This is a genomic window from Thermobaculum sp. T2p, assembly GCF_059335935.1.
On the sequence record NZ_JANZYQ010000019.1, the window covers coordinates 1 to 115,343 of the forward strand.

A 115,343-nucleotide genomic window follows, 5' to 3' on the forward strand; every position below is an offset into this window, starting at 1 on the left:
CCATCGCCTCGGATAGGTGCCTGTTGCCCTCCACAGGCATGATCTCCAAACAACCCCTCCCATGGAAACCTCCAGCCTCAAGTATGCTCTTGATCTCCTCCAGCGGCATGGCAGCTAACGGCGCCACAGGCCCCCCCTTGATGTGCAGTTGCGCTGTGTAGGGAGCGCATATTTTGGCCTGTTCCTTTGGGTTCTCGCCCACGTATAGGCAGTTGCCCATGTCAAAGTAGATGCCAACCGCTGGATGATTGAGTCCCCTCACTAGCTCAGCTAGAGCCCATGGCTTGTACCAGTTGACATGCTCTAGGGCCAAGGTTATTCCCAGATCTAAAGCCTTGTCCGCCAGCGGTAAAATATGCTGCCTGTAGATACTTAGGTACTCGCTCACTTTCAGGCTCTCTTCCTGCGTGGCCAGCAGTATAGCATCGGCACCTATGTCATGAGTGAAGGTGATAAGCTTGTCCACGTGCGATATTATCTCTGTCCTCTCCTCATCGTTGAGGGATGCGAAATGCCCAAAATGTCCCATGCTGGTGGAGAGTATAGGTAAGCCAGTACTCTCCACGACGTTCTTGTAGTAGTCGGCGGAATGAGCATCCAGCCCTGCTATCTCCGAACGAGTGAGCGCCAGCTCAACGAAGTCGTATCCCAGGGCCTTTAGTATCTTCATGCGATCTTCCAGAGTATCACCTAGTACGCAATCCTGACGAGCTCCTATAAGCACCTTCTTTCTCCTCTCGAAGATTTTACCAGGCAGCCTGCGGGGCCTCCGTCCGCAACAAGTCGTTGACATCTACAGGCATACCAGATCTTGCAGACCTATCATTGGCTATGGTTACAGCCAGTGTGCGCACCGCGCTGAGGTAATCAGACCTGAGGATCTCTGGATTAGAGGTCCTCACCGCCTCTATAAAGGCTTTATCCTCCTCCAGCATCGGGTCATGTTCCAGACCGAACTCCTCGACATCATCTCCTCGCCGGACCTTGAGTGAGATATCCATCGAAAGTATGTAGTCCTTGCAGAAGATGTGAACACCCCTTAGATCTGGTAATCCAGAAGGGCCGGTGAGGAAGTTGATAGCGAAGCTGCATACGGCTCCGTTGTCGAACGTGAAGGTCGAAGAGTTAACATCAAATATATCGTACTCCGGATTGTCCAAGTTGTTTATCCGTGTGGCAGCGGCTGCATAGACCTTACGTATCTCCCCCACCAGGAACCTGAGAAGATCCACCTGATGAGTAGCCATCTCTATCATCATGCCACCGGATCTATCCTGTCGGTGATACCAGCTGGTGCCAGGAGTCCTGGTAAAACGTAGGACTATAGCCTGCCCAATAACCGTATGCTTCAAGAGCTCAATGGCTTTATCTATAAAGCCCATATACCTCAATTGATAGCCCGCGGTAGCTATAACTCCCTGCTCGTTTACCCTGCGCAATATGTCATTGGCCACTCGCAGATCCAGTGCTACAGGCTTCTCTACGAGCATGTGCAGGTTCGCATCCAACGCAGCATGTTCTGGATCGCCATGTGCAAACGGAGGCAGGCAGATATAGACCGCGTCTAGCCGCTCATTTCTCATCATTTGTCTGTAGTCAGTGTACGTAGCGGCTTCGATCAGCCTGGGCTCCACGCCCTCGGCTTCCGATCTGGTCAGGATGTTCTTGTTTACGTATTCCCTGGCCTCTTCCACCCTGTTGGGAGCTATATCACATAGAGCGACAACTTCCGCCTCATGTATAGAGGCTAGGTTAAGCAGGTGACTTGTAGCTATCCCTCCCGTTCCTATGAAACCGATGCGCACAGCCATATCTTCAAAATCCTTTCAAGGTTATTCAGCAGGCGATCCCGCCCCTCACATTCTGCCACAGATTCCGGACTATTTATAACGGTTTAGTCCTCGTAACTTAGAGATATCTCTAGACCATCGTAACCAGCGATAGTGCTGGGAAACACCTTGCGAGCGTTCTCTATATACTTGGACGGATCGGCCATCATAGGACTGTAATGGGTTAACCACAGCAGCTTTGCACCGGAAGCTGAGGCCACTTTTGCAGCCTCGGTAAAGGTCATGTGGGGCACATCCCAGTCCTTGGGACGCATACTCTCATCTCCATACATGCCCTCAGATATGAGCAAGTCAGGAGGTTGGATCTTAGAAGCAAAGGACACAAGATCCTCGGTGAACCTGGTATCAGTTATAAACACTAGCTTCAGGCCTTTTCTTGGCGGGCCTAGGACGTCTTGAGGTTTGATCGCTCTTTCGCCTACCACGACGCTCTCACCCCGCTGGAGACGTCCCCACAGATCTCGGGGAACCCCCAGGGAATTAGCTTTTTCTACATCGAATTTGGGGCTTCTGGGCGCGTACAGAGAATAGGAAAGACAAGGTACATCGTGCTCCGTAGGACCAGCAAACAGCTTCAGGTTATCCATTACATCCACCTCATCCCCGACATCAAGGGGAACAAAATAGACGGGATAGGGCAACCTTGGAGCAAAGACCCTGATGGACTCCAGCACAGGTAACACCGATGGCGGGCCAAAGATGCGGAGAGGTTCCTCAGCTCCCCTCTGACTGAAAGCCAGAGTCAGTAGCAAGCCTGGCAAGCCCAGCACGTGGTCGGCATGCGAGTGTGTGAGCAGGATAGAGTCTATTCTCCTGATGCCCCAACCCTTAGCTCTAAGAGCTACCTGAGTGCCCTCCCCGCAGTCTATAAGAAAGAGTTTGCCGCCGATCCTTATCAAGGCTGATGAAAGATACCTGCCCGGCAGTGGTAATGTTCCACTTGTCCCTAAGAGAGTAACATCAAGCATAAGATCAGCTGAAATCCTCAAATGCTCATTATTGGCAATTCAATCACACACTATACCCTATAGTCTGCAACCTTGGCACGCACAATGCTCACGCTCACATCGAGAAGAATATCTCTACAGGAGGTAAGAAGATGTCGATACAGAGATGGGACCCATTCAGGGAGATGATGAGCCTTAGGGACGCGGTCAACCGTTTGTTGGAGGAAAGCTTCGTGAGTCCCTCAATGCTACTGGGCACAAGGGAATCTTCCTTCCCGGTGGATATCGAAGAAACAGATGACAACTTTGTGCTGAGGGCATCACTGCCAGGATACAAACCCGAGGAGATTAATGTATCCATAACTGGTGATACGCTCACGATCAGTGCCGAGCACAGGGAGGAGGGCGAGAAGAGGGAAGGTAGTTACCTGGTGAGAGAGCGCAGGCTTGGAAAGGTGATGCGTACGTTCACCCTACCGACCAGGATAAGTGGCGACCAGGCCAGCGCCAAATACGAGAACGGAGAACTGGTGCTCACCCTGCCGAAGGCGGAAGAGTCTAAGCCAAGGAGAATACAGATCACGACAGGGGCACAGGCTTCTCAGCCATCCATAGAACCTCAGTCCACTACCCAATAAATTTAGTCCTGAGGCTGTGCTGCTGGCACGGCCTCAGGTTCCCCTGGTTTTGTATAAGCAAAACTAATACACTTTATTACGTACAAAATCATAATATCTCGGGAGATGTCAGTGACGGCTAGAGTTGAAGCTAGTATAAGGGAACCTGAGGACTTCCCTAGAGAAGCTATAAAGTACCTGAAGCCATTGGTAAACTATGCTCGCAGGCGCATCAGATATTACGAATCGACAGGCGAGCTAGCCCCAGGGTTTGTGCATCCAATAGAGGTTGTAGACCAGGCCCTTGTGGATGCACTGCGCAGGTACCGAGAGTTACCTCCAGACAGTCCACTGTACCCATGGCTTAGAAGGTTTGTAAGAAGAGTACTGAACAATCTGGTAAGGGAGGCTCGGCAGAAGCGCAGGGAGATTTCTCTCGAACAACCGATAGGAGGCAACTACGACTCCGACTACCTAATGGAACGACCTATAAGGCTGATGGACGTACTCCCTGACCCAACAGCTCCGATTCCTGACGAGATAATAGAGAGGCGGGAGTTCCAGTCAGCACTGGCCGGCATGCTCGGACACTTGCCTGAATCCTGGAGGGAGCCATTCCTGATGCACATTGTGGATGGTATGAACATAGAGGAGATAGCCCGCATCGAGGGGCAGAGGCCAGAGGACATACGCTACAGGATAGAGCTGGCCAGGAATTACCTCAAAGAGATGCTAACCGAAGAGTATGAGGAGCTGGAAGGGTCTGCACCATCTGAGGATATATTCTCCAAGGTGGAGAGCATGCATCTGGAAGATGAGCAGAGCAGGAAGATCCAACAGAAGCTAGAATCTGCTACAAAGGATATATCTAACGCCTGAAGTCCGGATAGTGGAGAGAGGAAACCCTATGCGCTACAGATACCTGCGCTATCAATACACAATCAGTGCTCCTTTTGATGATCTGAACGTCATGAGCGGGTTGCTGGGCATCCGGCAGCCCATGTTCCGACTGGGCTCCACAGTATGGAGGCCTATGACGGATATATGCGAGACACCAAGGCATATAAGCATCATCGTCGAGCTTGCAGGTATGAAGGCCGAGGACATAGACGTCACTTTGTACGAGAATGCGCTGGTTATAGAGGGTGAGAGGAGCATAAACATCTGCGGAGAGGACGGAGTGTACAGACATGCTGAGATCCGACACGGCCCGTTCCGACTAGAGATAGCGATAGCCACGAATATAGATCCTGAAGGTGTTGAGGCAAACTACGATAACGGTATACTTCGCATCACGCTGCCCAAAATAGTCGAAAACAGCAGAAGCTAACTACCATGGAGGCCAATATGAACAACCAGGAGCAGCTGGAGGCCAACATACCCACACTGTTGCCTGTGCTGCCTCTAAGGGATTCAGTGATATACCCCTTTGCGGTGCTGCCGATAGTTGTAGGGCAAGAAAGGTCCATACGGCTAGTGGACGACTCCATGAGGAGCCGAAGGCTGATCGTGCTAGTGGCCCAGCGAAGCAGGAACATCGAGCAGGCAGGACCGGATGATATCTACAGAATCGGCACAGTAGCGACCATACATCACCTAGTTAGGGCGCCCGACGGCACGCTGAGAATCGTAGTGCAGGGTGTGCAGAGGGTGAGGATTCTCGATTTTATATCCACCCAGCCCTACCTGGTAGCCAGAATAGAGCCTGCTCCAGATCAGACCGAGAACAACGTGGAGGAAGAAGCCCTCCGGCGGGTGGCTGTCGACTTGTTCCGCAGGATAGTGGAGATCTCACCTGACCTGCCAAATGAGATGCTACCTACTCTTGACAGTATCCGGGATCCGGTCCAAACCTTCTATTTCATCGCGGGAGCTATCCAGCTTGACGTCGGTACGAGGCAGGAACTGCTTGAGCTGGAGCCTCTAGAAGTCAAGTTAAGAAGGCTGGTCGAGATCCTCCAGAAGGAGCTGTCGATAAGGGAGATAAGCCAACGCATCCAGAGTGAGACGCAGGAGAGGCTTACTCAGGCCCAGAGGGAAGCTTACCTGAGAGAACAGTTACGTACTATCCAGTCCCAGCTGGGGGAAGGACCTGAACAGTCCGAGGTCAACGAGCTCAGACGCAGGATCGAAGAGGCAGGACTACCTGAGGAAGCTAGGAAAGAAGCCGAACGGGAGCTGAACAGGCTGTCGACCATCCCCATGGCTTCACCAGAGTACGCCATTATCCGGACATATCTGGAATGGTTGGCGGACCTGCCATGGAATAATCTCTCCGGTGGAACGATAGACACACAGAGAGCCAGGGAGATCCTGGATGAGGACCATTATGACCTGGAAAAGGTAAAGGACAGGATAATAGAGCACCTAGCCGTCCGCAAGCTTAGAGAGCAGAGGATAGGCACTCCCCCCGGTCAAGAAGATACAGGCGAGCAGAACATAACACTTTCAGGATCTGGTGACACGCTGAGAGAACCAATCCTGTGCTTTGTTGGACCTCCAGGTGTCGGTAAGACCAGTCTGGGGCAGAGCATAGCCAGGGCGCTGGGGAGAAAGTTCATCCGCATGAGCCTGGGAGGTATAAGAGACGAAGCCGAGATCAGGGGGCACCGCAGGACCTATATAGGAGCCATGCCGGGCAGGATCATCCAGGGCATGAGGAGAGTGGGCACCAAAGACCCAGTATTTATGCTGGACGAGATAGACAAGATAACGGTGGGTTTTCAGGGAGATCCTGCAGCCGCACTATTGGAGGTCCTCGACCCTGCACAGAACCACAGCTTTGTTGATAACTACCTGGGAGTTCCATTTGATCTCTCGCAGGTGCTGTTCATAGCTACGGCAAACACTCTAGATACCATCCCTGCTCCCCTGCTGGACCGAATGGAAGTCATACAGATATCAGGTTACACCGAGCAGGAGAAACTTTTCATTGCACAGAGGTATCTCATACCTAAGCAGATGCGAGCTCATGGCATCCAGGACAGCGAGCTAAGGTTCACCGAGGAATCCATCAGAAAGATCATCAGAGAATATACACAGGAGGCAGGAGTCAGAAACCTCGACAGGCAGATAGCGACGATCTGCCGCAAGGTGGCCAGGGCAATAGCAGACGGTGTAGCCCAATCCATCGAGATGACCCCAGACAATCTGCAGGAATATCTGGGGCATCCTAGACACTTCCACAGCACTGCCGAGAGGATAACGCGACCTGGCGTAGCCACCGGACTGGCGTGGACACCTACAGGTGGGGAGATTCTGTTCATCGAAGCCACTATGATGCCAGATCCCCACCCACGAGTGATACTCACAGGTATGCTAGGGGAGGTAATGAGGGAATCGGCACAGATAGCTCTATCCTACGTCCGGTCAGAGGCTGACCCTTTGGGAGTGAACCCAGACGCCTTCACAGGCAAGACTGTACACATACATGTTCCAGCTGGGGCTATACCCAAGGACGGTCCATCTGCAGGGCTGGCTATAGTGGCTGCTCTGGCCTCCCTGGGCTCAAGCAGGCTGGTACGCAGCGACGTTGCCATGACTGGCGAGATCACGCTGAGAGGCAAGGTTCTTCCCGTGGGTGGCATAAAAGAGAAAGTGCTTGCTGCCCACCGAGCAGGCATCAAGACGGTGATCCTACCCAAAGAAAACGAACAGGATCTGGAGGATATACCCCAAGAGCTGAGGGATCAGATGCGATTCGTGCTAGTAGATAACATCGAGGACGCTATGCAGGTCGCATTAACCGAGCTGCCGGTGCTCGAGGAAACCTGATACATGATAGGGTACAGGTATGCCTAAGCAGGCAACCTGTACCCGAAGGGCCAATGTTATGAAGATACTGCCAAAAAATCCAGCTCCAGGCGGACCTCATCCGACACATTGGCCACAAACGGCACCTGAGGAATACTTATCCCCCAGTCGGCATACTTGATAGTGGCAGCTGCATTACCCGTTATCCTGTTCTGGCTCTCAGGCTTGACGGTAACATCGAAAGTCACTTCCCTAGATACGTCTTTGATCTTCAGATCTCCAGTGATCTTGAGGTTGTAGGTACTACCGATGGCAGGATCGCTTGGTAGGCCGGTGATTTCTTTGGGAGTAAAAGTTATAAACTCGTAGCTGTCGGTCTCTAGGATTCTGTTCTGGATAGCTCGATCTCTCTGGGAGCTATCAGTCCGGAAAGTACGAGCATTTATCCGTATGGTACCCACACGAGTGGATGATACGTCGTTCGGATCTACGGAGATCTGCCCTGCTACTTGATTAGTGGTCCCAATCACCGTTTTGGGAGAACCGTTCAAAACCTCATCGATGATGAACTTGGCCTGAGAGCCTTCCTGACTGATGGTGAAGATACGGGCATTGGTATCCCCGGAAGGGGTAGACACAGGATCCGCAGTCAGAGGACCGCTCGGTGCCGCTGTAGGCTTAAGGTAACTGTAAGCTACGACTGCTATTATTAGCAGTACGACAACTGACAACAAGGCAGCTAGCTTCTTCATCCATACCCCCTGCAAATCATTTTTGCCTATATGTAAAAAGGGTGGTGGTGCTGAAACCACCACCCCCACTGATAGCTCAGGATTACTAGCCTGACAAGCTGGATGGTCGCTCAGTGAGCGTTACCTCTTTGGTAATCGTCTGGCCATCCCTCCTGATGGTGAGCGTTATCTTATCTCCAGGTTTGTGCTCTCTCAAGAGTTCCACAAACATGCTCTCGTTGGTGATCCTCTGGCCATCTATGGCAATTATTATATCTCCTCTGCGCAGACCAGCCTTCTCGGCTGGGGTACCAGGCTCGACGCTCGCGACGTATTGACCGAGAACATGGGGCAGGTTCTCTATAACGGAAACCTCAGGATATAGGAACTGCGTTCTTATGCCTATGTAAGGGTAGACAACCTTACCATTGCGTATGATCTCATCGGCCACCCTCTTAGCGGTGTTTATGGGGATGGCGAAGTTAATACCCTCAACAGTTACTCCTGATTCGGTGCTGCGCTGTCCAAGGGTGTTTATACCCACTACCTCGCCCTGCATGTTGAGCAGAGGGCCACCGCTGTTGCCAGGGTTCACAGCCGCATCGGTCTGTATGAGCCCGAACAGACTGTTGCCCGTCTGGGTGATCCCTGGATAGTAGCCTGGCTGCTCGGATATAGGCTCCTCCTCCGACCTATTGAGAGCCGAAACCACACCAGTAGTGACTGTGGGGCCTCCAGGCAGCCCCAAAGCGTTACCTATAGCTACTACAGGCTCACCCACTTGCAGCTTGGAGGAATCTCCCAGCCGCAGAGGCTTGAGATTGGAAGCCTCAACTTTCAGCACTGCTAGGTCTGTGGTGGGGTCAGCCCCTACCAGCTTGGCTGAGAGTATCCTGTTGTCCGGCAGTACGACGGTTATCTTGTCAGCGCCATCCACAACGTGGTTGTTAGTTAGTATGTGTCCTTGGGTATCTATAATGAAACCAGATCCGGTCGCATATCCTTGAGAGATGCCTCTTATATAATTGCCGTCGGATGTCTGCTGGGCGATGATCTCAACGACACCGTCCTTCACTTCCTGCACCAGTTGAGGCACATTGAGTGTAGCGCTGGTCAGGCTATAGAGTTGACTACCGGTATTGCTGTTGCTTGAACTGGTTGTATTGGTTGAGGCCACGGACGTCGCCGTAGGTGTAACGGTGGTACTACCAGTAGTTGCAGGTGCGAATTGGCACGCTGCCAGTAAGGGCACCATAATTAGCGCCAAAAGCAATCCCCTGATGCCGCCTTTCATAATTCTAGCCTCCACTATGTGTTCCTGATTGTCTAGTTCAAATGTATCCAAAGCAAATCAGACGACCCTAATAGATGGATAAGAAAAACGTAAGAAATAGCGCCTAGTAAGAAGGAAAACTTCAGGATCTTGGCCTGCTAATTGCTAGAAAAATTTCTTGTCATCCTCTTACTTTATTCATATTTGTGCTTTAGGTTGTGTGCGGACAATGGGGAGTAGATAAGGTTTCAGGAAGGTATTACAGAAAGGAGTCAATATGCAGAAGAGAATCGTAATGTACTCTAATCGTAACGAGATGGACAGAGGGATAAACAGGTTGACCATCGAAGGCTGGATGGTACAGTCCATAACTGCTCTCGAGTCCAGGAGCTACAGAGTGGAGTTTGTGCGCTCCTCTTACGAGGAGGAAAACTTGCAGGTCAATGCCCAGGCTCTAGCTCCGAACGAGCCTCTATCCAGCTTCTCCTAGGCTTTGGTGGGGGCGATAGGCCCCCACCCCTTCCATACCCGCGCACTAACTGACTCGGATATTCCCCATCATGGCCATATCCTCGTGCTCAAGGTTGTGGCAGTGGAAGACGTACTTACCCTTGTAACCATCGAAACTCGCAAGGATCTCAACAGTATCTCCCTGCCCCATGTCTACTGTGTCCTTCCAGCCTGCATCGTAAGGGCTGGGCGGACCACCGTTGCGACTTAGCACCTGAAAGTGAGCCAGATGCAGATGCACTGGGTGGTGGACATTAGAGGTGATGCGCCATACCTCTATGGCACCAAGCTCTACATCTGCATCTATCCTCGTGGGATTAAATGGCTGTCCATTAATGGTCCACATAGCCATAGGGGCATGACTGCTGTTGCGGGCCACACCACGTGCAAAGACGAATCTCCCTCTGACCAGGGCATCTGAAGCCGTCAGCCTTTCGACCTTAGAGAGTTGCGATGGGATTTGACTGTATTCATCCGCGTTTCCCGAAACTCTAAATTGCATTACCAAAGCGGTCTTGCCATTGCCCAGCTCATTTCTCAGGGTTATCACGTCTCCTGCTTTGTATCCCGAGAAGTCGACTATCAGATCGTACCTCTCAGCCGGCGCTATCTCCAACTTGGGTAATCTTACAGGCGACTCCAGGAGCCCCACATCACTACCTATCTGGGTGAAAGAATAACCTTCGGCAGGTAATGGATCGAGCACAAGCCTGTATCTTCGGGCATTAGAGGCGTTCAGTATGCGGAACCGATAGCGCACGCGAGATACATTCATATAAGGCCAAGGGACTCCGTTTACCAGGATAACATCTCCCAGCACGCCATCCATGTATTCGTTGACGACTCCAGGCTGCCCCATCAGGGATGGGTCAAGGGATGGGTACATAAGAGACCCATCTTCGTCAAAAGACCCATCACAGATCATAAGCGGAATATCCCTGTCCTCAGATGGCAAAGGCAGCGATCTCTCCTGGTCATCAGCAATCAGGTAGAAGCCCGCCAGTCCCCTGTAAACCTGGGGGCCGGTGAAATCCATTCGGTGATCGTGATACCAGAGGGTGGCAGCCGGCTGCCGATTGGGATACTCGTAAGAGTATTCGCCGTGCCCTATGACCCTGAGGCTATGTCCCTCAAGCTCATGCGTGTGTGATTGGCCTGAGGGGAGAACTAAGTCCGTCGGATAGCCGTCATGCTCTGGTGGCGTCTTCCCTCCATGAAGGTGCACCACAGTGGGTACGGGCAGAAGATTTTGATGCGTAACTACTACTCTTCTGCCACTAGTAGCCTTGATGGTCGGGCCCGGAAACATACCGTTGTATCCCCATATCTCCGTCCGCAAGCCAGGCAATATCTCTACCCTAGCGGGCATCTGGACTATTCGGTAGTAATCTGTGCCTGAATCTCGCCTAACTGGCTTCAGGACAGGAGGTACCGGCAGAGGATTTTCAAACTCCCTGGGAAGAGGGATGCGGCTCTGTAAGCGGGTGCCTGTCAGGCCGACATCGAAGAATCTGTCAGCAAGCCTGCCTACACCACAACAGGTTCCACAACAGGCCAGAAGCAGCCCCCCAGCCCCGATGGCCCCCATCTTCATGAACCGCCTGCGTGAGAGCTTCGCGCCGCTCATCGAGCCCTCCCAAGGATTTCGCGCCAAGAAGAGTAGGTAGTCAATGCAGTTATCAGGAAAATCAGTAAGGCGTTTACAGGATGTAGTGCTGAGATGAGAGGTAGGGCATTCATATTGGCAGTTATATACTGTCCTATCAGCAATAAGAGCAGGCCTATAGAGGACACTCTTGCCCACATCGGCATGCGACCAATAATGGAAATAATGAGCATCAATAATGGCACCCACTCAAACACATGTACCAGAGTAGCGTGCCAGGTCCAATATACAGGGTTATAAAAGACTGAAAGTCCTGCAATGAATACTTGTAATAGGACAAACAAAGCAAACAGTGAAGTCAATAAACTATATAGCACCATACTTACACGTGACATATTCGCAGCTTGCCTCCCATTTACTACGAGATTAGTTCGAGGAAAGCAGACCTAACGAACCAGGCAGCTTCCGTTGACATGCTAGCGAATGAACCAGTTGGCAAATAATCCACCAAAGGATAGATTTCAGTGGTTTAGAGGAGTTGAATTCCGGATTGATGGAGATTCATCTGATGAGTCCGAGCTCTCGAGCCCGGGAGAGAGCTTCTACCCTATTCTTAGCACGCAGCTTTCTGTAGATGTTATTTACATGGCTTTTGACAGTACCAACTGCAACGTACAGTTCCCTCGCTATCTCGCTGTTGGTATGCCCAGAGGCCATAAGGGAAAGGATCTCAAGCTCGCGTTCGCTGAGTGGTTCCAGCAGATCCTGACCTTGAGCCTGGCCTGCGGTAGTTGGGATCTCTGTCTGATACTGGGGTTTGAAGGTATCATCCAGCACCTCAGTAGCTGGATAATAAGCCTTCAGGTAGAGGTCAGAGTCGGTTTCAGAACGAGCAAGCAATCCCTCCCTCACCATGGACTCCAGCACGGAGCGGGAATCTTCAAGCGACATACCAGTAGGTGAGGCAAGCTGAGCGGGAGTAATAGTGCTACTCCTATGAAGAACCCTGACTATCCTGGACACGGTAACAGAGTCTTTGCCTGTTGATCTCCCTCTGACACCCCATAAAATTGCTAGCAGCAGCGCCGTGGCACATATGGGGAAGATCCACCAGAAGCTGGAAAGGGGTGCTAGAGTGACGGAGACTAGCCCTGTAAGGATGATATAAGTTATAAGCAGAGCCAGATCTAAAGTACCTATGCCGTTTGAAGTCATAACACTCCTTATAAAGAGTAAATTTATGAGACCGGAAAAGTTATCCTTATTATAAAGGCAGTTGACATTTATGCCGAACACGTTGTTGAAAAAGCTGGGCTATAGAACTTTACCATTAGCCATAATCCTGGGGGTATCGATCCTACCTCTTTACTGGTTCAGCAAGTACATGATAATTCGGCCAGATAGTGCATGGTATCTGCTGCAGGGGTTCAACCTATTATCAGGTAGAGGATACACCGTCTTCGATCAACTGCCAATGCCACTGCGCGGTCCCGTGCTGCCGCTGGTGGTGGGCACGCTGAGCATGATCCTGGGCAACGATCCTGTGTCGATAGCTTGGAGCATGAAGGTGCTCTCGCTAGCTAACCCACTGCTCATCTTCCTGATCACCAGGCGACTGAGCGACTACTGGGCAGGGTGTGTTGCGGCCCTCCTGTGGAGCTTTTTCAGTATTGAGGGGCATCTGGAGCATGTATTCACGGTGGACAGCCTGCTGCTGACATTCGTTCTGCTGCAGCTGGCCATAATCTTGTCTGATGTGGATTCACCTAGGGCTTGGAAACCGGTAGTCTCGGGAATACTACTTGCGCTGGCCGTACTGACAAAGGAGACAGCAATGGTGCTCCTGCCTATGGGCATTATCTACTGCCTGTTGATGTGCAGAGGTTTCAGGTGGCTTGCGCTGCACTACACGGCCGCAGCGATCGCCTGTGCCCCATGGTGGATATGGGTATGGCTGAAGACGAGGGAGATATACCTGTTCTCCAGCACGCAGGAGACGATCTTACGATTTCGCTTGCAGGAGTGGATAGTATACATATCACCTCTGCTGGTGGCAGGTATCTTGGCAGCGAGTGTGTTGGGCCGGCACGGATCACGCCTGAAGGCTATTTGGTACTACCTATTAGGTTACCGGCAGGGCGCAGCAGTAGCCATCAATGGGGTCTGGGTACTAGCAGTCAGCTGGATGCTGCTCAGGGGTGCTAGAGGGGAAGTGTATGGCACCAGCACCTGGGACTATCTATGGAATGTGCTACGTCCAGAGTTCCATTTATGGATGCTGGTACCTGTGGCCTATGTGTTCGCTCTCAGACAGTCATTCGCTAAGAAACCGTCCTGGGTGGTCTACACCCACTACGTGTTCCTATGGACACCGCTGGCACTGTTATTGATGGTGATCAGACTTGCGCCTCGTCAGTGGTTGGTCTATCAGGCTCTGGCCTACATAGCGATCGCAGCAATGATATTCACGTTGGCAAGAAGATCGATCATCCTCCTGCGGGACAGCACCCAATTCACAGCCAAGATAGCTGGGGTCCTAAGCCTGACATTGCTCGTGGTACTGCTAACCTCAACTGTCACATCGCAAGTCAAGGCTCTTACATCCCCTCCGGAAGGCTATAACATATGGGAGACGAACTTACAGGCAGAAATGGCCCTCTATCGATGGCTATCTAATAACGTGCCTAAGGGTGAGTCGCTGATCATCGCCACACACGACCGTAAGGCCTCGCACCAGCTCAACTTGACCGCCTTCCTGACGGCCAAAGACTACAGGTGGATGCCACTGCAAATAGGACGCGTGAAGATCGGTAAGCTGCTAAACCGCAGCTATAGTAGGCTCACCACGCCGGCGTGGTTAGACAGCCAATACTACTGCTCTTTCCGGTACATCTCGGTCATGACGGTGCTACGCCAGATGTCAGCTACGGATGCGAAGTACATAGTCGTCCCGCTGAGGGCCGACTCCTACCCTGGGAACAACGCGCTGGTAAGATCTATGCTGCGGACAGGACTCTTTGACCTATCTTACTACCGTGCCGTCACATTGTATAGCCCAGAGGAGCACAGGAATATCCAGCTCACACATGTGGTCCTCAAGCGCAATGGGCTCAAGCTAGGCAAAGCGACAGAGGTACCGACTATCCTTGATAACTCCACGCTAGGACGCCTGAGAGAATGCGCAGCCAAATCGGTCGGTGACAACGCCGAGCTGGCGATAGCGCTCGCACTACCTAACGGCATGACACTTCAGAAATTCACCCCGGAAGGCAAAGCCGAGTACCAAGACATATGGAGATGGGCTTATAGTTCAACCAATCTCCAGCCCAGCAGGTGAGTTCGACAATCCCGCTTCTATCAGCTATAACCCCCTGTACATCAAAGCTCATCCTGGTGTCTGGCAGCCAATTCCTGCGCATGGTGAGCACGACCTGTTGCTCTCAGGCGCTCGATATAAGCAGGTAGCTCTCCTCGGGTGTAGTAGGGACCACCCTCCCGCAGCACCGTCATCATCGGGTCGACATCATGCAGGCTGGTGGCGGCCATCTCGCTGTACCACTGCTCCAACATCCCCATTGCGTGGTCGACCAGCTGAGGCATCTCATTCGACAGATTCTGTTCCTCGTGAGGGTCTTGGGATAGGTCGAACAACATTAGAGGCTGTAGCTGCTTGTACCCATCATGATAGGTGCGCAGGCAGATATAGTTATCAAACCGGACCGATCTCTGGCAGGACCACGTGTTCTGGCTTATCACAAGATATGGACGGCCAGCTTCCGCGCCAGACTTGAAGGCATAAGCGAAAGACTTGCCATCCCAGTTATCCGGTACCTGCCCTCCCAACAACTCCACAAGCGTGGCTGCCCAATCGTACTGATAATGCAGTGCTCTATCCACGCGCATAGAGTCAGTAATCCCCGGCCAACGAACTATCAACGGCACCCTACAGGTGAACTGATCGGCCGTTTGATGATCGCCCCAGACATTTAACTCTCCCAGGTTCTCGCCATGGTCAGCACCTATGATGATGACCGTTTCATCTAGAACTCTGAGTTCATCCAACACGCTCAGCAACCTGCCCACATGCTCGTCTGCGTACCTGACACCTACGTCGTAACCGTCTATCCACATCCTGACAGCTTCCATGGAGTCGATCTGGGCGGGAACTCTTGGGTACTTGAGATGAAAATCCTCTTGCCCCCAGCCCGAGGGCTCCTGCGCGCTATGTGGGCCATAGCCCTCCCAGCACTTCTGGCGAACCTCCTCCGTCAACCAGTAGGGCAGAGGCTCACCCTCGAAGGGATTCCCGAACTCGATCGGTGTACGGTAGGGAGTGTGAGGATCCCAGTAGTTGACGTGCAGGAACCAGTTATCGGTTTGGGCATGGCGCCGGAGCCAGTCGATAGCAATGGGTGTAACGTCATCTGCTACATCCATCCCCCTCCTACCGGGGTTGTAGATCTCGTTAAAGCCGGCGTACCAGTGCCATGCGGAGTGTCGCTCACCGAAAGAGCTAACAGTGACTGTGCGCATGCCAAGGCTGCGCAGCAGAGCCATCCAGCCCGTCCTGTCGAACAGGTCTCGGTGCCCACGATTTGGGCCCTCACGAAATGGTTCGGAAGCAACTCCACCGTGATTGACTACGCTGGTATGAAAACCAGAGCGGCCGCTCCATAGAGCAGTGCGCGAAGGCAAGCAGGGAGCATCGGAGATGTAGCAGTTTTCGAAGACCACTGCCTTGTGGGCTATTGAGTCGATGTTTGGGCTGGTATTACGGTGGTAGCCATAGCAGCCAAGATGGTCAGGACGCAGGCTATCTATATCCACATAGAGCAAACGCATAAGCACCCCCTTCAAGTGGTTCCACAGATCGACGTGCCTACATCCTAACATAATGGCCAATGTACGCCCCAAAGATAAGACTAGTTATCCCACCTAGACATGTAGCTATAAGGGATACAACAACCAACATTCACAGAGGCCAGAGGAATTTACTACCCTGTATTGGGACCTTGGGGATTGCCCGCACGCGGATGAAGGCTACCAGATTAAGCCCCTGTACGGTTCACCCCCACGCGTGTGGGGACGATTCATTATTTGTCATCAATATTTTTCCTTGACATCGGTTCACCCCCACGCGTGTGGGGACGATGGTATATGCGGTTGACATCGATCATGGCCTCTCGGTTCACCCCCACGCGTGTGGGGACGATGCTGTATCTTCTCTTCCCGAAGGGCAGCAAGGTCGGTTCACCCCCACGCGTGTGGGGACGATACTTGCTAACTCCGCATTCTACCTAGGGTTTGATTTTAGATACCCCGTTTGGTATCAGGTAGCCTTCCCCAAAGGCACAACCAAACCTCCGACCTAGCCAACGGAGCCAGCACCATTGGCCCGAGGTCAGCGCTCAGAGCCCAAGCTACTATTCCCGCCTTGCGGAAGGCACCTCTGGGCCACGAGCAGCACCTTCCACAGGCAGCAAGGCAGGATTGGGCTTTACCCTTGCAACCTGTATCACACCCAGGAGTGGGGGCGTACACCCCGGGCGTGACCATAGTCTAGCATATGTTCTAAATTTTTGCCAAGGACAAATTCCCGAAATATCCGGTCTTCTCATGTACAAATCCCTGTAGCCCTTAGTAGACCCACCCCAAGTTGCCTGCTACGTGCTGGCAGATGGGTCACCCCGGAAGGGGCAAGGCCTTGCTAAGGCCATGAGTAATAGCCAGCTCGATATGCTCGCGCAACCCCTGAACGTGCATGCAGCGTTTACAGCGCTCAAACCCTGAATGGTCGTTCAGGGTTTGAATACACACAAACCCTGACAGAAGGACAGGGTAAAGCCTCCTCAAACCCTGACAACACTGACAGGGTTTGCAACTCCCAAACCCTGACAATACTGACACTCAAACCCTGACAATACTGACACTCAAACCCTGACAGCTGTGTCAGGGAAACCGTCAAATATTAACCGTCAAAATAACCGTCAAGATATTAACCCCCCTTACCCCCCACAGCAAGCTGTGAGGGCTACCACCTCCTCCCAAGCCAGACTGCCCAACCCGTTGCTTGCCTCCTCCCGAGACGGAGCTCGCGCACAGCGATGGCAAGCAGCCCCTGCCACAAGTGATCGCGCTGTGCCTCTTCGAGCAATTACCCCTCACCCCCACCCCAAACTCCGCGGCACCCCTCCCCCTCTCCCTGGAATGCATAAGTTCGCTTATTGCATTTGCTTAAAGCTTTTGGTACACTTGATCCAAAAGTGCACATTGACAGCTTGATATGCAGCAGGTAGTACGTGAGGGGCGGATGTGCTGCTTGCTCCCTGCCGGCAGGTGGGGTTATCTGTGCTGAGGGCAAAGTTGCGGTGCGGCTCCGGGCATGCCTCGAGCGCGCAGAGGTGCCTGGGACGGATCGCTTCAAGATCGGGCGCAAAGGACAACGGCAGGGACAGTCCAGGGAGCATAGGCTCGTGGGCCAGGAGCCTTACTGGTGCTGGGGACGCAAGAGGTGCGGGATAAGATTTGGGGCGTCGTTCACGCACCCTGCGGCGCCATCTTCGGTGATCCAGGTAGGCGACCCTGCGGATGCCCCAAGTACACAAGACTTGAAGCTTGCAGTGCCTGCCAGTAGACGCTGCTATTTTCCCTGAGCAAGCTTTCGAGGCGAGTAAGGAGACGTACACCTGGAGTAGAGAATCACCAATCGAGCATGCTGACACGTTCGGGCCGCGGGTCATATGGGCTTTGTTGCTGCGAGCACGTACAGAGCGTTGGATGAGAGCTATCGTAGCTGGAATACGTAGTGGTCAGCTTGATATCCCGGAGGAGTGCCCAGCACATATCATCGCCTGGCACAGGGATCTGGATGTAAGGCTGTGACTGGGATCAGGACGGCCTCAAGTGCCGGACCTTACCACACAGATTCTCTCAACACCCAAGACAGGGCAATAGATCCACCGAGGCTTGCAGGGATTAAAAATAAAGGCCCAGAGCTTATTTCCCCGGAGCCTCTGACATTGCCAAGCTAGGAATTTGCACTCTTCGGCGCGCCAGGAGGGACTCGAACCCCCGACCCGCTGCTTAGAAGGCAGCTGCTCTGTCCAACTGAGCTACTGGCGCTCGACGATTCAATTATAGCATAGGGCATCCACCCCTTATCAAATCCCCAGTTGCAATCAGTAGCAGGGATAGCCAGCTAGTGGTTCTGGTACTCTTCGTACCTTCCGAGCACCCATACCACGTCGGACAGCCTGTTGAGGTAGCGCAGCACCTGCTGGTTGCTTATCTCCTCTGAGTGGAAAAGTCTCGCGATGATTCTCTCTGCTCGCCTTATGACGGTCCTAGCCACATCCAGGGCCGCACCCGCCATAGTATCTCCAGGAGTTATGAAGGCATTGGGGAGCTCTACCTGTGATTTTAGTTCCTCCAGGAGCTTGTCCAGCTTCTCGACATGCTCAGTAGTTATCTTGTACTTGCTCTTCTCGTAGTCCTCCTCCGGAGTAGCCAGCTCGGCCATCATTACGTACAGATCCTGTTGGATCTCATATATAGCTGTCTTCACCCTCTGATGATTGCTCATGGCACGGGCGAGCCCAAGAAAAGAATTAGCCTCATCCAGCGTACCGTAGGACTCGGGCCTGTCATGATACTTGGGCACTCTCTGGCTGCCCCAAAGGTTTGTGAAGCCATCATCACCTCTGCGTGTACTAACTACTGGCACTTCTTCCTCCTTTACAAGAACGTTCTCACTGATTGTAATCTCTAAGTTATCTTCTTGGAACTAAAATTGCGACAAACAAATCCGCAATCTTCATGTTCAGACGGTATAGAAAGAAAGGTGGCACTGAGATGGACGGGCACCACAACAAAGAGCAGGAACAACACAAGCTTTCTAGGCGCAAGGTACTCCAGTTGGGCAGTAAGCTCGCAGTCCTAACGATCGGAGGACCAATTCTAGCTTCCTGCGGAGGGGGCGGAGGTGGTAGCACCCCAACTGCCGGCATGGTATCCCCCTCACCCTCACCTGCTTCTCCCTCGCCTGCAGCACCGGGGATAACTCCGGGGACCACCCCTGCAGCTTCCATGGCCCCATCGGCAAGTCCTACGGCAGCCTCAACCGCCTCCACTGGCGCTACCGGCTGGCAGGTGAGGTTCAAGGAGCAGGCCACCATAACCGCCTGGGGCTTCAACACCGACAACACGACCGCCAGGGTAAGAGTGAACCTGTTCAAGCAAACCTACCCCAATATCCAGCTAAGGCTGGTGCCAGAGATCACGGATCAGAAGATACTGACAGCCGTCGCGAGCGGGCAGGTCCCAGACCTCTTCTGGATAGGGCGTAACAGCGTCATCAGCTGGGCAGCAAGAGGGGCACTCGAGCCCCTAAACGACCTCATCGAGAAAGACGACAGGTTCAACATGGATAACTTCTACGAGTCGGCAGTGAAAGAGGTCACCTGGGACGATCAGATATGGGCCATTCCCCAGTTCATGGATGTGAGAGCTCTCTGGATCAACCATAAGCCTCTACAAGAGTCGGGGATAAAGCCGGATGACATTGACCCCAAGAACTGGAACCAGCTGCAACAATATGGCGTGAAGCTCACAAAGAAGCAGGGGAACAGGCTCATCAGATGGGGCTTCGACCACAAGGTGCAGGATGGCTACATGTGGATGTGGTCCTGGGCGAACAACAGCAACCTGCTAAGCGAGGACGGCAGGACCGCCACGTTCGCCACACCGGAAAATATCGAGGCGCTGCGATACGCCGCCGAAACCATACAGAAACAGGGAGGCTGGAAGGCATTCGATGCTTTCAGGCAGACATGGCAATGGGATGCTCAGCACCCGGTTATCCAGAATCAGGTGGCCCTGACACTCTACGAAAGCTGGCTGCTGGGAATGATCGCCGAATTTGCCCCTGATCACCCCTTCAACGTCGTTCCCTTCACCGACAAGAACGGCAAGATAGTGACGGCTGTAGGCGGACTAGCCTGGGCTATTCCCAAGGGAGCAAAGAATAAGGAGGCCGCGTGGGAGTTCATCTCGTTTATGTCCGATGCCCAGGTGTGGCTACGAGGGGCAAAGGCTCAGGCTAACGAGGAGAAAGGCAAGTACGTACCATCCCTGACGGCCAACAAAGAGGCAGACAAGCTGCTGCGCGAGCAGGTTTACTCCCCAATCAATGACGCTATAGATTCGGCAGTGGCGTTGTTCCCAAGGCTATTGAACAACAGCCAGGCGGCACCACCTTCGCCGGTCAACGCTGAGATAAACGACGTACTGAACAACGATGCTGTACTCCCGGCCCTCAGAGGGGAGAAATCGCCTGAGGATGCCCTGAAAGCAGCGCAGGAGAAGGCACAGGCGGCCATAGACAAGTTCTTCAAATAGCTTGCCCGTAGCCTTCTTACCATAAGCGGGAGCAATAGCCATGAGAAGCGTACAGGCTCAGAGAAGATACAAGAAAGAGGAGGCCATCACGGCCCTCCTCTTCATATCGCCATGGATCATTGGGTTCCTGGTTTTCACCGCAGGTCCCATGCTGGCATCGATCTACTTCAGCCTCACAGAATATAACGTGCTTCAGCCGCCGGAGTGGGTGGGCCTTGCAAACTACAAGGAGATATTCACCAACGACCCACTGTTTTGGAAGTCCCTCTACAACACCATATACTACACAGCCCTATACGTTCCACTCCACCTAGCGGTAGCACTGGGACTGGCCTTGCTGCTGAACCTTAATGTCCGTGGCGTACCGTTTTGGCGAACGTTCTTCTACTTACCCTCTATCACCCCGGTGGTAGCTGTGGCCATCCTGTGGCGGTGGATCCTCAACCCTAACAGCGGCATACTCAATCGCTTTCTGGCCTCTGTAGGGCTGCCAACCCCCGGATGGACTACTGACCCTAACTGGATGAAGCCTGCGCTCGTACTCATGAGCCTCTGGGGAGCCGGAGGTGCTATGCTGATATATCTAGCGGGACTAAAGAACATCCCAAGAGAGCTGTACGAGGCCGCCCAGATCGATGGAGCCGGAAGATGGGCCAGGTTCATACACATAACCCTGCCTATGATCTCCGGAGTTATGTTCTTCAACCTGGTCATAAGCATCATCGCGTCCCTACAGACGTTTGCACAGCCTGTACTGCTGTTCAATACCTCGGAGGGCGGGGGAAGCACCACGAATGACGCCGTGTTGCTATACATTGTCTATCTCTTCCGCCAGGCGTTTAGATACTTCCATATGGGATATGCTTCTGCCCTGGCGTGGATAATCTTCGTGATAATCGTCATATTCACGATCATACAGTTCAGGCTGTCCCAACGCTGGGTCTACTATGAAGGGGGTGAGCAAAAATGACCACGAAACCCCAGGCAGCTAGAGTCAGGGTAGCGGCCAGTCCAAGAAAGCTCTCATTGCCGCACATCGCGGAGAGGTTTCTCATATACCTGCTCTTATCCATCCTGTCCTTCATATTCCTTGTGCCTTTCTTCTGGCTGGTATCTACCTCGCTCAAACCCCGAGCCCAGATCTTCGCCCCAAACTGGATCCCTGACCCCATAGCTTGGGGCAACTACTCGGAAGTGCTTAGGAACACAGATTTCGCTCTATGGACCCGTAACAGCCTCATAGTGACCTTCCTAGCGGTAGTAAGTGTGGCGTTTTCAAGCGCGCTGGTCGCTTACCCCTTTGCCAAGATGAACTTCCCCCTCAAAGGCCCCCTGTTTGCGCTCATACTGGCGACGATGATGCTGCCGAGCGCAGTGACGATGGTACCTACCTTCCTCATATGGAAGAAGCTGAACGCCGTGAACACCTTCTATCCCCTGTGGGCCGGCAATCTGTTTGGATCCGCCTTCTACATCTTCATGTTGAGACAATTCTTCCTGACCATACCTAACGACCTGAAGGAAGCAGCTATCGTTGATGGCGCATCTCATCTCAGGATATTCTGGAGCGTGATGCTGCCCCTAGTGAAGCCGGCTATGCTAGCAGTGATACTGTTCGAGTTCGTGGCCAAGTGGAACGACTATATGACCCCACTTATCTACCTGAACGACCCCAGAAAGTATACGCTACCCCTAGGGGTAGCTACCTTCATGAACAGCGCGGGGTTCGAGACAAGATGGGATCTCTGGATGACTAGCTCCGTGCTCATGACCATCCCGATAATAATACTCTTCTTCCTGGGGCAGAGGTTCTTTATAGAGGGTATCGCTACCACGGGACTCAAAGGCTAGAGGCTCTGGGTCCAAAGCCTACAGAGTGACTGTGGACCTGAGCGTATCCTGACCTCTGACCCATACCAAGGTAACTTGGGAGCCCTTTCTTAGATTCTCTATGGCCTTCTCCAGGTCCTCGGCATTTCTTATGGGCCTGGCGTTGACCTCGGTAATAATATCTCCAGGCCTAAGTCCTGCACGCTCGGCAGCGGACCCTGCGGCGACCCTACCCACATAGGCCCCAAATATGGGCACCACACCATGCTCGAGGGCTATACGACTGGAATCTGCAACGCTGACGCCAAGGCTTGCCTTGCCCTCAGCGGCGCTTTGAAGCACTCTGTCTAGTCTCTTGCGGTCGAAACCTATGATGATCTCGTTGCCTACTCTGATGACTGGAACGCCCTGCTGACCACTTATCCTGATCATCTCGTAGGCCGCATTCCTGTCCACGCTCACATCCTTCTCTATGAAGGGTATGTTCTTCTGTCTGAGGTAATCCTTAGCCTGCCTACAGAAACCGCAGGTAGGAGTCGTATATATGACCACTTCGGGTAAAGCCACGGTTACACCTCCCTCTTAGCCAACAAAGAGGCAAATTCTACCAACGATGAGACTCTTTCGCCGGTCCAACCCTGGTGTTCGCCCTTACGATCAAGCAATACAGCTCGTATGCCACAATCCAGAGCCCCGGCAACGTTCTCAGGAGTATCATCTATAAAGCATGCCTGACTGGGCTTATACCCCAGCTTGGCCAGCGGCACGTTGTAGGCCCTCGGATCCGGCTTTTGGTAACCAACAGACCAGCTGGCGAACACCTCTTGAAAATATCTACCTAGACCAGCGTAGTTGATAGCTTCACACATCGATGGTCCACCATTAGTAACAACCGCGAGCAAGTAATCTCTTCCCAAAGCCTCCAAAGTTGGGATCACATCTGGGTAAACGCTTACCCAGCGCGCCCAGTTGCCTCTCTCAGCCACTTCATCGACCAGCGAACCATCATGATCGATTCCCAGATCCTCCAGAAACATTGCTGCGTACTTCTGACGATCCGCCTTCTCTTCTTGGAAAGTACTTCCGGGCACCCTGGTGGGACTCATCCACCACTGGTGTGCGCGCCGTATAGCAGATCTAATCTGCTCTCTGGTAAGGTCGTAGCCCATATCGGCCATCACACGCTGGAATACATCTACAGGAGACGTTATCTCTATTAGAGTGCCAAGTGCATCGAAAAGAACAACCCTTAGATCTTCGGCATGACTCATGGCACAACACCCACATGAACGGTAACTGTGCCCAGGGCCAAGGGGTAGTATCTTACTTTCACCAGTCCGGCCTCACGCATCATGCGCGCTACCTCCTCCGGCGATGGGAAGACTGACAAGGACTCAGGAAGATATCCGTAAGCACTTCGCGACCTGGCCAGGGCACCCCCTACTATCGGCACCAGGTGATAGAAATAGATCCTGTAGATATCCCGGAATATGGGCAGAGTGGGCCTGGAGAGCTCCAAATGTACCACTCTGCCCCCTGGTCGCACCACTCTGCGCATCTCAGAGAACATGCCCTTCAGGTCGGTAACGTTCCTGCCCGCAAACCCCACGGTAGCGGCATCGAACTCCCCATCCGCAAATGGTAAGTTCAGTGCATCAGCCCACTCGAACTGGATGATTCCATCCAACCCCAGTCTTTTGACCTTTTCATGCGCCAGGCGGAGCATGCCCTCGCTGAAGTCTATACCCACCACCCGTCCATTTGGCCCCACAGCTTTGGCCAAAGTTATGGCAAAATCCCCCGTGCCCGTGGCCACATCAAGAGCGGAATCCCCCGGTTTGAGCCCCGAGAGGCGGACGGCGGTACGCCTCCATAGTCTATGTAGCCCCAAGCTTATGATGCTGTTTAGCCTATCGTAGACGGGTGCTATGGAGGTGAACATCTCGCGCACGTACTGGGCTTTTTGCTCCGGTGGAGGCAGGTATCTGGTCTTCATTTTACCGTCACACTCTTAGCAAGGTTTCTAGGCTTATCAGGATCTGTGCCCCTCTTTATAGACAGGCAATAGGCCAGAAGTTGGGCAGGTACTGCGTTAACTATAGGTGACGCATCCCCCGAGTCCGCCACTGGTATCCAGTAATCAAAGACCTCGGAGCAGACTGGGGAGATACCTATAATGTATCCCCCTCTGGCCTTCAGTTCCTGTGCTCCTGAAAGTATAGCAGCTTGGGTCTCGTCTGAGGGAGCAAACACTATGCAGGGCGTACCCTGCTCAATCAGTGCGATAACTCCGTGTTTGAGCTCCCCACCAGCGAATCCCTCAGCATGTATGTAAGTCACTTCCTTGATCTTGAGCGCGGCCTCCAGCGCAGAGGAGTAGCTGAGCCCCCTGCCTATCAGGAAGATATGCTCTCTATTATATATGCGCTCTGCCAGCTCCTCTATCTTGCTCTTGATACCATCTCTAAGCAGCTCCTCGACACCTTCGGCCGCACGCAACACCAGCTCCTTGCCCTCGTCAAGACGCCCATCCAGAGCATAAGCCGTCATCAGGAGCACCGCAAGTTTGGCTGTGTAGCTCTTGGTGGCAAGCACGCACTTTTCTGGCCCAGCCCCAAGCAACACCGAGAAATCCGCCATGCGATAGAGCGTTGACCCCAGCACATTCACCAGTGCCGCAACCCGCACGCCCTTTTCCCTCTTAGCCTTGATCAACGGCTCAATGACATCTATAGTCTCACCGCTTTGGGATAGAGCTATCACCAGGCTCTGAGGAGTCAGGAAATGCTCCAGGTATCCGAACTCGCTGCCCACAGCGAAGTTTACATGGAACCTTGCAATGCGCGAGAAGAGGTACTGACCCGTGAGTGCAGCATTGGCAGCAGTGCCACACCCTATAAAGAACGTACCATAGGAAGCCCTCATCATATCTGCAAGAGCACTCGCGTTCTCGCCCTGAGTCATAGCTATCGACCTGAGGATAGAAGGCTGCTCATAGATCTCCTTTATCAAATAGTGGGGATAGTCGCCTAGCTCTGCCTGCTCCAAGCTCCATTCCAGCTGAGATACTTCAAGTGATACCGGATCCCCAGTCTGTATATCTCTGGCACTTACCTCTTCTCGAGTTATCAGGAGCATCTGACCATCGGATATGAAGGCCACTCGCCGGGTATGAGGCAGCAGAGCTGAAGCATCGGAAGATATGTAATACCCATCCTCACCATAACCCAGCACCAATGGAGAGCCGTTCTTTGCGGCTACTATCGCGCCAGAAGAGCTATCTAAGGCCATAACGGCGTTCATTCCCTCAAGCCGCATGAACACCCTACGAAGGGCTTCTGCGAATCCAGCAGGGTCAGTATCAGCACCGTTTATCTCCTCTTCCAGCAGATGTGCCACCACTTCCGTATCGGTCTCTGACCTAAGTTTGTGTCCACGGCTCAGTAGCTCATTACGGAGCTCAGAGAAATTCTCTATTATGCCGTTATGGATAACAGCTACATGACCAGAACAATCTAGGTGAGGATGAGCATTGTAGTCAGTTACGCCACCATGAGTGGCCCAGCGGGTGTGGCCGAAACCCAGAAAGCTGTTGGGCATATCCACCTGCGCATTGCCTATCTTTCCAACCTGCTTGGTCAGGTTTATGCCCTCCTCTGTCACTACGGCCACTCCCCACGAGTCGTAGCCCCTATACTCCAGACGTTTGAGCCCGTCTAGTACCAGACCAGCAACATCCCTGTCCTGACCAACATAACCAAATATACCGCACACAAAGGACCTCCTTACAAAACACAAAGATGTACTATCACCCAGCAGGGTGTAAGCTAAAAATGTATTAGTTGGTCCTCGTGAGCGAACGGAGCAGCGCGGTCGGGGATTTGTCCAAGCGGTCACCCGCAAGATTTGTCCCCTTCCTGACGACCACTGCGGGCCGGAAGGCCACCCGCCGAAGATTTCGATAAGCCTTCCCCTCGTCACCTCTTAGCAAGAGGTCTGGCGCTTCCTCGATAAGATCCTTCGCTCTCGAGTCCGGTACAATTCTAGGGTTACAGCACAAACAAAGCAAATAAAGCGTAAACAAAATTATCTCGACCTGTCTCCGACTATCACCTCATATATGGACTGTAGCTCCTCTTCAGAGTAGAAATGTATCACTAGCTTGCCGCCCTTGCGCGAACGGGAAAGGGACACCTTCGTTCCCAGAGCCTGCCTGAAACGTTCCTCCAGATAGGTCACCTCTGGATCTATAGTCTGGGAGGACCTCTGACCAGAGTTCTCCCGGAGGCGCTTGACTAGCTGCTCGGTCTGCCTAACGCTCAGACCGCGCTCGACCACCAGCTTGGCAGTATTTATCTGGCTCTGGGGATCCCGAAGCCCCAACAGGGCTCGGGCGTGACCCTCGGAGATCTGCCCCTGGATCAACATCTCCTTGACCTCGGGGACAAGCTCCAACAGCCTGAGGGCGTTGGCTACTGCAGGCCTACTCTTGCCTACTCGCTCCGCAATCTCATCTGTAGAGAAGCCAAACTTCCTCTGCAGCTCTCTATATGCCTTGGCCTCATCGATAGGGTTGAGATCTTCTCGCTGAAGATTCTCGATGAGAGCTAGCAGCAGCATGTTATCGCTCGCCCTAGCCTCCCGTATCACCACGGGCACCTGCTGGACACCTGCCATTTTGGCGGCATGAAGGCGCCTATGACCGGCAATCAACTGATAAGCGTCCCCGCTCTTTTGTACCAGCAGAGGTTGCAGTATACCGTTCTGCTTTATGGACTCCACCAGAGACTGCAGCCTCTCTTCATCCATGGATCCCCTGGGTTGATAGGGATTAGCTATGATCTGATCTACAGGGACTAAATTGTCGAAAGTATTGCTGGTTTGCGGGATGAGAGCATCAAGCCCTCTTCCCAATCCACCCTTAGGCCTGGACATTTTGCCCCCTAACGCAACCTGTAATTAGGAGCTTCCCGGGTGATAACCACATCGTGGGGATGGCTCTCTCGGAGGCCAGCATTGGTAATACGCATGAACTTAGTGTTCTCTTTCATCTCGCGGATGTTCCTCGCACCACAGTAGCCCATAGCCGAGCGCAGACCACCCACCAGCTGATAGACCAGATTAGAGAGGGGTCCCTTATAGGGAACTCTAGCTTCTATCCCCTCAGGCACCAGCTTGGATACGTTGCCTATGTCGGCCTGTCCATAGCGGTCCCTGCTATATCCTCTCTGCTTCATGGCAGCAATGGATCCCATACCACGGTACTCTTTATACCTTTCGCCCTGGTATATCAGGACCTCTCCTGGGCTTTCGTCAACACCAGCCAGGAGGCTACCGAGCATGACTGTGTCCGCCCCGGCAGCTATAGCTTTGGCGATATCGCCCGAATACTGTATACCCCCGTCAGCTATGATAGTTGCACCATACGGAGCCACTGCGCGGGCACAGTTATAGATGGCCGTCAGCTGAGGCACACCAGCACCCGCAACTATCCTGGTGGTACAGATCGCACCAGGCCCTATGCCAACTTTGACGCCGTCAGCCCCGGCCCTCACGAGATCTTCGGCTCCCTCTGGAGTGCCCACGTTACCAGCTATAACATCCACATCCCAACGAGCCTTTATCTCCCTGACTATGTCTATCACCGCCTTGGTATGACCGTGAGCAGTATCCACAACTATGACATCAACCCCGGCAGCTATGAGCGCCTCCGCCCTTTCCAGTCCTGCAGAACCCACACCCACTGCAGCCCCTACTCTCAGCCTGCCCTTCTCATCCTTAGTAGCCATAGGGAATTGAATCTTCTTTTGGATATCCTTGACAGTTATAAGACCTTTCAACCGGCCTTCATCGTCCACCACCGGCAGCTTCTCTATCTTGTAGCGGTGCAGTATCTCCCTGGCTTCCTCTAGTGTGGTGCCTACTGGGGCCGTTATAAGGTTCTCGGAGGTCATAGCGGAACTTATGGGCTTAGTCAAGTCGGTCTCGAATCTGATGTCCCTGTTAGTAAGTATCCCGACAAGCTTGCCCTCTTCATCTACTACTGGCACGCCACTGATGTGATACTTCTCCATAATAGCCACCGCATCGGATAGCTGAGCATACGGCGGCAAGGTAACGGGCTCGACGATCATTCCAGCTTCCGACCTCTTTACCTTGTCAACCTCAGCCACCTGCTCCTCTATGGACAGGTTCCTGTGGATTATCCCTATCCCACCCTCACGTGCCAGAGCTATGGCCATCCTAGCCTCTGTAACAGTGTCCATAGCGGCAGAGACTATGGGAATGTTGAGACTTATACGAGGAGTTAAACAAGTCGAGGTAGAAACCTCAGATGGCAATACCTCGCTATAAGCAGGAACCAGCAGAACATCATCAAAAGTATAGCCCTCAAGAGCAAACTTGTCGTCCAGCACCGTCTCACCTCCAGGATATTATGTAATTGTAAGCTTGCGTAGAGCCCAATGTAAAGCCAGAGAGATCAATGGAGCGTGAAATTTTTAGACGGTCATTATTCTCTGTAAGTGCTTTCTATAGCAATTCTTTTATATAGAATTGGGGGTATTGCTACTTAAAGGCTATGCTTAATAAAAAGCTATCTGGAGGGTAGGTTGTCCTTCAAGAAGTCAGCTCTGCTGCTTTGGCCCGTGTCCGCCCTGGCCTGGGCAAGTATCGCCTACTATATCTTTAGTATCAACATAGGCGCTGAGAGCGATGTCTTCGCCGTTACAAGGCTGCTCTACTATGGATTGTTGATGATAGCCCCTGTTACGGCCGCCATACCTATATGCCGACTTACTGATAGCCGCGTGTTCTGGATCGAGAGCCTGATATATTGGGCAGGGCTACTCTATATGTTCACCTTTGTTCCACCTGATAGATATGGCCTGCCTGGTTATCTCCTCTTCATGGTAATGTTCTTCGGTGCATGCTATACGATCTTCATGCCTATAGGCTATGCGATCGGCTTCCGCTTATTCACACTACGAGCTCACAAGAGAGACGTGAATCGAGCACGCAGAGAGGCCTACCTGCTGGCACTGTTTATAGCTCTGAGCGCAGCAATGAACGTGGCAGGATTATTCAACCTTATAAACGCAGTCCTGCTTTTGCTTATACTTATACTGACAGAACTATTCGCATTAGCCCACAAATCGGGCTCCGAAGCATAACAACAGGCAAGGATTTATGTCACGTATAGCAATAGTAGGATTAGATCTAGTAGGCACATCCCTGGGTCTGGCGCTAAAAGACTGGCTAGCCAAGCAGAAAGCAGATAGCAACACCATTCCCCTACAGATTGCCGGCTTCGACTACGATCCAGACAGGCAGAAGAGAGCCGAAAAGCTTGGTGCCATAGACAAAAGCTTCTGGGGACTTCCCAGCGCCATAGAGGACGCAGCAGTCATAATAGTCACCGGCCCTCTGGAGGAAGCCTCAAGAACCATCACGGAGCTCATACCGCTCATCAGTTGGAACACGGTGATCACCACCACCAATCCTCGCATAGCAGATACACTCCAGATCTTCAACACCTACGTCCACAAAGAAGAGCAGATAAGCTTTGTCGCGGGCCATCCGATGATATCCCTGGCGAGAGAGAGTTCTCCAAGCAAAGAGCTGTTTAGGGGAATGATGTATGGTGTGTTCCCCCACCCCAGGGCCAAGGCACAGGATATAGATCTCATAGTAGGTATTGTGCATGCTGTAGGCGCTAAGGCTTATTTTGCAGATCCAACAGAGTACGACTCACAGTTTGCTGCCACCAGTCTTTTGCCCGCCATGTTAGTGGCTATACTAGCAAGGACCGTCAGGAACGACTCAGGATGGCAGGACATCAGCCGATTCTCGCAAACTGATCTAGAGCAAATAGCGAAATTCCTCGGACCGTTCCCCGAAGAGCTAGCCGCAGATGCCCAGAATCATGCCAAGGACCTCAAGAGATGGCTGGAACGCTATCACGAGCAGCTAGGTGCCCTGATAGACTCTTTGGACAGGGATAACCAGGACACACAGACAGAAATAAGACAGCTGCTGGAGCAAGCCAACCAGGTACAGCAGGAATGGGGGGAGAAACCGAGCAGAGAAGCCCATGAGACTGCCGGCCTGCAAGATTTTATAAAGAGGATGTTTGTGGGCAGACGCAACAGGTAACCTAAGGCACCAGCTGCCAGTCGGGAGGCAGTTCGTAACGGAACAACATCCTAGTAGGTTTGCCGTTGCGACGCACTCGTCCCCTATCTTTCCTCTCTATGTCTGCATACGAGTTCTGCACCTGGATTATCCTCTTGGCTATCAGGTTGAATATAACCAACCCGGCCTTTACGGGCATCAGGCTAACTTCGCGCGTGATATTGTCTATAATCCTGAACGGGGGAGTGCCCTCAGGAGCCGTGTTGGAGAGCACACTCCTGATAGCCTCTGGATTCTCCTTGGTGTTGTGCTCATCAAACACCGCCAGCCCATGCAGAACATACCGCTTCAGGTCCGGATCGTAGGACTCAGAATAATCCAGCAATTCCTGCAGGTTACGAGGGTTCTGCGAGCATGCAGCCGTGAAAACCTTCATGGCATGACAAGGAGCCACGAAGCTTACAGTACCAACAGGGTCTATGATGTTAAATCTCATGACATTCATACTCCCAACATAGCACACGCCACATCCAGTTAGCAAAGAGTGGGATCTCCAGTAAACAGGGGTTTATACCAGCGTCTCTAACAACAAAGAAGTTTCAATAGGGTTGTAGACAGAGAATATCAACTTCCTGTATCATCTTCGCAGTTTCACGCTCACCTCTGGTCATGCCCAAAATACAAAAACTTGAAGAGGAGGATGCATGAATAGCAAGCCCTGTCTGTTTTTGCGTCTTTGTCTAATCCTGGTTTTGTTGGTATCAGTAACAATCTGTATGCAAAGCTCTCCTGTCAAGGCGGAGCAGCCCGAAGTCCGATTGATAATAAATGAGGTGATGAGCAAGCCCACAACCGACTGGAATCATGATGGCATCGTCAACAGAGGAGACCAATGGGTGGAACTCTATAGAGATGGAGGCACTTACGTAGATCTTGACGGCTGGATCCTCGATGATGGCCCCGGCGGATCATTACCCTACCGCTTCGATTCCTTCAGTACAGAGTGGAGGTACATAGTCGTATTCTCGAGTCAGACTCTTATAGATTTCGGTCAAGCTGGGGATGTTGTCCGGATCTATAAGCCCGACGGCTCACTATCCGATGAATTAGAAGTACCCGAAACGCAAGACGATAGATCGGCATCCAGATATCCTGATGGCTCAGATAGCATAAGAGTGGATCTTGTCCCTACGCCCCTCTATCCTAACGGCAGCAGAGGCGTAATAACTCCTCCTACTCCTACCCCTGATCCCACCCCGGTACCCGAGTCGATGACCATAGATAGCGCCAGAAGGGCCCCCACAGGCAAGTTAGTACAGATCAGGGGCACGGTAACAGCGCCACCTAACTCTGTTGGCAATAAGAGGATGTATGTCCAGGATTATACAGGTGGAATCCTGGTGCTTATAGCCTCGAGCATCACAGGCATAGCGGCAGGGCAGGAGGTCATAGTTACAGGAACTATCGGTACTTACTACGGTGAAATAGCCCTGAGGCCTATAGATGGTGGCATAACGCTTACTGGCCAGAGCTACGAGGTATCGCCCTTGGATATAAAAGTCAAGGACATAGGAGCTGGATTCGAGGGCAGGCTAGTAAGACTCTCTGGTGAGGTCTCGGGCTCCAGCAAACCAGACATAATGCTAGTCGACGGCAGTACATCCATAGCTGCCAGAGTGCACATATCAAACACAGACACAGTGTCCTGGCTATCACCTCAAAAAGGCGATCAACTACAGGTCACAGGTATATTGTCCTCCATAAATGGGCGCTACAGATTGGTCCCAAGGTTCAACTCCGACATCTCGATCACCAGGAAGGCGGATCCGCCAGACAGCAAGCCCATCAACTACCTGCAAACCAACATCGCGTTCGCCAGGACGTTGTCCACAGATATTCCAGTAGAGGTAACTGGTACTGTCACAGCACCCCCTAACCTGCTTGGCAAAGGCACCATGTACGTGCAAGACACCAGCGCGGGAATTCTGGTCACTGGCAAGTTACCTAAAGTGCGAACTGGCCAACAAATAACTATTAGAGGAAGAGTATCCACCTATTACTCACAGCATCGGATCGAGGCAGACAGGATAGAAACGTCTGAAACTTATATGCAAGTCACGCCCAGAGATATATCCCCAATCGATGTAGGACCATCTACCGAAGGACTCCTAGTTAGGCTGTCAGGCACGATATCAGGATCTAGCTGGCCATCAATCTACCTGAATGGTGGAGCTACCAGGATATATTTCGCAGACGGTACCAGGATCAAAAATCCCAAGATGGAGGCGGGCGACTACCTGACAGTCGTAGGTATAGTGAGCCGATGGAACGATAACTACAGAGTAATGCCTAGATTTATATCCGACATCGCACTCAGCAAAACCAGCCAGAACATTCAGTGGCTGGACACCACACTGGACGCTCTGCGCTCCTTGCCAATAGGCACAAGAGTGAGGTTTACTGCCCAGGTCACAGCGCCTCCAGGATCGCTTGGAGAAGAGAGAATGTACGTTGGATCCAGGGGACTCGGTATAGCTCTACACCTTACCAACGGCAAGTATCTGACACTTATCGAAGGCGATCTCGTGCAAGTCCAGGGCGCACTGGACACCTACCACAACGAGAGAATAGTCAGGCTCGAGAGGAGCAGTGACGTAGCTCGCTTATCTGCAGGGGCTCCCGTACAGCCCGTCAGGGTCTCAACCAGCAAGATAGGGCGTGATCTCGAGGGAGCATTGGTCACGATCGCTGCCCCCATCACCGCACGCTCATGGCCTAGCCTCTATATGAACGACGGCTCTGGAGAGGCAGTGGTCAAAATAGACGAAGGAACCAGCATATCCAGATTCGAAGGGGGCAAACATGACTTCGCACAAGTCACTGGGATAGTGTCCCGATGGAATGATACCTGGAGATTGCTGCCCAGGAAACCCGGCGACATACAGATCGTCACGATCCCCCAGGGAATGCCAGCCACAGGGCAGGGTGGGCAGTTGTAGCTAACCTAAACGCACAGGCAGGTGGATAGATAGATCTCCACCTGCCTGTGATCAGCCAGGTTTCACCTGGTTCTTGCGTTCACGTTGAAGTAATCGGCAAGCACGTTCTTTACTACTGGTGCAGCAATCACGGATCCCTCGCCCGCGTTCTCGGCAAGAGCTACAACCGTGATCGAGGGCTTATCAGCAGGAGCATAGGCCGCAAACCAGGCAAACGGCAGCTTCTCGTCCTGCTGCCCGGTACCAGTCTTGCCAGCCACAGGTATCGGAAAGTCTTTGAACACATAGTAAGCCGTACCAACTTGCGAGGAGGTCACGTCCTTCAGGGCTCTATGGATTACATCCATCGTTTCCTGGCTGACCGGGGCATGCCCGAGAACGGTAGGCTTGTACCGCTTGATTATTTTGCCACTGCCGTCACCAGCAACTATCCTGTCTATGAGGAGCGGTTTATAGATAGTTCCACCATTAGCGATGGTGGAATAGACCATCGCCACCTGTAAAGGCGACACGTTGAGTGCACCCTGACCAATAGCCAGGTTGACGTTATCGCCAGGCCCCCAACCAGGGTAGGGCACACCTGGCCCTGGTACCTGTCCAGAAGCGTTCACCACACCATCAACATCTGGTGATCTACCTAACCACCACTTCTTGGCAAACTCAGAAAGGTAATCAAACCTCTTCTTGTATAGCGCCAAGCCAACCTCGTAAAAGACTATATCACAGCTCTGCACAAGACCACTTTCCAGGCTTATCCAGCCGTGTCCTCCTGGCTTCCAGTCCCTCCTGGGTGGATTCTCCCCTAACTTGTTCCAGTAGCCAGGATCATAGAACATACTTGTGGGCTTGTATATACCGGCCTCAAGTGCTGCTGCCAGAGATATCGGCTTGAAAGTTGAAGCCATAGGATAAGAGGACCCTGTAGCTCTGTTGATCAGTGGGTAGCCTGAGCTCTTACGATTGAGAGCCTCCCATTCTTTCTGGGATATACCTACTACGAAATCGTTGGGATCATATGAGGGCTCACTTACTAGTGCAAGAATATCGCCATTGTTGGGGTTCATAGCCACTATAGCACCGCGGTAACCGCCTTTGGAAAGCTCCTGCTCTGCCTGTATCTGTAGGTCTAAGTCGATATTCAGGTAGATGTCATCTCCAGGGACTGCCCTGACCTCCTTTATTACCTTCACTATCTCGCCATCAGGAGTGACGACTGCTAGCTTGCCTCCAGGTTTGCCACGCAGGTAAGGCTCGCCCCAAGCCTCCAACCCGGCTCGACCCACCACATCAGTAGGAGAGTAATCTTTGTATTCAGGCTTCTTAAGATCCTCTGCGGTAATAGCTCCAACATAACCTATGACCTGAGCCAATATAGGACCTTGTGGATACTCCCTACCTACTCTTTCTTGGAAGGCAACGCCAGGAATATCACCAACCTGCTTTTGCAGCTGGGCCGCCTGTTGCTTGGTTAGGTCTCTGATTGGCATGAACCAGTCAGGTTGTCCACCCTGATACCGCGACTTTATGTAGTCCTGAGACACACCAAGCGCCTGGCTGAGCCTTTGAAGGAGCACCTTCTCATTCTTTATCTGACCCGGCACCACCCCTATCTGGGCTATAGTACCCTCTATTGCTAACGGCCTCCCCTTGCGATCGTAGATGCTCCCTCTAGGCGCTGAATAGGGGAACATCCTTATAAGGTTGTCGCCGCTGAGATCCTTGAATATCATGTTGGGTCCCCATTGGACCTTCCAAACGCCATCCTCCTTGACCAAGGTCAGCAGGTTCTGCTCCTTGATATCTCCCACAAGACGGGTATGAATAGTCACGTTAAATGGAAACCTGATTATGTTGCCGTTACCAGCATTTATAGCGTCTGATGTGTTTAGAGACGCATCCACGGATTGGATGGTAGCCATCGCAGCTATCTGCTGATAGCGAGTCACGAAGTATTGGCGATCGTACTGCTTCTGAGATTCATCCGACAGAAGCTTGTACATGTCGCTATAGCTACCTGCCTCCCAGTTAGCGATATATGCCTTGGCGGTCTCTACCGGGGACTTGGAAGGAGTAGATGTAGCAGTAGGCTTCGGCTGAGAGGTAGGTGTGGCCTCAGGAGTCACCACTGCAGTAGGTGGCACGTTGTTACTAGGAGAGGGACTTGTACCTGTTGGTTGTGTCGGCTGTGAAGTAGGCTGAGCAGCGATATTAGAAGTAGGCGTGGTCTGGGGAGAGGCGCCTCTTAATCCTATATTAGATAGAAGATTACTGCCTGCTCTGGTCGTATAGAGCACTGAGCCAACGAGTATGATTACCACCAGAACTACAGCCAGTATCCGTAGCCTCCTGGCCCTTCTCCTGCGCCTGTACCCAGAATATCTCCCGTAACGGTACATTAGACCTCCTCTCCAATTATGTTCTGTTCCCTAAATGATAACAGACCAAGCACAACACTTCAGCTAGACAGTTCGTAATCACCGAAGTATCATTATCCTACGATATGCCTTGCCTGTTATTATTCAGTAAGGAGTTTTTATGTCAGCAAGAGAGCTTGCAGAGATCATAAAACAGAATGTTCGAAGAGTCCTTGTAGGCGCCGACAATCCCACCGAGATGTTGCTAGTGGCGCTCATCGCGCAGGGACATGTCCTGATAGAAGACGTACCGGGGGTAGGCAAGACCACCCTGGCCAGGGCCCTCGCTAAGTCCATCAACACCTCCTTCAGTCGCATACAGTTTACTCCAGACTTGCTCCCTTCAGACATAACCGGTGCCTACTATTACAATCAGAGGGAATCTCAGTGGTTACTGCGAGAAGGTCCGATATTCGCAGGAATAGTCCTGGCGGACGAGATCAACCGAGCAGCACCCAGAACTCAGTCAGCGCTCCTAGAGGCCATGCAGGAGGGTCAGGTCACCATAGAAGGGGAAACCAGAGATTTGCCCTCTCCCTTTTTGGTAATAGCTACACAGAACCCCATAGAGCTGGAGGGCACATTTCCTCTTCCGGAAGCTCAACTTGACCGCTTCCTTCTTAGGATATCCATGGGTTATCCATCCAAAGAGGACGAGAAAAGGATCTTGCTGACCCATTCCCCACAAAGCATCCGGCACATCGAGCCAGTCACTTCCACCCAGCAGATACTAGAAGCTGTAGATGAGGCCAATACAGTTGAGGTAGAAGAGTCGGTGGCAGAGTACATCGTCGAGCTTATAAGAGCTACCAGGGAACATCCAGCAGTGCAACTGGGAGGAAGTCCGAGAGCCGGTACAGCACTCCTGCGGGCATCACGAGCCCTAGCTGCGCTCAGAGGCAGAGATTACGTCCTCCCAGACGACGTAAAGGAGCTAGCAGTGCCGGTGCTGGCACATAGATTAGTTCTCACACAGGAGTCAATGCTTCGCGGACGAAGCACAGAGGAAATACTGCAGGAGATAATCGAGCAAATACAGGTGCCCGTAGAGGCGGAAGCATAGGTCGTTATGCAGGAAAGGCACCATGTCTATTGGCTAATATGTGGTCTGATCTTGCTCCTTGGAGGAGCCATAGGCCGCAACATAGTGATCACCACACTAGGATTGGTGCTGGTCGGCACCATAGGCGTCTCTTGGCTATGGTCTCGGTACGCACTCCGCGGGATAAGATTCCACAGGAAGATCCTACATCCTAAAATCTTCCCCGGGGAAAGCACCGAGATAGAGATGGAGGTCACCAACCTCAAACCGCTCCCCATACCCGAGCTACGTGTTAGGGAATACCTTGACAGATCACTGATTCCCTCGGGTACCACGAGCAGGGGACCCTACGGCTCGAACGTACATATATGGCACCACGTATCGATAGGTCCTCTGGAAAAAGTCAGGTGGCGTTACAAAGTAACATGCACTCGCAGAGGATATTACAGAGTGGGTCCCATACTGATGAAAACTAGTGACCCCCTTGGATTCTTTGATAGCGAATCGCATATTCCTGCCACTAGCAGAATACTTGTGTACCCAAGGCTGGTGCCTATCGAGCAGCTAGCCCCCCAGTACAGGCTGCCGTTCGAAGGTAGTAAGACTACACATGGAGTCATAGTAGACCCTAGCAATGTAGTCGGTGCGAGAACTTTCGTGCCCGAAGACACTAGAAGGCAGATCCACTGGAGAGCCACAGCCAGAAGCAGCCAACTGCAATCCAAGATCTGGAGGCCACTACAGGCACACAGCATGGTCATCTGTCTCAACTTGGAGGGGGCGACTGTTCCCTGGGTACCTCCGGATATCGATAGTGTAGAGCTAGGTATAAGCGTGGCCGCCACGCTCATCAATCAGGCCAGCCAGTCCCGCTGGGCATGCGGGCTGATAGTCAACAGCCTTCATCCAGGCACATGGAACCCTGTAAACATCAGACCATCACGAGACCAGAAAGCTTTCATGAACATGATGGAGATACTTGCCAAGATCCCAGCACATGAGAGCATGAAATTTACAGATGTTCTGGCTCGCGAGCGTCGCCAGTTCCCACAGGAGGCAATAATCGTAATCATAACCTGTGTGATGACTCCGGAGATTGAGGAGCAGATCCACATCAATCGAGCGCTTGGAAGAGAAGTTATAGTTATAGATCCCAAGATGGCGGTCACCAACAGCAAGCAGGCGACAGCCTCTGTAATTACCGAGAACGTGAGGCAGGGTTAGAGCATGCTCAGTCAGATCATAGCCCCCAAAAACTGGGTAATCTTTCTGCTGACAGGATCGGAATCCTGCTTGCTTTACCTCGCGATGCTAACCCTTTCATCTGATACTCGCTTCGTTCCACCTATGATATGGATGTGGCTTCTGGGTGTGATCGCCTACTTTATACCTAGACTTCTTCAGGGTCGTAGCCACGAATTATATGCAGGCATGACAATTGGTTGCTTCCTGACAACTAGCATGCTCTCAGTGAAATACCTATGCTACCCCCATATCTCCTGGAGCGACCCCGACTGGATAAGGGACTACTTGCTTTCGCTGCTGGGCGAGGGGAATCTATCTGTTCGCAATCCGGGATTCGTATCCCTGGCAAGCCTAATCATCTGGTTACGGCAGGTATTAAGGAACGCTCCAGATTCCGAAGATATCGAGTACTATCTGCGCATTGCTGTTGTGCCCATCTCAATTCTCACTGTTATAGGGATAGGAAGACTAGGCAATAACCCTAGCGTTACCTTGCTGATAGTACTATCCTTGGCAGGCTGTTATACCCTGGGCATAGCATCCTTAGCTGTTAGCAACTCCTTCCGCCAGGAAGGCGAAGAGCTTATCGGCAAAGGGATCGTGGGAAGATGGCTAATCTCCTCCCTATTCCCAATAGCCGTCCTGGCACTTCTAGGGATAGGTTTATCTCTGCTGCTGTACTCACCACAGACCTCGCTGATAGACATTCTGTTGGAGATTATCTCCACTATCTTGGGATGGATTTTGCTCATCATCAGCCTGATAGTTCAATTGATCCTGGTACCAGCAATCTACCTCATAGCTAAGATCTTTGAGCCAGCGTTGAACAGGCTGAATCTGAACCCTCTACCCGAACGGCCTCCCAGAAACACTCAGGAAGACCTCGAACGTCTCATCAGGCAACGTGGTGAGGGGCTGCCACAGCACACGCTCGAGATCGCACTGATAGCGGGTGTACTGCTGATAGTCCTATTCCTGCTGATTAGGCACAGACCATCCCGGGATAAACTTACCAAGGCAAGCGTGCAAAGAGAGCACGCTTACGGAGACCTGGAACTGGGCAAGACACTACGTGATCTGCTGGCAAGATTGGCCAGGAGGGGCAAAAAGATGGCCACAGATCCTCTCATGTTCCTCCTCAGGGACTCCAGATGGCGTTACACCGCAGAGGTAAGAAGAACATACCGGGAAGTACTCAGGCTATACCGGGAAATAGGCAAACCTAGGCTGCCCTACGAAACCCCATTGGAACATAGCACTCATCAGGGTCTATCTTCGCTTGTAGAGCTAGCTGACCTGTACGATCTGGCCAGGTACAGTCGAAAGCCGTTGACCGCCCAAGATGCCGCAAGAGCTAGAGAGCTTGCAGAGGAGATAAGAAATAAGCTAAGGATTGAAGCTAATCCACCTTCTAGCCGCAGATGAGCTGCTGATGCAGGACGTGAAACGCGACTATCGCCAATGCCACGTGAACGTTCAAAGACTTTATCTTACCATACATAGGAATATACACGGCGTTATCACAAACTGATAGAGTCCTGGTGGTAACTCCATGGTACTCATGCCCCACAACTAGGCATACCTTATCCGGATACTTCAAGGAATAATAAGGGACCGCTCCCTCTGCTACCTCGATAGCACAGGCCATGTAGCCCATCCCTTTGAGCTCAACTAGAGCCTCGTCAGCATGCTCCACATACCGCCATGGGATGCGTCTATGTGCGCCCCTGCCAACGCCCGCGATAGTTGAATCAGGAGGAGTTGGCGTCTTACCAGTTAGGATTATCTCCGAGGCTTCGCACCCATCAGCTATGCGAAAGGCAGCGCCCACGTTGACCGGGTCTTCCAGATCCTGTAACAGGAAAACCAGGTCTATCTCCGGGCGCTGCACGCCTCTCAGGAAATCTTTCAATGCCTTCGCCTTCAGCTGGCGTAACCTGGGCTTGTCACTCATGACTTATCTCGACCCCACAACACAAGAAAGTTGCTGGGCTGATCATTAGCGATGAGCTCCAGCAACTTTCCTGCTAACAGATATACCGACTCGGCTTTTATGGACTACTGCTCCTGGGACTCTGCCTCCGCAACTGTAGGGCGCTCTTCAGCCGGAATCGTAACGGGCGTACCACCGCCCCTACCAGCCTGACGCCTCTCCAGCCTGCGCATGAAGCGGTCTACCTGACCAGCAGTATCCACGATCCTTTGCTCACCAGTGAAGAACGGATGGCACTTAGAGCAAAGGTCAACCCTTATATTGGGCTTGGTGGACCTGGTCTTCCAGGTATTTCCACAAGAGCAGTGAACTGTTGCTTCTACGTACTGAGGATGGATATTTGGCTTCATAACTACACACCTATTGTTTCTTGATAAACTACTGAGCCAGAGGTACTACACTGACCTTCTTCTGAGTCCTGGAGTAGGGGGAGAACTTTACGGTACCCTCTACCAGGGAGAAGATCGTATAGTCCTTACCAAGGCCCACGTTATCACCCGGCCTGATCTTGGTACCCCTCTGGCGGACTATGATCATGCCAGGCTTGACATACTCACCATCAAACTTCTTGACGCCCAGGTACTTAGGATTGCTATCTCGACCGTTTCTAGAGCTTCCAACACCCTTCTTATGAGCCATCTGCGCCTCACCTCACTTTCTAGGCAACTATTTCGTCTATTTTTACTCTAGTGTAGTTCTGCTTGTGACCTGCCCGCCTGCGATAGCGCTTCTTAGCCTTGAACTTGAAAATCCTGATCTTAGGTCCTCTCTCCTGTTCAAGGACGGTAGCCTTTACAAGAGCCCCATCTACTGTAGGGTTCCCAACTTTGACGTTCTCGCCATCGGCAACCAGAAGCACGTCATCAAACTGAACGGCCTGGCCAGCCTCTGCGGACAACTTCTCTACACTAAGCTGATCACCAACAGCTACCCTATATTGCTTGCCGCCGGTGCGAATTACAGCGTACAATTACTGTCCCTCCATCGAGATGGTAAGAAGCTTTCGAGCAAACAACAAAAAGCAGGGCAAAACGCCTTGCCCTGGCAACTGCCAATTATAACAACTATCTCTCGCTAGCGTCAAAATCGTTACCTGTATCCTTGCGTTTCACCAAAGCCCAGACCATGCTCAAAAGAGCAAATATGCTTATAGCGACCGCCCCTGGCTCTCCGTACTTACCACCTATGCGAGCTATGCGCCCCCATGGCAGGTTGGGGAATTTCAGTCGTCCCAACGTATACAGGGCTTTATAGATCTCATATCTGCTTATCTTGCTCTTGCCCGCTACCCTGTCCACGAAGATTATGGGCAGCTCAACGACACGCATGCGCTGCTTCTCTACTTTGTAAAGCATCTCTATAAGGAAGCTATACCCGCTGGAAAGAATCGTCTCTGGGTCTACTCTTAGTAGCGTTTCCCTTCTGTAGCACCTGAAACCCGCGGTGCAGTCATGGGCAGAAAGTCCCAATACCGTCCTGGCCAACCAGTTGGCGAAGCCACTTATAAACCTGCGGTGCACTGGCCAACCGGAAGTACCACCACCTGGTACATAGCGAGACCCTATAACCAGATCCGCTGAAGCAGCGAGCTCCAGCATCTTTGGCAAATAGCAAGGCTGGTGAGAGAAGTCAGCATCCATGGTTATTATATATTGGTAGCCTCTGTCCAGCGCGAACTTAAAGCCAGCCCTGTAGGCGGTTCCCAAACCAAGCTTCCTGCTTCTCTGCATGAGATGCACTTGAGAGTGTTCTCTCTGGAGAGCCTTTACGACCTCGGCAGTACCATCAGGACTGTTATCATCTATTACCAGGATATCGAAATCATCACTTTGAGCCAGGATCTCATTTATCAGATTACCTATGTTGTCACGCTCGTTGTAACATGGCACTATAATGAGCGCCGGCCTGCTACTTTTCAAGTCCTTCGCAACTCCTTACAAGAGTTAGTAGATCACAGAATACAACAATAACTCTAATAGCATAAAATCAACCACAGATCGAACGGCAAATTCAAGGCTGAAGCCATTTGACCATCTAGGCAACCCTTTGTCAAGATCTTGTGCTCTACTTGTAGGTTATAATGCGGCTCGAACATGAGACTTCATTTGGGAGGTTAGGGAGATGTATGTAATTGTGCTGGCAGGTGGTGGCGGGACTAGGCTGTGGCCCCACAGCAGATCCAATAACCCTAAGCACCTGCTAAGACTGGTAAAGTCAGATACTACTATGATTCAGGAAACCGTCAGAAGGGTGTTGCCGCTCACATCCCCAGACAAGATCCTGGTGGTCACTAACCACAAACACGCAGATGAGGTAAGGAAGCAGCTTCCTGAGATCCCTCATGATAACGTGCTTGAAGAGCCAGTCGGGCGTAACTCAGGACCAGCCGTCGGCTACGGAGCCCTGCATGTGGCCCATGTTGACCCCGAGGCGGTTATTCTGACTTGCCCAGCAGATCACGTGATACTCAAGGAGGAAGAGTTTCGCTCTGCCGTAAAGGCAGCTGCTCAGGTAGCCCTAGACAACTACTTGGTCACCATGGGCATATCTCCAGGCTATCCGGATACTGGCTACGGTTATATGGAGCTGGGAGAAGAGATAAAGCATGTCGACGGCTATAAAGTCCACAGGGTGCTCAGGTTCACTGAGAAGCCCGATCTGCAGACAGCCACCGAATATGTGAACAGCGGCAGGTTCGTATGGAATAGCGGCATGTTCATCTGGAAAGCCTCGGTAATTCTCGAGGAGATCTCCAAATACATGCCCAATCTGCATACGGCGCTCCAAAAGATCAAGGGCGTCGTAGGAACTCCAGAAGAACGCCATGTAGTTAATGATCTGTGGCCACAGCTGGAGGATCTCAGCATCGACTATGGAGTGCTTGAGAAATCTGACAGAGTGGTTACCATACCTGTAGATATAGGTTGGAGCGATGTGGGTGACTGGGGAGCACTCGCAGAGATCCTCGAAAAGGACGAGAACGGGAACTCCTTAATAGGAGATGTTATGACGTTCGATACTAGAAACTCATTAATATATAGCTCTGGATGTCTGGTAACCACAATCGGACTGGAGGACATGATAGTGGTATCAACCGGGGATGCCATGCTAGTCTGTCCAAAGAGCAGAGCTGAGGAGGTGCGCAAGATAGTTAACAAACTGAGGGAGATGGGCAGAGATACCCACCTGTAGGAGTTCTACTATTGGCATAATTGCTGCTCTCGGCGTGTTATAAAGTCGGGTGATATTCATCCTTGACATTGCGATTACCTGAGTACTAAGCTTGTGATCCAGTTCGAAGAACATTAATCTCGAATAAATCGAAGGTAATCCTTAGAGGTTGATAAAGTATGGCAAACAAACTAGTGATAGTTGAGTCGCCTACCAAGGCTAAGACGATCAGCAGATATCTGGGCAGAGGCTACTCGATCAAGGCCTCCATGGGGCACGTCCGCGACCTTCCCAAGAGCAAGCTGGGAGTCGATACCGAGCACGACTTCCAGCCACAGTACCTCATACCCAGAGATAAATCAAAGACAGTCAAGGAGCTCAAGGAGAGCGTGGCCTCGGCGCGAGAAGTGTATCTTGCGACAGACCCTGATCGTGAGGGAGAGGCGATCGCATGGCATCTGATACAGGCCACGGGTATGGACACCAGCAAAGCCCGAAGAGTCGTATTTCACGAGATAACGCCAGAAGCAGTACGCAACGCCATGGCTAATCCTCGTGAGATCGACATGAGGCTCGTGGACGCTCAACAAGCTCGAAGGGTCCTCGACCGACTTGTTGGCTACAATATTAGCCCTCTGCTATGGAAGAAGGTCAAGAGAGGGTTATCAGCAGGAAGAGTACAATCAGTGGCCCTGAGGCTGGTAGTTGACCGTGAGCGGGAGATCCAGTCTTTTGTGCCAGTAGAATACTGGACCATCTCTGCTGACCTCGCCAAGCAACCTGCAAAGGGCAGGAGGCCAAGTCGGAAGGATCAGTTCAGGGCCTTATTGGTAAGAATCAACAACGAAAAAGTAGAGATCTCCAACGAGGAGCAGGCCAAAGCAATCATAGCAGCTTTGGAAGGCGCTACGTATAAGGTACTTGAAGTCAAGCAGCGGGAGATCCAAAGAAAGCCCGCGCCGCCATTTATCACCAGCACCATGCAACAGGAGGCATCCAGAAAACTTAATTTCAACGCCCGCCGAACCATGAGTGTGGCCCAGAGTCTGTATGAAGGTGTCTCGCTGGGTGATGAGGGAGATGTCGGCCTGATCACCTACATGAGGACCGATAGCACCAACGTGGCTACCGTGGCTCAGGAGGAAGCCAGGCAGGTCATAGCTCAACTATTTGGAGATAAATACCTGCCTGAGAAGCCACCAGTGTACACCAAAAAGGCCAAGAACGCCCAGGAAGCGCACGAGGCCATAAGGCCCACCAGCGTCAAGAGGCATCCTGATGCCATAAAGCAGTACCTCACATCTGACCAGTACAAGCTCTACAAGCTTATATGGCAGAGGTTTATAGCCAGCCAGATGGCCAATGCGATCATAGACGGCACCACCGTCGATATAGCAGCAGAACCCAGGAGCGGCGGAGCTTCCTATATATTCAGAGCTACAGGCTCGGTGATAAAGTTCGATGGCTTTCTCGTGGTGTACCAGGAAGGCAAGGACGATGACCAAGAAGAGGAGCTGGGCAGTAAGGCCCTGCCCACCCTAACAGAGGGAGAGGTCCTGAACCTAATACAGCTGCTACCAGAGCAGCACTTCACACAACCTCCTCCAAGATATACCGAGGCATCACTAGTGAAGGCTCTAGAGGAGCAGGGTATAGGAAGACCTAGCACCTATGCCATCATCCTCTCCACCCTGCAGGAAAGATACTACGTGGTCAAAGATGGCAAGGCATTAGTGCCAACGGAGCTGGGAATGCTCGTCAACGACCTACTGGTCGAGCACTTCCCGGACATAGTCGATGTAAACTTTACATCTCAGATGGAAGAGGAGCTAGATGATATAGCCTCTGGAGAGCGTGCATGGGTACCGGTAATCAGAGAGTTCTATGGGCCGTTCGAGCGCAAGGTGCGTATAGCGGAAGAAGAGATGCAGAAGGTTGACATTCAGGACGAACCAGCGGGCGAAAACTGTCCCAACTGCGGCAGACCTATGGTCTTCAAGATGGGTAAATATGGCAAGTTCATAGCCTGCTCTGGCTTCCCTGAGTGCCGTACGACCAAAGCCATAGTTAACCACACCGGTGTGCAGTGCCCAGCCTGCCGGCAGGGAGAACTGGTTGAGAGGCGTTCCCGCAAAGGCAGGAGATCTATCTTCTATGCATGCGACAGATATCCAGATTGTGAGTTCACGATAAGCGCCAAACCTGTTCCACAGCCCTGTCCAGCCTGTGGTGGCCTCCAGGTCGAAGATGGCAAGAATGGGCAAAAGTGCATCAAGTGCGACGGACAGGGGAATATACTGCAGAAAACCGCCTAGAGAAAGTAATTGGAGGCCGTTATGGCCTCCAATTACTTCACAAATAACTCCCCAGATCAGGCGAGTAGGCAGCGTACAACTTCCACGGTAGACCTTAAACAGTTCTAATACAGAAACTTAGGCTGTATCTGTGGGTACTTCCACCCTCTCGAGCCTTACTCCGACATTTTCCTGGGATGCAGGTTGCTCACCCTGTTCCACAGTTTGATGGCTTCCCCTCACACTGCGAACAGCCTTAGGAAGTAGTGCTACGAGCAATAGCCCAGTGGCCATCCCTGAGCCCAACATCAAGAACCTGCGGGATGTGCTCATCCCCTGCTTGCTCAAATTTAGAGACTGCAGTTTGTGTAATATCTCCTCGTTTCTTTGAGCAACGCTCTTTATAATAGCTTCCTGCCTGGATTGTAGGGCTTCCATGACCACCTGGATCTTATCTTCAGGGATGTCGAACGTCTCGTTTCTCCATACAACTTCAGGTATAGGAATGGAGATCTTAGCCATAGCTCACTCCTCTATACTAGATAATGCACCCAGCAAGACATGGTATAAGAATAAACCAATTGCTCCCGTATGACAAATCACAAATACCATCTTATTAGCCTAACGAAAGATCTTTTGTATATAACCAGATAAGTATATATTGAAAAGAATAGCAGACACATAGAATATAAATAGAGAGCCTGCAGCTATAAACTAGCTTTATCCATGCCCCTTGCTCTTAGCTGCTTCATGCACAACTAGCGTGCTTACCAACCTGTCCAAATATTCTGATTGGCCACAAATACTAATCTTATCCAAGAAAGCCATGACTTATTCAACGAATGCAGAATCGCATCTTTTCATGACAGGTTAACAAAACCAACTTAGATCTTGACACTTATTATTATTATTACTACACTCAACTACATGAAACCTCCATAAACATTTGGGTTGCCTCAAGAACTACAAGGAGTATCAATTATGAAGAAGGAGATAGGATTTATCACGTTTTTTGTCTGTCTCTTAGGATTAACAGGTATAGCTAAAGCAGAAGGCGACTTTACGTCTTACATAACAGCAGCTTTGACAGGTTTCGACTCGCGCACTTGGTATGATGGGCATTATGACCATGCACACACTAAAATCAGGCTTGCAGGATGTAGAGACAACAACTATGCAAATGATCCAAATGACAATGTTACAATACAGCTAACCAAAGAAGGACTTCTAATAGATAAAAACATGGGAAGAATTAAGTTCTTCTGTTGGAATTCAGCATTAGGAGACTACGGAGAGATGGCCTCTTCTGGCAACTATCACTTTACTATCGTGGAGATAAACGGTTGTACTAACTGCAGCTTTAATATTAGTACTTCCAATCCTGGAGTCTGGGTATCCTACTAGTCACTGGTCCGAAAGAGCTTTATTAGTTAGCTGCTAATATCCTTACTTTACTTTAAGGCCAAACCAACTAGGGAGCATGTCTCGATTCGTAATCCGATGACAAATATACTTCTAACTGGAAGGAGCAATGACACTCTCTTTTGAAAGTATTACGTTTCGTTATTGGAGGTCCGCATCTCCGGTCCTGGATAACTTCTCATGGAACGTGCCTGCGGGTAGAACAGTGTTATTGGGACCCAACGGTGCAGGAAAGACCACCCTGTTGTCCATAGGAGCTAATCTACTAGCTCCCAAACATGGACACGTTCGCCTAGGAAATCTCAACCCAAGACATCGCAGGCAGAGAGCGCCCTATAGGCAAGCTGTGGGGTGGATGCCACAATATATCTATGCAGTACCAGGACTTACCACAAGGGAGCAAGTGGCCTATGCAGGGTGGTTGAAGGGACTAAGTAGAGCTCGCGCATGGGAAGCAGCTGCCCAAGCATTGGACAAGGTAGGATTAAAGAGACTTATGGATATTAAGACCTCTGAGCTCTCCGGCGGGCAGTTACGAAGAGTGGGGTTGGCCCAGGTACTTGTACACGATCCCTCAGTAATGCTTCTTGACGAACCAAGTGTAGGGCTTGATCCCTCTCAAAGAGCACGCTTTCGAGAGATAATGTCCCACCTACCTCCAAATGTATCCATAGTGGTATCTACCCACCAGGTCGATGATCTATCAGAGCTGTTTGATACAGTCGTGGTACTAGAAGCTGGCAAGATACGTTTCACTGGCACAGTAGAAGATTTCATGTCGATGGCCCCAAATAGACCTGATGACCGCAGAGCTGAGGTTGCATATTCAAGGGTAATCAAGGGAGAGTATTGATGCCACTTCGAACTATATTGCGCATTAGCCCTGCTGCCTGGCTTTTCCCTGCTGTAGTAGTTATAGCAATAGCCATCTCCAATACTATAATTGCGCCCCCAGAGCCTTATCCACCGGCCTTGACAGGGGCTGGGGAATTCTCGATCGTATTAGTAGCTCCAATTTGTGCCGCGCTTGCTGCATGGGAAGCAGGGCGTCTGCGTCGCGCTCACTGGTGGAATCTACCACATGTTCGTCCTTCGCTCTACATTGCTCTGTCAGCGGTTATAGCTCCACTCTGTGTAGGGTGGACCACCATTATGATTTCTATAGCGTTTAGACTGTTAAGCCGAGGAGTATTAATACCTGATCTCCGTATCCTGTTAGTAGCTATCGTCGTGATTTTGGCACAAACACTAATAGGATTCACAGCTGGTATCTGGCTTCCCCCTGTAATAGCAGCTCCAGCAGTTCTGATAGTGTTGTTTTCTTGGATGACCCTACCTCCCGGACTCAACGCGTTTTGGGTAAGACACTTAACTGGCGATCTATCTGGATGCTGTAGCGTGGATACTGATCTGGCACCCGGAGCCATGGAAGGGACCATTTTCCTAGCATTGGGGTTTATGTTAGCAGCTCTTATCATTTTGAACCCTCGAAGACGAATCATTATCTTGCTTACCTCATTGTTGCCAGCTATTATCGGCCTAGCTTTAGGAGCCTCGTTAGTACAGGGGATGGGACCGGACCCTTTGGTTCCTAGGAATCCCAAATATCTAGTTTGTTCAAATCAATGGCCTAAGGTGTGTGTATGGCCAGAGCATAAGTCAAGGCTTCTTGAAGTGTCCGAAATCGCAAGAAAGGCTGCCACAGCCTGGCAATCAATGGGAATAAGCGTGCCCAACACTTTTTCCGAGCACTATTCACTCAAACGAGGTGAGAACAGCTTTGGCTTCAGCTTGGAAGCAAATAGGATTATCATCGCTAATTCCTTGGCCTACAGCATGTTACCTCCTACGCCCAATTGCCCTGAAAACAGACCTTGGATAGGAGGTGATAGGCAAGAATATTTGAACGCCTGGTTAGACGAAGTAGCTGGGCTAACGGCCGATCAAATCTCTAATGAATTCCCCTCAGATGTACTGCAGACCGTAGCAAGGGTACGTCGCATGTCGATACCTGAACAAAGGACATGGTACAAAAGGAACTTTCAGATGGCGCAAAAGTGTGGCTCTTTACCACATCTCGAGGTTGATAAATGAGACTATGGCTCAAAGTACGCCGCGCCTGGATATGTGTACCAACTGTCCTGCTAACGGCACTTGCAATCGATCTTTCTAAGTATCTGTACCTGTCAATACCAAACCTCTTCGGTGGTGATATGCTCAAGCTACCCATGCCCCTTATACTTGGAATAGCTATATGCATAGTTCTAGGATGGGGTCTGGGAAGCGGCAACCCTTCTCTGGAGTCGGTCGCTAGCCGCCCGATACAGGAGCTTGATATGGCCTATACTTTGGCTATTACGTTATTAAACCTAACTTTGTGCATCCTCCTACACTTAATAAGCAACGCTGATATCGTTCTGGCTGCAGGACGCAATGTGCTTGGTTACATAGGACTTATGCTGTTGGGGCGGAGCCTGCTTGGATCGAATGCAGCTACTATTCTACCTACAGGGTTCGTGATTCTTGTAGGCATGTTAGGCCAAAATCAATACGGTAGAATCCATCGCTGGGCTTGGCCGCTGGCAGGTTCCGAATACAAGTTATCTTGGGTGCTAGCTATAGCACTACTTATTATTGGCGCTGCTTGCAACCTATTTCAGATAAAAATCCTAGGCACAAATACATGGAACAATAACAACTGAGAAGTTGTATACATCTGCTATAGTAGAAAGTCGCGCTATTTCTATCTGTGGCCAAAAGATGGTCTGCTAAAAAGGACAGTGGCCAGGAATGGCTCACCACTTCCATTCCTGGCCCTCGGAGGGATGTCTGCTCCAAACTTCCTGTCCCTACTTTTAATAACGCATAATAGTTCCAAAAGTTTCCATCCAAAATAAAAAGCAATTAATTTTTTGCTTAATTCGAGCTTGACAAACTTGAGTGTAAAGCTGTAAGCCGCGAACAGGTCTATGTATAATAGATGCGGTTATTTGTCGGAGGAGCAATAGACAAAGTATGTGGCAGGCTCAAACTTTCATGTCTCAGGATGAAGAAACCGCGCTGGCTGAGATGCTTGCATGGCTCAATGAAAACGAAGAGATCATAGTTGAGTATCAGGCTATACAAGTTCACCAGCCCGACGGCACCCATGTTTGTGTAGTTGCGTACCGAGCTCGCCGCCTAGAGTCGCAGGCTTTTATTACCTAGATGCTTCTAAGTCACGAACATATAAAAAGTAGCTTCGAATCACTCTACCCCTTTGAACTGGATGATTTTCAGAAGGAGGCTATAGACGCCTACCTTAAGGAAGGCTCCGTACTCGTGGCTGCCCCCACAGGTACTGGCAAAACCGTAATAGCCGAGTTCGGAGTGCATGATGCGTGGCTAAGGGGTCATCGCGTCATGTACACCACGCCCATCAAGGCCCTCAGCAACCAGAAGTACAGAGATTTCAGGGCCAGATACGGGGATGATGTAGGACTGCTCACAGGAGATGTCATAGAGAATAGCCATGGGCGCATACTGGTAATGACAACTGAGGTCCTACGTAACATGCTGCTACAGACTCCATGGGAGCTGGAAGACGTAGCATGTGTGGTCTTCGATGAGGTGCACTATCTATCTGACCCAGAGCGAGGTACGACCTGGGAAGAGGCCATAATTCTATGTCCAGAGCACATACAACTGATATGCCTGTCAGCTACGGTATCCAATGCCCAGGAGATAGCCGACTGGATAAGCAGAGTGCATCGCCCTACAAAGTTGATAGCTCATTACGAGAGGGCTGTACCGCTTTCCTATTACTACTTCATAGATAACACTATCCTGCCAGCCTTTGATAAGAACGGCAAGCTCAACAAGAAGCTTCTCAGCCTTGGCGGAGAAGCAAGGCAGAGGTTCAGAAGGCGTGTGAACCTGTCCGTCCAGGAAAGCTTGGAGAGCGAGAGAACAGAACCCAAGCCTCCGGATATCGTGCGTGTCCTGAGAGACAAAGACATGTTGCCCGCTATATACTTCCTTTTCAGCCGCAAGGATTGCGAGATCGCAGCCGAGCTATGCAGGTCTATGCGCCTGCAACTGGTAAGCAGCAAGGAGCAGAGAGACGAGATAAAGCGAGTTATAGATTTATTCTCTCAGAGGATGCTGCCAGAGGATCGCAATCTTGCGCAAGTGAAGACAGTGCTGGACCTAGCCAGACAAGGGATAGGCTTCCACCATGCAGGCTTGCTCCCAATCCTCAAACAACTTGTGGAGGAGCTTTTCTCCAGAGGACTCATGAAGGTCGTGTTCGCCACCGATACCCTGGCCCTGGGAATAAATATGCCAGCCAGATCGGTGGTTATAGGACAGATGAGCAAGTTTGATGGGCAAGGCGTACGCCCCCTCATAACCAACGAGTTTCAGCAAATGGCAGGTAGAGCCGGGAGGAGAGGTATAGACAAAATAGGGCACGTAATTGTCCCCTACAGCTCATGGGTAAGCTTCAGGGAAGCCATGGAAATAGCTACCGGAGAACTCCACCCCGTACAGAGCGCTTTCGTACTTCGCTATAACACCGTTCTCAACCTCTGGGATCCACCCAAAGGCGACAGGGTGCTGTATGTTCTGCAGCAGAGCCTAATGCAGTTTCAAACTAACAGGCAGATCCGTGAGATCTCGGAAGAGATCAAGCAGTGGCAGGTCCAAATAGACTCCATAGACAGGGGCTGCCTTATAGGTTATTCCGATGGCGAGGAGCTGCTCAGCGAGTATCAGGAACTCAACCACACACGCACAGCCATAGCTAAAAGACTGGAAGAGCTGAGGAGAGAGCAAAGGGCCCTGCAGGAAAGGCTCAAAGAACTTCCCTGGAAAAAGCCTTCCAGGGAAGCCCTGAGGAAACTCTTTCGATCTCTGGTACCTGGAACCATGGTTCACCTATCCCAAAAGGGGTGGTGTATATATGCTGGCAGGAGTGCAGATGGCACCATACATCTTATATGCGATGGCAAGGTGCACAAGCTCGCTGCCTATAATGAAATAGACTACCTACCCAGCTCCGAAGATCGCATAGACCTCCCGATAGAGATTTCGGAAGATGTTTGTTCAGGCGGGATAGTTGAGCTGGATGAACTCGTATGGCGCAAGCTACAGGCTAATATCGAGCAACTGGAACTACCAGATCTCGAAGCACTAATACGCAGACACCGAGAACAGATAGCTCTATCCATCTCTGATCAGATGGAGGCCTTGAAATTCGACGAGGAGCAGACCCAGGCTGAGCTCAACGACCTTCTGGAGCGTATACGCAACCATCCATGCGATGCTTGCGAAGTCCGTAAGCAGCACCAGAGGAACATTAGAGAAGCTGCTCGCCTGATGCAGAGAAGAGCAGAGGCCGAACTAGAGCTGGAGGAGCGATCTCGTGAGAGCGAGCGCCAGATCAGAAAAGTCCTCAAAGGCATAGTATCGGTGTTGCACCAGTTTGGATATCTAGAGGATGGTTATCAAACCGAAAAGACCGACCTGCTTGCCAACTTGTTCGACACTAACGGATTAATCATCTGCGAGCTAATATACAGGGGATATCTTGACAACCTGTCACCTCCAGATATAGCGGAAGTGTTATCATGGTTTGCTTATGACAGAGATCGTCAGTTCAGCAATATGCATATACTCCCCAAACACCTCATTAACCTCAGGAGACAGTTAGATGATCTGGAGACCAGGATACTGCGCGCCGAATCCAGAGCAGGAGTCCAGATCTCACAAGGCTATAACCCATACTTCTTCGGTATGATGAGAGCATGGTGCAACGGAGCAAGCTTGTCACAGATCCTGGACAAGGTAGATATAGGAGAGGGCGACCTGGTCATGACCTTCAACAAAACCCTGGATCTCATCCGACAAGTAAGAGACATGCTAATGCAGGCAAATCCGAGCTCGCAACTACTTCCAAAGCTGGATCAGGCAACCGCGCTTGCGCGTCGGGGCATAATAGAGCAAAGCTACAGATTAGGCTTCAGCCTGGACGACGATACCAAAGAGATCGCAGAGTCTCCATCGCCAGAGAGCACTATAGAGTGAGTAGCCCTGAGAATTGAGTCTTTGCACAGAGAAAAGCCCAAATATTATGAACTATCCCTCCAAAAATGGCTTGTGGGGAGCAAAGCGGACAACCTCCCTGGGATTCCTGACAAGGAGCCTATAATGTGTAATATTTCTCCTCCAAGTGGCGATATACATATGGAAAAGGCACTCGGAGGCTACCAATCACTATGACACCAAACGCACAATCGTTTGAGGTACAAGAGAGGGAAAGGCTGGTACGGATCTACAGGAGTCTTACTGGGGATCCAGATACTGCAGAAGATCTGGCACAGGAAGCCATTATCGAGGCCTGGCGCAATAAACACAAGCTTCATGACCCATCTGGCAGGTGGAGGTGGCTGTCCAATATAGCCCGTAAGGTTTACCTGCGATGGTCAAGAGATAGAGCCAGAGAATACAGGCGTATAGAGATCATCGGCCAAGATCTCTCTAGCAGGCTAGAGCTCGTAGAGGATTCAGAGCTGTCGATCGAGCTTGAGCGTGAGGAGTTAGCAACAATACTTGACGAAGCCTTACGCCACCTACCAGCAGAAACCAGAACCATCCTACTGCAGCATGTAATTAAAGGAATACCGCAGGCCGACATAGCTCGAAAGCTTGGGATTTCCGAAGGAGCAGTGGCTGTCAGAATACACAGAGGCAAACTGCTTCTTAGAAAGATCCTCCTCTCCCGCCCAGATTACGTAGGGAGCTACGGCATAGGTGCCTCGTCAAGCTCATGGCAACCCACAGATATATGGTGCCCCTTCTGTGGGCTAGACAAGCTACAGGGCAAGCTGGACCCGGTAACCGACACGTTTATGATGAAGTGTCCCACATGCACCCCATCACCTGATGATCAGCTCATCAACGGGAGCAATATAGGTATAGCAAGATCTCATACCACACTAAATAGCGCGCTCAACAAACTCATGAAGGAGGCTTGCGAATATTATGGGCAGGGTTTACGTACTCGTAGGACACAATGCCTAACCTGCGGCACAACGATACCTTTGTGGATCGAGCTAGCTCCAGATAGCGAGTGTCCGATAAAAACCTCCATGCACTTCATCACCACTATATGCCAGCATTGCCAGGAGGAGAGCAGGTCGTTGCTCGCCGGCCATGCTCTCAGTTTGCCCCAGGGCAGGATGTTCTGGAAGGCTAACAAGAGAATACGCATGTTGCCCGAACAGAACGTGGAACGAGAGGGAAGAAAAGCTGCGGTCACAGCCTTCGAGAGCATTTCCAGATCTGCAAAGTATGAGGTTGTATATGCGCTTGACAACTACGACATCCTACTCGTCAACAGCCGATAGCGAACGGTCTGAGCTAGCAATAGACGTAAGAAATCTGACCAAGAAGTACAAGAACGGCAAGGTAGCCAACGACCATCTCTCACTACAGGTGGATAAAGGCACTATATTCGGCCTACTCGGGCCCAATGGAGCTGGCAAGACCACGCTGGTCCTGCAGATACTAGGGTTGCTGGCTCCAACTTCCGGAAGTATATATGTGGAAGGCATAGACGTTGTACGTTTCCCTGACAAGATCAAACCAATAGCTGGTTACATGCCCCAGACTCGTATAGCCATGCGCAACTTAGAAGTAGATAGAGCCCTATACATCACTGGAAGGCTGCGTGGTCAATCTCACGAGCAGGCTCTCAAGCAGTCAGAAGGGTTACTGGAGATACTGGATCTAACCGAACATCGCAAGCAGTTTCTTGACAGATTATCTGGTGGACTACTAAGGGTAGCAGCTATGGGTATGGCACTGATGGGAGATCCTCATTTGGTAGTACTAGATGAGCCCACCAACGAGCTGGATCCCGTCAGGAGGAGGATGGTATGGGATGTCATCCTAGGCCTCCAGAATTATTACAAGCACCCGGTCACTTGCCTGCTGGTCACCCACAATGTACTGGAGGCCGAAAGGATAGTTGAGAGAGTAGCCATAATAGACAAAGGCAAGGTAGCGGCCATAGGTACTCCGGGGGAACTTAAGTCTCAGTTAGGTGATGAAGTCAGGCTAGAGGTGGTTATCAAGCCCGATGTCCTCACAGAAGAGGTTGCCATTAAGGTCGAAGAGACCCTGCGCGATTTCGGAAGAGTCATCCCATTTCGTCAAGGCCAGTACGCAGTATTCGTCCCACGCTTAGGGGTAGGCACTGCTACTGACAAAATACTTAGCGCACTTGATGGTCTTGTAGATGACTTCAGGCTTTCTCCACCTTCCCTCGAAGACGTGTACATCCACGTTACCGGTAGCAAGATAGAATTGGAGGATGAACAGTGAAGCGGTTTTGGATGGAGGTACGTTACCTCTTCACTATTCAAATACTCGAGGAAAGGGGATGGCTGGCAGGTACCATATTCTTCACAACTATATTCCCACTACTGCTGGTATTCGGGCTTGGAATCATAGGCAGCGGACAGACAAAAGAGGGCTTGACCTACATAATAACCGGTTCCACCATCTCCTCACTGACATTTGTAGGTATCACCATGGTTGGCCAATCACTAGGTTGGATGAAAGACAGAGGTGACTTTTTGTACTACGCTTCACTACCAATCTCTAAGTCCAGTCTTATCGTAGCAGTCATGACCAGCAAGCTAGTGCTGCAGCTCCCTGGCATCATCGCAGCAATGGTAGGCGGTACTCTAATGTATGACCTGAACTTCAAACCTAACCCATTAGTACTGGTTATACTTCCTCTAACTGCACTCGCTCTTTCAGGGCTAGGAGCCGCAATAGGATTGCTTAGTCCAAGTTACCAACTAGTAAATATCTTTAGCCAAGTGGCTGGCATTACAGTGATGTTCGCAGCCCCCGTGATGATTCCTTGGGAAAGCTTGCCCAAAGTACTACAGTGGTTTGGCTGGCTCCTACCTCCATCCTACGCAGCCGACGCTCTAAGGAGAGCAGTACTAGGAATAAATGATTCAAGACTAATGCTAGACCTGGCAGTATTAGCTGCATGTGCGATATTTTCCATCATCGGCGTGACTAAGGGCCTGAGATGGCGACTGCGATAGTGTCTAGATGTAACCTGCAAGAATTCATGCGGATTTTTGCGCGAATTTGCACGAAATCTTGACGAAAACTATTGCTATCCCGAGAGAAGTTTGTTAAAGTAAATCACAAATAGAAACGCTGCGAAAGGGAATAGTAGGGGTAAAGAAGACGCTCAGAGAGCCGAGGGCTGGTGTGACTCGGACGCTTCTTATCCCGAACGCGGCCCTGGAGCGGTCGGCCTGAAATCGTAGTAGGGTCGAACGGGTTACGCCCGTTAGCGCGCATGAGTGGTCGTCACCTGAAGGTGGCGGCAACAAGGGTGGTACCGCGAGGCAGCCCTCGTCCCTTGAGCTGGGATCGAGGGCTGTTGTGGTTTAAGGATCTCACAATGCTTGTTAGAGATTTTCCTGTAAAAACACAGAAGCTCTATCTAACTAAAGTCCTTAGCATTAGCCTTCCAGCAGCGATTGAGGGAGGTTGATGGTCAGGGGTTAGTCGGAACGGTTGCCAACCACCTGACGAAGCCTCCCAGACCAGGAGGCTTCAAGTTTTATAAAACAAAACTTGTTTTTTCAAAAATCTTTGAGAAGAGGGTCTGGATATGGGGAAAAGAGAAGAGTTGCAAACTACATGTAAGCGTCCATATGGAATGCCCGATGCTGAGGGACTATATGACCCTTCCTTTGAGAAAGATGCCTGTGGGGTAGCATTTGTAGTCGATATCAAAGGGAGGAAATCTTCCGATGTCGTCCAGAAAGCACTACTTGCACTCCAGAATCTTTTGCATAGAGGAGCAGTAGGTGCCGAGAAGAATACCGGAGACGGCTCAGGCATTCTGATCCAGATCCCTCACAATTTCCTTAAGGCTGAGTGCTCGAAGCTTGGTTTCGAGCTACCTGATCCCGGCGAATACGCTGTTGGCATGGTTTTTCTGCCCAAGGTAGAGGAACAGGCAAAATCCTGCCAGGAATTGTTTGAGCAGGAGATAGAGCGAGCAGGGCAAAAGGTGCTTGGATGGCGCGACGTCCCGCAGGACAACAGTATGATAGGCGATATAGCCCGCAGCGGCGAGCCCCTAATGCGCCAGGTGTTCATAGGTAAAGGGGAGGCTATAGAGGACGAGGAGCACTTTGAGCGCGTGCTCTACCTAATACGTCGCCGAGTAGAGAAGGCGATAGATAACTCGAACATACCCTCCAAAGGCATGTTCTATGTACCAAGCCTCTCCTGTAGGACTCTAGTTTATAAGGGCATGCTGTCGGCGGATCAACTACCAGCATACTTCGCCGATCTGAGAAGCCCCTTGCTGGAAAGCGCTATCGCTCTGGTTCACCAACGATTCAGCACCAACACCTTCCCCACATGGTCCCTAGCGCATCCATTCAGGATGCTAGCCCACAATGGTGAGATCAACACGCTCCGCGGCAACATTAACTGGATGCGTGCCCGAGAAGGGCAGATGGAATCTGAGCTGTTTGGCGATGACCTAAAGGACATCCTACCCGTAATCCAGGAGGGAGGAAGTGACTCAGCAACTCTAGACAATGTCCTCGAGTTGCTGGTAAGAGCTGGGCGCTCTCTACCACATGCTATGATGATGCTCATTCCCGAGGCATGGTCGGGCCACGAGGGTATGAGCGAGATCAAGAAGAACTTCTATGACTACCACGCCTCCCTTATGGAGCCCTGGGACGGACCTGCTGCGGTGGCCTTTACAGATGGCCGCCTAGTGGGTGCCGTCCTAGACCGCAACGGCCTGAGACCAGCCAGATATTACGTCACAAAAGATGATCGGGTAGTACTAGCCTCAGAAGTAGGTGTTCTGGACATAGCACCGGAAGATGTAGTTTATAAGGGCAGGATTGAGCCCGGCAAGATGCTTCTAATAGACACTGTCGAGGGACGCATAGTCGATGATGCCGAACTCAAGGCTCGTATAGCTAGTGAGAAGCCCTACGGCAGGTGGTTATCGGAGAATCGAGTCAAGGTAGATGATCTGCCTGCGCCCCCTCGCGTGCCTGAGCCAGATCACAATACTGTACTCCAGCGTCAGCAGATATTTGGCTACACGCATGAGGAGAACAGGATCATCCTAACTCCCATGGCAAAGAACGGCGAAGAGCCTGTAGGATCCATGGGCACAGATACACCCATAGCCGTGCTCTCCGAAAGACCACAGCTGCTATTCAACTACTTCAAGCAGCTGTTCGCACAGGTTACAAACCCGCCCCTGGACGCAATAAGGGAGGAGCTGGTTACATCCGTAGACACACTGCTAGGACCAGAAAAGAATCTGCTCAAGCCGGAGCCCGATAGCTGCAGGCAGATAGAGATACCCTCGCCCGTTATAGATAATGAACAGCTCGCAGCGATAATGCACTTTGAGGCTCCTGGCTTCAAGACAAAGGTCCTACCAATGCTCTTCCCAGCTCGAGAGGGCGTAAAGGGGCTGGAGAGAGCGCTCGACAAGCTCTTTGAAGAAGCCGACAAGGCCATAGATGAGGGCTACACGATACTGGTGCTCTCCGACAGGGGCGTAAGTAAGGACCTAGCGCCTATCCCCAGTCTCTTGGCTACAGCAGGACTACATCATCACTTAGTGCGCAACGGCAAGCGTACCAAAGTAGGACTGATAGTAGAGACCGGAGAGGCCAGGGAGGTGCATCATTACTGCTTGCTCATAGGATACGGAGCAGGCTGTATCAACCCATACTTGGCGTTTGAGACTATAGATGACCTGATAAGAGATGGGCATATTACGGGCATAGACCACGCTACGGCTGTCAAGAAATACATCAAGGCGGTCAACAAGGGCGTGCTCAAAGTTATGTCCAAGATGGGTATCTCTACCCTGCAGAGCTACAGAGGTGCCCAGATATTCGAGGCCATAGGACTGAACCAGGAAGTAGTCCAGAAGTATTTCACTGGCACCCCTTCCAGGATAGGCGGTGTAGGCCTTGATGTCATAGCTGAAGAGGCTTTGGCACGTCATCGAAGGGCTTTTCCAGAAAGACCAATTCCAGGCCAGCCAGATCTGGAATGGGGTGGTGAGTACCAATGGCGTCGAGACGGCGAGCACCATATGTACAATCCCGAGACGATAGCTAAGTTACAATACGCCACTCGCTCGGGCCAGTACAACATATTCAAGGAATACTCCCGCCTAATAGACGACCAGAGCAAGAAGCTAGCTACTCTGCGTGGCTTGTTTGAGCTCAAGTTCTCGGACAAACCTGTGCCCTTAGATGAAGTAGAGCCTGTAGAGTCCATAGTCAAAAGATTTGCTACCGGAGCTATGTCCTTTGGATCGATCAGCCAAGAAGCACATGAGACCCTGGCCATTGCCATGAACAGGATCGGGGGTAAGAGCAACACAGGCGAGGGTGGCGAGGACCCAGCCAGGTATATCCCAGATCCTAACGGTGATTCGCGTCGCAGTGCCATCAAGCAGGTAGCCTCTGGAAGGTTCGGGGTCACAAGCGAATATCTAGTAAACGCCGATGAGATACAGATCAAGATGGCCCAGGGAGCCAAGCCTGGTGAGGGAGGACAACTTCCTGGTAACAAGGTCTATCCCTGGATAGCCAAGGTCAGGCACTCAACTCCTGGCGTGGGACTGATATCTCCCCCGCCTCACCATGACATATATTCTATCGAAGACCTGGCACAGCTTATATATGACCTCAAGAACTCTAATCCAAGGGCCAGAATAAGCGTCAAGCTAGTAGCCGAGGTAGGTGTCGGGACCGTGGCAGCCGGTGTGGCAAAGGCTCATGCCGATGTCGTGCTCATCAGCGGCCATGACGGAGGTACGGGAGCCTCGCCCATATCCAGCCTCAAACATGCAGGTATCCCATGGGAACTGGGTCTCGCTGAAACACAGCAGGTCCTGGTCAAGAACAACCTCAGGAGCAGGATCGTCGTACAGGTCGATGGGCACCTCAAGACCGGTAGGGATGTAGTGATCGCAGCCCTGCTGGGAGCTGAAGAGTTTGGTTTTGCCACAGCTCCATTGGTAGTACTCGGCTGCATTATGATGAGAGTCTGTCACCTGAATACATGTCCTGTGGGCATAGCCACACAAGATCCAGTACTACGAAAGAGGTTTGCCGGTAAGCCTGAGTACGTACAGAACTTCTTCTACTTCATCGCACAGGAAGTCCGAGAGCTTATGGCTCAACTGGGCTTCCGAACAATGGATGAGATGATAGGCAGGATAGACAAGCTCGATATACGTCCTGCTGTCAATCACTGGAAGGCTAAGGGGGTTGACCTGTCATCGATCCTGTATCAGCCTGAAGAATACAAGTACTACGCGATAAGATGTACCGAGTCGCAGTACCACGGACTGGAAACAGCACTTGATAATCAGCTCATAGAGCTATGCAAAGACTCTCTCGAGAACGGTACACCTATTCGGATAGAGATGCCGATAAGAAACGTCAACAGAACCGTAGGCACTATGCTAGGGAGTGAGCTCACACGCAGGCACGGAGGCAAAGGGCTCCCGGACGATACTATCCATATAAAATTCAGAGGCTCTGCTGGACAAAGCTTTGGAGCCTTCCTGCCAAAGGGCATAACTTTGGAGCTGGAAGGTGATGCTAACGATCACGTTGGCAAGGGACTGTCCGGAGGCAAGATCATAGCTTATCCTCCAAGCGAGTCCAGATTCATTCCTGAAGAGAACATCCTAATAGGCAACGTGGCCCTGTATGGTGCTACCTCTGGTGAGGCATACTTCCGAGGGAAAGCTGGAGAGAGGTTTGCCGTACGCAACAGCGGCGCTCATGCGGTCGTTGAGGGAGTTGGGGACCATGGCTGTGAGTACATGACTGGTGGCAGGGTAGTAGTGATTGGAAAGACAGGACGTAACTTCGCAGCCGGTATGAGCGGAGGCATTGCCTACGTACTGGATGAAGATGGTAATTTCGAGAGAAGATGCAACCTGGAGATGGTCGAGTTAGAAGGACTGGAAGAGGATGATATCGAGACCATCCACAGGATGATACAGAAGCACTATGAGTACACCAACAGCTCAGTGGCGGCCAGGATCCTAGATAACTGGGACTACTATCTGCCCATGTTTGTGAAGGTTATGCCCAAGGACTACAAGCGAGTGCTTCAAGAGCAGAAGCAGCAACCTCAGGAAGTTGTGGAGGTAAGCCATGGTTCGTAACAAGCTTACGGCTTTCATAGAGATCGCCAGACACGCCCCTCCTCGTAGGCCCGTCGAAGAGCGTGTAAAGGACTGGAAGGAAGTTTATATCGACCTCCCTGATGATGTCGTACAGGTACAGGCTGCACGTTGCATGGACTGCGGAGTGCCGTTCTGCCACCGAGGGTGCCCGCTCGGTAACTTAATACCAGAGTGGAACGACCTTGTGTACAGGAATCACTGGAAGGAAGCCATAGAGCGCCTACACGCTACCAATCCCTTCCCAGAGTTTACGGGTAAGCTGTGCCCAGCCCCGTGTGAGGATTCCTGTGTGCTATCTATCAATTCAGATCCCGTAACTATCAAGCAGGTGGAATGGAAGATCATAGATCACGCCTGGAGGGAAGGGTGGATAAAACCCAATCCACCTGCTATCCGGACAGGGAAGAAGGTCGCCATAGTAGGGTCGGGCCCTGCTGGTCTAGCTGCCGCACAACGTCTGAATCAATCTGGGCATTGGGTAACGGTCTTCGAACGTGATGACAGGATAGGTGGCCTTATAAGATACGGTATTCCAGAGTTCAAGATGGACACCGCTATCCTGAACCGCAGGCTCAACCTGCTTGAACAAGAGGGAATAGTCTTCAAGCCAAACGTCAACGTGGGTGTAGACATCACGGCTGATGAGCTTCTAAGGGAATTCGATGCAGTAATCCTTGCGATAGGTGCAACCAAGCCCAAGGATATACATGTCCCTGGTAGAAATCTAAAAGGCATTCACTTTGCAATGGAATACCTCACCATGCAAAACCGCAGGTGCGAAGGTGACTACATACCTGATTCTGAGTTCATTAGTGCGGAAGGTAAGAACGTCGTAATTATCGGAGGAGGAGATACCGGAGCCGACTGCCTCGGGACAGCTCACAGGCAAAAGGCTAAATCAGTAACTCAGTTTCAGTTGTGGGCCCCACCACCCAAAGAGCGAGCTCCCAATAACCCATGGCCCGAACTACCATACGTGTTTACTGTTTCAGCAGCTCATGAAGAGGGTGGAACCAGAGAATTCTGCGTGTCTACCAAAGAATTCCTGGGAGATGAAAATGGTCATGTGAGGGCTATACGCGCTGCTCGTATAGAGGTGGAGTATGATGAGCATGGCAGACGCCGAGCAAAGGAGATACCAGGATCTGAGTTTGAGATGCCAGCTGACCTGGTACTGCTGGCAATGGGGTATGCAGGACCAGAGACTGAAGGCATCGTCTCGCAACTGGGGCTTGAGCTAACGGAGAGGGGGAACATAGCCACAGACTCCCAGAAGATGACCAAGATACCTGGAGTATTCGCTGCAGGCGACGCACGCATTGGGCAGTCCCTGATAGTATGGGCTCTGCAGGAAGGCAGAGACGTAGCAAAGTTCGTCGACCTCTACCTAATGGAGAACCAGAAGGATTCAGGGCAGGAAAAGAACTGCGCTGCGTAGAACAAAATCTAGCAAAGATGTAACAGGAGCGATGCCGTATCGCTCCTGTTTGTATTTGGCATAGTCCTAGATTTCTTAGTATGCTATAGTTCTAGAGACAAAATATACGATTGAGCCGAATCCCTCGAAGGGAACGGGGGAACCAAGTAATTGGGGTGAAGTCCACTTGGACAGGGTAGCCTTTCGACCCTAACCCGTCAGCTAACCCCGTAGGCGTACGAAAGGAGGCATTCACAGGACCATACCGCTTGGCCCGGAGCAAGCCTCCGGGCTTTTCTTATGTCTCATTATTTTCTGTTTAACTGGAGGTGGGTATGAGCAAGCATGCTCTTGGAGCGATTATTCCCGCTGCAGGGCTTGGTGAAAGGTTGCAGTGCGTTGGCAGCCCTAAGCCTCTGGTAAAGATCGGAGGTCTAACCCTGCTTGAAAGGACCATCCGCACGCTGAGATTGGGAGGAGTGGATGGAAGGATCGTAGTCGTAGTAGGCCACAGAGGTGATGAGGTCTCAAAGTTCGCCGCTTCCAGAAAGCTGGATGTGGTTATAGTTACAAATCCAGATTACCAAAGGGGTAACGGTACGTCTGTAATGGCAGGGCTTGATCATATGCCTGAGCGATTCGTAGTGGCGATGGTAGACCACCTACATCCACCTCAGTCGGTGAAGATGTTGCTGGAGTGCGATGGCGATTTCGTCGCCGCTGTGGATACGAAGCCAAGGTTTGCCGATGTCGAAGAGGCTACCAAAGTAAGGCTGGGAGGCGACAGGATCCTGGACATTGGCAAAAAGATTCCTGAGTTCAACGCGATAGATACTGGTCTTTTCCTGTGTCACAGAGATTCACTTAGGGAATTGGTGCCTGCACAAGATGAAGCCCTAAGCTGGAACACGATCAAACGTATGTGGCTGTCTTCCGGCAGGCAGATAGTCGCCTGTGACCTTCAGGGTTTGCCCTGGATCGACGTCGACACTCCGGAAGATATGGCAAAAGCCATAGATGTGATCATGAGCTGGGCACCCTCCGGAAAGGATGGTTTTGTCTCCAGAAACCTTAACAGGCACATAAGCGGACGAATAACCCGATTATTGGCCAATACGCCTACAACTCCCAACCAGATAAGTATAATGAGCCTGCTGCTAGCTGTAGCAGGTAGCTTACTTATCGCCAGAAAAGCTTATGTCCCTGGAGGACTACTAGTACAGTTGTCCTCCATAATAGATGGCTGTGATGGAGAGATCGCAAGGGTCAGGCTACAGCAGTCAAGTCAAGGAGCTATTTTTGACTCCATATTGGACAGATGGGCTGACTCTGCTGTGATCACAGGTATGGCACTCAGCACTGAGTCTAGATCATCACTTCTAGCAGGCTCACTAGCACTGTCAGGTAGCCTGTTGGTACCTTACTCCCGAGCAAGGATAGAGGCTGAACTAGGTCAGATACCCTCGAGCATGCTATCTATAGGGATGACGAGAGATGTACGTTTAGCTCTACTAGCAATTGGTAGTATACTAAGAAAGCCAAGAGAGACACTGCTTTCTATAGGACTGCTGTCAAACTTGGAAGTGTTGCGTCGACTGCTACAGCTGTCTAGAGCAAGCTAATACTCTAGGTTAGCTGCTTTGCAAGAATTCTATCAATCGCTCGGGGTGACTTCATGGATGAGCTTTCCAGACAGGAAGAGTGGAGGTCAGCAACTTCCAGGAACTTCGACCTGGCGATCATAGGCGGCGGCATTATGGGTACAGGGATAGCCCGAGACGCTGCCATGAGAGGGCTGAAGGTAGCGCTATTCGAGAAGGAGGATTTTGGTCACGGCACAACCGCCGCAGCCACCAGGCTTATACATGGTGGACTAAGATACCTTGAGATGTACGACTTCAAGTTGGTCAGGGAAGACCTGAGAGAAAGAGAGATCCTCCTGAGGATAGCCCCACACCTAGTATTCCCTCTGTCGTTCATACTCCCTCTATATGATCAGGGCTTCATTTATAGAAACAAGCTTAGAGTAGGCATGATCCTTTATGACCTACTCAGCTACGACAAGAGTCTGCCCAACCATACATTCCTAAGTAGAGCTGAGACGATTAGGCGACTACCTGGCATAGCTGTTGACAAGCTACAAGGGGCAGCCATGTACTACGATGCAACCGCACCCCTCACAGAGCGGTTGTGTGTTGAAAACATCATATCCGCCAAAGAAAACGGTGCGGTAATACTCAATCATGCCAAGGTAGTTGGCCTACTAAGATCTAACAGTAGCATCAATGGTGTTAGAGTTCTGGATCTTCTTGACGGCCGGGAGTACGAGGTAACATCCAGGCTGGTGATTAATGCTTCCGGCCCATGGCTAAACCAGGTGGCTTCAGATCTCGGACTGGGAGATGATCTCATCCGAACAACTAAGGGGGTTCATCTGGTAACTCCAAAGATCAGTGAAGATGCAGCGGTATTGTTTGCCCGAAGCGACCAAAGGCTGTTCTTCGTAGTGCCCTGGCTAAAGTTCTCTTATATAGGAACTACCGATACTGACTATAAAGGTGACATGGATGAGGTCACAGCTACTGAGGAAGATGTAGATTACTTACTGTCTGAGGTAAAGAGAGCCTTCCCAGGACAAAGTTTCGACACTATCTACTACACAACCGCCGGAGTAAGATCGCTTGCAAAGATAGAGGGCGTACCTGAGTCCAAAGTGACAAGAAAACATATAATTCTGGACCACTACAAAAGAGATGGCATCAAGGGCATAATCTCGCTTATAGGCGGCAAGCTGACGGCCTATAGGGGCATATCAAAGGACGTGGTAGACCTCGCCTGTGAACAGCTGGGAGTGAAGATACCGAGCAAGACTGCCGCCGTACCCCTGCCCGGAGGATATACCGGTAAATTCTCAGATTATCTCTTCGACCAACTAGCCAGCCACGTCGACAGATATCCATTGGATGCGGAGCAGATAGAGCACATGATAAGGCTGTATGGGTCCAGATACAAAGAGGTGGCAGCTATGACCATCGAGGACCCAGACCTATCATCAAGACTACATCCTGACTATCCCGATACCAGAGCTGATGTCAAGCACGCCGTTACCAAAGAGTATGCATGTACCGTAGCAGATTACATGCTAAGAAGAAGCGACATAGGTTTTTCAGAAGATAGAGGTGAGAAGGCGGTAAGCGCCGTAGGAGCTGAGATGGCAGCTCTGCTGGGCTGGACCAAAGAACGCCAGGACCAGGAAGTAGAGAGCTACCTGGCATTCGTTCGAAACTCTCGTCTCAGCATACCTTCTGGCACTTTCTAGGCTGATACTTAGTACCGACAGGAGGAGTAGATGTCTAAATATGTGCTTGCCCTTGATCAGGGCACAACATCAAGCAGAGCTATAATCTTTGACCAAGAAGGGAACATAGTATCTCTAGCTCAAAGACCCATAGAGCAGATCTATCCTCATCCGGGCTGGGTCAACCAGGATGCCGAGCACATATGGGAAGTAACCCTGTCGGTGATGAAGGAAGCAGTCCAGCAGTCACAGCTGGACATATCTCAGGTAGCTGCTATCGGCATCACCAATCAGCGAGAGACGACGATTCTCTGGGATAGAGCCACAGGCAAGCCTGTAGGTCCGGCAATCGTCTGGCAGAGCAGGCAAACATCCCACCTCGTAGACGATATATTCAGGCGAGGCAAGGCAGAGAGATACCAGCAGATAACTGGACTTGTGCCAGATGCATACTTCTCTGCTACCAAGATCCTCTGGATGCTGGAGCAAGACCCTGAAGTGCGCAAGAGGGCTGAACAAGGCGACCTAGCCTTTGGCACGGTAGATAGCTGGCTGCTATGGAAGCTTTCAGGTGGTAAAGTACATCTTACCGATTACTCTAATGCCTCTCGCACCATGCTCTTTGATATAAACGAGCTTGAATGGTCTGATGAGCTATTGGCAGACTTGAATATCCCCAGGCATATACTTCCAGGCTTATGTGACAATTCCGGGATTATCTGCCATGCTGATAGCAGCATCCTCGGCGTTGAGATCCCGATAGCGGGAGTGGCCGGAGATCAGCAAGCAGCTCTATTTGGACAGACTTGCTTCTCACCTGGGGAGGCGAAGAACACGTATGGCACAGGCTCTTTCTGTCTCATGAACATAGGGGAAAAGCCTACTCATTCCAAGCATAAATTGCTTACCACTATAGCTTGGGGTATCAATGGCAAAGTCGAATACGCTCTTGAAGGATCTATATTCGTCACTGGCGCAGCAGTTGGCTGGTTAAGGGATGGGTTGGGGATAATAAAGAACTCTGAAGAAGTAGAGCAGCTGGCCGCATCTGTCCAAGATAGCGGAGGCGTCTTCTTCGTGCCGGCACTGGTGGGCCTGGGTGCACCATATTGGGATCAATATGCCCGTGGTACAATAATCGGTATAACGAGGGGTACTACGGCTGCTCACATAGCGAGAGCTACTCTGGAGTCTATAGCTTTTCAAACTAGAGATGTGGTCGAAGCCATGGTCGCAGATTCGGGCATAGAGCTGCATGAGCTCAGAGTAGATGGTGGCGCGGTAAGAAATGATCTACTGCTGAAGATACAAGCTGATATACTTGGAGTGCCTGTAGTTAGACCAACCATGACTGAGGTCACAGCACTTGGAGCCGCTTACCTGGCTGGACTGGCAACTGGTGTATGGACTGATCAACAAGATCTAAGAGCACACTGGCGAGAGGACCGCAGATTCGAGCCCTCTATAAGTGACAGTGAAAGAGACAAGCTCTACGCTACCTGGAAGCGCGCCGTAGAAAGAGCTTGTGGTTGGGAGCAACCTCCAGAAAAGCAAACATAATCATACCTACTAGAGAGGAGATGACCTGTTTTGTTCGAAGACATGCTGCCCTCCACTCATGATTTGATCATGAGTGGGCAGATAATTTTATCCCTTATACTTGGAGGAATTATAGGTTTTGAGCGCGAGGCTCGAAATAAGCCAGCGGGACTACGTACCCATATGATGGTAGCGGCTGGCACAACCGCATTCACCTTAGCATCCATTTATGGGTTCAGCATGGTCAGCGGACAAGTAACTCGTGATCCAGCGCGCGTAGCAGCCCAGATAGTGTCAGGGATAGGATTCCTGGGTGCTGGCACCATATTTAGATCTGGCTCCAGCATCAGAGGATTAACCACAGCATCTACCATATGGCTTGTGGCATCCATTGGAATGCTTGTAGGCATAGGCATGTACTGGCTAGCAATATTTACCACGGTAGTGTCTACTATTGTGCTCAGCTTCATGCCAGCACCCATCTATAGACTGGAAAGGCGACTTAGGGTAGGCGAGCCATCGATTACACCTGACGACGATGATGAGCTATAGATAGATCATCTAGTAAAAGTCGAGCCAGGGCATATATGTTCATTAATTGCCAGCCTCCAACTTGACAAAACATTTTTCCATGCTACACTCTTCCTGACAATGTAGCAGGACACATAATATGTCTAAAGCAATTGCAGTAATAGCGAGCATTATAATTGGCGTTCTGCTTGTCCAGCCTGCATCAGCTAATAATTATGGAATAAGCTTTCACAGGTCTACTACATATGATGGTGTTGAATCTTACGTCAGCATAGACACGACAGCTATTACCACCGGATGGCAAGCCGCTCCTGTTGGATTAACCAATTGGGCCATAGGCCCTTATGTAGAGGTAGGTTCTACCAGAGACTGCACAGCAAGATCCAACTACGATTGCAAGTTACATCCTTACTATGCTTTTGAAGATCAGAACGGCACACCATTTGTGGTAACCAAAACAGGTATAAATCTGGGAGAAAATACTCATTACATCTACAGAGTTAGACTTAACGATACTAATAACGAATGGTCGATCATATGGTGCTCAGGCAATGGATGCCAGACGTTTGACCAAGTATACATCGGTGCCTACTACCTAGAAAGAGTTGCTGTAGGCATTGAGAGTAGACCAGACACACGCCTACCACGCCAAATAAAGTCTGAATATAACAGATACAGAAGCGGCTCTTGGAAATATTATTGTTACGAAAGCTTTGAAGAGGGTGGGAGAAACGCTGACATAAGCATCTGCTATAGCGACACTCACACTTGGTACATCTACGGGTACTAACCAGGAGACCAAAGATGAAGCGCTCATGGATCATAGGGTTAGCATTGGCGTTAGTAACGTTATTTGCCCTAACAGTAGGGGTATTGGCGATTGGGGGCATAAAGAATAACTACAAACAAGTTGCCTCCCAGGAGGCATATTTGGATGGGGCTACCAAGCAGGAGCTCTCCCAGAGGGCCCTGAAGTTTACTCTGGAACACAAGGTGCTGAGCGGTACCCCGCAAGTGCTGCTGGTAAGAGACCTGGTGCTTGACGACCTGCTAGGGCTTGGGATGTGCCCCTCAGCAGACATCGATCCGGCCAAAGATAACCTGGCAATAGTAGTAGTCAAGACGGATGTAGACTTGGGCGACGTACAAGGCCAGACCAATAAACCTTTGGAAGCACGCAGATACAGTTACCTACTGTATGTGCTTGACAGCTCAAATCCCGGTAGTGGGCCTAAGCTCGAGGTGGCATCCAGGTTCGGGGGAAGCTTCCGGCACATCCTGCACGATCCCAGTTTGCCAGACGACGTGCCGGCAGGGGCACTACCTGGCACTCGGCAGATGGATAAGACCATTACGCTAGACAAGTGTCCACCAATAGGGAAGGAGTACCATACGCCTTCAGGGCAGTTGGAACCTCCTGCCAATCCCACAATAGTTATAGAGGAAGAGAAGTAATATAGTCGTTGATCCCGTTACTGTCAGAATGTTATAGATAATAGCCAGAGAATATCAGCTAGGAATCCTGCCGATCCTTTATATCGCAGGGTTTGGCATCAGTTATCTTAAGTAAATCGGTCGTGCCTATCGCGAAGTTGACCCTATCCGTGCCCGCAGCTGCGTACACTACATCATACCCCAGAAGGTCCTGGTCCATAAGTACGGCAAGTGGTTTTTGAGCATGTCCCACAGGGGGCACCCCTCCAATGGTGTAGCCAGTTAGCTCTTTCACAGTCTTAGCATCAGCCCTCTTAACTTCCTGCCCAACTATCCTTGCCAGCTTGTCTACATCCACCCTGTTCTTGCCTGACACTAACACCAACAGGTAACCATCTCCAGCCAGAAATATGAGTGACTTTACTATCTGCCCGACCTCAACCCCTATAGCATCTGCTGCGGCCTGGGCTGTATGCGTCTTACTTTCGTATTCTATAGGTGTTATATCTACCCCAGCAGATCTTGCAGCTTCCACAACCCTGGAAACAGCTTGTTTCATCTGTGACTACCTCTGTACTAAGCTAGCTATATCGTTATGCCTGATATCACCCCCTAGAGCTAATACTTGCTCAAAGGAGTAACCAGCCGAGAGCAGAGGTTCCACAACGTCCTCTTTCAACCCGCTGGGCACGTACATACGCAGCATTCTTACATCTTCGCTCTCAGGGAGTATCCGTAATCTTCCTAGAGCTGCTGGGACCAGCGTTGTAGTGCCTGGACGCAAACTAATTCTATTATCAGCCCACTCTAGGTTCACAACACCAGATACCAGAGATAAGATCTCGAATCTATCGCCTTGGAAGTCCAATTCGAATGCACTAGCTCCAGTCATCAGCTCGGCTACAAAGTACCTGCAAGCTACAAGGTAAGCTCGAGTTACACCATCCTGGGCAACGCTTAATGGTGTATTCTTATGCTGCTCTGTAGTCTTATAGTCCAGAGTCTCCAAAGATTCTTTAATATGTAGCTCTCTTGGCTTGCCATCGAATCCTACTCTACCCCAGTCGTATAGTCTATAAGTTATATCAGAGTTCTCCTGAATCTCAGCCAGAAGGATCCCCCCCCCAATGGCATGCACAGTACCAGCAGGGGCAAAGACTACATCTCCCGCCTGTACGTCTATGTACTCGAGCAGCCCCTCCAACTTATTGTTCCTTACAGCATCCTCTACCTCTTCTGGTGAGGTGTCTTTCTTCCAGCCGTGCACTAGCTTGGCGCCAGGTTCAGCATGTACTATGTACCAAGACTCGGTCTTACCCTTGGGATAGCCAGCTTTTGTCCGAGCATACTCATCATCCGGATGAACCTGTACGGACAGGAACTCATTAGCATCGATATACTTGAAAAGGAGGGGGAATATGCCATCGTACGATTCCCAAATTCGCTTACCGAGCAGATCACTGCCGAGCTCCTCAACCAGCTGGTCAACTGTCATCCCTTTATAATCGCCATAAGCCACGATGTTCCCCCCATAGGCTTCCCACGACTCTCCTATGGGTACATTCGGAGGTAGCTTCTTACCAAGTATGGTTTCGAGTCTCCTTCCTCCCCATATCTTTTCCTTGAGCTCGGGCTCAAAAATAAGTGGATACAACTTAGGCATCTGTAGTTCCCTCTATTCTGATCATATTTCCTTTCAATAATTTTAGACTACCAGGCGGCCGCATAACCCTCACCCCGTAGGTCAGAAGCTCCGAGCAGAGCTCCATTAGGGGCAAATTGTATAAGTTGCACTATTCTATCTCCTGCCCAAGCACCAATCACATCTAAGTAGTGCCCTCTATTTTCCAGCTCGGTCAAAGTGTTTCTCGGGACCCTATGCTCTATACGAACATTATTTCCCTCCAAGGAACCCCACCACGGAGCATCGATCGCCTCAGCAATGTTCAAGCCAAAGTCCACAAGATTAGTAATTATCTGCAGATTGGTCTGTACCTGATAATCACCACCAGGAGTCCCACCTACTATCCAGGGCTTGTCATCCTTCATGAGTATGTAGGCGTTGAGAGTGTGTACCGGGCGCTTTCCAGGCTCTAGAGTGTTGGGATATCCGGGCTGTATAGTAAAGCCATTCATCCTATTATTGAGCAATACACCAGTATTACCAGCAACCACACCGCTTCCAAACACAAAGAATATGCTCTGTATCCAACTTACAGCATTTCCTTCCGAATCTGCTACTGCAAGATAGGTTGTGTCTGTGCCAGATCTGCCCATATGACCAAAACTAGGCTGAGGATTAGCTCTTCTAAGGTCTATCTCCTCCGCTCTGCGCCTACCCCAATCTTTGGATATCAATTCTTCTACTGGAATCTTGCTAAACTCAGGATCTCCCCAATACCTATCTTTATCAGCAAAAGCTAGCTTCTTGGCTTCTATAAGCACATGAAGTGTATCTGCTGAGAGAAGCCCCATACTCTTCAAGTCGAAGTTCTCAACTATATTCAGCTCCTCAAGCAGTATATGGCCTTGAGAAACCAGAGGCTGTTCTAAGACTTCTATCCCTCTATAGGTGGTGCTAATTGGGGCCACCACAATAGTCTTATGCTCCGCAAGGTCGGCCTCAGAAAATACCCCTCCTTGCTCCCTTATGCCCCTCACCATCTCCTTTGCTATCTCGCCATTGTAAAACCCTTCAACTCCCCTATCAGCTATAGCCTCCAAAGTCCTCGCTAGCATAGGCTGTCGTAAGATATTTCCTGGCTTCGGATCCGTTGAAAGGAACTGCTGCTTAGCATAAGAAGACATGTCAATAACCGAAGCAAGCGTGGATATGCTACGTGCTAATCTAACACTCATAGGGAAACCATTACGAGCATAATCAATAGCTGGCTGCAACACAGTCTTCAGAGGCAGCTTACCCCATCTATTAGAGACCTCGCACCAGCCATGAACCGCCCCAGGGATGGTGGAAGCAAGAGGCCCCCTCTCAGGGATACCACTCGCAAAGTCGCTAATATCAATATCCCTAGGAGCTCTCCCGCTTCCATTGAGAGCATAAGCCTTATTTTCCTTCGCCACATAAGCTACCAGGAAGACATCACCCCCTAGATGACTGGATTGTGGCTCCACTACCGTAAGCACAGCTGCAGCAGCCAGGGCAGCGTCAAAAGCATTTCCCCCGGCTTTGAGAGCCCACATAGCTGCATCTGAAGCCAAAGGGTTAGAGGTACATACTACCCCTCTAAGCCCCATGGAAATCCTCTCAAATGAATGAAATGGTAGATCCGAGAGAGGCACCTCTGCCTTTGGACTTCTTTGCTGTAGATCAGACAACTTTCCACCTCCGAGATCAGGTATTTTCACAGCCGACACTAAGGGGGCAACTGCTACTGAGGCTAGAAACCTTCTTCTTGTTACCTTCATAGGCTGCTTCTTCATATGGGCATTCTATAACAAAAGTTATATGTAGCACTAATGGTAATAAAATCGAATTTCTTTACTGATTAGACTTGACATTAGCTATTAGATTTTGTATATATAATGGTGAAAGATGAGTCGGGAGTCTACAGAAAGGAGGTGAGCGGATATGCTGAACAGGAACTTCTGGGACCCCTTCAGAGAGATGATTAGACTGAGCGAGGCTATGGACAGGCTCTTTGAGGAGAGCTTTGTTAGACCCACTAGCTGGATGCTCGGCAGAGGCGATGAGACTGGTTACTGGGTGCCTATAGATATCGTTGAGACAGACAACGACTACATAGTCAAGGCTTCTCTGCCTGGGTTCAAGCCCGAGGATATCCAGGTTAACATTACGGGCGAGACCCTGACTATCTCTGGTAACTACAAGGCTGAGGAGCCTAAGGATGCAAGATATGTGCTCCGTGAGAGGCGCCTAGGTTCCTTCAGTAGAACGATTACCCTGCCTGTGCCAGTTGAGGCGGACAAGGCTGTGGCTCACTTCGAGCATGGAGAGCTGACTCTGACTCTACCCAAGGTAGAGGAGGTCAGGACAAAGCAGATCAAGATAAGCGTTGGCGAGCAGCCTCAACTGAGCAGCACAGCGGAGTCCGCTCAGCCACAGGCATAGAACCCTCCACAGTATAAGCTGGTGAGCCATTCCTCAAGCGGCTCACCAGCTTTTTATAGGTCACGACGGGCGAAAATCCAGTTAGCTATCAGTAAAGCCAGCGCGATATAGGCAAAAGCATAGACTACCATCATATTGCTAGGTGGGGTATCAGAGCTTAGGAGAGTCGGCCCCATCTGTAAGGAAAACCTGGGTTGTATAACATAAGAAGCCAATCGCCAAAGAGTGTCACTTGGGATCACCAGATTAGTTGCCAGCCCAATGTTCTTGAGAGTCGAGCTGTCGAGTATCTCGCCTACCTGCTTTACTATCCCCCCCATAAGGGATACACCATACAGCATGAAAACCACTATGCCGTTGGTCAGGCTAGAGAAAAGAGTACTGCCCAACACGGTGATGGATAGTAACACGATCCCCACAAGCACTACCAGAAGCGAGCCATATATGTACCTGGGAGGTACGTAGTCTCCAATGAGCTTGCCGGTAATCACCACCGCAGCACACATAAGCAAGACGTAGATAGCAAGCATGAACGCATAGCCTAGCCATTTACCCAGCACTATCTCCCACCGCCTTATAGGTTTAGGGACTATAGAGTGCAGTGTGCCGTTATCTATTTCCGAGGCTATACTTCCCACAGAGGCGAAGATAGCCATTACTCCACACAGGAAATTAACTGTGTAGAATCCCATGAGCACCAGGGCATTCGCAAAGAACTCAAAGCTAAATGGTGGAGGGTTACCAGAAGCAATCCGCTCATCAAAATTGTTCTTCAGAGATGAAAAACCCCAAACATACAGAGCGACAAACACTATGCTGAGCAATATGACGCCTATGACAAGCTTCTTCCTCAGAGCCTCTTTGAATGTGAACTTAGCTATTAATAACGACCTCATCTGTCACCCGACACCTGTACTATATCTACGAATATGTCCTCCAGAGACCTCTGTCTGGGCTTGAGCTCATACAGGTTAGCACCGCTTGCCACAAGCATTTCGACGAGTGCAGGCACTTCTTGCTCTGGCACAGATACTGAGAAGTAACCATTGCTGGAATGATCTATCAACCTGAATCTGTTGGAAATAGCTTCCAGGAGAGATGGCGTGACATTAGTTGCTCTAACATCGACTATGTGCTCAGCATGGAGAAGCTCATCAACTGGTCCTATAGCTGCCACCTTACCTTCCTTTATGATCGCTATCCTGTCACAGACTCTCTCAACCTCGCTTAACAAGTGAGAGTTCAGGAACACGGTAACACCATTATCGCGCAGGAAGACTATAAGATCTCTTACATCTCTCCTGCCTATAGGATCCAAAGCACTTGTGGGTTCGTCCAGAAAGACAAGCCTAGGATTAGCTAGGATGGCCTGAGCTATACCTATCCTTTGCAGCATCCCTTTAGAAAATGTCCTCAGTCGACTGTCTGCTCTGTGCTCAAGCCCTACCAGCTTCAACACCTCAGGGATTCGCCTCTTTCTATCAGATTTCGACATACCATAGAGGGAGCCGTGAAAGTCCAGAAACTCATAGGCCTTGAGCCATTCATGAAACCTGAAATGCTCAGGGAGGAATCCTATCTGCTTACGAGCTTCCAGATCGCCCAACTTTTTCCCCAACACGCTTACTTTACCTGCTGTAGGAGTTATCAGGCCATTGAGCATCTTGATTGTAGTGGTCTTGCCGGCACCATTAGGTCCAAGGAAGCCAAATACCTCCCCCTGCTGCACCTCCAGCGATAGAGATTCAACCGCAACTTTATTTCCGTAAACCTTACGGAGGTTTTCAACATATATAGCTGGAGAGGACAAAGTCTTTACACCTCTTGTTGTCTCGTAGATTTGCGGGTTAATCTATCCTGCCAAGAGATAAGTTCTTGGCAGGATAGATTAGAATTCTAAGGATAGACTACAGCCCTTGCTATAGATATGGCATCTTCGCTACTTATCTTACCACCTATCGCATAGAGCCTGTCATCATGCTTCCAAAGCAGTAGGTTATGCTCCCTTGTGCGGTCGGAGACCAAAAGACCTTCGGACCTGCCTATCCTCACGTTCTTGCTATCTCCCCCAGGAGGTACGGGTATCACCAAGGTATGTTGCCAGTCCTTTATGCTCTGGATCTGCTTGACCAGATCAGGCGGCAACCCAGGAGTCATAAGTATGTCCTGTCGGACATAGTCCATGTTCACGCCTTCAGGAATAACTAGCGTCGGGCTTTCTCCTTGCACGAAGACAAATCCGGAGTCACCCTGTCCGTACCTCATAACAACCGCGCTGGGGACTTCCAAGGTAAAGGTCTTGCCATCAAGCTGCTTGGGCAGAGTAACACCTTGGATTCCAGCCTCCTTCAGCTCAGCCCTTATCTTCTGCAGATCAACCGTGAAGCTGGCACTCTCAGGACCAGACACGTAGATCTCCTCAGGGGCTCCCTGCTTTGGAATAGTAGCTACTGGGCCCTTGTACATCTCGGAAGCTTCATTAACAGAGTCAACCTTTCTTATATTGTGCTTTTTGAGCTCTCTCTGCAAGTCGGCTTTGTCGTACTTGTCGAACCTTGCGGCCATCTGCTGATTCCACTTCTGCTGATACTTCTCAGCAGGGATATTAAACGGCAACTCCGAGGGATCTATGGTAATAGCTGTGAATTTCTCAACTCTCATAACGTTAAGCAGCGATTCAGCCGCAGATCTTATAGGTGTAAGCAGTACTAGCACCGGCAACAACACCAATAGAGCCACCAAAGCCAGCACTGGTCTAGGATTTCGTCTACCAAATTCGCTGAATTCCATGTTCTTGCTCCTTTCTATCCTCGAGACAAAACTCCTGTAGGCCTGCTGAGCCGAGCAATTAACCGAGTTATTGGCTAAGAGCTTGCGGGCTGAGAGCTGCCTTTGCTGCGATATGGACTCCAGCCTCCGGGAACAAGTCTTACATGATCGTACGTGCTCCCACAGATCCTGACGATAATCATCAAGCATAGATCTTAGATCGCCTTCACTTGGACATCTCATCTTCCTTCTCCTCTTTCCAGGAGGGTAGCAAACTGTCTTTCGGCACGCACCAGAATAGTACCTACTGAGTTCTTGGATATACCTGTAACCTTAGATATCTCATCGTAACTAAGCCCATGATGTCGCAGCAGAAGCACTTGCGCATACTGTGGACGCATTCTGGCCAGAACGTCTCTAACTTCCACGCTCTCGGCATTGGCTAACACTATGTCGGTTGTATCCGGTGCGACTTCATTAGACCACAACGACTTAATCTTTGATATGAGTTTAGTTCTCCTATTATTTGATCTTATCCTGTTCAGCCCTTCTCGTGAGGCTACTTTGTATAACCATGCTCTATAGTTGGAATTAGCGGCTGGAGGCCTCGAGTAGAGCTTCAAGAAGGTCTCCTGAGCCGCATCCTCAGCTTCGTGAGAATCTCTGAGCATACGGTACAGATACAGGTATATCTCTTCCCAATAAGAAAGAAAGATACGCTCGAACTCATCAACCTGGATCTCTTTAGCTTCGGCCATATCGATAAGGGCCAAGTTTTACCTCCGTCAAACCCTCTACCACAATATATAACACCAGCCCCGATAGATCATGTGACAATTTGGAACTAAGATACGTGCGTTTCTTGTTTAATGTAAACTTCCTACAGAAGGCTAACACCTTCCTTGATGGGGAAAACATAGATGGAAGTCACAGAGATTATAGAGCGCCTCAAGAACAACCTCAGTTCCCAACATATAGAGTTTACAGACCAGGATATAGAGAAGATAGTGGAGCACGGATTTCTGCAGAACGTACTCCTTACAGAGGATATCATGCGGGGACTACCTTACGATGTAATGCCAGAGTACGTTTGGCATACTTCTCCCCTTGAGGCAGACGAGACGCCTAAGGGTAGCAGTAACCAGATGAAAACTGCCAGTACCACTTCTAAACGCTCCAAGAGCGGAGAACTACTAGATCTACCTCTGTTGGAACTATCTGAGATGGTTAGGAGCAGGAAAGTATCCCCCGTTGAGCTAGTCCAATTCTGCTTGAATAACATAGAGAAGTATGACAAGAGGTTGAATGCCTTCCAGCTCGTACTAGGCAATGAAGCCCTGCAGCAAGCAAAGCGAGCAGAGGAAGACATAGCAAGAGGGGAGTACAAGGGACCACTCCATGGTATTCCCATAGCAGTCAAGGATCTATTTGCACTCCGAGATCACCCCACTACAGCTGGCTCTCGAATACTTCAGAATTGGGTGCCGGACTATGACTCCGCTGTGGTAGAGCGCATCAGAAGTGTCGGAGGCATAATAATTGGTAAGACCAGGATGTCGGAGTTTGCTTACTCCCCGGGAGCTAACAACACGATATACGGTCATACGCTTAATCCTTGGAACTACGATAAGGATGCTGGAGGATCAAGCAGTGGGTCTGGAGTAGCAGTCGCTACTCGTATGGCCTTGGTAGGACTAGGATCAGATACAGGAGGGTCCATACGTATACCAGCTGCACATTGTGGGATAGTCGGGCTGAAACCTACCTTCGGAAGAATCAGCTTGTTTGGAGCAGTGCCTCTATCCTGGTCTCTGGATCATGGCGGACCACTAGTTAGATATACCTCTGATCTTCCGTTGGTAATGACGTTGCTTTCAGGCCAGGACAAGAGAGATCCCAGGACTTCACCAGCAAGCGCGTGGCCTTATGGAGACAAGGTTACTAATAAAGACCCTAGGAGTCTAAGAGTAGGGGTGATCGGATACATAGGTAGCGATGACCCAATAGGAACCCATGATGTAGTTACCTGCTGGATGAAGGGAGTAAGAGCCCTAGAAGAGGCCGGGGCTCGAGTCGAGGAAGTAGACATACCTGACCTGGAGAGGCTCTGGGTACTGAACGGAGCGCTGATAGGCGTGGAGGCTGCTACCTATCACACTCATTGGTTGAGGACCAACAAGGAAGACTACAGCGAGTTCGCCCGATACAGACTTATGTCGGCCTTTGCATACGGCCCAAACATATTCATGAGGATACAGCAGGCAAGATCTCTGCTTCGAAGCAAGCTAAATCACTTGTGGGACAGATTCGATGTGATCACTATGCCGGTAGTAAGACATCCAGCTCCCGATGTTGGAACCCCTTCTCACACCCTTTATACAGGGCCTTTCAACTTCCTTGGTTGGCCAGCACTATCAGTCCCAGTTGGCGTCTCTTTCGAAGGTACCCCCGTGGGGATGCAGCTTGTATCCGCTCCCTGGAGAGAGGATCTACTTATAGCTTGTGGTCATCTAGTGGAAAAGGTCCTAGGACCCTTTGTAGCAAGCGGGAACCAGGAAATTTCACAATGAGCATAAAAGATGTAATTCTTATCTTTTTGGGGATAGCACTTGCAATCTTCATAGTACTTATGACCTACATAACGGTCCTAGGAGTCATGGGAAGAGGCATAATGGCCTCGCTTATGCACAGGACGGATGGTGTGATGTTCTTCGTGATGGCCGCATTTCCTATATTTGGGGTACTTCTGGTGCTCATACTGGCCATATGGCTATCTAAGAGAGAAGGTGGACTCTAACCTATGCTACATACTAATACACTCAGCTGTTATACTCATCCAAAAGAAGCACCTCCAAAAATAAACTAATCTTTATGCAGATCTATAAGGTATAATCAAAGGTTGATTATGTCACATAACCCACCAATAATGCGCGCAACAACCATACTTGCAGTGCTTCGAGATGGCCTCCTGGCAATGGCAGGCGATGGGCAAGTAACCTTCGGCGATTCCATATTCAAGCATAAAGCTAGAAAAGTTCGCACCCTATACGATGGCAAGGTCCTGGCAGGCTTCGCTGGAGCTGTAGCGGATGCCTTAACCTTATTTGAGAGGTTCGAGTCCCAGCTTCAGCAGTACAGTGGCGATCTGCGGAGATCCGCCGTGGAGCTTGCCAAACAATGGAGAACTGATAGGTACCTGCGCCCGCTGGAGGCGGAACTTATCGTGGGAGATCCCGGGCAACTGCTGCTTATTACGGGACAGGGGGAGGTTATAGAACCGGACGAAGGCATTCTGGCTATAGGGTCTGGCAGCGTTTATGCTCTTGCCGCTGCACAAGCCCTACTTAGGCATACTAATATGGACGCAGAGCATATAACCCTGGAAGCCATGAAGATAGCTGCTGAGCTCTGCATCTATACAAACGACAACATAACGATCGAAACCATAAGGGCAGAGAACTAAACTACACCAAATGCTTTTAAGGCTTTTGGATCGAGCTAAGCTCGATCGGGAGGTTTTGAAAGAATGCAGGATTTTACACCTAGACAGATAGTAAAGGAACTTGACAAATACATAGTTGGACAGGATAAGGCTAAGAGAGCTCTAGCCGTAGCGCTTCGCAACCGCTACCGCAGGCAACAGCTTCCACCTGAGATCAGGGACGAAGTCATGCCAAAGAACCTGATGCTGATAGGCCCTACGGGAGTTGGTAAGACCGAGCTGGCACGAAGATTGAGCAAGCTGGTCGATGCCCCGTTCATCAAGGTAGAGGCTACCAAGTTTACCGAGGTGGGATACGTTGGGCACGATGTAGAGAGCATAGTGCGTGAGCTCGTCGAGACCAGTGTTAACATGGTCCACATGAAGGCCATGGATAGAGTCAAGGAAGAAGCAGAGAAAGCTGCCAACGAGCGATTGATCAACTACCTTGTCAGGCAATCTCCCAAATACAAGGTCCTGCAAGAAGAGCTGGAGAGTCTAGCAGATTCGGAGCAGGAATCTGCTGCAGCATCTACCAAGAAGGTCGTCCTCGAGAGGAAAATAAAGCGTCAACGCAAGCGCATGGCGCAGATGCTGGCAGAGCGTAGGCTTGATGACGAGATAGTCGAGATAGAGGTAGATCCAGATCCTGATCTCTACTCGGTTGTGGATCTTTTTGCAGACATAGGAGATGCTGACGACTCCGAGGATGCCACCCCTCTGTTTAGTGTGGATCAGGCTGGTCGCAAGCGCAGTCGAAAGGTCTCGGTGGCGGAAGCTCGCAGGATACTGGTCCAAGAAGAAGCACAGAAAATGATCGACTTTGACGCAGTGATAGATGAAGGAGTCCAGAAAGCTGAGCAGGATGGCATTGTCTTTATAGACGAAATAGACAAGTTAATCAGCAATGGCTATGACTCCAATGCCGACGTCTCTGGAGAGGGCGTGCAGAGAGATCTGCTGCCAATAGTGGAAGGCTCTAACGTAGTCACGAGATATGGGACTGTCAAGACCGATCACATACTTTTCATAGCCGCTGGAGCTTTTCACGACAGCAAGCCTTCAGATCTGATCCCAGAGCTTCAGGGAAGGTTCCCGCTACGGGTGGAGCTGGAGGATCTAGATGCAGAGGATCTAAAGGCTATCTTAGTGGAGCCTGACAACTCATTGATAAAGCAGTACCAGGCTCTCTTGGGCACGGAGGGCGTGGAGCTTGAATTCACGCCCGATGGTATAGATGAGATAGCCCGCTTTGCGCATGAGATGAACCTCAAGATGGAGAATATAGGCGCACGAAGGCTGCAGACCGTCATGGAGAGGGTGCTCGAAGATGTAGCTTTCGATGCTACAGACCTCGAGGACAAGCATGTACGGATAGATCGAGCCTATGTGAAAGCACGACTAGAGAACCTTATAGAGGACGAAGATCTTAGCAGATTCATCCTATAGTTGAGGAGGATAAGGTTGAGCATAGCAATATCCATCATGATAGAGGGCCAGAATGGCCTCAACTGGACGCGCTGGCGAAAGATAGCAGATGTGGTTGAGAGCTTGGGATTTGCGGGACTATTTCGGTCCGATCATTTCACTAATCCTGAACCGCCGGAGCTGGATTCCCTTGAGGCATGGGTTTCGCTGACATACATTGCTGACCAGACGCAGAGGATACATTTTGGCCCTCTGGTCTCCCCTGTATCCTTCAGAGACCCAATCATGATGGCCCGCCAGGCTATAGCTATTGACGATCTTAGTGGTGGACGCTTCATACTCGGAGTTGGTGCAGGCTGGCAGGAAAGAGAACATAGAATGTTCGGCTACGACTTGGGCGATGTTCCCACACGTACTAGAAGATTTGAAGAAGCTCTGCAAGTCGTACACCTGCTTCTTACAAGCGACTCTCCTGTGTCCTTTGATGGGAAGTTCTATAAGTTAAGAGAGGCCATACTGCTACCAAGACCAAGCAGAGCCGGAGGTCCGCCTATACTAGTGGGTGGAAATGGCAAGAAGAAGACCCTCCCTCTCGCCGCTAAGTATGCAAGAGTATGGAATGGTGTATGGCTTTCGCCAGAAGATTTCAAGGACAGATCCGAAACTCTTGATGACCTCTTGGTAAGAGAGGGAAGAAGCCCACAGGATGTTCGACGTACTATGATGACGAACCTGCTGTTCGCTGCCGATGACAAAGAGCTGGATCAAAAGATAGCAGATCTAAAGCGTACAAGATCTGAGCTGAGCAATCTAAGTACTCTAGAGGCAGTGCAGCAGATCCAAAAGCAAAACTGGATAGCGGGCACTCCAGATCTAGTGCTGGAGCAACTGCAGGCTTACGAGGAGGCAGGACTGCAGGAGATAATGCTACAGTGGTGGGATTTCGATCATCCGGAAAGGCTACAACCGTTTGCTGAAACCGTACTACAACCACTAACCAGATAGATAATGTATAATTAGGAAAAATCTTGGAGGTTGAAGGCTTGCTTAGCTAGGATCGGGCGATCATAGCTTACTTATGTTCTGAGGTTTATTCCTCTGCGCATATGCTCGATCCTGGTATAAGTTTTGGTCACAATCTAGAAAGCATAAAAGCTAGATCGCCCTATAGCCACAAGAGGGATCTCTTGTGGCTATTATTTTTTGCTTCAAGCAGCCAAGAAAATCCCTAACGGAGACGGACTATGTTGAAGGTCAGTAATGTAAGCAAATCTTACGATGGGCATGTAGTGCTACAGGATATATCTTTCGTGGTTAGTTCAGATGAGCATATAGGCTTGCTGGGAGCTAATGGGTCAGGAAAGTCTACCTTGTTGAAGCTGATCGCAGGGCTAGAGGTCCCTGATACGGGCAGCATTTGGATAGATCCTAATAGCAGAGTTGCCTACTCGCCACAATACCCAGAAAGCGACATAGAACTTACAGTGAAAGAATCCATAGATAAGGCGCTAGGGGGGTTATATACCATTGAAGAGCAGATATCCGAGCTAGAAATAAAGCTCTCTTACACCGATGATGAATCGATGGAGGGTCTGCTGGATCAATACACTAAACTCAGGGAGATGTTCGATTTGCTTGGTGGATATGAACTTGAAGCCAAGGTAGATGCAGTATTGAAAGGATTGCGCTTTGATGGAGAGCTTGATACACCCGTAAGTCACCTTTCAGGGGGAAACAAAACCAAGCTATCTATAGCCAAGATAATACTCTCAGATGCAAACATCCTATTGCTCGACGAGCCCACTAACTATCTGGACCTTAGCTCGTTGTTGTGGTTGGAGGAGTTCCTGTCTAAGAGCCCAAAGTCTTATATCGTAGTATCTCATGATCGCCGATTCCTAGATAAAACGGTAGAGAGCATCCTCGAATTAGACAAGAGAACCTGCAGCATAAGGACATGGCCTGGGAACTATACCACCTATGCTCGGCTATCTGCTCTGGAGAAAGCTAAGACTCTGGAGAGATATCAGGACTTCAAAGCAGAGGCCGAGCGTATACAGCAGGACATCCGGAGAACAAAGGAACAAGCAAAGAGCACCGAAAGTAAAACCAACAACGATACTGCACGTCGCTTGGCCAAGAAGGTAGCCGCTAAAGCAAAGGCTCGAGAACGAAGACTTGAGAGGTACCTAGAAGAAAACAAAGTGGATAGGCCCCCAAGAGAATGGGGCTTAGACCTGAGAGATCTTGGAAAAGAGGCTATTGATGATAACAGGACAATCCTGGATATACAAGGACTGACAGTAGAATTCGATGGCAAAAGAGTGATCGACAATTTGTCGCTTCACCTCAGAGGTAAAGATCGCGTCGCAATAATGGGTCCAAACGGATCCGGGAAGAGCACGCTCCTAAGAAGCATACTGGGGCTAGTGCCATACAAGGGACACATAACCATAGGACAAGGAGTAAGAATAGGCTATATATCACAAGACCTTCTAGAGGTATCAGGTGATAAGAGGGTTATTGACCTCTTTCGTTCCCACGTGAACATGCACGAGGTGGATGCACGTAATTACCTGCACAAGTTCCTGTTTCAAGGGGACGAAGCTATTAAACCAGCAAGTCATCTAAGCTACGGGCAGCGAATCAAACTGGCTCTAGCTCTCATAACAGCATCAGGAGCAAACTTCCTGGTACTCGACGAACCTACCAGTCACATAGACATGCCAGCTATCGAATCCCTGGAGGAGGCTCTATCTTCCTACACGGGCCCACTATTGCTGGTATCTCATGATAGATACTTCCTCAAAGAAGTAGGGGTAAACAGACTCGAGGTCATGTGTGATGGTAAATTAATAACCTACAACAGTCTTGAGGAATACGAGGAGGTGCTCCATGGCTGAGCGAAACCTTGCAGGCAGGATAGCCATAGTGACGGGAGCTACCAGAAGGACAGGTATAGGGGCGGCGATCTGTCGCGAGCTGGCCAGACGTGGGGCTGACGTTGCCTTTACTCATTGGAACGCTTATGATCGCAACATGCCCTGGGGAGGAGATGAAGAAGGGCCTGAGCTTCTGAAGGTAGAGCTGGAGTCCTGTGGCGTTAGGGTTCTCAGCATACAGGCAGACTTATCTAATCCTGACACCCCTCAAAAGGTACTAGACCAGGTTGAGCAAGAGCTAGGCCCCCCTTCTATCCTTGTCAACAACGCCGCCTACTCTATAAATGACGGCTATGAACAGCTAACCGCTGAACTTCTCGATGCACATTATGCAGTCAATATGCGCGCAGCTATACTTCTATCTGTGGAGTTTGCAAGGCGATTCACTCTGGGCGAGGGAGGTCGAATCATAAATATGACCTCAGGACAATCACTTGGAGCGATGCCTAAGGAACTAGCTTATATCGCCACTAAGGGAGCAATAGAAGCCTTTACCCGGTCTCTTGCTCCGGACGTTGCCCCTCTAGGAATAACTGTAAACGCTGTAAATCCAGGGCCAACGGATACTGGATGGATGAGCGAAGAACTCAAGTGTGAACTATTACTGAGGTTCCCAATGGGCAGGATCGGGCTACCTGAGGATGCTGCAAGGCTGGTAGCGTTCCTGGCATCTGATGAGGCCAGGTGGATCACTGGGCAAGTGATCCATTCCGAAGGTGGATTCCTACGTTAGGCACCGCACGTCCATAATACTTGGTACATCAATTGCTGACTTCAAGCGCAGATTTTCTAATGGAGCAAACGTAATGAAACGGAAGAACATGCTATTAGCAGCATCCATGCTCGGGGTTGTGGCAGGCACTGCTATAAGACGCAGAAGGGAGTTAGACCTGAGAGGACAGGTGGTGCTTGTAACAGGAAGCTCAAGAGGACTCGGCTTCCTGATAGCCAAAGCGTTCGCTCGTGAGGGTTGTAGAGTGGCAATATGCGCCCGAAACGAAGAGGAGCTTGAGAAGGCTAGAAATCAGCTCGAGGGTGAAGGGGCAGAGATAATAGCCGTCAAGTGTGATATCTCTGATCGCGACCAGGTAAATGCTATGGTCGATAAGGTGACCAGGCACTTTGGAAGAGTAGACATACTAGTTAACAATGCAGGCATAATGGTGGTTGGCCCTGTGCAGACCATGACCCTAGAAGACTTCCAGCAGGCTATGGACGTAATGTACTGGGGCATGTTCTACACTACCATGGCCGTGCTGCCGCAGATGATTCAGCGTAGAGCAGGCAGAATAGTCAATATCACATCCGTAGGAGGTAAAGTAAGTGTCCCCCGCCTGCTGCCTTATACCGCTGCCAAGTTTGCAGCGGTGGGTTTTTCCGAGGGTCTCAGAGCAGAGATGAAGAGGCATGGGGTGTACGTGATCACAGTCGTACCGGGACTCATGAGAACCGGCTCACACTTGGGAGCACAATTCAAGGGTAAGCACAAAGCCGAGTTCACATGGTTCTCGCTTGGAGCTTCAATGCCGGTAGTGTCGATGGATGCAGAAGTCGCAGCTCAACAGATCGTGGAGGCTACAAGACGAGCTACCAGCGAGAAGATACTTTCCTGGCCAGCGCATCTGATAGTAAGGATTCATGGACTTATACCAGGCATAACAACAGATATGCTCGGAGTCATCAACAGGCTTATACCAGAAGATCCAAACTCAAAGGAAAAGATCAAAGGCGAAGAGATACTAAAGATGATGGGGAAATCTCCCATCGCCAGGATAATTAGCTCCTTGGCTCAGAACACAGCTCAGGGGAGCAAACGTACGCCGTAGCCCTCGCTGGCTAACCCTATAATCCATACCGGCTGGTCTCTCTGCTCAGCCCGAGCAGTAAACTCATCTACCTGCTCTTGTGGCACAGCGATGAGCAAACCACCAGATGTCTGAGGGTCCATAGCGAGCTTGATGAGGTCCTCGTCCACAACAACACTGCTATCGTAACTTATCCTCTTCCTGCCATCCTGCTCACCAGTAAGGTAGCTTCTATTGCGATTCAGACCCCCTGGATATATACCCTGCCTGATATAATCCAACGCACCAGGCAGGACAGGAAGCTTAGACAGCTCTATATTGAGACAGACATTACTGGCTTCCGACATCTCGAATGCATGACCAAGCAAACCATAGCCAGTAATATCCGTCATAGCTCTTATACCTAGCTCGACCGCTAGCTCAGACGCCACCTTATTTAGCCTTAGCATGCTATCCACCGCAGCTTGTATGTCTACATCCCTAACCTTATCATTCTTCAGGGCTGTAGTGATCACTCCGGTGCCCAGAGGCTTTGTAAGTATCAGTAGATCGCCGGGTCTCACAGCTCCCTTAGTAGTTATTTTCTCTGGGTGTATGATTCCGGTCACACATAGTCCGTACTTAGGTTCCTGATCCATAACTGTGTGACCACCACCTATCACGGCGCCTGCCTCTTCAACCTTGTCGATTCCTCCTTTAAACATCTGCGCTAGCATGTCAAGAGGCAAATTACCCGGCCAGCCAGCTACGTTCAAAGCAAGAATAGGTCTTCCACCCATAGCATAAATATCGCTGAGCGAGTTAGCGGCGGCTATAGCACCAAATGTATATGGATCGTCAACTATCGGAGGAAAGAAGTCAACAGTCTGCACCAGAGCCTGTTCCTCATCTAGTTTATAGACCGCAGCATCATCTGCCACATCCAGGCCCACCAGCAGATTAGAAGTATTGCGACTGGTAAATGGCTGCAGAACCTGCGCCAGGTCACCAGGACCTAACTTGGCCGCTCAACCAGCACATGAAGCTAAAGATGTAAGCCTGATTCTTTCCCTATCACTCATGATCCTAACATCAAACAGGCTGCCGTGAAGTAAAAGTTGGCTGAACCTGTAGATACTTCAAGTAATTATATACTGCGATGGGGATGGAGTGGGCGAGTTGTAATCTAAGGCTGGATGCTATACTTGAAGGCTTGGGGACTTACTTCTAGGGGTAAAGATAATGGATTTTGAGATACGGGAATTCAGGGAATCCGATATTCCAGAGATAGTAAGGTTGTTCAAAGCCTCTGACCCGGCATGGCCCGGAGGCTTCTTTTTTGGTCAAACCGTTCCTGAAGACGCGCTCAGGCGCATGAGTCAGGAGGAGAGGATAAACAGCACTTATCTGGCATGGGCAGATGGCAAGGTAGTAGGTTTCATTAACTTATTGGAGGTGCCACAGGAGGAAAAATCCGGGTATATAGGGCTCCTCAACAGCGATCCTAGCTATCACGGTAGAGGCGTGGGCAGAGAGCTTCTTAAGCGCGCCATCCAACGTTGTGTGGAGCTTGGCTATGAGACTGTAACCTTACACACATGGCCTGGCAATACTCGCGCCGTGCCTTTGTACAAAAAGACTGGTTTCTTCTGGGGACCAGAGCCATCCGGATTTGGAGAGCTAAGGAACTTCCTCCCGCTGCTGCTATCGCATCCGCTGACCAAGTGGTACTTCGACCAGATTGACTGGTACGACCATATGAAAAGAGCACTCCATTTGGGGGTAGACGAGGAAAGACATGGCAACGGCACACTTATCTATACCTATCGCTGGGAGTCTCCACTGGGCAACCTAACTGCCATATTCGACCAGAAGACCAACAAACTCGTTACCCTGGACACTCCAAAGCTGTACCTGTCATTGGAGATTCCAAGGTTCAACATGACCACTGGCGAGAGTCAGAAGGCTATGTTGGTCGCTGAGAACAGAACACAAGATCTCCTACAAGTAGCCGTGGTGGCCAGTGGCAAGGGTAGCGTGGAAGCTCAGGGGCTTCACCCGCTGGTCCTTGCACCTGCTGAGAAGAAAAACGTACCGATAGAGGTAAAGGCTTCCGAGGACAAGGGTGGAAACAGCTCATTGAGGTTGGAAGTAGCCATTGGAGAGCATAAGGTCGAGCTCGAAGGCTATATCAAAGTAAAGCCCAAGATCGACATACATTTGAGCAATGTGCTACTGGAACCACAAAGGATTAAAAGAGCCCTGCTTTCTATAGGGAATCTCTCTCCAGAACGTGCAAACTTGCAGATCAACGTAGATACCACAGCAGGCTTGAAAGCCCAATTGCAGGTAGACTCCATCGCACTTGACGCTGGAGAATGGGCTCATATTCCAATTGATCTGCAAGCAGATCGTAGCGGCTCACACAAACTGATCGTAAAGTGTCGGACACAAGACGGAGATCATAGGGAAGAAAACTTCGAGCTAGTGGCTGTGACGCCCGGCAACATCTACTACCATGAGAGGGATAACACTCTACGCATATATACAGATAGGCTTGAACTCTCTCTGAATCTGCAGGGTTATGAGCTCTCTGTCGCAGACAGGAGAACGGGTAGCAAGATAATAGATGTTTCCATCAGTCCTGGCCCGCCATATTGGCCTGAAGCATCAATTGAGCATAAGTCCGAAAGGGATGTATCGTTTGAGGGACAAAGCATAATAGCAAGGTCCACTATCGTACTCAGATCAAAGCCTAAGGCGGTTATAGAGAGGCTATACAGGTTCTATGCTGATGGTCGCCTCAAAATAAGTTACAAGGTACTGAACAACGATGAGAAGCAGCAAGTCGGGCTGATGACCTCTATATCGCCACAAACAGGCAATACTCTTAGGCATCTCTACTTTGAAACTCCTGAGGGAGTTCGCAGTGTAAGGTTGAAAGAGGTCTACCTACCCGAATGGCAACCTCATTACCAGATGAATCCCGACTGCAGGTGGGCAGCCATAGAGGCGGGCGAGTGGACTATTGGTCTGCTGTGGGATGAGAACTACGAAGCTAGATGTCCAGAGTGGTCCGACTTCTCTCTCAAGTGGCCGGAACACCAGCTCAAGGCAGGACAGGCTATGAGCACAGGAGAGATAGATCTGATTCTCAACACTGGCGGGTGGCAAGACATAAGGAAAGAGTGGCTATACCGCAACAACAAGGATATAGAGTCCACGGATGAAGAACCTTACGTAGGGCCAAGAATTAGCCCCAAACCTATAAGGGTCTACAACCAGAAAGGTAGAGCGGAGCTAACCTTCAGGTCGTTCAACCCACGTGAGGTACAGGCGAAAATAAGCCTCAAGGGCAGTGATGGCTTTGAAGCCTTGCCGGCTGAGGCCACTCTTCAAGGCGTTAGTAGCATCAAAGCCACATCAGCCAGTATAACCGTAACATCTACTAAGCCCAGAGGCGCGGGAGAGATAGAAGCCCTTGTAGAGTCTCCTGTATACACAGGCAAGGTAAAATCTCCCACTATAGTACTTGGCAATACAGGCGAAGTCAGAATCACGCAAACCCAAGAGAAGGCCGAAGAAGTCTGGGTTATAGATAACAACTGGATAACATTTTCCGTGTGGCCCCGAATCCTTGGCGCTATCTACAGTCTAGAAGCCAATGGCAAGCAATGGCTTTATCACAACTTCCCCGAGCCCAAACCAAGAAAATGGGCCTATCCGGTGTACGGAGGTGTTTATCCAGTACTATGGGAACAAGGAGGCTATCATCCTAGCCAACTGGGGAGGCTGGCAGGACTCAAGTTCGTAGTAGACGAATATCATACTCACCTGGACTCCCAGATCCCACTTCACGGGATAAAGCTTACGACTACTGTTGAACACGATAGCCTTCTAGGTTTGAGATTCGAGGTCAGCTACTTGACTACGCACGACAGTAATATACTGTTCGTTAATACAGTACTAAGGAACACGGGTCCGGAGAGGAACATAAGTTATTCCTTACAGGTCAATCCTGCTATCGAACCGGATTTCCCTGCTCTTCTCAGATTATATAAGGAGCCTGTGGTTATCCCTGGGCTACAAGACATGCCAGACATGAGCGACACTAGGGCCATGGGAGTACAGTACAGCGACGGTAAAGTGCTAGGGCTAGTAACCGGAAATGAAGGCGTAATAACCGGATACTCAGGAGGTAATCAGGAATCGAAGCTAACAGCAGATCATAAGCTAAAACTATCAGGTGGTCAGGAAATAAGCCTATGGCATTACCTGGTACTTGCTGAGAGTAGTCACGATATGCTCTTATACACCTCTCTATCTGACATAAAGTAGACCCAGGTGTGAGACCAAATGTAGCTCTTTGGTCTCACACCTGCTCAGTCAGCTACTAGTAATGAACCTCAGATACTCTACCAGTACTTCCATGCATCCGGTTTTGGCATCGGGGTATGGGGCGCATATTTCTTGATCAGCTCAGGCAGAAGCATTAGAGCATGATGGTCACGAGAGCGATATTGATCAGGAAAATTACTAGGCACCTCAGCAAAATAAGTACCCGATGGCACAATCCCGCACCCACCCCAAAGCCTCATGAGAATGTTCTGTACCAGCGCATCCTCACCTACTAGCTTACGAGGCAGCCTGCGCCAGAAAGAAAACCCTCCTATTTCCAGAAGTCTCCTCCTGTTATACATGACACAGGCGCCTATCCAACTTACTTTGTACAGGCGAACATCGCCAGGAGGTAGACCTAAGCCCTGAGCCACATGAAAGAGGTTAGCTGCAGTATGAAGAGTGGCGCGATGCCACTCGGGATCACCAGGATTCACTATCTCTGGTCGCACTCTACCAGCCCAGTACTCTATATGCTGTTGGTGTGGCCTTACATCATCGATATACGTAGGCTGGGTTGGGAAGGCTCCCACAAACGCGCAATCCTGTTCTTCAAGCACGTCCGCCATCTTCTCTACAACCCAAGGTTCCATGATGACATCGTCGTCAAGATACAAGACGGCATCGGCACTCGAAGACCTTAGGAGAAAATCCCTCTGCTCTGCAATTCCGCAACGCTCTTTACGATGATACCAACACACCCTGTTGCCTCTAGCTTCTATTAACTTGCAAAGGGACCTAACGACTTCGGAGCAAGTGGCAGGCTCGTCGCTCTGATCAGCTACTATCACACCTAAATCAGTCCTGCTTTGTAAAGCCACTCCGCTAAGGGTCATGATCAGCGACTCAAGTCTATTCATGGTGGGAATAAGTACATCCACGCTTATCATGGCCAGACCTCAGAAGCTAGGACCCAATCTACGACTCTGGTAGTCGCCTGTTGTACGTTCATGCATGAAGTGTCCAACAAGGTAATTTGTGGATTGCCGATACCCGCCTCACATAGGAACCATCCGTTGAGCTCCAGCATTCTGTTTATGAAAGCCTCATCCGAGGAGCCTCTCCAATCAGGCCTACTCAGGAGCCTACTCCGCAAGATGTCATTCTTGCACGTTAAGGCAAGGTAGTTGACCCTAGAGAAATACCTCCGCTCCGGGCAGGATTCCACCGTAGGAGGGAACAAGGATCCACAGAGCACAACACCGATACCGCTTTGGTGTATATTCTTAGCTAGTCTTAGCCAGACATTGGTATATGAAGCATAATTATCTTCCGGTTTTGCCCGTACCTCTCCCCAAAGAATATCAGTCTCAAGCACTATGTAACGACCAGAAAGCGCCTTGGCCAGCTGCAAACATATGGTGCTCTTACCAGTACCACTGGCTCCGGTTATCACATACAGCGGCCTCATGACGAACTGGTAGCCCTCACCACAATAGGGACAGAAGGCCGTAGATCTAGATTCGTCTACGACCTTCTCTACTGAGTAGAGCCCGCAATATGGACAAACGTTAAACATTTTGCCTAATGCTTTGTAAGCTTATCTCTCTGCCCTCAAGCGCTGATCTATAGCATGCCTCCACGATCTGAACACGCCTCAATCCCTCATGACCAGCGTGAGCAGACCAATTACCACTACGTATGGCATCTATAAAGTTCTCTACAACAGCTTGGTGCCCTGTACCCTGCCAGGTCTGGGGCGCTATAGTAACTGGAACATCCCCATGATCGGTGAATATGCGCAAAGTATCCTGCCAACCATAACGCTTCACCCGCATCTGTGCTCCACCTTCTGTGCCATATAAATCAAGGCCAAAATCATCGTCATAATCTGCCTGCACAGCCCAACTGGCCTCAAGGCAAACCGTAGCCCCATCCTCTGTCCGCATAAACGCTGTGGCCAGATCCTCCACATCAAAATCAGCACCAACAAACATCTTCTGTAGACCGCTCCTACGTACGCCTCTACCTCTGGGGCCAAACTCCGCATATGTCGAGGCGCTAACGGTAGTGATTCCTGGTTCACCTAAAAGGAACATCAGCTGGTCCAACACATGCACTCCGAGGTCAATGAGTGGCCCACCACCAGATAGCTCCTTACTGGTGAACCATGATCCGAGACCAGGAATACCCTGACGACGCATCCAATAACCTTTGGCATAGTAAATCTTGCCTAACGTTCCACTGTCGATATACTGCTTGAGGATCATGATGTCGCCGCGCTGGCGATGATTGAATGCTGTCTGCAGCACTCTTCTATTGCGCAATGCAGCATCCACCATTGACTGAGCCTCTTCGGTGTTGCGAGCCAAAGGCTTCTCGCACAAGACATGCTTACCGCTCTCAAGGGCAGCTATAGCTACAGGTGCGTGTAGGTAGTTGGGCGTACACACACTGATAGCATCCAGGTCATCTCTGGCAACCAGATCCTCCCATCTAGAATAGAGGTTAGGAATAGAGTACTCCTTTCCCATGAGCTGCAGGCGGTCTTCCTCAAGTCCTGCAAGGGCAACCACCTCCACGCCAGGGATCTTTTTATAGGCCATCGTATGTACGTTACCAGCAAAACCTAAACCAACCACCCCAACTCTGATAGGCTGATCCATCTAACGGGACTCTCCTCCTTCTTTTTCTTCTGCTCTACTAGTCTAGTACAAAACTCCCCAAACTGTTGAAGGCAATCGTAACCTTTTAGTTGCTTGAGCTGTTTCCCTTATCAGAAGAGAGCAATATTTATGTAAAAAGCTAAGAGCTCTCAAGCAGCAGATACTCTAAGAAGCGTAGATGACGAGATGATAACCACACTCAAAAGATTACTGGTAGTGACTTTTATCCTTATGCTGATAGGAATATCAGCTTGCCAAGATGTGATCCACCAGGGAGTTTCTATAACTTATGCGTCCTCGGACTGGGCGGAGGCCACTCTGGCCAGAATGACCCTTAGAGAGAAGATAGGGCAGATGTTTGTCGTGTATGTATATGGTGACAGTGCTTACGATAAGGATCCTTGGGCCGTAAACGCCAACAGAAAGCTATATGGAGTAGACAACGCCTCTCAGCTAATCGAGAGATATCACGTGGGCGGGTGAACTGCGCGGCTTGCAGGACGCTGCAACTATTCTCAGCTAATCGAGAGATATCACGTGGGCAGCATCATATACTTCACATGGGCTGGGAATATCAAAGGTGCTCAACAGATAGCGAGGTTGTCGAACGACATACAAAGAAGCTCCATGAGCCAAAGAGTACCAGTTCCAGCACTTATATCTACAGATCAGGAGGGCGGTGTAATATCCAGGCTACCGTCTCAAATAGTTCAATCCCCTGGGAGCATGGCATTGGGAGCTGCAAGGGCAAAAACATATGCATTTAGAGCCGCTTACATAGTTGGCAAGGAGCTCAGAGCTCTAGGGATCAATCAGAACTTGGCTCCAGATGCTGACGTAAATATCAATCCGTTCAACCCAGTGATAGGTGTGAGATCCTTTGGGGACAGATCATGGTTAGTAGCCAGACTAACAGCTGCGCAGGTGAGAGGATACCAAAGCGTTGGCGTGGCCGCAACAACCAAACATTTTCCAGGACATGGCGATACAAATGTCGATAGCCATACGGGACTCCCAGTCATAAAGCATACTAGGAGGCAGATAGAGGATATAGATCTGCCTCCGTTCAGGGCTGCCATTGACTCAGGAGTTGACGTCATAATGACCGCGCATATAGTTGTCCCGGCGCTTGATTCATCGGGCAGACCAGCAACTCTCTCCAAACCAATCTTGACGGGTTTGCTTCGCCAGCAGCTCGGATACAAAGGCGTGATAATGACAGATTCTCTAGAGATGGCGGGAGTCCGGCAGATGTTTCCAGATAGCAGAGTGCCAGTGGAAGCCATCAAGGCTGGAGCAGATCTGCTACTTATGCCTCCAGATCTAAACCTAGCGATAAACTCTGTAGTCAATGCTGTGGAAAGAGGAGAGATAAGCGTTTCCCGCATAAACGCTTCGGTGCTACGTATTCTCGAACTTAAGGCGCGGCTGGGGTTGTCAACAAATCCCTACGTTGATACGAACTCATTAAGCAGCCATGTTAAGACTCACTGGCATATCCTTAGTGCCGCTGACATCTCTAACCACACCATCACTGTTATCCGCAATTCGGGCGTGCTCCCACTAAAACCCAATTCTGGTCGAACAGTCTTAGTAACAGGTTGGGGAAATGAGGCGACAAGAGAGGTAGCCCTCAAGATGTCCAGCTATGGCGTAAGAGTCACAAGGTACTCTACAGGGGACCACCCATCTCTCAACGTGCGTAATCATGCGCTTTACCTGGCTAGGCAGCAGAGCCTAGTAGTCGTGTTGACCAGAAACCTTCAATGGGATGAGTCACAAAGAGAGCTCGTGAAGGGACTGATACAGACAGGTAGACCAGTAATAGTACTTTCAGTCGAGCTCCCATATGACATAGCTTACGTTACGAGCGCTAAGACCTATGTAGCAACCTATAGCTATAATCCCGTCTCTCTGCGAGCAGCTGTGAGGGTAATGTTTGGGAAAGCTTCTCCAGTAGGTAAGCTACCAGTACGCATACCAAGAGCAAACAACCCACAAGAGACCCTTTACCCATTTGGATACGGCCTAGGGTACTAGTACAATCTAGGATCAGATGCTAAAGCACTGCGATACGTAGAGGGCTTATAGTGAGCTATTCCCGCTATATCTGGATTCACAGTTTATGTAACGCACTCATGCCGGATTACTGTTAAGGGCAGCTCAAGTTGGTACAAGATAGGCACTAGTCCAAATGTGCTCCCATGATGCCCAGTGCGTACTATGTGGGGGTTATCATGAGGCTATCACGCCGAGCTTGGCGGTGGAAATACCAAGCAGAAAGGCCCTGAGCTGTCAGGTAGATGCAGGGCCGTCACCAGCAGGGGTAGGCTGCTGGCAAGAGGATTGTACCACTTCTGCTAGCTTTCCCTCTGGCAACGGACTCCTGGCTGCTGACAACAGGTTTGACAGCAACGTGAGGAGGTGTAGCTGTCAGGGGGGGTGGGAAGCTGGCAGGGGCAGAGGGACTCGAACCCCCAACCGCCGGTTTTGGAGACCGGTGCTCTACCAGTTGAGCTATACCCCTATAAATCTCAGATGAAATTATATGGAGCCAGTAGCTAGCATGTCAAACCAAATACTACTCTTGCGTTGGGCCATGTAGCTCAGGGCTCACAACAGTCATAGGCACATATATATAAATAGAATTACTGTCGTCTTCCTGTTTGATCAGTGTATTGCTGGCAACCAGTTCTTCGAGAGCTGGGGTTATCTCCTCTTCAGGGATGCCAGTCTGATCGGCCCACCAGGATGCATCACCCTTCAGGGGCTCTGGGCTCTTCTCATAAATAGTTGAATCATATATGTATTGCTTGATCTCCCGAGCTGTATCACTCAGATTCGTGGACTCGTATCCGTAGCTCATCTGCCTTTCCCTGTACACGCTTCAATACTTTACCTACAGTTACTACAGGTTAGCAAAATTAGCAGGCTAAAGAAAGCTGGCAGACTCGCCCCAACTACTTATAAGCCACGACACCGAAAGCTTGAGGCCGGGGCACCACTTTCTTGAAGCCTGCCTCCTGTAACCTGATTATCACTCCTCTGGTCACCCGGTGCCCCATCTTGTGTTCGGGATTACCTATGTAATGGAACAATCGCCCCCTAGGTCTGAGCACTCTATATAACTGCTTGTAAAAGTCCAGGGAATAGAGGTCTCCGGCAAGGCTTACTATAGGAGGATCATGGATCACTCTATCAAAGTACTGTTCCGGGAAATCGCGAATCACCTCGAAGCTGTCACCTACTATTACCTTGATTTTGGGGTTATCGAACAGCTCCCTGGACCAAGGGTTAAGCTTGGCTATCTCCACCACCTCTGGATCTATCTCCACAGTTACGACCTCATCCGCAGTTTTCGAGACCATGATGGCCGTGTAACCCAGCCCCATAGCAGTGTCCAGGACTTTGCCAGTTACTGGAGCTATAGCCCTGACCTTCTCAGCAGTATCCTTAAGAGGATCTGTACCCTTGATTCTGTGCATGGGGAAACCGCCAGCTACCAGGGTTGGCGCACCATCTGTGGCTAGCAGGCTATAGAATCGGTTGGTGTAACCTGAATAGCTTTGTATTGGGACTACTTCCTCTCCACGGAGGACGAAGCACTTGTTTGAAAGCCTGCCGGTGCGAAAATGACCAGCTATCTCCTCAATCACAGACCACGATAGCCTACGGCCATCGGGTAGCTTAACTCCTTCCGAATCCAAGAGCACCTTTATCTTAGTGAGGCCGAGATCAAAAGAGGACTCAATATCATTGACACCTGACTGACGTGCCTCAAGCAGCTTTCTAGCTTCGTCTACAGAAAGCCACAAAGTATCATGGGCCACAACTGATGACATCACTTCATATTCTACTATTTCTACTACGGAAGAACATGCCTGACCAAAATATCAGTGATCTGATCAGGTTCCATAGGCCTGCAAAAGAAGTACCCTTGAGCCAGATCACAACCCAGAGTACTTAAGGCATCAACTTGGACCTGCTTCTCAACCCCTTCAGCTGTCACAAGCATGCCAAGCGACTTTGCAAGCATAACCAAGGCGTGGACTATCGCTGTACTATCGGGATCTACCCCAAGGCCAATAACAAAGGATCTGTCAACCTTTATGACGTCTAAAGGAAATTTCCTAAGATAGCTCAAGCTGGAATAACCAGTTCCCACATCATCTAGGGCCAGCCTGATACCAAGGTCCTTAAGTCCTTTCATGGTCCTAGCGGTGGATGCTGCATCATCCATTGCCACGGTCTCTGTGATCTCCAGTTGCAGGCAGGATGGCGACACATCCATGTCCACAAGTATGCTGGCCAGTTCCTCCAGCATAGTGGGCTTTTGGAATTGCCTGGCAGTAAAGTTCACGCTTACTAACGGCAATTCCCCACCAACTCGCTTCTGCCACTCCTTATGCTGCCTACATACCTCGCGCAGCATCCAGTCGGTCAACGGCATTATGAGCCCTGTATCTTCCAGCTCCTTAAGGAACTGATCTGGCAGGAGAGTCCCCCTTTCTGGATGATGCCAGCGCAATAGTGCTTCGAGTGCTACTACTTCCCTATCTCGCAGCCTTACCACAGGCTGATACACTAAGCTGAACTCCTCGCGATGGACAGCTCTACGTAACTCAGACTCAAGCTTTAGCTTCTCTAATGTAAAAGTGCTCATGCTCAGATCATAAACTTCGTACCTTGCGCGCCCCCTACTCTTAGCCCAGTACATAGCAACATCTGCATTATGTATAAGCTCCTCTGCATCAGAGTGCTCATCACTGAGTGCTATACCGATGCTAGTACTTATATATAGTTCTTGGCCATTGATGGAAAACGGCTTCTCCAGCTCCTGTATGACCCTCTCCGCCACTTGCTTGGCATATTCCAGCTCGCAGATAGGCTCCAGGAGGATGGTAAATTCATCGCCACCTCGGCGTGCTACGGTGTCCGCAGAGCGGACTACACTTAACAACCGATTACCTACCTCTATCAAGAGCTGATCTCCATACTGGTGGCCCAGGCTGTCGTTGACGTGCTTGAACCTATCTAGATCCAGGAAAAGCACTGCACAACAGGAGTTATACCGCTTGGCTCTGGCAAGTGCTCCCCTAAGCCGATCCATAAAGAGCGCTCTGTTGGGGAGGCCCGTCAAGGCATCATGGAAGGCTTGATACGCTAGCTTGTCCTCAAGCTTCTTCTTATCGGTAATATTGACGAGAACTCCCTGCCAGAACAAAGGCTGCCCCTCAACATCTCTGACTATAACCGCTTCGTCTCGCACCCACACGATCTCTCCGCTCTTAGAGATCATTCTGTACTCTTTTCTAAAAGGCACCCCCAGCTCTTCGGCTTTTTCCATGGAAGTAGCCACATCTTCATAATCATCAGGATGTATTATTCGCGACCAGGGATCAGGGGTACTTGTCCATTCCTCGGGAGTATAGCCAAGCATGCCCTCTATCTGGGGACTTATGTAGGAAACCACACCCCTCATCCCCATCTCTTCTATATATGTAACCGCAGGTATCTGCTCCACGAGTTTTCTATATCGTGCCTCGGCTCTCATCAGGTCCTGGGCGGCTCTTCGGTACTCTATAGCTGCTGCCAATATGTTGGATACGGATTGGAGAAAGTTGATGTCATCTGGGGAGAATATCCTGGACTCAAGGCTATAGGCACAGAGCAGACCATAAGGGGAGTTTTGCCCTCCTATACTGACCGACAGGGCGCTCTTGATAATTCCCTGCTGCAGATAGCGAATCTCAGGAGGATAGACGCTGAACGTAGCATTGTCGGGAGATGGATGCCGTTCATCCTTTGCCACTGTTAATCGAGAACCTATTATCCCCTCTGGCCAACCATGTCCAGCTTCCAGGACAAAGGTCTTGCCCTCATCAGTCTTCCTAAGAATCGCCGAATACTTCACACTCAGGACACTAGCCACCGTATCAGCAGCCTTCTGAAGCAGAGAGTTCAGATCCTCCTCAGCCAGCGCTAACTGGCCCAAATAAGCCACGGCCGCTTGCTGCTTTGCCCTGGTCTGCAGTTCCTCTCCTGCCTTCAGGCGTTCACTCAGCTCTTTTTCAAGCTGCTGATACAACCGAGAGTTCTCTAGGGCTATTGATGCCAGATCAGCCAACCTATGCAACAGATGGAGGTCGTCTTCAGAAAAGACTTTGCCCTGTGTAAAGCTGACGAATCCCAAGGAACCAACAGGTCTACCTTTGAGGTAGATCGGCACTGCCATAACCGCATGAAAGGCCAAACTATCGAACATCCTAGCACGTTCAGGCCATGAAATATAGCCCTCAAGGATTACCGGCTTGCCAGTGTGCCATACCCTCCCAGATACACCCTCGCCAGGTTCCAGCCAAGTACCCTCGTAACTGGTGAACACACCGGTACCCACCCATAACCTTAGTTTGCTGCCATCCTCGTCTTCCAGGTATACAAAGCCGTTTTCCTCATTGAATAGAGGGGCAGCTCGAGTAAGCAAGGTGCGGAAAACATCACTAGGATCTAGCCTGCGCATGGTAGCCAGTGCGATCTCGTGGAGGGCGCTGAGGTACACGTTCTGTCTTCGTAGCCTCTCCTCACCTTTCTTCTGATCAGAGATGTCTACAATTACAGCTACTAGACCTACAAGCATCCTGCGTTTGTCACGTATCGCTGATATCTCCACCTGGACGGGAACGATCCTACCTTCCAGGGGGAAATCCACCTCACCCCTCCAGCTGCCCTCCTTGAGCACTACCTGAATCACTTCTCGAATGTTCTCACTCTTATCTATAGCGGGGGCGAGCTCGAATACTTCCTTCCCAATAGCTTCCTGAGGGGTGTATCCGAATAGGTCACTCGCCGCCGAGTTCCAATGCACCACTCTCATCTGCATATCGCAGGCAATCACCGCCACAGGCACCTGATCCAGTAGCCTTGCCTGGAAGAGGATCCTAGAATCAGCTTGCTTCCTGCTAGTTATATCCTCAAGCATGCACACAGCCAGTTCCACATCACCGGAGTGAGATCTGATAGCAGAGACCGTCAGGTTACCCCAGATCTCACCCCCATCCTTGTGGAGATATCTTTGCTCTACATGGTAGTGAGTGTTCTTTCCCGAGAAGATTCGAGTGAATCTACCTCTTAGAGTAGACACATGATCTGGGTGGACAAGCTCTAGGAAGTTCTTCCCTATCAAGTCATTCTGGGTATAGCCCAGCATTTTGGTCAATGCTTTATTAGTCTTTAATATCCGTCCCTCCTGGTCAATCAGGGCCATACCTATGGCTGAATCTTCAAAGATAGCCCTGAATCTCTCCTCACTCTCCCGCAGTGCCTTAGCAGCCTCTATCCTATGAGTAATGTCCAGCATAGAACCTACGGCCCTTATTGCCTTGCCGGTTGCATCGCGAACTATATACCCGCGGTCAAGCACGTAAGCGTAACTGCCATCTGCCTTCCTAAATCTGTACTCCTCTGACCATACATCGGCATCAGAATTGATAGCTTCGTGGAGGCTCCTCCTCAACCTTTCGATGTCATCTGGGTGGCAGCGTTCCTCCCACCACTCGATGCTGGTTTCAAACTCGTGATCAGCCTCGTAGCCAAAAAGCCTCTGGATGGCATCATTCCAGATAATTCTGTTTGTGGAGAGATCCCAATCCCAGATGGCATCATTGGTGGCCTTGCTTATGAGTTGGTTACGCTCCTCACTTTTACGTAAGGACTCAGCTTCCATGCTAAGCCTCTCAACGAGCTTGGCGTTCTCAATAGCGATCGCAGCTTGGTCTGCCAATATGACCAAGAGCTGCAGGTCTTCGTCATCAAATTGATTCAGTCCCACTTTTGATAGGGTGATTACGCCCACTACTCTGTCGTCGTACTTTATGGGCACTGCAAGCATCGACTCGTCGATATCGTTCGTTCCTGGTATCAGCCGCGTGCGGGGATCTTTAGCAGCATCGTGGAGCAATGCAGGCTCACCATGCTGTGCTACCCAACCTGTAATCCCCTCTCCAAACTTGACCTTAAGATTCTCCACCTCTTCGGGGGAGTACTCAGCATGATCCGTTATGACTGCAGCAGGCACTAGATACTCATCCGATGCCAGGAATATACGGCAGGCATGGAAGTCGACTAGCCGCCGCAGCTCCTCAGATATGGTCTTAGCTATCTTCCTAACGTCATTCAATCTGTTCAAGCGAGAAGCTATGGATTGTATAACCCTTAGCCTATCTGCTCTTGAAACGGCAGCATTATATAGATCTCTGTTTCGCAAGGCCGTAAAGGCCTGCTCTGCTAGGGATGAAAGTATAGAATAGCTTATATCCTTTGGATGATTTTCATCTTTGTAGAAGACCCCTAAGACTCCCATTGGGCTATTCTCAGGCCCAACTTTCACACACACGCCGGTTAGCCTGCTGGATGGATTTCCATCCGCTAAATGCAACTCATACAAGGCTGGCTCTGAAGAGGCTAGATCCCTAGACAGACGTCTTAGCCTTGTATGAGTCTCTACGTCGATCTCAGCAGTGGATATAGCGCGATCTCCAGCAGCTTCGTGAACAAGCAGGACAGCGAAATCAGCATGGAGCAGTTCGTTAGCAGTATCCACCAGGAACCTGAGAGCAACCTCTGAATCCTGAAAGTTATTGATAGATTTAGATACTTTATATAAGGCATCTACCTGCCTTACACGATCTGAGAGCTCATTTATGAGGTTAAACTTCTCTATTGCCAGGGCTGCATGTTCCGCGAAAGTCTCCAGATCCTGTATCAGGTCCTCTCCAGGGACCTTCCCACTTAGGGGTTCATCTACCGAGAAGAAACCGATAACCTCTTGCTTACTATCCAAAAGAGGCACTATTAAGAAATGATAGGGATCCCAGTCATCCGAACTCTTGGCTTCCGGTATGTCTGGTATTACATACATATCACCAGGCACGTCCTGTAATACCTGACGAGAATGCCATGGTGGTACCAAATAGGACCGACTAATTCTGAACTCTTCCCTTAGGAGCTTATTCCAGAAGTCAAATGTGGTGTAAGTTCCCAGAAGTATGTCGTCTGTTCCAGTGATAACCCGGAAACCTTCTCCCTCCCTTACGTTTACCAGGATCACTTGAAACCCAGTAGCTCTTATAGCAGTAGCAGCCAGCTTAAGCAGGCTAGCCCTAAGCTCCTCGTATGAGTTTAGCTTGTCGCTTTGAGAGGTTTCTATAAATTCCTCTTTAATCACTCTAGTTTCCTGTCTTTTACATCATGTCCATAGTTGTTATTACCCTATTATGAGTTTACTTTTGCTTATCTGCAATGGTTATATAGTACTAATTTCTTTGAAGCACTTAAATACCATAATTTACCTACCAAAGGGAACTGATATACCGTACCATTTTCCTATTCCCTTCTACTTGCATTCATGTAATCATTTACTTTAGATTTTGCGTTTTTGTAAATTGGGGAGATTTATAATGAGAAACAGCTTAGTAGCTATATTTGCTACTGCTCTACTATGCTTGACAGCACTGATAACACCTTCGGTCAAAGCTGTTGGTAGCTACGGTGATATGGAAGGCAGAGTTACCTACAACGGCCTGCCAGTAAAGGGAGCTTCTATATCAGCCGATGGGCAGTCTGTTACATCGGATTATCAGGGAAGATTTAAATTTGCCCCCCTACTGGTACAAGACAGCTGGCGAGCTATAAACGTTACAGTCAGAGCATCAGGTCTTGGCACTTGGAGGCTATACAACGCAGTCATCATCCCTAACGATACCTTAAGGTTGGATGTGAAGTTATCGAAGCATGATGTCACTCTTTCTCAGCCTCTTCCAGGTACTACCAAAAACAACTTGGCACCGTCGACGCTCTCACCTGAGCAAGACCAGAACCTCAAGCCGGCGGCCACCACTTTGGGCTCCCAAAAGGTACCCCCAGGAGTAATTAGAGTCTACGTTACTGACAAGACAGGGCTTTCGCCCGAAAATATGTGGAGCTGTAGATATGATCCAGTACCTGAAGGCAAGGTTGTGGAAGTGCCTTTTAAGGATTACGTCAAGCATGTGCTTCCAAACGAGTGGTTTGCCAGTTGGGACATGGAGGCTTTGCGAGCTGGGGCCATGGCGGTAAAAAGCTATGCCTGGTACTACGTGTCCAGAGGAGGCAAATGGTACCGGCTGGGAGCTGACGTCATGGACACCACCTGTGATCAGGTATACAACCCAGCAGTTAGTTATGAGAGCACAGACCAAGCGGTAGAGAGTACCTGGTATCAAAGACTAACCAAAAACGACTATATAGTTCCCGCTTTCTACAGAGCCGGCACCAAAGGTGATCCAGGCCAGCAAGGCTCCGGTGTCATGAGCCAGTGGGGTAGCCAGTACTGGGCTACCAAAGGCAAGACCTGGGACTGGATACTGCATTACTATTATGATCCCGTCGATATCTTGCCAGCTACCGAGGCAGACCTCAGGATCTACTCGGGACCCAACGTGACCAGTACCACACCCACCTGGGGAGAGCCCTTCAACGTCAGAGTGACGGTCAAGAACTATGGCAGCGAGCCTATGCAACTCCAGGAACTCTACATCAAGCTTCGGGGACCCAACGGGGAGGTACTTGACCTAGGAGGAGATAATAACTCCAACCCCATCAATCCGGGAGAAACACGTACCATCGTCAAGTACGTACCAAGATTTGCCATCGACTACCCAGGTCTATATGGCAACTACCTACTGACTATGACCTACATAGATCCAGGCGGATTCTTAGCTCCTGGACTGCCGCCGGGGGAGAGCTCTACTTCTACGTCTATACCACTCACAGTGGTAGCTCCGTCTTACAAGGCACAGATATATTCGATAACTCCTGATTCCCCCAGCTACTACGAGCAGACGTCAGGAAGCGTTACCGTGAAGCTCAAGAACACAGGCAACGCTACTTGGTACCAGAACAGCTCCAGCATCCAGAACGCGGTTAGACTAGTTACATATAACGATGCCTTTCACCCGAGCAGATTTTACACGGAGGGAAATTGGTTATCCTCCTCCAGAATCCTCATGCAGGATTCCCTGGTCAGGCCTGGGGGCATCGGGACTTTTAGGTTCAAACTAAGTGGCGATCTACCTCCAGGAGAATATACGGAGTATTTTAGGCTTAGAGTGGAGGGATCCTTTAGCTCCACCTATAGGGGTTTCTTCGGCGATCAAGTTATTGTGAAGATCAACGTCCTTGATGATACCACTCCCCCAAGCATTGCTGTTAATGCCCCTAGCTACTCGACAGAGCGGTCTTCAGAACTATCTTTCCCGATAAGTTGGCAGGGTGTTGACCAGCAGACAGGCGTGAAGGACTATGACCTCTTCTGGAAGAACGGCACAGATTACGTGCCGTGGAAGACAGCCACAACCTCAACCTCGGCTACATTCGGCAACGGAGATCCCACGAACGTGGTGCAGGGAGGAAATTATCTGTTCAGGCTTCGAGCCGAAGATATTGCAGGCAACGTGAGCTTGTGGAGAAACTTCAGAATTATTGTACCCTTTGATGATACGATGTTTAGCTACAACCCTGGCTGGCGCAGCTATTACAACCCCTCTGCCAGGCAGTTCCTGCACACCTTCCACTATGCCTACTCATATGGCAGTCGAGCTACTTTCTCCTTCTATGGTCGCAGAGTGGCATGGATCGGTGTCAAAGGCCCCGCAAGAGGTATGGCCGAGGTATGGATCGACGGTTCCAAAGTCGCAACAGTGGACCTATATGCCCCCAGGTACAGTACCAGGACGGTGGTGTTTGAACAGTTCTTGGGCACCCGCAATGCCCGACACATGATAACTATCAAAGTGCTGGGTAAGCGCAATCAATTATCAACAAGCAACAGGGTCGATATCGATGGTCTAGCAATTCTTCGCTAAGGCGATTCCTTTAGCATATTGAGGGCTTTCCGATAGCTTGGGGAGGCCACGGGTCCCTGGAGTAGAGGGTCGTCCGTGGCCTCCATCCATTGCAGGAGCCTATCTCTGAGATCTCTCTCAATATCAGCATAGTCAGGACTACCTGCTAAGTTATGCTGCTCTAGGGGATCAGCCTCCAGATCATATAGCTCGATCGCTGGATGTTGTGTTGCGCTGTAAAGCTGGGTGAACCTGCGGAATAAGGCTCCCATCTGGATATCGCCAGGCACCTCTACCAGGAAGCTTGATTCAAAGTTAACTATATACTTATACCTATCCGTTCTTATCGCGCGCATGGGATCGTAATAGCTGTGGAAGGTCTTCTCAGCAAACACCTCATTACGCACCACGCGATCATCTGCTATCGACGGGAGGAGAGATACTCCCTGTAGGAACTTCGGCAGAGGATCGACCCCAATCATGGCAAGCAGGGTGGGGAGTATATCGACATTGCTCACCAGAGAATCGATCTTTTCCCCGGATTGAAATGGGCCAGCAGGCCACCTCAACAACAAAGAGACACGTAATCCCGGATCATAGAGTGTACATTTGGCTCTGGGCATAGCGATGCCGTGATCCGTAGTGAACACAAAAATCATCTCGTTCCTGAGACCGTGTTGATCTACGGTTTCTAGAATATCCCCCACCAGCTTATCTGCTACCTCCACAGATCGATAGAACTGCAGCATCTCCTCCTTGCTCTCCGGGGCATCTGGTAGAAAGCCAGGTACAAAAACCTCACGCTGGGACTGTAAATCCAAGCCTGCACCTTCGTATGGACGATGAGTCTGGTTCAGGTTGATTTCGAAGTAAGCAGGAGAAGCCTGGAAATCGTGAGCCTGCACTATTCTCATGAACTCATTTACTACAGCTTCCCCACTTCTATCATGAAACATCAGGTCAAATCCTAACCTTGATGGGTTAGTAGTAACGTGCTGATGCCCAAGCAGGAAAGTAGCATAGCCTAAGTCTTTGAGTATCTGAGCCACATGTTTCTCATCAGGATACAGGTCCCAATCAAAGGGATGATGGGTCAGACCCATTACCCCGTTACTATGCGGATAACGCCCGGTGGCTATGGCCGACCTGCTCGGGCTGCATTGAGGGGCTACACAGAAAGCATTCGTGAACTGTAGCCCCTCACCTGCTAATCTGTCTAGATTAGGTGTGGCAGGAGTAGGTACACCATAACAATGCAGATAAGTCCCAAGATCATGACATGTCACGAGCACTATAGAGGGACGATCCACTACTTAATCTCCTTCCCTAACCAGAGACATCACAAGGCTCCTAGGACCACCTCTTGCTCTGATCAACTCTAAACCTCTCAGGGTTATGACACATCTCTCGCAAGAGCGGGCGCTATCGGGATTACTTAGCGCATCGGTAGCTTGAATTATCTTATAACCCCTCTTGCTAAGCTCATTTAGCGTACTCTCTGGAGAGCTATAAGAAATAATCTTCCCTGGCGATACAGGGAGCAAGCTGGCTCCTCCCCACCAGTATTCACGCTTCTGAGCAACTGCATCGCTTCCTCCACAGGGGATGATATCCAGCGGCTCACCTATCAAGCTCTCCAGAGCATCAACCAGCTCAACCACCTGCGTCTTAGGCTGCTTGCCTCGTTGCAGCACTACCTGGAGCACATCCACAGAGTAATGACTGTGGCCCTTGACCGCCGGAGGAAAGGCCACATACTCGAAGGGAGAAATTGCTGATAGCACAGCATCCAAATGAGGTATGTAGTCCGGGAGCATAATCACGAATATGTAGCAGATATCCTCCACGACATTCTGAAGGTGCCTTATAAGCCTTTCAACTGCTGAAGAGTTGGTCCGGACGCCATGTCCTACCAGGAGGATATTGGGCCTAGGCTGTAAGATGTTACCCCCTTCTAGATAGCAAGGAGAGCTGTTCTCATCCCCCATCATCCAGTTATGCCAAGTGATATCCTGCCCTATGGAGGCATGCTGCAGGATGAACCTCCATAACAGGTTTTCTCGTCTGCGCACCTTCTGGGAGTTCCATCCCACAAACATCTCTTGACCGATGACGGCCGCCAGGTCGCGTACAAACATCAGGTTCGGTACGGGCTGAAGCTGATACAGATTATGCCTTATGAAGTCAGAAACCGAGAGGTCCGAGCCTACGGGCTTACCAGCTATCAGTAGACGAGCCAAGTAACTGGCATCATTTTGGGATTCATCCTCGAAAGCGGCTTTTAGCTTGATGGCTTCCTCAGCGTGCAGCCCTTCCAAATCTGACACACCCTCTACTAGCCTGAGCTTATCCAAAGGGTCCGAGGAAGACAAAGCCTCCTCAAGGAGGGCGGTAAACTGGAGAACCTCAACATTAAATATTTCCTGTAAGACTTTTACCAGGGTAAGGTGTTCCTCTCTGGCACCCTTCTCATAGAGGATATCGCTAAATAGAAAGTCACGCAGCTTGGAGGGAGCAACCATGGAGAGCTCTCTCCCTGGGGTATGTACCAGGGCCTTTCGGAGGGCGCCGCTCTCGGAGCTCACTTGCAAACCACTCATCTAGCTACATAACCTCGGGAGCCTCTATACCAAGCAAGTACAAGGAGTTTGCTAAACACACCTTGGTAGCATATACCAGAGCTAGCCTGAAGTTGCGTACTTCCTCCTCTGCTCTCAAAACAGGGGAAACTCTGTAGAACTCATTGAACGTCTTAGCGAGCTCGTACACGTAGTTAACAACATGCAGAGGCTTATACTCCCTGGCGGCCCGCTCCACGCTCTCGTTCAAACGCGAGATCATCTCAAGCAAGTTAGTTTCCACAGTCGATAGCTCCCCTATTCTGAGATTCTCCCAATCTATGTCAGGAGCTTTCTCGAGTATTCGACAGGCTCTCGCATGAGCATACTGAACATATGGTGCGCTAAAGCCATCAAAATCTAAGGCTTCTTCCTTATCAAAGACCAGCACTCGAGTATTGTCGCGGTTGAGCATCCCGAACTTCATGGAGCCCATACTTACTATGCGGGCTATCCTCTCCTGCTGCTCTTGAGGCATCTCAGGATTCTTCTCACGAACCACCTCGAGTGCCCTCTCGTACATCTCTGTAGCGAACTCGTCATAGCCCACAGTTGTGCCCTCTCGCGAGGACATGGGACCTGTCGGCAGAGAAACTAGCTCGTACGGTATATGCTGGCTGTTACGTGCCTGCTCATAACCTAACAGCTCTAGCACCTTGAATACCTGCTGGAAGTAAAGCGTCTGCCTGACATCTACCACGTTCAGTATGCGATCGACCTTGTACTCGTCGAACTTCGTACGGGTCAGAGCGAGCTCTTTCGTCTGATACAGGGAGGTACCGTCACTGCGCTGGAGCACGATGGTCCTATAGGTTTCTTTTTCTAACCCAAGCTTCTGATCAATTCTTACAATAGGAGCGCCCTCATCTATCTCGGCAACGCCCTTGTTCAGAAGATCCTGTACGATCTTCTTGCCAGGTTCTTCGAATTCACTCTCGAAGAACCAGACATCGAAGTTTACATCCAGCTCCTTAAATATCCTACGGAAATAATTCAGGCTCCACTCACGCGTTCGCCTCCAGAGCTCTACAACCTCTGGATCCCTCCTGTCCCAGCGTGCGAAGAGATCTCTGTACTCACGCTGATAATCAGGATTGGATTCTATGGCGCTGTTAGCCTCTACGTATATACTTTCCAGCCAAGGTCCTATCTTATAGGGGTCTTCAGGAGGCTGCTCGCCACTGTGCCACTTGTTGTAACCCCACAGCCACTTGATGACATGGGCGCCTATGTCGCCTATGTACGAGGCTTTTAGTACCTTACGATAGCCTGCAAAGTCGAGTATGCGGGCTATGGAATCACCCAACGCGGTGTTTCTTAGGTGGCCTATATGAAACTGCTTGTGAGTGTTGGGCTGGCCATACTCTACCATCACGGTCTCATTCTTAAGATCGCCCTTTCCGTAGCTATCCTTCTGCTCATGCACTGTAGCAAGTAATCTCAAGGCTACGTCTGAGGGCTCAAAGAACATGTTTACATACCCGTTCTGGGCCTGAACGTCCGCAAATATACCCTTTCGGACTAGATAGCTGGCTATTGATTCGGCCAAGGACTGCGCCTTCTCACGGGAAGCTGCCTCCAGTAACTTACGAGCTTCCTTCTTAGATAAACCCTCAGGGATATCTACCTGAACCTCATTCCTGGCTAGTTGATGACACACTGAGGTAGCTAATCCCCATTGCCCAGAGAAAGGTATCTGCCTAAGATCTATATTTTCAGGCTGGGGTAGGCCCAGCTGTGCTATTGCTTCCCTGATTAACTCTTTAGCCTGACTTATCTCCTGCTGTAACACCTACAACTATCTCCGAACCCATACTTTCATTACGACTCTCAGATTATAAGGTAAGCCATCCTAAGTGATCCAGAATGCTCAGACTCTTGGCATAGAGCGTGCTGCGTATTATTATGGATAGATGTACATAAATTTTACCCGGAGGGTACGTACATGTCGCAGGGAGGAGTAATTGACCAGATAAGAGAAGGCATGGAAGTTCTATCATCGGATGGCCAAAAGTTAGGCAAGATCAAGAACATCTGGTATGGAGCAGCCTCTGGTATGTCGTCCGCATACAGCGATGAGGAGAGCTGCATAGAGGTCAGAAGCGGGGGGTTGTTCAGCAAGGAGACGCTTTACATACCATTCCGCGAGATCGTAGATGTATCTGGTAACAACGTCAAGATTAAGGCCGATGCCCAGGCTGTGCACAAGAATCCAGCCTGGCATACAAAACCCTCATGGATTGGCCAATAATAGAGCATATCTAATATTCTCTTTGGTGATTGTTAGTTTTTACTTATGAAGATTCTTCTGCAAAGAGTGAGCAGAGCCGAGGTCCGTGTTGATGGATCTCGCGTAGCAAAGATAGATAGAGGTCTCCTGCTGTTCGTGGGTATATCCCAGGAGGATGGCCCCGAAGTCATAGCTCCAATGGCGGAGAAAGTCGCCAACCTGCGGATATTCGAGGATGAGCAGGGAAAGATGAATTTGTCTGCCCTGCAGGTGGGCGCAGATATCCTTGTCGTCTCACAATTTACTCTACTTGCTGACGCCCGCAAAGGCAGGAGGCCAAGCTTTATTGAAGCCGCCCCTCCCAATAGGGCAAGTGCATTTATAGACTGCATGGTGAACTGCTTCAGAGATATGGGGTTTGAGGTCCAGACAGGACAATTTGGGGCACACATGGAAGTAGAGCTAGTGAATGATGGCCCTGTAACTATAATGCTGGACTCTAGAGAGATACTTAGAAGACAGACGAACGATTGACTGATTTTTCGAGAAATTCATCCCACGGGCACTTGACATTAGTTATTTATTTTGTTAAGCTCAGGGTACGAGAGGCGGGGAGCCGAAAGGTTCTCCAGCAAGCAGAGAGGAGGACAAAGGCATGAGGCTCTATCCTCTCAAGATTAATCTCCACGTCTTGGAGGTGAGGTTCCAAGTTGACAGTTAACGCCCGTAAAGGGCTAGACGGAACCCTTAGGTAGTACTGGGGCGTAATCGGCTCCAGGGCCTCCAGACGGAGGTGTAATGAGTGTGAGAACACTCAAGGCTTGGATCTCTGGATCCAAGCCTTGTTTTTTTGATTATAGCGCTACTAACTTCTAACTAAAACTTCTGACCTGCCTTATACACAACCTTACCTAACACCTGACTTTTATCTTGTATCCTGTCCGTCAGTATCCACAAACTTCACTAAGACTTCAGAATAAACCTCAGCAATATCTGCAGTGCGACTTGCTCACCTGTCCATTTGAAAATAGTTCCTCTCCTGATCTGTGGGAACATTGGTTCTTAGACAAAGCCCCAAATTAGTACCATTTTCCTATTCCTGACCAGAAGTGGGTAAGATACACTGAACGCGGTTAACCTAACATTAACATTTTTGTGACCAAGTAAAAGGCCAGAAATTATTGACAGGCGATTTATGAGATGATACTCTTTATCCAGCTTGTGAAGCTTATCACAAATGGCCTATAACGTCTTTATCCATATAGTTCATCCCGGCCGTTGGCGCATGTAGTAGGAGGTATGGGTATACGGAAAACGGAGAGATGAGCTAGAGATCATAAGAGATTTATTGCTAATTCGAGCGTACCTAACCTGCACTCACCACAACTCACCACCAGGTTAGGAAGAATATGCAAAACAGCGAGAAATCGGAGGGATGTCTGTGATTAGGAAATTAGTGGGGCTAGTTCTTGCCCTGGTAGTAGCCTTTGTAAGTTTGAGCTTCGTATCGCCAACTAGCGAAGCCGCCTATATAAGACCTGGCTCGTATGCCACCACTACTGCAAACCTTAACCTGAGGTCTGGCCCGAGCACCTATTACTACGTAAAGCGCGTGATCCCCTATGGCGGCCGTGTATATGTGCTCTCTGGCCCCTATAACAGATACTGGTACAAGGTCCGATGGAGCGGCACGGTAGGCTACGTTCATGGGTATTACCTGCGCTCCGGCAGCACTGTTAGAACCACTAGCTACTATTACAGTAGCAAGGGGCAGGCCATAGCCAACACCGCCAAGCGCTATGTAGGTTATAGATATGCCTACTACGGTAACACCCCATCTGAGGGCTTCAGCTGTGTAGGCTTTACTCAGTGGGTGTACAGGCTCAACGGCATATGGATACCTGAGAGCCTCTGGGGCCAGTACAGCATGGGGTGGGGCGTATCCCGTAGCAATCTACGCCCTGGCGATCTGGTGTTCTTCCAGAACACTTTCTGGAGAGGGCTGTCCCATGCTGGCATATATGTGGGCAACGGCTGGATGATAGACTCGGGGACGCCTCAGACGGGCGTACACTGGAGCTACATCTACGACAGCTACTGGCGGTATCGCTGGTTCGGAGCTCGCAGGCTCGTCAACTAGAGCTTGGAAAGACAATATGAGGGAGGATTAAATCCTCCCTCATTTGTTTTTAGTTGTCTTAGTAAACTTAGAGCAGCTGGCCCAAGGGTGATAGTCTCTCGACAGCTTTAGCTATCGTCTCTATCCGCTTGGGGAAGGCAAACCTGACCAGCCCTTTTCCAAGCTCCGGGTTATGATAGAAGCTGGAACCCGGGACAACTGCTACCCCATAATCGTCAATGAGGCGATTGGCAAATTCTACATCATCCCCCAGGCCGAACTTCTCTATCTCTGCCATGATGTAGTAAGCGCCCTTAGGCTTATAGGCCACGAAACCTATATCTACTAGTCCTTGGTAGAGTAGGTCTCGCCTCTCCTGGTACTCCTGGCGCATCTTGATGTAGTACTCGTCTGGCATCTGCATGGCCACTACACCGGCCTCTTGAAGAGGCGCGGCAGCACCCACAGTGAGAAAATCATGCACTTTCCTGATGGCTAGAGTTATGTCAGGCGGTGCTATAACGTATCCCACTCTCCAGCCGGTTACGCTATAGGTCTTGCTAAGGCCATTGACGACTATGGTTCTGTCTCTCATACCCTCAATGGTCATCATCGAGATATGTTCGCTATCATCGTAGACTATATGCTCATAGATCTCGTCCGTAAAGACCAGCACATCGTGTTCCTGACATAGTGCAGCTATAAACTCAAGCTCGTCTCGGCTATACACCTTCCCGAGAGGGTTGTGAGGAGTATTGATAATTATTCCCCTTGTCCGGGGCCCAAACAAAGAGGCCAGCTCATCACGATCGAAGGACCAATCCGGAGGGTTCAGAGAGATATACTTGGGCTGAGCGCCAGACAATATACAGTCAGGTCCGTAGTTTTCGTAGAAAGGTGAGAAGATTATGACCTCATCGTCGGGGTTAAGTGTGGCCATCAAGGCTGAGATCATGCCCTCGGTAGCGCCACAACAGACCGTTATCTCCGTCTCGGGGTCAATATCCACTCCAAGGAACTTCTTGGTCTTCTGTGCGATGGCCTCTCTGAAGTTGCGCGCGCCCCAAGTTATAGCGTACTGGTTAATATCCTCTTGGATCGCCCTGCACGCGGCATCCTTGATCTCCTGAGGTGCAGGGAAATCAGGGTATCCTTGAGCTAGGTTGATGCCGTTGATTCCGTGCTTATCTATGACCCTACGGGTCATCTCACGAATAACGCTCTCAGTGAACGTCTCAGCCTTATAACTGGTCCTGCGCTTCAGACGCACTTCAAAACCTCCAGATTAGAATTAGCCCGCAAGCTCCACGAGCCTTCTGGCCCTAGGCAAGTGCCTGGAATACTGCATTATCTGCTCCACGGGGTCAGGGGTATACCCAGCCTCAGCTATCCAGTACAGGGGTACTCTCGCCATCTCGTAGGGCAGAACGCTGATCTCCACATCCAGGAGTGGCCATCTTGATAGGTAGTTGTAGCGATCCACCAGCCTACCGACTCTGGGGAAGAAGCCTTTCTCCCAGTTGTCCCCTTCGAGGCGGTCAAAAGCCCAATATAGGCTGTAAGCCACCTCGAAAACGCGTTCACGCTCTGCCATGAAATCGAAATCTATGATACCTACTATCCTACCGCTCTTCACTAGGACATTGTCCCAGCCATAATCACCATGCACTACCTGTCGTGGTAGCCTATCTGCATAGCCCTTCCACTCTCGGTCAAGTACCTCCAGGATCTCTTTGGCCTGCTGCCTGATACGCATAGCATCCTCTATACCTGACTCCCGTATCTTCTCAGCACATAGGTCCTCAGTATCTTCTAGCATCTTGAGGGCCTGCTCAGGAGTGACATAAGTGCTAACTGTTGGAGGGAACAGGTGATCGACCTGGAGGGTAAGCAAATACTCGTGCATCTTTGCTAGCATCTCGAAGGAGTGCAGATAGAGGTCCCAGCCATCTACACACCCTTCGTGGGGGATATACTCCTGGAGCTCAACCAGCCTATCTCTGATCTGTATCCAGGTTCTGTTGTCCAAAGTCCTGCAGACCTCAGGGACGGGGAATCCCCTATCCTTGAGTGACTGCATCACGGTGTGTACGCTTTCCAGGCGCTCAGCTGTGGTCCATGGCCTGTGGGCTCTGGCCACGAATTCTCCCTGAGAGGTACTCAAGAGCACAACAGTGTTCACGGCCCCATCCAGCAGCTTTTTGCCCAGAATAGTCCCCAACCCATAGCTTTGGGCTACAACCGCTAGATCTTGGTCGCTGAGCGTAATCTTAGGGCCGGTAGGAACTTCGGTGTACACTGATATCACCCCATTAAGAAGTTCGTCTACTCCACTAGGATGGTCACGTCTCCTCTAGATATTACTTCAACTTCTCCATCTCTGCTAACAGCAAAGTGCACCCTTTCGTGTGCTACTCGCAGGTTGGAGACCTCTATGCTCTCAATCCAGGAGGGTAATCTGGGACTGAGTTTCAGCTTGTGGTTCAGGCCATCTGCCTCCATGCCCAGCATGCTGCGTAGCATCATAAAGACCGTCCCGGCAGCCCATGCCTGTGGGCTACAGCTAACTGGATACTCTGCAGGTCTCCTTAGGTTATCCTCATCTCTCTGAAAACCACACATCAGCTCAGGAAGCCTATTAAGCCTGAAATACTTAGAGGCCTCGAGTATCTGATAAGAGACCTCGTTAGCTTCGTCCCTGAAACCACCCTTATAGAGTCCATATATTATCAGAGAATTGTCGTGGGGCCAAACACTCCCGTTGTGGTAGCTTACGGGGTTGAAGTTGGGATCGTGTGAGCTGCGAGTCCTCAGTCCCCAGCCGGAGAGCATATCTGGCTGCATGAGCCTGTGCACGAAGACGGGCAGCAGATTAGTCTCAACTATATCGCACATCAGGGCATGACCGGGATTACTGGTTATGTCTTTGATGGGCACTTTCTTGTCATCCAGTCCCTGAGCAAAGAAATTGATCTCGGGGACCCAGAAGCGCTCGTTGAAGGCAGTCTTCAACCTGGCAGCCTCAGATGCCAACCTGCTGGCTAGCTCCTGATCCCCCAGCTCGGCCGCAAGCTGAGATAGCCACAACTTGGCAGCGTACACGTAAGCTTGCACCTCCACGAGCGCTATTGGAGGAGAGACTAGGCTTCCGTCCGGGTACAGGATGGAGTCCTGAGAATCCTTCCATCCCTGATTCCTGATACCCAGCTCGGATCTAGTTTTGTACTCCAAGAAGCCATCACTATCGAGATCTCCCCATCTGTCGAT

General features: G+C 50.4%; 95 protein-coding genes, 2 tRNA genes, 1 pseudogene, 1 riboswitch and 1 other annotated feature (1 of these 100 running past the window's edge). Of the genes and pseudogenes, 51 read left to right on the forward strand and 47 right to left on the reverse strand.

Features of this window, described 5'->3' with window-relative positions; all coding sequences use genetic code 11:
* From N2245_RS09170 to N2245_RS09180, 3 genes are all read right to left on the reverse strand, one after another.
* Positions 1-670 (reverse strand): sugar phosphate isomerase/epimerase family protein (locus tag N2245_RS09170; protein WP_494536437.1); only part of this gene is annotated, 670 nt, incomplete at its 3' end.
* A 76-nt stretch (positions 671-746) separates the two neighbouring features.
* Complete coding sequence (locus N2245_RS09175; RefSeq protein WP_494536438.1) at positions 747-1,811, reverse strand: Gfo/Idh/MocA family protein; 1,065 nt, start codon at positions 1,809-1,811, stop codon at positions 747-749.
* Positions 1,812-1,894: 83 nt separating this feature from the next.
* A complete protein-coding gene (locus N2245_RS09180) occupies positions 1,895-2,818 on the reverse strand; it encodes a ribonuclease Z (RefSeq protein ID WP_494536439.1) in 924 nt (307 codons plus the stop codon).
* Between the two features lie 131 nt (positions 2,819-2,949).
* On the opposite strand from N2245_RS09180, the gene N2245_RS09185 reads away from it, so the two are divergent.
* The 4 genes from N2245_RS09185 to lon all read left to right on the forward strand — a co-directional run bounded on the left by N2245_RS09185 (position 2,950) and on the right by lon (position 7,188).
* Positions 2,950-3,435 carry an Hsp20/alpha crystallin family protein gene (locus tag N2245_RS09185; RefSeq protein WP_494536440.1) on the forward strand — a complete coding sequence of 162 codons (486 nt, stop codon included), beginning with the start codon at positions 2,950-2,952 and terminating at the stop codon, positions 3,433-3,435.
* A gap of 111 nt (positions 3,436-3,546) precedes the next feature.
* The gene (locus tag N2245_RS09190; RefSeq protein WP_494536441.1) at positions 3,547-4,293 is read left to right on the forward strand and encodes an RNA polymerase sigma factor; all 747 of its coding nucleotides are present in this window, start codon (positions 3,547-3,549) and stop codon (positions 4,291-4,293) included.
* Between the two features lie 28 nt (positions 4,294-4,321).
* On the forward strand, positions 4,322-4,744 hold the full coding sequence (locus N2245_RS09195) for an Hsp20/alpha crystallin family protein (protein ID WP_494536442.1): 423 nt from the start codon (positions 4,322-4,324) through the stop codon (positions 4,742-4,744).
* A gap of 17 nt (positions 4,745-4,761) precedes the next feature.
* Complete coding sequence (gene lon / locus N2245_RS09200; RefSeq protein ID WP_494536443.1) at positions 4,762-7,188, forward strand: endopeptidase La; 2,427 nt, start codon at positions 4,762-4,764, stop codon at positions 7,186-7,188.
* Between the two features lie 56 nt (positions 7,189-7,244).
* Here the strand turns inward: lon and N2245_RS09205 are convergent, their stop codons facing one another.
* Entirely contained in the window at positions 7,245-7,919 is a 675-nt protein-coding gene (locus tag N2245_RS09205; protein WP_494536444.1) for a YceI family protein, read from the reverse strand.
* 85 nt (positions 7,920-8,004) lie between these two features.
* Positions 8,005-9,192 (reverse strand): S1C family serine protease, encoded by a 1,188-nt coding sequence (locus N2245_RS09210; protein WP_494536445.1) that lies wholly within the window; start codon positions 9,190-9,192, stop codon positions 8,005-8,007.
* Between the two features lie 256 nt (positions 9,193-9,448).
* Between N2245_RS09210 and N2245_RS09215 the strand changes: the two genes are divergently transcribed.
* Positions 9,449-9,661 carry a hypothetical protein gene (locus N2245_RS09215; protein ID WP_494536446.1) on the forward strand — a complete coding sequence of 71 codons (213 nt, stop codon included), beginning with the start codon at positions 9,449-9,451 and terminating at the stop codon, positions 9,659-9,661.
* Positions 9,662-9,706: 45 nt separating this feature from the next.
* Here N2245_RS09215 and N2245_RS09220 read toward each other — a convergent pair whose 3' ends face one another.
* From N2245_RS09220 to N2245_RS09230, 3 genes are all read right to left on the reverse strand, one after another.
* Positions 9,707-11,308 (reverse strand): multicopper oxidase domain-containing protein, encoded by a 1,602-nt coding sequence (locus tag N2245_RS09220; protein WP_494536447.1) that lies wholly within the window; start codon positions 11,306-11,308, stop codon positions 9,707-9,709.
* Entirely contained in the window at positions 11,305-11,682 is a 378-nt protein-coding gene (locus N2245_RS09225; protein WP_494536448.1) for a DUF6220 domain-containing protein, read from the reverse strand. Before N2245_RS09225 ends, N2245_RS09220 begins: the two co-directional genes overlap by 4 nt.
* A gap of 166 nt (positions 11,683-11,848) precedes the next feature.
* On the reverse strand, positions 11,849-12,502 hold the full coding sequence (locus N2245_RS09230; protein WP_494536449.1) for a response regulator transcription factor: 654 nt from the start codon (positions 12,500-12,502) through the stop codon (positions 11,849-11,851).
* Between the two features lie 70 nt (positions 12,503-12,572).
* Here N2245_RS09230 and N2245_RS09235 point away from each other — a divergent pair, with 70 nt between their 5' ends.
* The gene (locus tag N2245_RS09235) at positions 12,573-14,624 is read left to right on the forward strand and encodes an ArnT family glycosyltransferase (protein WP_494536450.1); all 2,052 of its coding nucleotides are present in this window, start codon (positions 12,573-12,575) and stop codon (positions 14,622-14,624) included.
* Between the two features lie 41 nt (positions 14,625-14,665).
* Here the strand turns inward: N2245_RS09235 and N2245_RS09240 are convergent, their stop codons facing one another.
* Complete coding sequence (locus N2245_RS09240; protein ID WP_494536451.1) at positions 14,666-16,129, reverse strand: sulfatase; 1,464 nt, start codon at positions 16,127-16,129, stop codon at positions 14,666-14,668.
* Between the two features lie 1,773 nt (positions 16,130-17,902).
* On the opposite strand from N2245_RS09240, the gene N2245_RS09245 reads away from it, so the two are divergent.
* Positions 17,903-18,169, forward strand: coding sequence for a hypothetical protein (locus N2245_RS09245; RefSeq protein WP_494536452.1), 267 nt, complete (start codon positions 17,903-17,905; stop codon positions 18,167-18,169).
* A gap of 166 nt (positions 18,170-18,335) precedes the next feature.
* Here N2245_RS09245 and N2245_RS09250 read toward each other — a convergent pair.
* Together N2245_RS09250 and N2245_RS09255 are read right to left on the reverse strand one after the other, a co-directional pair.
* Positions 18,336-18,409, reverse strand: a tRNA-Arg gene (locus N2245_RS09250).
* Positions 18,410-18,485: 76 nt separating this feature from the next.
* Positions 18,486-19,010, reverse strand: coding sequence for a cob(I)yrinic acid a,c-diamide adenosyltransferase (locus tag N2245_RS09255; RefSeq protein ID WP_494536453.1), 525 nt, complete (start codon positions 19,008-19,010; stop codon positions 18,486-18,488).
* Positions 19,011-19,138: 128 nt separating this feature from the next.
* Here N2245_RS09255 and N2245_RS09260 point away from each other — a divergent pair, with 128 nt between their 5' ends.
* The 3 genes from N2245_RS09260 to N2245_RS09270 are packed head-to-tail and all read left to right on the forward strand — an operon-like array spanning position 19,139 to position 22,534.
* On the forward strand, positions 19,139-20,683 hold the full coding sequence (locus N2245_RS09260; protein ID WP_494536454.1) for an ABC transporter substrate-binding protein: 1,545 nt from the start codon (positions 19,139-19,141) through the stop codon (positions 20,681-20,683).
* A gap of 40 nt (positions 20,684-20,723) precedes the next feature.
* The gene (locus N2245_RS09265) at positions 20,724-21,653 is read left to right on the forward strand and encodes a carbohydrate ABC transporter permease (protein WP_494536455.1); all 930 of its coding nucleotides are present in this window, start codon (positions 20,724-20,726) and stop codon (positions 21,651-21,653) included.
* Entirely contained in the window at positions 21,650-22,534 is an 885-nt protein-coding gene (locus N2245_RS09270; RefSeq protein WP_494536456.1) for a carbohydrate ABC transporter permease, read from the forward strand. The genes N2245_RS09265 and N2245_RS09270 overlap by 4 nt, the downstream gene beginning before the upstream one ends.
* Positions 22,535-22,552: 18 nt before the next feature.
* On the opposite strand, the gene N2245_RS09275 is transcribed toward N2245_RS09270, so the two are convergent.
* The 7 genes and pseudogenes from N2245_RS09275 to guaB form a co-directional block, all read right to left on the reverse strand.
* Positions 22,553-22,855 (reverse strand): PDZ domain-containing protein, encoded by a 303-nt coding sequence (locus tag N2245_RS09275; protein WP_494536534.1) that lies wholly within the window; start codon positions 22,853-22,855, stop codon positions 22,553-22,555.
* Positions 22,850-23,080: pseudogene (locus tag N2245_RS09280) on the reverse strand (glutaredoxin family protein); the annotation flags it as partial. The gene N2245_RS09275 and the pseudogene N2245_RS09280, both read right to left, overlap by 6 nt.
* Before the next feature lie 2 nt (positions 23,081-23,082).
* The gene (locus N2245_RS09285) at positions 23,083-23,784 is read right to left on the reverse strand and encodes an HAD family hydrolase (protein WP_494536457.1); all 702 of its coding nucleotides are present in this window, start codon (positions 23,782-23,784) and stop codon (positions 23,083-23,085) included.
* Positions 23,781-24,509: a bifunctional demethylmenaquinone methyltransferase/2-methoxy-6-polyprenyl-1,4-benzoquinol methylase UbiE gene (gene ubiE / locus N2245_RS09290; RefSeq protein WP_494536458.1), complete on the reverse strand. Its 729-nt coding sequence runs from the start codon at positions 24,507-24,509 to the stop codon at positions 23,781-23,783. The genes N2245_RS09285 and ubiE overlap by 4 nt, the downstream gene beginning before the upstream one ends.
* Positions 24,506-26,287, reverse strand: a complete 1,782-nt coding sequence (gene glmS, locus N2245_RS09295; protein ID WP_494536459.1) for a glutamine--fructose-6-phosphate transaminase (isomerizing) — start codon at positions 26,285-26,287, stop codon at positions 24,506-24,508. The genes ubiE and glmS overlap by 4 nt, the downstream gene beginning before the upstream one ends.
* Before the next feature lie 312 nt (positions 26,288-26,599).
* The gene (locus N2245_RS09300) at positions 26,600-27,448 is read right to left on the reverse strand and encodes a ParB/RepB/Spo0J family partition protein (RefSeq protein ID WP_494536460.1); all 849 of its coding nucleotides are present in this window, start codon (positions 27,446-27,448) and stop codon (positions 26,600-26,602) included.
* An 8-nt stretch (positions 27,449-27,456) separates the two neighbouring features.
* Complete coding sequence (guaB, locus tag N2245_RS09305; RefSeq protein WP_494536461.1) at positions 27,457-28,929, reverse strand: IMP dehydrogenase; 1,473 nt, start codon at positions 28,927-28,929, stop codon at positions 27,457-27,459.
* A gap of 195 nt (positions 28,930-29,124) precedes the next feature.
* Between guaB and N2245_RS09310 the strand changes: the two genes are divergently transcribed.
* Together N2245_RS09310 and N2245_RS09315 are read left to right on the forward strand one after the other, a co-directional pair.
* Positions 29,125-29,685 carry a hypothetical protein gene (locus tag N2245_RS09310; protein WP_494536462.1) on the forward strand — a complete coding sequence of 187 codons (561 nt, stop codon included), beginning with the start codon at positions 29,125-29,127 and terminating at the stop codon, positions 29,683-29,685.
* Between the two features lie 16 nt (positions 29,686-29,701).
* Positions 29,702-30,667 (forward strand): prephenate dehydrogenase, encoded by a 966-nt coding sequence (locus tag N2245_RS09315; RefSeq protein WP_494536463.1) that lies wholly within the window; start codon positions 29,702-29,704, stop codon positions 30,665-30,667.
* A 1-nt stretch (position 30,668) separates the two neighbouring features.
* Here N2245_RS09315 and N2245_RS09320 read toward each other — a convergent pair whose 3' ends face one another.
* Positions 30,669-31,142: a hypothetical protein gene (locus N2245_RS09320; RefSeq protein WP_494536464.1), complete on the reverse strand. Its 474-nt coding sequence runs from the start codon at positions 31,140-31,142 to the stop codon at positions 30,669-30,671.
* A 280-nt stretch (positions 31,143-31,422) separates the two neighbouring features.
* On the opposite strand from N2245_RS09320, the gene N2245_RS09325 reads away from it, so the two are divergent.
* Positions 31,423-33,645, forward strand: coding sequence for a hypothetical protein (locus N2245_RS09325; protein ID WP_494536465.1), 2,223 nt, complete (start codon positions 31,423-31,425; stop codon positions 33,643-33,645).
* Positions 33,646-33,707: 62 nt separating this feature from the next.
* Here the strand turns inward: N2245_RS09325 and mrdA are convergent, their stop codons facing one another.
* Positions 33,708-36,041, reverse strand: a complete 2,334-nt coding sequence (gene mrdA, locus N2245_RS09330) for a penicillin-binding protein 2 (RefSeq protein WP_494536466.1) — start codon at positions 36,039-36,041, stop codon at positions 33,708-33,710.
* 139 nt (positions 36,042-36,180) lie between these two features.
* Between mrdA and N2245_RS09335 the strand changes: the two genes are divergently transcribed.
* The 3 genes from N2245_RS09335 to N2245_RS09345 are packed head-to-tail and all read left to right on the forward strand — an operon-like array spanning position 36,181 to position 39,771.
* Positions 36,181-37,122 carry an AAA family ATPase gene (locus N2245_RS09335; protein ID WP_494536467.1) on the forward strand — a complete coding sequence of 314 codons (942 nt, stop codon included), beginning with the start codon at positions 36,181-36,183 and terminating at the stop codon, positions 37,120-37,122.
* A gap of 6 nt (positions 37,123-37,128) precedes the next feature.
* The gene (locus N2245_RS09340; protein WP_494536468.1) at positions 37,129-38,325 is read left to right on the forward strand and encodes a DUF58 domain-containing protein; all 1,197 of its coding nucleotides are present in this window, start codon (positions 37,129-37,131) and stop codon (positions 38,323-38,325) included.
* Between the two features lie 3 nt (positions 38,326-38,328).
* Complete coding sequence (locus tag N2245_RS09345; protein ID WP_494536469.1) at positions 38,329-39,771, forward strand: DUF4129 domain-containing protein; 1,443 nt, start codon at positions 38,329-38,331, stop codon at positions 39,769-39,771.
* Here N2245_RS09345 and N2245_RS09350 read toward each other — a convergent pair.
* The 5 genes from N2245_RS09350 to N2245_RS09370 form a co-directional block, all read right to left on the reverse strand.
* Positions 39,758-40,300: an RNA methyltransferase gene (locus N2245_RS09350; RefSeq protein WP_494536470.1), complete on the reverse strand. Its 543-nt coding sequence runs from the start codon at positions 40,298-40,300 to the stop codon at positions 39,758-39,760. The two genes, N2245_RS09345 and N2245_RS09350, sit on opposite strands and share 14 nt — an antisense overlap.
* 104 nt (positions 40,301-40,404) lie before the next feature.
* Positions 40,405-40,689 (reverse strand): 50S ribosomal protein L31, encoded by a 285-nt coding sequence (rpmE, locus tag N2245_RS09355; protein WP_012874446.1) that lies wholly within the window; start codon positions 40,687-40,689, stop codon positions 40,405-40,407.
* A gap of 28 nt (positions 40,690-40,717) precedes the next feature.
* Positions 40,718-40,978, reverse strand: a complete 261-nt coding sequence (gene rpmA / locus N2245_RS09360; RefSeq protein ID WP_494536471.1) for a 50S ribosomal protein L27 — start codon at positions 40,976-40,978, stop codon at positions 40,718-40,720.
* Between the two features lie 19 nt (positions 40,979-40,997).
* Complete coding sequence (gene rplU, locus N2245_RS09365; protein ID WP_494536472.1) at positions 40,998-41,309, reverse strand: 50S ribosomal protein L21; 312 nt, start codon at positions 41,307-41,309, stop codon at positions 40,998-41,000.
* A 94-nt stretch (positions 41,310-41,403) separates the two neighbouring features.
* On the reverse strand, positions 41,404-42,258 hold the full coding sequence (locus tag N2245_RS09370) for a polyprenol monophosphomannose synthase (RefSeq protein WP_494536473.1): 855 nt from the start codon (positions 42,256-42,258) through the stop codon (positions 41,404-41,406).
* 202 nt (positions 42,259-42,460) lie between these two features.
* Here N2245_RS09370 and N2245_RS09375 point away from each other — a divergent pair, with 202 nt between their 5' ends.
* Complete coding sequence (locus tag N2245_RS09375; RefSeq protein ID WP_494536474.1) at positions 42,461-43,531, forward strand: mannose-1-phosphate guanylyltransferase; 1,071 nt, start codon at positions 42,461-42,463, stop codon at positions 43,529-43,531.
* A 158-nt stretch (positions 43,532-43,689) separates the two neighbouring features.
* Positions 43,690-45,825: a type I DNA topoisomerase gene (gene topA / locus N2245_RS09380; protein WP_494536475.1), complete on the forward strand. Its 2,136-nt coding sequence runs from the start codon at positions 43,690-43,692 to the stop codon at positions 45,823-45,825.
* Positions 45,826-45,942: 117 nt separating this feature from the next.
* Here topA and N2245_RS09385 read toward each other — a convergent pair whose 3' ends face one another.
* The gene (locus tag N2245_RS09385) at positions 45,943-46,326 is read right to left on the reverse strand and encodes a hypothetical protein (protein ID WP_494536476.1); all 384 of its coding nucleotides are present in this window, start codon (positions 46,324-46,326) and stop codon (positions 45,943-45,945) included.
* Between the two features lie 459 nt (positions 46,327-46,785).
* Between N2245_RS09385 and N2245_RS09390 the strand changes: the two genes are divergently transcribed.
* From N2245_RS09390 to N2245_RS09470, 17 genes are all read left to right on the forward strand, one after another.
* Positions 46,786-47,208, forward strand: coding sequence for a hypothetical protein (locus tag N2245_RS09390; RefSeq protein WP_494536477.1), 423 nt, complete (start codon positions 46,786-46,788; stop codon positions 47,206-47,208).
* A gap of 127 nt (positions 47,209-47,335) precedes the next feature.
* The gene (locus tag N2245_RS09395) at positions 47,336-48,079 is read left to right on the forward strand and encodes an ABC transporter ATP-binding protein (RefSeq protein ID WP_494536478.1); all 744 of its coding nucleotides are present in this window, start codon (positions 47,336-47,338) and stop codon (positions 48,077-48,079) included.
* Positions 48,079-49,320 (forward strand): DUF7224 domain-containing protein, encoded by a 1,242-nt coding sequence (locus N2245_RS09400; protein ID WP_494536479.1) that lies wholly within the window; start codon positions 48,079-48,081, stop codon positions 49,318-49,320. Before N2245_RS09395 ends, N2245_RS09400 begins: the two co-directional genes overlap by 1 nt.
* On the forward strand, positions 49,317-49,928 hold the full coding sequence (locus tag N2245_RS09405) for a hypothetical protein (protein ID WP_494536480.1): 612 nt from the start codon (positions 49,317-49,319) through the stop codon (positions 49,926-49,928). Before N2245_RS09400 ends, N2245_RS09405 begins: the two co-directional genes overlap by 4 nt.
* A 313-nt stretch (positions 49,929-50,241) precedes the next feature.
* Positions 50,242-50,433, forward strand: a complete 192-nt coding sequence (locus tag N2245_RS09410) for a hypothetical protein (RefSeq protein WP_494536481.1) — start codon at positions 50,242-50,244, stop codon at positions 50,431-50,433.
* Positions 50,434-53,292 carry a DEAD/DEAH box helicase gene (locus N2245_RS09415; RefSeq protein WP_494536482.1) on the forward strand — a complete coding sequence of 953 codons (2,859 nt, stop codon included), beginning with the start codon at positions 50,434-50,436 and terminating at the stop codon, positions 53,290-53,292.
* 191 nt (positions 53,293-53,483) lie between these two features.
* A complete protein-coding gene (locus N2245_RS09420) occupies positions 53,484-54,614 on the forward strand; it encodes an RNA polymerase sigma factor (RefSeq protein WP_494536483.1) in 1,131 nt (376 codons plus the stop codon).
* Positions 54,571-55,593, forward strand: a complete 1,023-nt coding sequence (locus N2245_RS09425) for an ABC transporter ATP-binding protein (RefSeq protein WP_494536484.1) — start codon at positions 54,571-54,573, stop codon at positions 55,591-55,593. The genes N2245_RS09420 and N2245_RS09425 overlap by 44 nt, the downstream gene beginning before the upstream one ends.
* Complete coding sequence (locus tag N2245_RS09430) at positions 55,590-56,333, forward strand: ABC transporter permease (protein ID WP_494536485.1); 744 nt, start codon at positions 55,590-55,592, stop codon at positions 56,331-56,333. The genes N2245_RS09425 and N2245_RS09430 overlap by 4 nt, the downstream gene beginning before the upstream one ends.
* 111 nt (positions 56,334-56,444) lie before the next feature.
* Positions 56,445-56,663: a binding site (T-box leader), on the forward strand.
* A 251-nt stretch (positions 56,664-56,914) separates the two neighbouring features.
* Positions 56,915-61,492 (forward strand): glutamate synthase large subunit, encoded by a 4,578-nt coding sequence (gene gltB, locus N2245_RS09435; protein ID WP_494536486.1) that lies wholly within the window; start codon positions 56,915-56,917, stop codon positions 61,490-61,492.
* A complete protein-coding gene (locus N2245_RS09440) occupies positions 61,482-62,951 on the forward strand; it encodes a glutamate synthase subunit beta (protein ID WP_494536487.1) in 1,470 nt (489 codons plus the stop codon). Before gltB ends, N2245_RS09440 begins: the two co-directional genes overlap by 11 nt.
* 103 nt (positions 62,952-63,054) lie before the next feature.
* Positions 63,055-63,183, forward strand: a riboswitch (cyclic di-AMP (ydaO/yuaA leader).
* A gap of 82 nt (positions 63,184-63,265) precedes the next feature.
* A complete protein-coding gene (locus N2245_RS09445) occupies positions 63,266-64,552 on the forward strand; it encodes an NTP transferase domain-containing protein (RefSeq protein WP_494536488.1) in 1,287 nt (428 codons plus the stop codon).
* Between the two features lie 53 nt (positions 64,553-64,605).
* Positions 64,606-66,249, forward strand: a complete 1,644-nt coding sequence (locus tag N2245_RS09450) for a glycerol-3-phosphate dehydrogenase/oxidase (RefSeq protein WP_494536489.1) — start codon at positions 64,606-64,608, stop codon at positions 66,247-66,249.
* A gap of 30 nt (positions 66,250-66,279) precedes the next feature.
* Entirely contained in the window at positions 66,280-67,788 is a 1,509-nt protein-coding gene (glpK, locus tag N2245_RS09455; RefSeq protein ID WP_494536490.1) for a glycerol kinase GlpK, read from the forward strand.
* A 30-nt stretch (positions 67,789-67,818) separates the two neighbouring features.
* Positions 67,819-68,319, forward strand: a complete 501-nt coding sequence (locus tag N2245_RS09460; protein WP_494536491.1) for an MgtC/SapB family protein — start codon at positions 67,819-67,821, stop codon at positions 68,317-68,319.
* 118 nt (positions 68,320-68,437) lie between these two features.
* The gene (locus tag N2245_RS09465; RefSeq protein WP_494536492.1) at positions 68,438-69,088 is read left to right on the forward strand and encodes a hypothetical protein; all 651 of its coding nucleotides are present in this window, start codon (positions 68,438-68,440) and stop codon (positions 69,086-69,088) included.
* A gap of 14 nt (positions 69,089-69,102) precedes the next feature.
* Entirely contained in the window at positions 69,103-69,753 is a 651-nt protein-coding gene (locus N2245_RS09470; RefSeq protein WP_494536493.1) for a hypothetical protein, read from the forward strand.
* A 58-nt stretch (positions 69,754-69,811) separates the two neighbouring features.
* On the opposite strand, the gene N2245_RS09475 is transcribed toward N2245_RS09470, so the two are convergent.
* The 3 genes from N2245_RS09475 to ggt are packed head-to-tail and all read right to left on the reverse strand — an operon-like array spanning position 69,812 to position 73,158.
* Entirely contained in the window at positions 69,812-70,291 is a 480-nt protein-coding gene (locus N2245_RS09475) for a YbaK/EbsC family protein (RefSeq protein WP_494536494.1), read from the reverse strand.
* 6 nt (positions 70,292-70,297) lie between these two features.
* Positions 70,298-71,395, reverse strand: coding sequence for a type I phosphomannose isomerase catalytic subunit (locus N2245_RS09480; protein ID WP_494536495.1), 1,098 nt, complete (start codon positions 71,393-71,395; stop codon positions 70,298-70,300).
* 47 nt (positions 71,396-71,442) lie between these two features.
* Positions 71,443-73,158: a gamma-glutamyltransferase gene (gene ggt, locus N2245_RS09485; RefSeq protein WP_494536496.1), complete on the reverse strand. Its 1,716-nt coding sequence runs from the start codon at positions 73,156-73,158 to the stop codon at positions 71,443-71,445.
* A 163-nt stretch (positions 73,159-73,321) separates the two neighbouring features.
* On the opposite strand from ggt, the gene N2245_RS09490 reads away from it, so the two are divergent.
* A complete protein-coding gene (locus N2245_RS09490) occupies positions 73,322-73,822 on the forward strand; it encodes an Hsp20/alpha crystallin family protein (protein WP_494536497.1) in 501 nt (166 codons plus the stop codon).
* Positions 73,823-73,875: 53 nt separating this feature from the next.
* Here N2245_RS09490 and N2245_RS09495 read toward each other — a convergent pair whose 3' ends face one another.
* The 4 genes from N2245_RS09495 to N2245_RS09510 form a co-directional block, all read right to left on the reverse strand.
* Positions 73,876-74,718 carry an ABC transporter permease gene (locus N2245_RS09495; RefSeq protein ID WP_494536498.1) on the reverse strand — a complete coding sequence of 281 codons (843 nt, stop codon included), beginning with the start codon at positions 74,716-74,718 and terminating at the stop codon, positions 73,876-73,878.
* Positions 74,715-75,632, reverse strand: coding sequence for an ABC transporter ATP-binding protein (locus tag N2245_RS09500; protein WP_494536499.1), 918 nt, complete (start codon positions 75,630-75,632; stop codon positions 74,715-74,717). Before N2245_RS09500 ends, N2245_RS09495 begins: the two co-directional genes overlap by 4 nt.
* A gap of 86 nt (positions 75,633-75,718) precedes the next feature.
* Positions 75,719-76,834 carry a hypothetical protein gene (locus tag N2245_RS09505; protein ID WP_494536500.1) on the reverse strand — a complete coding sequence of 372 codons (1,116 nt, stop codon included), beginning with the start codon at positions 76,832-76,834 and terminating at the stop codon, positions 75,719-75,721.
* Positions 76,831-77,364 carry a sigma-70 family RNA polymerase sigma factor gene (locus N2245_RS09510; RefSeq protein WP_494536501.1) on the reverse strand — a complete coding sequence of 178 codons (534 nt, stop codon included), beginning with the start codon at positions 77,362-77,364 and terminating at the stop codon, positions 76,831-76,833. Before N2245_RS09510 ends, N2245_RS09505 begins: the two co-directional genes overlap by 4 nt.
* A gap of 147 nt (positions 77,365-77,511) precedes the next feature.
* Between N2245_RS09510 and N2245_RS09515 the strand changes: the two genes are divergently transcribed.
* From N2245_RS09515 to N2245_RS09550, 8 genes are all read left to right on the forward strand, one after another.
* The gene (locus N2245_RS09515; protein WP_494536502.1) at positions 77,512-79,161 is read left to right on the forward strand and encodes an amidase; all 1,650 of its coding nucleotides are present in this window, start codon (positions 77,512-77,514) and stop codon (positions 79,159-79,161) included.
* Positions 79,158-79,388 (forward strand): hypothetical protein, encoded by a 231-nt coding sequence (locus tag N2245_RS09520; RefSeq protein WP_494536503.1) that lies wholly within the window; start codon positions 79,158-79,160, stop codon positions 79,386-79,388. Before N2245_RS09515 ends, N2245_RS09520 begins: the two co-directional genes overlap by 4 nt.
* Before the next feature lie 108 nt (positions 79,389-79,496).
* Complete coding sequence (hslV, locus tag N2245_RS09525; RefSeq protein ID WP_494536504.1) at positions 79,497-80,054, forward strand: ATP-dependent protease subunit HslV; 558 nt, start codon at positions 79,497-79,499, stop codon at positions 80,052-80,054.
* 63 nt (positions 80,055-80,117) lie between these two features.
* Positions 80,118-81,521: an ATP-dependent protease ATPase subunit HslU gene (gene hslU / locus N2245_RS09530; RefSeq protein ID WP_494536505.1), complete on the forward strand. Its 1,404-nt coding sequence runs from the start codon at positions 80,118-80,120 to the stop codon at positions 81,519-81,521.
* A 15-nt stretch (positions 81,522-81,536) separates the two neighbouring features.
* A complete protein-coding gene (locus N2245_RS09535; RefSeq protein WP_494536506.1) occupies positions 81,537-82,505 on the forward strand; it encodes a TIGR03560 family F420-dependent LLM class oxidoreductase in 969 nt (322 codons plus the stop codon).
* Positions 82,506-82,744: 239 nt separating this feature from the next.
* A complete protein-coding gene (gene abc-f / locus N2245_RS09540) occupies positions 82,745-84,403 on the forward strand; it encodes a ribosomal protection-like ABC-F family protein (protein ID WP_494536507.1) in 1,659 nt (552 codons plus the stop codon).
* A complete protein-coding gene (locus N2245_RS09545; protein ID WP_494536508.1) occupies positions 84,396-85,175 on the forward strand; it encodes an SDR family oxidoreductase in 780 nt (259 codons plus the stop codon). The genes abc-f and N2245_RS09545 overlap by 8 nt, the downstream gene beginning before the upstream one ends.
* Positions 85,176-85,248: 73 nt before the next feature.
* On the forward strand, positions 85,249-86,268 hold the full coding sequence (locus N2245_RS09550; protein WP_494536509.1) for an SDR family NAD(P)-dependent oxidoreductase: 1,020 nt from the start codon (positions 85,249-85,251) through the stop codon (positions 86,266-86,268).
* Here the strand turns inward: N2245_RS09550 and selD are convergent.
* Entirely contained in the window at positions 86,244-87,308 is a 1,065-nt protein-coding gene (gene selD / locus N2245_RS09555) for a selenide, water dikinase SelD (protein ID WP_494536510.1), read from the reverse strand. The genes N2245_RS09550 and selD overlap by 25 nt on opposite strands.
* 160 nt (positions 87,309-87,468) lie before the next feature.
* Here selD and N2245_RS09560 point away from each other — a divergent pair, with 160 nt between their 5' ends.
* Positions 87,469-90,564 (forward strand): GNAT family N-acetyltransferase, encoded by a 3,096-nt coding sequence (locus N2245_RS09560; protein ID WP_494536511.1) that lies wholly within the window; start codon positions 87,469-87,471, stop codon positions 90,562-90,564.
* Positions 90,565-90,641: 77 nt separating this feature from the next.
* On the opposite strand, the gene N2245_RS09565 is transcribed toward N2245_RS09560, so the two are convergent.
* Genes N2245_RS09565 through N2245_RS09575 form a run of 3 tightly spaced genes read right to left on the reverse strand, consistent with a single transcriptional unit; the run spans position 90,642 to position 93,230 of the window.
* Positions 90,642-91,514 (reverse strand): glycosyltransferase family 2 protein, encoded by an 873-nt coding sequence (locus N2245_RS09565; protein ID WP_494536512.1) that lies wholly within the window; start codon positions 91,512-91,514, stop codon positions 90,642-90,644.
* Complete coding sequence (locus N2245_RS09570) at positions 91,511-92,143, reverse strand: AAA family ATPase (protein WP_494536513.1); 633 nt, start codon at positions 92,141-92,143, stop codon at positions 91,511-91,513. Before N2245_RS09570 ends, N2245_RS09565 begins: the two co-directional genes overlap by 4 nt.
* Positions 92,136-93,230, reverse strand: coding sequence for a Gfo/Idh/MocA family protein (locus N2245_RS09575; protein ID WP_494536514.1), 1,095 nt, complete (start codon positions 93,228-93,230; stop codon positions 92,136-92,138). Before N2245_RS09575 ends, N2245_RS09570 begins: the two co-directional genes overlap by 8 nt.
* Before the next feature lie 186 nt (positions 93,231-93,416).
* On the opposite strand from N2245_RS09575, the gene N2245_RS09580 reads away from it, so the two are divergent.
* Positions 93,417-93,713 carry a hypothetical protein gene (locus N2245_RS09580; RefSeq protein WP_494536515.1) on the forward strand — a complete coding sequence of 99 codons (297 nt, stop codon included), beginning with the start codon at positions 93,417-93,419 and terminating at the stop codon, positions 93,711-93,713.
* Positions 93,714-93,752: 39 nt separating this feature from the next.
* Positions 93,753-95,270: a glycoside hydrolase family 3 protein gene (locus N2245_RS09585; protein WP_494536535.1), complete on the forward strand. Its 1,518-nt coding sequence runs from the start codon at positions 93,753-93,755 to the stop codon at positions 95,268-95,270.
* Between the two features lie 411 nt (positions 95,271-95,681).
* Here the strand turns inward: N2245_RS09585 and N2245_RS09590 are convergent.
* The 4 genes from N2245_RS09590 to N2245_RS09605 all read right to left on the reverse strand — a co-directional run bounded on the left by N2245_RS09590 (position 95,682) and on the right by N2245_RS09605 (position 102,453).
* Positions 95,682-95,757 (reverse strand) — tRNA-Trp (locus N2245_RS09590).
* A gap of 54 nt (positions 95,758-95,811) precedes the next feature.
* Entirely contained in the window at positions 95,812-96,096 is a 285-nt protein-coding gene (locus tag N2245_RS09595) for a hypothetical protein (protein WP_494536516.1), read from the reverse strand.
* 94 nt (positions 96,097-96,190) lie between these two features.
* The gene (locus tag N2245_RS09600) at positions 96,191-97,072 is read right to left on the reverse strand and encodes a class I SAM-dependent methyltransferase (RefSeq protein ID WP_494536536.1); all 882 of its coding nucleotides are present in this window, start codon (positions 97,070-97,072) and stop codon (positions 96,191-96,193) included.
* A gap of 23 nt (positions 97,073-97,095) precedes the next feature.
* Complete coding sequence (locus tag N2245_RS09605; protein WP_494536517.1) at positions 97,096-102,453, reverse strand: PAS domain S-box protein; 5,358 nt, start codon at positions 102,451-102,453, stop codon at positions 97,096-97,098.
* A 232-nt stretch (positions 102,454-102,685) separates the two neighbouring features.
* Here N2245_RS09605 and N2245_RS09610 point away from each other — a divergent pair, with 232 nt between their 5' ends.
* Positions 102,686-105,130 (forward strand): SpoIID/LytB domain-containing protein, encoded by a 2,445-nt coding sequence (locus N2245_RS09610; RefSeq protein ID WP_494536518.1) that lies wholly within the window; start codon positions 102,686-102,688, stop codon positions 105,128-105,130.
* Here N2245_RS09610 and N2245_RS09615 read toward each other — a convergent pair.
* Genes N2245_RS09615 through argS form a run of 3 tightly spaced genes read right to left on the reverse strand, consistent with a single transcriptional unit; the run spans position 105,127 to position 109,519 of the window.
* Entirely contained in the window at positions 105,127-106,419 is a 1,293-nt protein-coding gene (locus N2245_RS09615; protein ID WP_494536519.1) for a sulfatase family protein, read from the reverse strand. The genes N2245_RS09610 and N2245_RS09615 overlap by 4 nt on opposite strands.
* Positions 106,420-106,422: 3 nt before the next feature.
* Positions 106,423-107,709, reverse strand: a complete 1,287-nt coding sequence (locus N2245_RS09620) for an arginine deiminase family protein (RefSeq protein ID WP_494536520.1) — start codon at positions 107,707-107,709, stop codon at positions 106,423-106,425.
* A gap of 4 nt (positions 107,710-107,713) precedes the next feature.
* Positions 107,714-109,519 (reverse strand): arginine--tRNA ligase, encoded by a 1,806-nt coding sequence (gene argS / locus N2245_RS09625; protein WP_494536521.1) that lies wholly within the window; start codon positions 109,517-109,519, stop codon positions 107,714-107,716.
* A gap of 153 nt (positions 109,520-109,672) precedes the next feature.
* On the opposite strand from argS, the gene N2245_RS09630 reads away from it, so the two are divergent.
* The 3 genes from N2245_RS09630 (at position 109,673) to N2245_RS09640 (ending at position 112,097) form a co-directional block, all read left to right on the forward strand.
* Positions 109,673-109,978, forward strand: a complete 306-nt coding sequence (locus N2245_RS09630) for a PRC-barrel domain-containing protein (RefSeq protein ID WP_494536522.1) — start codon at positions 109,673-109,675, stop codon at positions 109,976-109,978.
* A gap of 45 nt (positions 109,979-110,023) precedes the next feature.
* Positions 110,024-110,491: a D-aminoacyl-tRNA deacylase gene (dtd, locus tag N2245_RS09635; RefSeq protein ID WP_494536523.1), complete on the forward strand. Its 468-nt coding sequence runs from the start codon at positions 110,024-110,026 to the stop codon at positions 110,489-110,491.
* A 901-nt stretch (positions 110,492-111,392) separates the two neighbouring features.
* Positions 111,393-112,097 (forward strand): C40 family peptidase, encoded by a 705-nt coding sequence (locus tag N2245_RS09640; protein ID WP_494536524.1) that lies wholly within the window; start codon positions 111,393-111,395, stop codon positions 112,095-112,097.
* A 67-nt stretch (positions 112,098-112,164) separates the two neighbouring features.
* Here the strand turns inward: N2245_RS09640 and N2245_RS09645 are convergent, their stop codons facing one another.
* The 3 genes in view from N2245_RS09645 to N2245_RS09655 are tightly spaced (at most 26 nt apart) and all read right to left on the reverse strand, a layout consistent with a single transcriptional unit that may run on beyond the window.
* Positions 112,165-113,346 (reverse strand): pyridoxal phosphate-dependent aminotransferase, encoded by a 1,182-nt coding sequence (locus tag N2245_RS09645; protein WP_494536525.1) that lies wholly within the window; start codon positions 113,344-113,346, stop codon positions 112,165-112,167.
* 21 nt (positions 113,347-113,367) lie between these two features.
* Positions 113,368-114,375, reverse strand: coding sequence for a phosphotransferase (locus tag N2245_RS09650; protein ID WP_494536526.1), 1,008 nt, complete (start codon positions 114,373-114,375; stop codon positions 113,368-113,370).
* A gap of 26 nt (positions 114,376-114,401) precedes the next feature.
* Positions 114,402-115,343: the final stretch of an amylo-alpha-1,6-glucosidase gene (locus N2245_RS09655; protein ID WP_494536527.1), read on the reverse strand. 1,185 nt of this gene lie beyond the right edge of the window; only the last 942 of its 2,127 coding nucleotides appear in the window; its start codon lies beyond the right edge, outside the window; the stop codon is at positions 114,402-114,404.

What these genes read in the sequence shown, in the direction of transcription:
- N2245_RS09175 (WP_494536438.1), bottom strand. Translation starts at nt 1,811, where the DNA reads ATGGCTGTGCGCATCGGTTTCATAGGAACGGGAGGGATAGCTACAAGT.
- N2245_RS09180 (WP_494536439.1), bottom strand. Translation starts at nt 2,818, where the DNA reads ATGCTTGATGTTACTCTCTTAGGGACAAGTGGAACATTACCACTGCCG.
- N2245_RS09185 (WP_494536440.1), top strand. Translation starts at nt 2,950, where the DNA reads ATGTCGATACAGAGATGGGACCCATTCAGGGAGATGATGAGCCTTAGG.
- N2245_RS09195 (WP_494536442.1), top strand. Translation starts at nt 4,322, where the DNA reads ATGCGCTACAGATACCTGCGCTATCAATACACAATCAGTGCTCCTTTT.
- lon (WP_494536443.1), top strand. Translation starts at nt 4,762, where the DNA reads ATGAACAACCAGGAGCAGCTGGAGGCCAACATACCCACACTGTTGCCT.
- N2245_RS09205 (WP_494536444.1), bottom strand. Translation starts at nt 7,919, where the DNA reads ATGAAGAAGCTAGCTGCCTTGTTGTCAGTTGTCGTACTGCTAATAATA.
- N2245_RS09210 (WP_494536445.1), bottom strand. Translation starts at nt 9,192, where the DNA reads ATGAAAGGCGGCATCAGGGGATTGCTTTTGGCGCTAATTATGGTGCCC.
- N2245_RS09215 (WP_494536446.1), top strand. Translation starts at nt 9,449, where the DNA reads ATGCAGAAGAGAATCGTAATGTACTCTAATCGTAACGAGATGGACAGA.
- N2245_RS09220 (WP_494536447.1), bottom strand. Translation starts at nt 11,308, where the DNA reads ATGAGCGGCGCGAAGCTCTCACGCAGGCGGTTCATGAAGATGGGGGCC.
- N2245_RS09225 (WP_494536448.1), bottom strand. Translation starts at nt 11,682, where the DNA reads ATGTCACGTGTAAGTATGGTGCTATATAGTTTATTGACTTCACTGTTT.
- N2245_RS09230 (WP_494536449.1), bottom strand. Translation starts at nt 12,502, where the DNA reads ATGACTTCAAACGGCATAGGTACTTTAGATCTGGCTCTGCTTATAACT.
- N2245_RS09235 (WP_494536450.1), top strand. Translation starts at nt 12,573, where the DNA reads ATGCCGAACACGTTGTTGAAAAAGCTGGGCTATAGAACTTTACCATTA.
- N2245_RS09240 (WP_494536451.1), bottom strand. Translation starts at nt 16,129, where the DNA reads ATGCGTTTGCTCTATGTGGATATAGATAGCCTGCGTCCTGACCATCTT.
- N2245_RS09260 (WP_494536454.1), top strand. Translation starts at nt 19,139, where the DNA reads ATGGACGGGCACCACAACAAAGAGCAGGAACAACACAAGCTTTCTAGG.
- N2245_RS09265 (WP_494536455.1), top strand. Translation starts at nt 20,724, where the DNA reads ATGAGAAGCGTACAGGCTCAGAGAAGATACAAGAAAGAGGAGGCCATC.
- N2245_RS09270 (WP_494536456.1), top strand. Translation starts at nt 21,650, where the DNA reads ATGACCACGAAACCCCAGGCAGCTAGAGTCAGGGTAGCGGCCAGTCCA.
- N2245_RS09285 (WP_494536457.1), bottom strand. Translation starts at nt 23,784, where the DNA reads ATGAGTCATGCCGAAGATCTAAGGGTTGTTCTTTTCGATGCACTTGGC.
- ubiE (WP_494536458.1), bottom strand. Translation starts at nt 24,509, where the DNA reads ATGAAGACCAGATACCTGCCTCCACCGGAGCAAAAAGCCCAGTACGTG.
- N2245_RS09300 (WP_494536460.1), bottom strand. Translation starts at nt 27,448, where the DNA reads ATGTCCAGGCCTAAGGGTGGATTGGGAAGAGGGCTTGATGCTCTCATC.
- N2245_RS09315 (WP_494536463.1), top strand. Translation starts at nt 29,702, where the DNA reads ATGTCACGTATAGCAATAGTAGGATTAGATCTAGTAGGCACATCCCTG.
- N2245_RS09320 (WP_494536464.1), bottom strand. Translation starts at nt 31,142, where the DNA reads ATGAGATTTAACATCATAGACCCTGTTGGTACTGTAAGCTTCGTGGCT.
- N2245_RS09325 (WP_494536465.1), top strand. Translation starts at nt 31,423, where the DNA reads ATGCAAAGCTCTCCTGTCAAGGCGGAGCAGCCCGAAGTCCGATTGATA.
- mrdA (WP_494536466.1), bottom strand. Translation starts at nt 36,041, where the DNA reads ATGTACCGTTACGGGAGATATTCTGGGTACAGGCGCAGGAGAAGGGCC.
- N2245_RS09335 (WP_494536467.1), top strand. Translation starts at nt 36,181, where the DNA reads ATGTCAGCAAGAGAGCTTGCAGAGATCATAAAACAGAATGTTCGAAGA.
- N2245_RS09340 (WP_494536468.1), top strand. Translation starts at nt 37,129, where the DNA reads ATGCAGGAAAGGCACCATGTCTATTGGCTAATATGTGGTCTGATCTTG.
- N2245_RS09345 (WP_494536469.1), top strand. Translation starts at nt 38,329, where the DNA reads ATGCTCAGTCAGATCATAGCCCCCAAAAACTGGGTAATCTTTCTGCTG.
- N2245_RS09350 (WP_494536470.1), bottom strand. Translation starts at nt 40,300, where the DNA reads ATGAGTGACAAGCCCAGGTTACGCCAGCTGAAGGCGAAGGCATTGAAA.
- rpmE (WP_012874446.1), bottom strand. Translation starts at nt 40,689, where the DNA reads ATGAAGCCAAATATCCATCCTCAGTACGTAGAAGCAACAGTTCACTGC.
- rpmA (WP_494536471.1), bottom strand. Translation starts at nt 40,978, where the DNA reads ATGGCTCATAAGAAGGGTGTTGGAAGCTCTAGAAACGGTCGAGATAGC.
- N2245_RS09375 (WP_494536474.1), top strand. Translation starts at nt 42,461, where the DNA reads ATGTATGTAATTGTGCTGGCAGGTGGTGGCGGGACTAGGCTGTGGCCC.
- topA (WP_494536475.1), top strand. Translation starts at nt 43,690, where the DNA reads ATGGCAAACAAACTAGTGATAGTTGAGTCGCCTACCAAGGCTAAGACG.
- N2245_RS09385 (WP_494536476.1), bottom strand. Translation starts at nt 46,326, where the DNA reads ATGGCTAAGATCTCCATTCCTATACCTGAAGTTGTATGGAGAAACGAG.
- N2245_RS09390 (WP_494536477.1), top strand. Translation starts at nt 46,786, where the DNA reads ATGAAGAAGGAGATAGGATTTATCACGTTTTTTGTCTGTCTCTTAGGA.
- N2245_RS09395 (WP_494536478.1), top strand. Translation starts at nt 47,336, where the DNA reads ATGACACTCTCTTTTGAAAGTATTACGTTTCGTTATTGGAGGTCCGCA.
- N2245_RS09400 (WP_494536479.1), top strand. Translation starts at nt 48,079, where the DNA reads ATGCCACTTCGAACTATATTGCGCATTAGCCCTGCTGCCTGGCTTTTC.
- N2245_RS09405 (WP_494536480.1), top strand. Translation starts at nt 49,317, where the DNA reads ATGAGACTATGGCTCAAAGTACGCCGCGCCTGGATATGTGTACCAACT.
- N2245_RS09410 (WP_494536481.1), top strand. Translation starts at nt 50,242, where the DNA reads ATGTGGCAGGCTCAAACTTTCATGTCTCAGGATGAAGAAACCGCGCTG.
- N2245_RS09415 (WP_494536482.1), top strand. Translation starts at nt 50,434, where the DNA reads ATGCTTCTAAGTCACGAACATATAAAAAGTAGCTTCGAATCACTCTAC.
- N2245_RS09420 (WP_494536483.1), top strand. Translation starts at nt 53,484, where the DNA reads ATGACACCAAACGCACAATCGTTTGAGGTACAAGAGAGGGAAAGGCTG.
- N2245_RS09425 (WP_494536484.1), top strand. Translation starts at nt 54,571, where the DNA reads ATGCGCTTGACAACTACGACATCCTACTCGTCAACAGCCGATAGCGAA.
- gltB (WP_494536486.1), top strand. Translation starts at nt 56,915, where the DNA reads ATGGGGAAAAGAGAAGAGTTGCAAACTACATGTAAGCGTCCATATGGA.
- N2245_RS09440 (WP_494536487.1), top strand. Translation starts at nt 61,482, where the DNA reads ATGGTTCGTAACAAGCTTACGGCTTTCATAGAGATCGCCAGACACGCC.
- N2245_RS09445 (WP_494536488.1), top strand. Translation starts at nt 63,266, where the DNA reads ATGAGCAAGCATGCTCTTGGAGCGATTATTCCCGCTGCAGGGCTTGGT.
- N2245_RS09450 (WP_494536489.1), top strand. Translation starts at nt 64,606, where the DNA reads ATGGATGAGCTTTCCAGACAGGAAGAGTGGAGGTCAGCAACTTCCAGG.
- glpK (WP_494536490.1), top strand. Translation starts at nt 66,280, where the DNA reads ATGTCTAAATATGTGCTTGCCCTTGATCAGGGCACAACATCAAGCAGA.
- N2245_RS09465 (WP_494536492.1), top strand. Translation starts at nt 68,438, where the DNA reads ATGTCTAAAGCAATTGCAGTAATAGCGAGCATTATAATTGGCGTTCTG.
- N2245_RS09470 (WP_494536493.1), top strand. Translation starts at nt 69,103, where the DNA reads ATGAAGCGCTCATGGATCATAGGGTTAGCATTGGCGTTAGTAACGTTA.
- N2245_RS09475 (WP_494536494.1), bottom strand. Translation starts at nt 70,291, where the DNA reads ATGAAACAAGCTGTTTCCAGGGTTGTGGAAGCTGCAAGATCTGCTGGG.
- N2245_RS09480 (WP_494536495.1), bottom strand. Translation starts at nt 71,395, where the DNA reads ATGCCTAAGTTGTATCCACTTATTTTTGAGCCCGAGCTCAAGGAAAAG.
- ggt (WP_494536496.1), bottom strand. Translation starts at nt 73,158, where the DNA reads ATGAAGGTAACAAGAAGAAGGTTTCTAGCCTCAGTAGCAGTTGCCCCC.
- N2245_RS09490 (WP_494536497.1), top strand. Translation starts at nt 73,322, where the DNA reads ATGCTGAACAGGAACTTCTGGGACCCCTTCAGAGAGATGATTAGACTG.
- N2245_RS09495 (WP_494536498.1), bottom strand. Translation starts at nt 74,718, where the DNA reads ATGAGGTCGTTATTAATAGCTAAGTTCACATTCAAAGAGGCTCTGAGG.
- N2245_RS09505 (WP_494536500.1), bottom strand. Translation starts at nt 76,834, where the DNA reads ATGAGATGTCCAAGTGAAGGCGATCTAAGATCTATGCTTGATGATTAT.
- N2245_RS09515 (WP_494536502.1), top strand. Translation starts at nt 77,512, where the DNA reads ATGGAAGTCACAGAGATTATAGAGCGCCTCAAGAACAACCTCAGTTCC.
- N2245_RS09520 (WP_494536503.1), top strand. Translation starts at nt 79,158, where the DNA reads ATGAGCATAAAAGATGTAATTCTTATCTTTTTGGGGATAGCACTTGCA.
- hslV (WP_494536504.1), top strand. Translation starts at nt 79,497, where the DNA reads ATGTCACATAACCCACCAATAATGCGCGCAACAACCATACTTGCAGTG.
- hslU (WP_494536505.1), top strand. Translation starts at nt 80,118, where the DNA reads ATGCAGGATTTTACACCTAGACAGATAGTAAAGGAACTTGACAAATAC.
- abc-f (WP_494536507.1), top strand. Translation starts at nt 82,745, where the DNA reads ATGTTGAAGGTCAGTAATGTAAGCAAATCTTACGATGGGCATGTAGTG.
- N2245_RS09545 (WP_494536508.1), top strand. Translation starts at nt 84,396, where the DNA reads ATGGCTGAGCGAAACCTTGCAGGCAGGATAGCCATAGTGACGGGAGCT.
- N2245_RS09550 (WP_494536509.1), top strand. Translation starts at nt 85,249, where the DNA reads ATGAAACGGAAGAACATGCTATTAGCAGCATCCATGCTCGGGGTTGTG.
- N2245_RS09560 (WP_494536511.1), top strand. Translation starts at nt 87,469, where the DNA reads ATGGATTTTGAGATACGGGAATTCAGGGAATCCGATATTCCAGAGATA.
- N2245_RS09565 (WP_494536512.1), bottom strand. Translation starts at nt 91,514, where the DNA reads ATGATAAGCGTGGATGTACTTATTCCCACCATGAATAGACTTGAGTCG.
- N2245_RS09570 (WP_494536513.1), bottom strand. Translation starts at nt 92,143, where the DNA reads ATGTTTAACGTTTGTCCATATTGCGGGCTCTACTCAGTAGAGAAGGTC.
- N2245_RS09575 (WP_494536514.1), bottom strand. Translation starts at nt 93,230, where the DNA reads ATGGATCAGCCTATCAGAGTTGGGGTGGTTGGTTTAGGTTTTGCTGGT.
- N2245_RS09580 (WP_494536515.1), top strand. Translation starts at nt 93,417, where the DNA reads ATGATAACCACACTCAAAAGATTACTGGTAGTGACTTTTATCCTTATG.
- N2245_RS09595 (WP_494536516.1), bottom strand. Translation starts at nt 96,096, where the DNA reads ATGAGCTACGGATACGAGTCCACGAATCTGAGTGATACAGCTCGGGAG.
- N2245_RS09600 (WP_494536536.1), bottom strand. Translation starts at nt 97,072, where the DNA reads ATGTCATCAGTTGTGGCCCATGATACTTTGTGGCTTTCTGTAGACGAA.
- N2245_RS09610 (WP_494536518.1), top strand. Translation starts at nt 102,686, where the DNA reads ATGAGAAACAGCTTAGTAGCTATATTTGCTACTGCTCTACTATGCTTG.
- N2245_RS09620 (WP_494536520.1), bottom strand. Translation starts at nt 107,709, where the DNA reads ATGAGTGGTTTGCAAGTGAGCTCCGAGAGCGGCGCCCTCCGAAAGGCC.
- N2245_RS09630 (WP_494536522.1), top strand. Translation starts at nt 109,673, where the DNA reads ATGTCGCAGGGAGGAGTAATTGACCAGATAAGAGAAGGCATGGAAGTT.
- dtd (WP_494536523.1), top strand. Translation starts at nt 110,024, where the DNA reads ATGAAGATTCTTCTGCAAAGAGTGAGCAGAGCCGAGGTCCGTGTTGAT.
- N2245_RS09640 (WP_494536524.1), top strand. Translation starts at nt 111,393, where the DNA reads ATGTCTGTGATTAGGAAATTAGTGGGGCTAGTTCTTGCCCTGGTAGTA.